Annotated in this window: 97 protein-coding genes, 4 tRNA genes and 3 pseudogenes (1 of these 104 only partly in view); 47 read left to right on the forward strand and 57 right to left on the reverse strand. The window is 72.9% G+C overall.

Translation table 11 applies throughout. The features are described 5' to 3' along the window. Positions 1 to 44: 44 nt before the first annotated feature. The 3 genes from ACIOGZ_RS32700 to ACIOGZ_RS32710 form a co-directional block, all read right to left on the reverse strand. Positions 45 to 1,022 (reverse strand): ribose-phosphate diphosphokinase, encoded by a 978-nt coding sequence (locus ACIOGZ_RS32700; protein WP_350877737.1) that lies wholly within the window; start codon positions 1,020 to 1,022, stop codon positions 45 to 47. Between the two features lie 200 nt (positions 1,023 to 1,222). Continuing rightward, positions 1,223 to 2,677: a bifunctional UDP-N-acetylglucosamine diphosphorylase/glucosamine-1-phosphate N-acetyltransferase GlmU gene (glmU, locus tag ACIOGZ_RS32705; RefSeq protein ID WP_400988680.1), complete on the reverse strand. Its 1,455-nt coding sequence runs from the start codon at positions 2,675 to 2,677 to the stop codon at positions 1,223 to 1,225. Between the two features lie 144 nt (positions 2,678 to 2,821). Then, a tRNA-Gln gene (locus ACIOGZ_RS32710) sits at positions 2,822 to 2,892 on the reverse strand. 249 nt (positions 2,893 to 3,141) lie between these two features. Between ACIOGZ_RS32710 and ACIOGZ_RS32715 the strand changes: the two genes are divergently transcribed. Continuing rightward, a complete protein-coding gene (locus ACIOGZ_RS32715; RefSeq protein ID WP_400988682.1) occupies positions 3,142 to 4,131 on the forward strand; it encodes an acyl-CoA desaturase in 990 nt (329 codons plus the stop codon). Between the two features lie 26 nt (positions 4,132 to 4,157). Next, entirely contained in the window at positions 4,158 to 4,925 is a 768-nt protein-coding gene (locus tag ACIOGZ_RS32720; RefSeq protein ID WP_079135661.1) for a TetR/AcrR family transcriptional regulator, read from the forward strand. A gap of 91 nt (positions 4,926 to 5,016) precedes the next feature. Here the strand turns inward: ACIOGZ_RS32720 and ACIOGZ_RS32725 are convergent, their stop codons facing one another. Then, positions 5,017 to 5,808, reverse strand: coding sequence for a methyltransferase domain-containing protein (locus ACIOGZ_RS32725; protein WP_400988683.1), 792 nt, complete (start codon positions 5,806 to 5,808; stop codon positions 5,017 to 5,019). A 110-nt stretch (positions 5,809 to 5,918) separates the two neighbouring features. Here ACIOGZ_RS32725 and ACIOGZ_RS32730 point away from each other — a divergent pair, with 110 nt between their 5' ends. Next, a complete protein-coding gene (locus tag ACIOGZ_RS32730; protein ID WP_363585323.1) occupies positions 5,919 to 6,416 on the forward strand; it encodes a MarR family transcriptional regulator in 498 nt (165 codons plus the stop codon). A gap of 15 nt (positions 6,417 to 6,431) precedes the next feature. Here the strand turns inward: ACIOGZ_RS32730 and ACIOGZ_RS32735 are convergent, their stop codons facing one another. The 5 genes from ACIOGZ_RS32735 to ACIOGZ_RS32755 form a co-directional block, all read right to left on the reverse strand. Further along, positions 6,432 to 7,379 (reverse strand): LuxR C-terminal-related transcriptional regulator, encoded by a 948-nt coding sequence (locus ACIOGZ_RS32735; protein WP_400809476.1) that lies wholly within the window; start codon positions 7,377 to 7,379, stop codon positions 6,432 to 6,434. A 298-nt stretch (positions 7,380 to 7,677) separates the two neighbouring features. Continuing rightward, a complete protein-coding gene (galE, locus tag ACIOGZ_RS32740; RefSeq protein WP_350877731.1) occupies positions 7,678 to 8,640 on the reverse strand; it encodes a UDP-glucose 4-epimerase GalE in 963 nt (320 codons plus the stop codon). 150 nt (positions 8,641 to 8,790) lie between these two features. After that, entirely contained in the window at positions 8,791 to 9,459 is a 669-nt protein-coding gene (locus tag ACIOGZ_RS32745; RefSeq protein ID WP_363585325.1) for a LuxR C-terminal-related transcriptional regulator, read from the reverse strand. 182 nt (positions 9,460 to 9,641) lie between these two features. Continuing rightward, positions 9,642 to 9,717, reverse strand: a tRNA-Thr gene (locus ACIOGZ_RS32750). 183 nt (positions 9,718 to 9,900) lie between these two features. Beyond that, a complete protein-coding gene (locus ACIOGZ_RS32755) occupies positions 9,901 to 10,350 on the reverse strand; it encodes a helix-turn-helix domain-containing protein (RefSeq protein WP_363585326.1) in 450 nt (149 codons plus the stop codon). 186 nt (positions 10,351 to 10,536) lie between these two features. On the opposite strand from ACIOGZ_RS32755, the gene ACIOGZ_RS32760 reads away from it, so the two are divergent. Then, positions 10,537 to 11,133, forward strand: coding sequence for a flavodoxin family protein (locus tag ACIOGZ_RS32760; RefSeq protein WP_400988685.1), 597 nt, complete (start codon positions 10,537 to 10,539; stop codon positions 11,131 to 11,133). Positions 11,134 to 11,153: 20 nt separating this feature from the next. On the opposite strand, the gene ACIOGZ_RS32765 is transcribed toward ACIOGZ_RS32760, so the two are convergent. The 4 genes from ACIOGZ_RS32765 to ACIOGZ_RS32780 all read right to left on the reverse strand — a co-directional run bounded on the left by ACIOGZ_RS32765 (position 11,154) and on the right by ACIOGZ_RS32780 (position 16,158). Then, positions 11,154 to 12,488: an MFS transporter gene (locus ACIOGZ_RS32765; RefSeq protein WP_363630166.1), complete on the reverse strand. Its 1,335-nt coding sequence runs from the start codon at positions 12,486 to 12,488 to the stop codon at positions 11,154 to 11,156. A gap of 123 nt (positions 12,489 to 12,611) precedes the next feature. Continuing rightward, entirely contained in the window at positions 12,612 to 13,919 is a 1,308-nt protein-coding gene (locus tag ACIOGZ_RS32770; RefSeq protein ID WP_400988688.1) for a S8 family serine peptidase, read from the reverse strand. A 99-nt stretch (positions 13,920 to 14,018) separates the two neighbouring features. Continuing rightward, positions 14,019 to 15,668 carry a WXG100 family type VII secretion target gene (locus ACIOGZ_RS32775; protein WP_400988690.1) on the reverse strand — a complete coding sequence of 550 codons (1,650 nt, stop codon included), beginning with the start codon at positions 15,666 to 15,668 and terminating at the stop codon, positions 14,019 to 14,021. Between the two features lie 43 nt (positions 15,669 to 15,711). Then, the gene (locus ACIOGZ_RS32780; protein ID WP_363585331.1) at positions 15,712 to 16,158 is read right to left on the reverse strand and encodes a hypothetical protein; all 447 of its coding nucleotides are present in this window, start codon (positions 16,156 to 16,158) and stop codon (positions 15,712 to 15,714) included. Between the two features lie 417 nt (positions 16,159 to 16,575). Here ACIOGZ_RS32780 and ACIOGZ_RS32785 point away from each other — a divergent pair, with 417 nt between their 5' ends. Further along, positions 16,576 to 18,474 carry an FUSC family protein gene (locus ACIOGZ_RS32785; RefSeq protein ID WP_400988692.1) on the forward strand — a complete coding sequence of 633 codons (1,899 nt, stop codon included), beginning with the start codon at positions 16,576 to 16,578 and terminating at the stop codon, positions 18,472 to 18,474. A 94-nt stretch (positions 18,475 to 18,568) separates the two neighbouring features. Here the strand turns inward: ACIOGZ_RS32785 and ACIOGZ_RS32790 are convergent, their stop codons facing one another. The 8 genes from ACIOGZ_RS32790 to rsmI form a co-directional block, all read right to left on the reverse strand. Next, positions 18,569 to 20,428, reverse strand: a complete 1,860-nt coding sequence (locus tag ACIOGZ_RS32790) for an ABC-F family ATP-binding cassette domain-containing protein (protein WP_363585333.1) — start codon at positions 20,426 to 20,428, stop codon at positions 18,569 to 18,571. A gap of 224 nt (positions 20,429 to 20,652) precedes the next feature. Continuing rightward, entirely contained in the window at positions 20,653 to 21,570 is a 918-nt protein-coding gene (locus ACIOGZ_RS32795) for a 4-(cytidine 5'-diphospho)-2-C-methyl-D-erythritol kinase (RefSeq protein WP_363630158.1), read from the reverse strand. Beyond that, the gene (gene rsmA / locus ACIOGZ_RS32800) at positions 21,567 to 22,511 is read right to left on the reverse strand and encodes a 16S rRNA (adenine(1518)-N(6)/adenine(1519)-N(6))-dimethyltransferase RsmA (protein WP_400809497.1); all 945 of its coding nucleotides are present in this window, start codon (positions 22,509 to 22,511) and stop codon (positions 21,567 to 21,569) included. The genes ACIOGZ_RS32795 and rsmA overlap by 4 nt, the downstream gene beginning before the upstream one ends. 28 nt (positions 22,512 to 22,539) lie before the next feature. Further along, on the reverse strand, positions 22,540 to 23,139 hold the full coding sequence (locus ACIOGZ_RS32805; protein WP_400809500.1) for a Uma2 family endonuclease: 600 nt from the start codon (positions 23,137 to 23,139) through the stop codon (positions 22,540 to 22,542). A gap of 70 nt (positions 23,140 to 23,209) precedes the next feature. Next, positions 23,210 to 24,088 (reverse strand): TatD family hydrolase, encoded by an 879-nt coding sequence (locus tag ACIOGZ_RS32810; RefSeq protein ID WP_363585337.1) that lies wholly within the window; start codon positions 24,086 to 24,088, stop codon positions 23,210 to 23,212. Continuing rightward, positions 24,088 to 25,707, reverse strand: coding sequence for a methionine--tRNA ligase (gene metG / locus ACIOGZ_RS32815; RefSeq protein WP_363619213.1), 1,620 nt, complete (start codon positions 25,705 to 25,707; stop codon positions 24,088 to 24,090). The genes ACIOGZ_RS32810 and metG overlap by 1 nt, the downstream gene beginning before the upstream one ends. 151 nt (positions 25,708 to 25,858) lie before the next feature. Continuing rightward, on the reverse strand, positions 25,859 to 26,284 hold the full coding sequence (locus tag ACIOGZ_RS32820) for a hypothetical protein (protein WP_363585339.1): 426 nt from the start codon (positions 26,282 to 26,284) through the stop codon (positions 25,859 to 25,861). 247 nt (positions 26,285 to 26,531) lie between these two features. Continuing rightward, positions 26,532 to 27,413, reverse strand: coding sequence for a 16S rRNA (cytidine(1402)-2'-O)-methyltransferase (rsmI, locus tag ACIOGZ_RS32825; protein WP_400988694.1), 882 nt, complete (start codon positions 27,411 to 27,413; stop codon positions 26,532 to 26,534). Between the two features lie 106 nt (positions 27,414 to 27,519). On the opposite strand from rsmI, the gene ACIOGZ_RS32830 reads away from it, so the two are divergent. Beyond that, entirely contained in the window at positions 27,520 to 29,406 is a 1,887-nt protein-coding gene (locus tag ACIOGZ_RS32830) for a phospholipid carrier-dependent glycosyltransferase (RefSeq protein ID WP_400988696.1), read from the forward strand. A gap of 173 nt (positions 29,407 to 29,579) precedes the next feature. Continuing rightward, positions 29,580 to 31,346 carry a penicillin-binding transpeptidase domain-containing protein gene (locus ACIOGZ_RS32835; protein WP_363585342.1) on the forward strand — a complete coding sequence of 589 codons (1,767 nt, stop codon included), beginning with the start codon at positions 29,580 to 29,582 and terminating at the stop codon, positions 31,344 to 31,346. A 25-nt stretch (positions 31,347 to 31,371) separates the two neighbouring features. Here ACIOGZ_RS32835 and ACIOGZ_RS32840 read toward each other — a convergent pair whose 3' ends face one another. The 6 genes from ACIOGZ_RS32840 to ACIOGZ_RS32865 all read right to left on the reverse strand — a co-directional run bounded on the left by ACIOGZ_RS32840 (position 31,372) and on the right by ACIOGZ_RS32865 (position 39,243). Beyond that, positions 31,372 to 32,571 carry a glycosyltransferase 87 family protein gene (locus ACIOGZ_RS32840; protein WP_363585343.1) on the reverse strand — a complete coding sequence of 400 codons (1,200 nt, stop codon included), beginning with the start codon at positions 32,569 to 32,571 and terminating at the stop codon, positions 31,372 to 31,374. Between the two features lie 334 nt (positions 32,572 to 32,905). Beyond that, complete coding sequence (locus ACIOGZ_RS32845) at positions 32,906 to 34,474, reverse strand: amino acid permease (protein WP_400988697.1); 1,569 nt, start codon at positions 34,472 to 34,474, stop codon at positions 32,906 to 32,908. A gap of 160 nt (positions 34,475 to 34,634) precedes the next feature. Continuing rightward, a complete protein-coding gene (locus ACIOGZ_RS32850) occupies positions 34,635 to 36,155 on the reverse strand; it encodes a penicillin-binding transpeptidase domain-containing protein (protein ID WP_363585345.1) in 1,521 nt (506 codons plus the stop codon). Further along, positions 36,155 to 37,531: an FtsW/RodA/SpoVE family cell cycle protein gene (locus ACIOGZ_RS32855; protein ID WP_363585346.1), complete on the reverse strand. Its 1,377-nt coding sequence runs from the start codon at positions 37,529 to 37,531 to the stop codon at positions 36,155 to 36,157. Before ACIOGZ_RS32855 ends, ACIOGZ_RS32850 begins: the two co-directional genes overlap by 1 nt. 186 nt (positions 37,532 to 37,717) lie before the next feature. Continuing rightward, on the reverse strand, positions 37,718 to 38,401 hold the full coding sequence (locus ACIOGZ_RS32860) for an ABC transporter (protein WP_363585347.1): 684 nt from the start codon (positions 38,399 to 38,401) through the stop codon (positions 37,718 to 37,720). Continuing rightward, complete coding sequence (locus ACIOGZ_RS32865) at positions 38,398 to 39,243, reverse strand: ATP-binding cassette domain-containing protein (protein WP_363585348.1); 846 nt, start codon at positions 39,241 to 39,243, stop codon at positions 38,398 to 38,400. The genes ACIOGZ_RS32860 and ACIOGZ_RS32865 overlap by 4 nt, the downstream gene beginning before the upstream one ends. Positions 39,244 to 39,429: 186 nt before the next feature. On the opposite strand from ACIOGZ_RS32865, the gene ACIOGZ_RS32870 reads away from it, so the two are divergent. The 5 genes and pseudogenes from ACIOGZ_RS32870 to ACIOGZ_RS32890 all read left to right on the forward strand — a co-directional run bounded on the left by ACIOGZ_RS32870 (position 39,430) and on the right by ACIOGZ_RS32890 (position 43,827). Next, on the forward strand, positions 39,430 to 40,749 hold the full coding sequence (locus tag ACIOGZ_RS32870) for a VWA domain-containing protein (protein ID WP_371517392.1): 1,320 nt from the start codon (positions 39,430 to 39,432) through the stop codon (positions 40,747 to 40,749). Positions 40,750 to 40,751: 2 nt separating this feature from the next. Continuing rightward, positions 40,752 to 41,639 (forward strand): peptidase, encoded by an 888-nt coding sequence (locus ACIOGZ_RS32875; RefSeq protein WP_363585349.1) that lies wholly within the window; start codon positions 40,752 to 40,754, stop codon positions 41,637 to 41,639. 158 nt (positions 41,640 to 41,797) lie between these two features. Beyond that, positions 41,798 to 42,050 (forward strand): annotated as a pseudogene (locus ACIOGZ_RS32880) (ATP-dependent DNA ligase); the annotation flags it as partial. A gap of 259 nt (positions 42,051 to 42,309) precedes the next feature. Next, positions 42,310 to 42,528 (forward strand): ferredoxin, encoded by a 219-nt coding sequence (locus tag ACIOGZ_RS32885; RefSeq protein WP_359896573.1) that lies wholly within the window; start codon positions 42,310 to 42,312, stop codon positions 42,526 to 42,528. A 93-nt stretch (positions 42,529 to 42,621) separates the two neighbouring features. After that, complete coding sequence (locus tag ACIOGZ_RS32890) at positions 42,622 to 43,827, forward strand: cytochrome P450 (RefSeq protein ID WP_363585350.1); 1,206 nt, start codon at positions 42,622 to 42,624, stop codon at positions 43,825 to 43,827. Between the two features lie 54 nt (positions 43,828 to 43,881). Here the strand turns inward: ACIOGZ_RS32890 and ACIOGZ_RS32895 are convergent. Next, a pseudogene (locus tag ACIOGZ_RS32895) lies at positions 43,882 to 44,244 on the reverse strand (transposase); the annotation flags it as partial. On the opposite strand from ACIOGZ_RS32895, the gene ACIOGZ_RS32900 reads away from it, so the two are divergent. Then, the gene (locus tag ACIOGZ_RS32900; RefSeq protein WP_363585410.1) at positions 44,165 to 44,425 is read left to right on the forward strand and encodes a hypothetical protein; all 261 of its coding nucleotides are present in this window, start codon (positions 44,165 to 44,167) and stop codon (positions 44,423 to 44,425) included. The pseudogene ACIOGZ_RS32895 and the gene ACIOGZ_RS32900 sit on opposite strands and share 80 nt — an antisense overlap. A 259-nt stretch (positions 44,426 to 44,684) precedes the next feature. On the opposite strand, the gene ACIOGZ_RS32905 is transcribed toward ACIOGZ_RS32900, so the two are convergent. The 8 genes from ACIOGZ_RS32905 to ACIOGZ_RS32940 form a co-directional block, all read right to left on the reverse strand. Further along, positions 44,685 to 44,758: transfer RNA gene (locus ACIOGZ_RS32905), tRNA-Ala, on the reverse strand. Between the two features lie 82 nt (positions 44,759 to 44,840). Beyond that, on the reverse strand, positions 44,841 to 45,971 hold the full coding sequence (glpR, locus tag ACIOGZ_RS32910) for a gephyrin-like molybdotransferase receptor GlpR (protein ID WP_400988700.1): 1,131 nt from the start codon (positions 45,969 to 45,971) through the stop codon (positions 44,841 to 44,843). Between the two features lie 149 nt (positions 45,972 to 46,120). Next, on the reverse strand, positions 46,121 to 46,705 hold the full coding sequence (locus ACIOGZ_RS32915; protein WP_400809521.1) for a GNAT family N-acetyltransferase: 585 nt from the start codon (positions 46,703 to 46,705) through the stop codon (positions 46,121 to 46,123). 38 nt (positions 46,706 to 46,743) lie between these two features. Then, positions 46,744 to 47,247 carry a MogA/MoaB family molybdenum cofactor biosynthesis protein gene (locus ACIOGZ_RS32920; RefSeq protein ID WP_363585352.1) on the reverse strand — a complete coding sequence of 168 codons (504 nt, stop codon included), beginning with the start codon at positions 47,245 to 47,247 and terminating at the stop codon, positions 46,744 to 46,746. Positions 47,248 to 47,285: 38 nt separating this feature from the next. Then, on the reverse strand, positions 47,286 to 47,726 hold the full coding sequence (gene moaC, locus ACIOGZ_RS32925; protein ID WP_363585407.1) for a cyclic pyranopterin monophosphate synthase MoaC: 441 nt from the start codon (positions 47,724 to 47,726) through the stop codon (positions 47,286 to 47,288). Positions 47,727 to 47,879: 153 nt separating this feature from the next. Next, the gene (glp, locus tag ACIOGZ_RS32930) at positions 47,880 to 49,220 is read right to left on the reverse strand and encodes a gephyrin-like molybdotransferase Glp (RefSeq protein WP_363585353.1); all 1,341 of its coding nucleotides are present in this window, start codon (positions 49,218 to 49,220) and stop codon (positions 47,880 to 47,882) included. 25 nt (positions 49,221 to 49,245) lie between these two features. Next, positions 49,246 to 50,166 carry a UTP--glucose-1-phosphate uridylyltransferase GalU gene (gene galU / locus ACIOGZ_RS32935; RefSeq protein ID WP_363585354.1) on the reverse strand — a complete coding sequence of 307 codons (921 nt, stop codon included), beginning with the start codon at positions 50,164 to 50,166 and terminating at the stop codon, positions 49,246 to 49,248. A 50-nt stretch (positions 50,167 to 50,216) separates the two neighbouring features. Beyond that, positions 50,217 to 51,128: a GGDEF domain-containing protein gene (locus ACIOGZ_RS32940; RefSeq protein ID WP_400988702.1), complete on the reverse strand. Its 912-nt coding sequence runs from the start codon at positions 51,126 to 51,128 to the stop codon at positions 50,217 to 50,219. 101 nt (positions 51,129 to 51,229) lie between these two features. Here ACIOGZ_RS32940 and ACIOGZ_RS32945 point away from each other — a divergent pair, with 101 nt between their 5' ends. Beyond that, positions 51,230 to 51,805 (forward strand): 5-formyltetrahydrofolate cyclo-ligase, encoded by a 576-nt coding sequence (locus ACIOGZ_RS32945; RefSeq protein ID WP_363585356.1) that lies wholly within the window; start codon positions 51,230 to 51,232, stop codon positions 51,803 to 51,805. 72 nt (positions 51,806 to 51,877) lie between these two features. Here the strand turns inward: ACIOGZ_RS32945 and ACIOGZ_RS32950 are convergent, their stop codons facing one another. After that, positions 51,878 to 54,589 carry a penicillin acylase family protein gene (locus tag ACIOGZ_RS32950; RefSeq protein WP_363585357.1) on the reverse strand — a complete coding sequence of 904 codons (2,712 nt, stop codon included), beginning with the start codon at positions 54,587 to 54,589 and terminating at the stop codon, positions 51,878 to 51,880. A gap of 311 nt (positions 54,590 to 54,900) precedes the next feature. Between ACIOGZ_RS32950 and ACIOGZ_RS32955 the strand changes: the two genes are divergently transcribed. The 5 genes from ACIOGZ_RS32955 to mscL all read left to right on the forward strand — a co-directional run bounded on the left by ACIOGZ_RS32955 (position 54,901) and on the right by mscL (position 59,659). Then, a complete protein-coding gene (locus tag ACIOGZ_RS32955) occupies positions 54,901 to 56,385 on the forward strand; it encodes a potassium/proton antiporter (protein ID WP_363585358.1) in 1,485 nt (494 codons plus the stop codon). 356 nt (positions 56,386 to 56,741) lie between these two features. Then, positions 56,742 to 58,124: an MFS transporter gene (locus ACIOGZ_RS32960; protein ID WP_400988704.1), complete on the forward strand. Its 1,383-nt coding sequence runs from the start codon at positions 56,742 to 56,744 to the stop codon at positions 58,122 to 58,124. Between the two features lie 193 nt (positions 58,125 to 58,317). Further along, positions 58,318 to 58,650 (forward strand): FmdB family zinc ribbon protein, encoded by a 333-nt coding sequence (locus ACIOGZ_RS32965; RefSeq protein ID WP_350877692.1) that lies wholly within the window; start codon positions 58,318 to 58,320, stop codon positions 58,648 to 58,650. Between the two features lie 295 nt (positions 58,651 to 58,945). Continuing rightward, positions 58,946 to 59,209: a hypothetical protein gene (locus tag ACIOGZ_RS32970; RefSeq protein ID WP_363630137.1), complete on the forward strand. Its 264-nt coding sequence runs from the start codon at positions 58,946 to 58,948 to the stop codon at positions 59,207 to 59,209. A 30-nt stretch (positions 59,210 to 59,239) separates the two neighbouring features. Continuing rightward, positions 59,240 to 59,659, forward strand: coding sequence for a large conductance mechanosensitive channel protein MscL (gene mscL / locus ACIOGZ_RS32975; RefSeq protein WP_363585360.1), 420 nt, complete (start codon positions 59,240 to 59,242; stop codon positions 59,657 to 59,659). A gap of 10 nt (positions 59,660 to 59,669) precedes the next feature. Here mscL and ACIOGZ_RS32980 read toward each other — a convergent pair whose 3' ends face one another. Further along, complete coding sequence (locus ACIOGZ_RS32980) at positions 59,670 to 59,921, reverse strand: hypothetical protein (protein ID WP_400809530.1); 252 nt, start codon at positions 59,919 to 59,921, stop codon at positions 59,670 to 59,672. A gap of 140 nt (positions 59,922 to 60,061) precedes the next feature. Then, positions 60,062 to 61,033 (reverse strand): sigma-70 family RNA polymerase sigma factor, encoded by a 972-nt coding sequence (locus ACIOGZ_RS32985; RefSeq protein WP_363585362.1) that lies wholly within the window; start codon positions 61,031 to 61,033, stop codon positions 60,062 to 60,064. A gap of 441 nt (positions 61,034 to 61,474) precedes the next feature. On the opposite strand from ACIOGZ_RS32985, the gene ACIOGZ_RS32990 reads away from it, so the two are divergent. Both ACIOGZ_RS32990 and ACIOGZ_RS32995 read left to right on the forward strand, forming a co-directional pair. Then, positions 61,475 to 62,287 carry a phosphatase PAP2 family protein gene (locus ACIOGZ_RS32990; protein ID WP_363585363.1) on the forward strand — a complete coding sequence of 271 codons (813 nt, stop codon included), beginning with the start codon at positions 61,475 to 61,477 and terminating at the stop codon, positions 62,285 to 62,287. 73 nt (positions 62,288 to 62,360) lie between these two features. Continuing rightward, positions 62,361 to 63,233, forward strand: a complete 873-nt coding sequence (locus ACIOGZ_RS32995; RefSeq protein WP_363585364.1) for a carbon-nitrogen hydrolase family protein — start codon at positions 62,361 to 62,363, stop codon at positions 63,231 to 63,233. Between the two features lie 76 nt (positions 63,234 to 63,309). On the opposite strand, the gene ACIOGZ_RS33000 is transcribed toward ACIOGZ_RS32995, so the two are convergent. The 4 genes from ACIOGZ_RS33000 to ACIOGZ_RS33015 form a co-directional block, all read right to left on the reverse strand. After that, entirely contained in the window at positions 63,310 to 65,793 is a 2,484-nt protein-coding gene (locus ACIOGZ_RS33000; protein ID WP_400988706.1) for an ABC transporter permease, read from the reverse strand. Between the two features lie 243 nt (positions 65,794 to 66,036). Further along, positions 66,037 to 66,112: transfer RNA gene (locus tag ACIOGZ_RS33005), tRNA-Arg, on the reverse strand. A 214-nt stretch (positions 66,113 to 66,326) separates the two neighbouring features. Then, positions 66,327 to 67,619 carry a transglycosylase family protein gene (locus tag ACIOGZ_RS33010; RefSeq protein WP_400988707.1) on the reverse strand — a complete coding sequence of 431 codons (1,293 nt, stop codon included), beginning with the start codon at positions 67,617 to 67,619 and terminating at the stop codon, positions 66,327 to 66,329. Positions 67,620 to 67,767: 148 nt separating this feature from the next. Continuing rightward, the gene (locus ACIOGZ_RS33015) at positions 67,768 to 69,213 is read right to left on the reverse strand and encodes a hypothetical protein (RefSeq protein WP_363585367.1); all 1,446 of its coding nucleotides are present in this window, start codon (positions 69,211 to 69,213) and stop codon (positions 67,768 to 67,770) included. A gap of 779 nt (positions 69,214 to 69,992) precedes the next feature. Between ACIOGZ_RS33015 and ACIOGZ_RS33020 the strand changes: the two genes are divergently transcribed. Continuing rightward, positions 69,993 to 71,525: a glycosyltransferase family 39 protein gene (locus ACIOGZ_RS33020; protein WP_363585368.1), complete on the forward strand. Its 1,533-nt coding sequence runs from the start codon at positions 69,993 to 69,995 to the stop codon at positions 71,523 to 71,525. A 107-nt stretch (positions 71,526 to 71,632) separates the two neighbouring features. Here ACIOGZ_RS33020 and ACIOGZ_RS33025 read toward each other — a convergent pair whose 3' ends face one another. Then, positions 71,633 to 73,924, reverse strand: coding sequence for a hypothetical protein (locus ACIOGZ_RS33025; protein ID WP_400988708.1), 2,292 nt, complete (start codon positions 73,922 to 73,924; stop codon positions 71,633 to 71,635). Positions 73,925 to 74,222: 298 nt separating this feature from the next. On the opposite strand from ACIOGZ_RS33025, the gene ACIOGZ_RS33030 reads away from it, so the two are divergent. From ACIOGZ_RS33030 to ACIOGZ_RS33040, 3 genes are all read left to right on the forward strand, one after another. Further along, positions 74,223 to 74,966: a GPP34 family phosphoprotein gene (locus tag ACIOGZ_RS33030; RefSeq protein WP_363585370.1), complete on the forward strand. Its 744-nt coding sequence runs from the start codon at positions 74,223 to 74,225 to the stop codon at positions 74,964 to 74,966. Between the two features lie 637 nt (positions 74,967 to 75,603). After that, positions 75,604 to 76,464: a helix-turn-helix transcriptional regulator gene (locus ACIOGZ_RS33035; RefSeq protein WP_350877673.1), complete on the forward strand. Its 861-nt coding sequence runs from the start codon at positions 75,604 to 75,606 to the stop codon at positions 76,462 to 76,464. Further along, positions 76,464 to 76,673: a DUF397 domain-containing protein gene (locus ACIOGZ_RS33040; RefSeq protein ID WP_363585371.1), complete on the forward strand. Its 210-nt coding sequence runs from the start codon at positions 76,464 to 76,466 to the stop codon at positions 76,671 to 76,673. Before ACIOGZ_RS33035 ends, ACIOGZ_RS33040 begins: the two co-directional genes overlap by 1 nt. 207 nt (positions 76,674 to 76,880) lie before the next feature. Here the strand turns inward: ACIOGZ_RS33040 and ACIOGZ_RS33045 are convergent, their stop codons facing one another. Next, complete coding sequence (locus ACIOGZ_RS33045; protein WP_350877669.1) at positions 76,881 to 77,996, reverse strand: ADP-ribosylglycohydrolase family protein; 1,116 nt, start codon at positions 77,994 to 77,996, stop codon at positions 76,881 to 76,883. Between the two features lie 203 nt (positions 77,997 to 78,199). Continuing rightward, on the reverse strand, positions 78,200 to 80,806 hold the full coding sequence (locus ACIOGZ_RS33050; RefSeq protein ID WP_363585372.1) for a bifunctional FO biosynthesis protein CofGH: 2,607 nt from the start codon (positions 80,804 to 80,806) through the stop codon (positions 78,200 to 78,202). Between the two features lie 182 nt (positions 80,807 to 80,988). Between ACIOGZ_RS33050 and ACIOGZ_RS33055 the strand changes: the two genes are divergently transcribed. The 3 genes from ACIOGZ_RS33055 to ACIOGZ_RS33065 are packed head-to-tail and all read left to right on the forward strand — an operon-like array spanning position 80,989 to position 84,298. Then, positions 80,989 to 82,278 carry a DUF2092 domain-containing protein gene (locus tag ACIOGZ_RS33055; protein ID WP_363585373.1) on the forward strand — a complete coding sequence of 430 codons (1,290 nt, stop codon included), beginning with the start codon at positions 80,989 to 80,991 and terminating at the stop codon, positions 82,276 to 82,278. Between the two features lie 3 nt (positions 82,279 to 82,281). Continuing rightward, complete coding sequence (locus ACIOGZ_RS33060; protein ID WP_400809734.1) at positions 82,282 to 83,376, forward strand: ABC transporter ATP-binding protein; 1,095 nt, start codon at positions 82,282 to 82,284, stop codon at positions 83,374 to 83,376. Continuing rightward, the gene (locus ACIOGZ_RS33065) at positions 83,363 to 84,298 is read left to right on the forward strand and encodes an ABC transporter permease (RefSeq protein WP_400328196.1); all 936 of its coding nucleotides are present in this window, start codon (positions 83,363 to 83,365) and stop codon (positions 84,296 to 84,298) included. The genes ACIOGZ_RS33060 and ACIOGZ_RS33065 overlap by 14 nt, the downstream gene beginning before the upstream one ends. Before the next feature lie 120 nt (positions 84,299 to 84,418). Here the strand turns inward: ACIOGZ_RS33065 and rarD are convergent, their stop codons facing one another. Both rarD and ACIOGZ_RS33075 read right to left on the reverse strand, forming a co-directional pair. Beyond that, positions 84,419 to 85,387, reverse strand: coding sequence for an EamA family transporter RarD (rarD, locus tag ACIOGZ_RS33070; protein ID WP_400809736.1), 969 nt, complete (start codon positions 85,385 to 85,387; stop codon positions 84,419 to 84,421). A 176-nt stretch (positions 85,388 to 85,563) separates the two neighbouring features. Next, entirely contained in the window at positions 85,564 to 86,412 is an 849-nt protein-coding gene (locus ACIOGZ_RS33075; protein ID WP_363585377.1) for an SDR family oxidoreductase, read from the reverse strand. A 205-nt stretch (positions 86,413 to 86,617) separates the two neighbouring features. Here ACIOGZ_RS33075 and ACIOGZ_RS33080 point away from each other — a divergent pair, with 205 nt between their 5' ends. Then, positions 86,618 to 86,959, forward strand: coding sequence for a helix-turn-helix domain-containing protein (locus ACIOGZ_RS33080; protein WP_350877776.1), 342 nt, complete (start codon positions 86,618 to 86,620; stop codon positions 86,957 to 86,959). Here ACIOGZ_RS33080 and ACIOGZ_RS33085 read toward each other — a convergent pair. Next, positions 86,946 to 87,713, reverse strand: a complete 768-nt coding sequence (locus tag ACIOGZ_RS33085; protein ID WP_363585378.1) for a TetR/AcrR family transcriptional regulator — start codon at positions 87,711 to 87,713, stop codon at positions 86,946 to 86,948. The genes ACIOGZ_RS33080 and ACIOGZ_RS33085 overlap by 14 nt on opposite strands. An 82-nt stretch (positions 87,714 to 87,795) precedes the next feature. Further along, on the reverse strand, positions 87,796 to 88,791 hold the full coding sequence (locus tag ACIOGZ_RS33090) for an AsnC family transcriptional regulator (protein WP_363585379.1): 996 nt from the start codon (positions 88,789 to 88,791) through the stop codon (positions 87,796 to 87,798). Positions 88,792 to 89,053: 262 nt separating this feature from the next. On the opposite strand from ACIOGZ_RS33090, the gene ACIOGZ_RS33095 reads away from it, so the two are divergent. The 3 genes from ACIOGZ_RS33095 (at position 89,054) to ACIOGZ_RS33105 (ending at position 91,602) form a co-directional block, all read left to right on the forward strand. Next, a complete protein-coding gene (locus tag ACIOGZ_RS33095) occupies positions 89,054 to 90,607 on the forward strand; it encodes an MFS transporter (protein ID WP_363585409.1) in 1,554 nt (517 codons plus the stop codon). A gap of 74 nt (positions 90,608 to 90,681) precedes the next feature. After that, complete coding sequence (locus ACIOGZ_RS33100; protein WP_363630121.1) at positions 90,682 to 91,137, forward strand: hypothetical protein; 456 nt, start codon at positions 90,682 to 90,684, stop codon at positions 91,135 to 91,137. 207 nt (positions 91,138 to 91,344) lie between these two features. Further along, positions 91,345 to 91,602: a DUF6011 domain-containing protein gene (locus ACIOGZ_RS33105; RefSeq protein WP_363585381.1), complete on the forward strand. Its 258-nt coding sequence runs from the start codon at positions 91,345 to 91,347 to the stop codon at positions 91,600 to 91,602. A 49-nt stretch (positions 91,603 to 91,651) separates the two neighbouring features. Here ACIOGZ_RS33105 and ACIOGZ_RS33110 read toward each other — a convergent pair whose 3' ends face one another. After that, the gene (locus ACIOGZ_RS33110; RefSeq protein WP_400988710.1) at positions 91,652 to 93,568 is read right to left on the reverse strand and encodes a hypothetical protein; all 1,917 of its coding nucleotides are present in this window, start codon (positions 93,566 to 93,568) and stop codon (positions 91,652 to 91,654) included. A gap of 320 nt (positions 93,569 to 93,888) precedes the next feature. Between ACIOGZ_RS33110 and ACIOGZ_RS33115 the strand changes: the two genes are divergently transcribed. Together ACIOGZ_RS33115 and ACIOGZ_RS33120 are read left to right on the forward strand one after the other, a co-directional pair. Further along, on the forward strand, positions 93,889 to 94,617 hold the full coding sequence (locus ACIOGZ_RS33115) for a chitinase (protein ID WP_363585383.1): 729 nt from the start codon (positions 93,889 to 93,891) through the stop codon (positions 94,615 to 94,617). A 323-nt stretch (positions 94,618 to 94,940) separates the two neighbouring features. Then, a complete protein-coding gene (locus ACIOGZ_RS33120) occupies positions 94,941 to 95,663 on the forward strand; it encodes a DsbA family protein (RefSeq protein ID WP_400988712.1) in 723 nt (240 codons plus the stop codon). 54 nt (positions 95,664 to 95,717) lie between these two features. Here ACIOGZ_RS33120 and ACIOGZ_RS33125 read toward each other — a convergent pair whose 3' ends face one another. The 5 genes from ACIOGZ_RS33125 to ACIOGZ_RS33145 all read right to left on the reverse strand — a co-directional run bounded on the left by ACIOGZ_RS33125 (position 95,718) and on the right by ACIOGZ_RS33145 (position 97,611). Next, positions 95,718 to 96,122 carry a DUF3052 domain-containing protein gene (locus ACIOGZ_RS33125; RefSeq protein ID WP_400328182.1) on the reverse strand — a complete coding sequence of 135 codons (405 nt, stop codon included), beginning with the start codon at positions 96,120 to 96,122 and terminating at the stop codon, positions 95,718 to 95,720. Positions 96,123 to 96,226: 104 nt separating this feature from the next. Further along, complete coding sequence (locus ACIOGZ_RS33130) at positions 96,227 to 96,427, reverse strand: hypothetical protein (protein ID WP_363585386.1); 201 nt, start codon at positions 96,425 to 96,427, stop codon at positions 96,227 to 96,229. Between the two features lie 78 nt (positions 96,428 to 96,505). Then, positions 96,506 to 96,871: a hypothetical protein gene (locus tag ACIOGZ_RS33135; protein ID WP_400988714.1), complete on the reverse strand. Its 366-nt coding sequence runs from the start codon at positions 96,869 to 96,871 to the stop codon at positions 96,506 to 96,508. Positions 96,872 to 96,976: 105 nt separating this feature from the next. Beyond that, positions 96,977 to 97,240, reverse strand: coding sequence for a hypothetical protein (locus ACIOGZ_RS33140; protein WP_400988715.1), 264 nt, complete (start codon positions 97,238 to 97,240; stop codon positions 96,977 to 96,979). Beyond that, on the reverse strand, positions 97,240 to 97,611 hold the full coding sequence (locus ACIOGZ_RS33145) for an ATP-binding protein (RefSeq protein WP_380561687.1): 372 nt from the start codon (positions 97,609 to 97,611) through the stop codon (positions 97,240 to 97,242). Before ACIOGZ_RS33145 ends, ACIOGZ_RS33140 begins: the two co-directional genes overlap by 1 nt. 161 nt (positions 97,612 to 97,772) lie before the next feature. On the opposite strand from ACIOGZ_RS33145, the gene ACIOGZ_RS33150 reads away from it, so the two are divergent. The 11 genes and pseudogenes from ACIOGZ_RS33150 (at position 97,773) to ACIOGZ_RS33200 (ending at position 105,856) form a co-directional block, all read left to right on the forward strand. Continuing rightward, positions 97,773 to 98,660: a helix-turn-helix transcriptional regulator gene (locus tag ACIOGZ_RS33150; RefSeq protein ID WP_159398454.1), complete on the forward strand. Its 888-nt coding sequence runs from the start codon at positions 97,773 to 97,775 to the stop codon at positions 98,658 to 98,660. Positions 98,661 to 98,672: 12 nt separating this feature from the next. Beyond that, complete coding sequence (locus ACIOGZ_RS33155) at positions 98,673 to 98,873, forward strand: DUF397 domain-containing protein (protein ID WP_400988717.1); 201 nt, start codon at positions 98,673 to 98,675, stop codon at positions 98,871 to 98,873. 102 nt (positions 98,874 to 98,975) lie between these two features. Then, positions 98,976 to 99,551, forward strand: coding sequence for a DUF1707 domain-containing protein (locus ACIOGZ_RS33160; protein ID WP_400988718.1), 576 nt, complete (start codon positions 98,976 to 98,978; stop codon positions 99,549 to 99,551). A 215-nt stretch (positions 99,552 to 99,766) separates the two neighbouring features. After that, positions 99,767 to 100,621 carry a helix-turn-helix transcriptional regulator gene (locus ACIOGZ_RS33165; protein WP_363630111.1) on the forward strand — a complete coding sequence of 285 codons (855 nt, stop codon included), beginning with the start codon at positions 99,767 to 99,769 and terminating at the stop codon, positions 100,619 to 100,621. A 147-nt stretch (positions 100,622 to 100,768) separates the two neighbouring features. Further along, a complete protein-coding gene (locus ACIOGZ_RS33170) occupies positions 100,769 to 100,996 on the forward strand; it encodes a hypothetical protein (RefSeq protein ID WP_363630109.1) in 228 nt (75 codons plus the stop codon). Beyond that, entirely contained in the window at positions 100,974 to 101,492 is a 519-nt protein-coding gene (locus ACIOGZ_RS33175; RefSeq protein ID WP_363630107.1) for a DUF6879 family protein, read from the forward strand. Before ACIOGZ_RS33170 ends, ACIOGZ_RS33175 begins: the two co-directional genes overlap by 23 nt. A gap of 3 nt (positions 101,493 to 101,495) precedes the next feature. Next, on the forward strand, positions 101,496 to 102,341 hold the full coding sequence (locus tag ACIOGZ_RS33180) for a helix-turn-helix transcriptional regulator (protein WP_363630105.1): 846 nt from the start codon (positions 101,496 to 101,498) through the stop codon (positions 102,339 to 102,341). A gap of 313 nt (positions 102,342 to 102,654) precedes the next feature. Beyond that, complete coding sequence (locus ACIOGZ_RS33185; protein ID WP_400988719.1) at positions 102,655 to 103,839, forward strand: methyltransferase domain-containing protein; 1,185 nt, start codon at positions 102,655 to 102,657, stop codon at positions 103,837 to 103,839. A 78-nt stretch (positions 103,840 to 103,917) separates the two neighbouring features. Further along, a complete protein-coding gene (locus ACIOGZ_RS33190; protein WP_400988721.1) occupies positions 103,918 to 104,433 on the forward strand; it encodes a DUF6879 family protein in 516 nt (171 codons plus the stop codon). Positions 104,434 to 104,622: 189 nt separating this feature from the next. Beyond that, a pseudogene (locus tag ACIOGZ_RS33195) lies at positions 104,623 to 105,195 on the forward strand (DUF4157 domain-containing protein); the annotation flags it as partial. A gap of 163 nt (positions 105,196 to 105,358) precedes the next feature. Next, complete coding sequence (locus tag ACIOGZ_RS33200; RefSeq protein ID WP_363585396.1) at positions 105,359 to 105,856, forward strand: hypothetical protein; 498 nt, start codon at positions 105,359 to 105,361, stop codon at positions 105,854 to 105,856. Positions 105,857 to 105,881: 25 nt separating this feature from the next. Here ACIOGZ_RS33200 and ACIOGZ_RS33205 read toward each other — a convergent pair whose 3' ends face one another. Next, positions 105,882 to 107,375: a BTAD domain-containing putative transcriptional regulator gene (locus ACIOGZ_RS33205; RefSeq protein WP_400988723.1), complete on the reverse strand. Its 1,494-nt coding sequence runs from the start codon at positions 107,373 to 107,375 to the stop codon at positions 105,882 to 105,884. Between the two features lie 131 nt (positions 107,376 to 107,506). On the opposite strand from ACIOGZ_RS33205, the gene ACIOGZ_RS33210 reads away from it, so the two are divergent. Both ACIOGZ_RS33210 and ACIOGZ_RS33215 read left to right on the forward strand, forming a co-directional pair. Beyond that, positions 107,507 to 110,542, forward strand: coding sequence for a BTAD domain-containing putative transcriptional regulator (locus tag ACIOGZ_RS33210; RefSeq protein ID WP_363630099.1), 3,036 nt, complete (start codon positions 107,507 to 107,509; stop codon positions 110,540 to 110,542). Between the two features lie 169 nt (positions 110,543 to 110,711). Next, positions 110,712 to 111,254: the 5' portion of a CAP domain-containing protein gene (locus ACIOGZ_RS33215; protein WP_363630097.1), read on the forward strand. 357 nt of this gene lie beyond the right edge of the window; only the first 543 of its 900 coding nucleotides appear in the window; it begins with the start codon at positions 110,712 to 110,714; the stop codon falls past the right edge of the window.

Consider the following 111,254-nt stretch of genomic DNA (forward strand, 5'->3'; position numbering starts at 1 on the left):
GGCCCCGGTCCGATCCGGACCGGGGCCGCCGCCGTCGGGCTTCGTCAGTGCACGCCCTCGAAGAGGCTCGTGACCGAACCCTCCTCGAACACCTCGCGGATCGCGGCCGCGATCGAGGGGGCGATGGACAGCGTGGTGATCTTGTCCAGCTGGATCTGCGCCGGGGTCGGCAGCGTGTTGGTGAACACGAACTCGCTCACCCGCGAGTTCTTCAGCCGGTCCGCGGCCGGGCCGGAGAGCACGCCGTGGGTGGCCGCCACCAGGACGTCCGCCGCACCGTTGTCGAACAGCGCGTCGGCCGCAGCGCAGATCGTGCCGGCGGTGTCGATCATGTCGTCGACCAGGACGCAGACCCGGTCCTTGACGTCACCGACGACCTCGGCCGACAGGATGGTGTTGGCCTGGGTCATGTCGCGGCGCTTGTGGATGATCGCCAGCGGCGCGTCCAGCCGGTCGCACCACTGGTCGGCCACCTTCACCCGGCCGGCGTCCGGCGACACGATGGTCAGCTTGGAGCGGTCCACCCTCCCGCCCACGTAGTCCGCCAGCATCGGCAGCGCGAACAGGTGGTCCACCGGGCCGTCGAAGAAGCCCTGGATCTGCGCGGTGTGCAGGTCCACGGCCATCAGCCGGTCGGCGCCCGCCTGGCGCAGCAGGTCGGCGACCAGGCGTGCCGAGATGGGCTCGCGGCCCAGGTGCTTCTTGTCCTGGCGGGCGTACCCGTAGAACGGCAGGATCGCGGTGATGCTCTTGGCGGAGGCCCGCTTCAGCGCATCGATCATGATCAGCTGTTCCATGATCCACTGGTTGATGGGAGCCGTGTGGCTCTGCATCACGAAGCAGTCCGCGCCGCGGGCCGAGTCCAGGAAGCGGACGTAGATCTCGCCGTTGGCGAAGTCCAGGGCCTTGGTCGGGACGAGCTCGGTCCCGAGCGCCTCGGCCACCTCCCTCGCCAGTTCCGGGTGGGCACGGCCGGAGAAGAGCTTGAGTTTCTTCTCACCCGACGTCGTGATCCCGCTCACTGCACCGTCTCCTCGCGTTGCTGACGCTGAACCCCGTCGTCCCGTGCGGGCAGGCGCAGCCGGCTCGCACGGGGTCGGGGGAATTGTCGGTACGCCTGGACACGGGCCGTAAGCCCAGTGGCGCACGTATGACCCCAAGGTTACGCGCCCACGCAGAAACCGTCCGCCCCGGGACCGCCCTCGGGCTCCCGCCCGTCCCGTCAGGCGTCCGCGGCCCCGTCCGTCGCGGCCTTCGCGGCCTGCGCGGAGGTGGTCCCCGGGCGCTTGCGCTCCACCCAGCCCTCGATGTTGCGCTGGTGCGCCCGGCTCACTCCGAGCGCGCCCGGCGGGACGTCGGTGGTGATCACCGAACCGGCCGCGGTGTAGGCGCCGTCCCCGATCGCCACCGGGGCGATGAACATGTTGTCGGAACCGGTGCGGCAGTGCGCACCGATCACCGTGCGGTGCTTGTTGACGCCGTCGTAGTTCACGGTGACCGAGGCCGCGCCGACGTTGGTGCCCTCGCCGATCGTGGCGTCCCCGATGTAGGAGAGGTGCGGCACCTTGGCGCCCTCGCCCAGCTCGGAGTTCTTCACCTCGACGTAGGTGCCGACCTTCGCCTTGCGGGCCAGCTTGGCCCCCGGCCGCAGGTAGGCGTACGGGCCGGCGGTGGCCAGCTCGCCCACCTCGGCACGGTCCGCCGTGGTGTTGCTCACACGGGCACCGGCGCCGATCAAGGTGTCCGTCAGGGTCGAGTTCGGGCCGACCTCGCAGCCCTCGCCCAGGTGGGTGGCACCCTGCAGCTGGGTGTTCGGCAGCACGAGGGCGTCCGGCTCGTACGTCACCTGCACGTCGATCCAGGTGGTCGCCGGGTCCACCACGGTGACGCCGGCCCGCATCGCCCGCTCCAGCAGGCGGTCGTTCAGCAGCCGGCGGGCCTGCGCGAGCTGCACCCGGTCGTTGATGCCCAGGATGTCCCGGTGGTCCTCCGCGACCACGGCGCCCACCCGGTGCCCGGCGGTGCGCAGGATCTCCAGGGTGTCGGTGAGGTACTCCTCGCCCTGCGAGTTGTCCGTGGTGAGCTCGGCCAGCGCCTCGACCAGCAGCTTGGCGTCGAAGGCGAAGACGCCCGAGTTGATCTCGGCGATCGAGCGCTGGACGGCGGTGGCGTCCCGCTCCTCGACGATCGCGGCGACGGTGCCGTCCTCGTCCCGCAGGATCCGGCCGTAGCCGAAGGGCTCGGGGACGACGGCGGTCAGGACGGTGACCCCGTTGTCCTGGCCGGCGTGGGCCTTCGCCAGGCGGCGCAGCGTGTCCCCGGTCAGCAGCGGGGAGTCCCCGGCGGTGACGATCACCGTGCCGTCCAGCACCACGCCGTCGACGGCCAGCGCCTCCAGCGCCGTGCGCACCGCGTGCCCGGTGCCCTTCTGGTCCTCCTGCACCACCGGACGGGCCGCCGGGTAGTGCGCCGCGAGGTGCTCCTGGACCTGCTCCCGCTGGTGTCCGACCACCACGACGAGCTGTTCCGGCGTCAGTTCGCTGGCCGCCGAGACGGCATGACCCACCAGCGACCGGCCGCAGACCTCGTGCAGCACCTTGGGCAGCTTGTTCGACTTCATCCGGGTCCCGCCACCGGCGGCGAGCACGACAACGGCGGCAAGCGAATTGGCACCCATGCGGGGAGGCTCCTCGGTCGGTTCACAGAGCGGGCAGAACGGGCCCGGACCGGACCGAGGCCGGTCGCCATTCGCACAGTCCGCCGAGCAGCACCGACAATACCGGCGGTTCGGCGGTACGCCCGAACCTGAGGCGTGCAGAGGCTCCGCCGCTAGGATTCGAACCCAGACAAAGGCCTCCAAAGGGCCCTGTGCTGCCATTACACCACGGCGGATGGTTGCTCAGACCCTACCCGAGTCGACCCTGCCATGGGTATCAACTGCCGCGATCCGCAGGCCCCGATCCGCCGGGAACGGTCGAACAAGCCGGGCCGCCGGTTCATCCATCCAGTCGGGTGAATTCACTCAAGCGCCGTGCGGCGGCGTGTTCCCTTCGCCACGGAGCGCAACCTACGATGCCGTAGGTTACGCCAACGTAGCCTCCGCTCCTCCCTCCCGCACAGGGATGCCGCAAAGGGACGCCCATGACCACCAAGGCCGGCGAGCCGAGCGCGGGGAACGCCGCGCTTCCCACCGAATCCCCCGATCCCACCGACACCGCCACCCGACTGTCCGCCACCCGCGGCGGGGAGAAGCAGGGCCTCGCCGAACGGCTCGCGCTCGGGCTGTTCATCCTCCTGCCGTTCGCCGCGCTGCTGGCCGCCGTGCCGGTGGCCTGGGGGTGGGGACTGGGGTGGACGGACGCGGCGATCACCGTCGCCATGTACTTCCTCACCTGCCACGGCATCACCGTCGGCTACCACCGCTACTTCACCCACAGCGCGTTCAAGGCCAACCGCCCGATGCGGCTCGCCCTCGCGGTCGCCGGCAGCCTGGCGGTCGAGGGCCCGCTGGTGCGCTGGGTGGCCGACCACCGCAAGCACCACCGGTTCAGCGACAAGGACGGCGACCCGCACTCGCCGTGGCGCTACGGGGAGAACCTCCCGGCCCTGCTCAAGGGCCTGTGGTGGGCGCACATGGGCTGGATGTTCGACGAGGAGCAGACCCCGCAGCTCACGTACGCGCCGGACCTCGTCCGCGATCCGGCCATACGGCGGATCTCCCGGCTGTTCTGGCTCTGGACCATGATCTCGCTGCTGCTCCCCCCGCTGGTCGGCGGGCTGGTGACGCTGTCCTGGTCGGGCGCGCTGTCCGCCTTCTTCTGGGGATCGCTGGTCCGGGTGGCCCTGCTGCACCACGTCACCTGGTCGATCAACTCGATCTGCCACGCCGTCGGCCGCCGCCCGTTCCGCTCCCGGGACCGCTCGGGCAACGTCTGGTGGCTGGCGGTGCTCTCCTGCGGCGAGTCCTGGCACAACCTGCACCACGCGGACCCGACGGCCGCCCGGCACGGGGTGCTGCGCGGGCAGATCGACTCCTCGGCCCGGCTGATCCGCTGGTTCGAGCTGGCCGGCTGGGTCCGGGACGTCCGTTGGCCGGACGCGCAGCGGATCGCCGCCCGCCGCGCCGCATGAGTCGTCGCTTCCAGCATGATGTAGGGGTGAACGGGAGCAGCGCAGACAGCACAGGCGGCCACCAGAGCACGCGGACGGACGCGGCGCCCGACGCGGCGCCGGCCCGTCCGCGAACCGCTGCACCGGCGGGCGGGGGCGCCTCGGGGGGTGCGCCCGCCCCGGCGCCGCGCCGCCGGGGCGGGCGGGTCCGGATGACCGGCAAGCAGCGGCGGGAGCAGCTGCTGGAGATCGGCCGGACGGTGTTCGCGGAGCGCGGCTACGACGGCACCTCGGTGGAGGAGATCGCCGAGCGGGCCGGGGTGTCGAAGCCGGTGGTGTACGAGCACTTCGGCGGCAAGGAGGGGCTGTACGCGGTGGTGGTGGACCGCGAGATGCAACTGCTGCTGGACATGGTCACGGGGGCGCTGACCGGCGGGCACTCGCGGGAGCTGCTGGAGCAGGCCGCGTTCGCGCTGATGGACTACATCGACACCTCGACGGACGGCTTCCGGATCCTGGTCCGGGACTCCCCGGTGGCCCAGTCGACCGGCACCTTCGCGTCACTGATCAGCGACATCGCGACGCAGGTGGAGGACATCCTCGGCCTGGAGTTCAAGTCCCGGGGCTTCGACGCGCGACTGGCCCCGATGTACTCGCAGATGCTGGTCGGCATGGTGGCGCTGACCGGGCAGTGGTGGCTGGAGGTCCGCAAGCCGGACAAGGCGCAGGTCGCGGCGCACCTGGTGAACCTGGCCTGGCACGGGCTGGAGGGCCTGGAGCGGCACCCGAGGCTGGTCGGCGGGCGCAAGGACTGACCTGCGGGCGAACCGGCGGCGGGGTAGGGCCGACCGGCGGGCGGAAGGAGCGACCGACGGGCGGAAGGGCCGGCGGCCCTCCCGCCCCGCATCAGGCCCTGGTCCCGACGGCGAAGATCCGCCGGAACGGGAAGACGGTGCCGTGCGACCCGGCCGGGTAGGCCTCGCGCAGGAGCGCCCCGTACTCGGCGAGGAAGGCGGCTCGGCGGGCGGGGTCGGTCAGCTGGGTGAGGACGGGGCGCAGGGCGGTGCCCTTGACCCAGGCGAGGACCGGGTCCGGGCCCGGGAGCAGGGTGCGGTAGGTGGTCTCCCAGACGTCGGGCGCGCAGCCGGCGGCGGTGAGGGCGTCCAGATAGCGCTCGGGCGGGTGGACGCCGGCCCTGGCGGCGTCGTCGCCGAGGAGGCCGCGCCAGCGGGGGCTTCGCCGGAGTTCGGCGAGCAGGGTGTGGCTGGGGGCGTCGAAGTTGCCGGGGACCTGGAAGGCGACGGTGCCGCCGGGCGGCAGGGCGCCGGCCCAGCGCGGGACGAGGTCGAGGTGGCCGTCGATCCACTGCAGCGTGGCGTTGGAGACGATCAGGTCGGGTCCGGCCGGGGCCGGGTCGTAGTCGCGGGCGTCGGCGAGCAGGTAGTCGGCGGTGGGCTCACCGTCGGTGCGGGCGGTGGCGAGCATCGGGGCGGAGTTGTCGACGCCGGTGAGGCGGGCGTGCGGCCAGCGTGCGCGCAGCACGGCGGTGGAGTTGCCGGGGCCGCAGCCGATGTCGAGGATCACGGGATCGCTCGGGTTCGGGAGGGCGGGGACGCGGGCGAGCAGGTCGCGCAGCGGACGGGTGCGTTCGTCCGCGAAGCGCAGGTACTGCGCCGGGTCCCAGACGGGACTGGTCATGGTCCACCTCACAAGTATCTCGACATCAAGATATCCCAGGTAGCCTTGCTGGCACATTTCTCGACGTCAAGAGACTTCACATCGACACATCCACCGATACACTGATCGTCATGGAGGACGAGGTCGACAGGCTGGTCGCAGCGTGGCGCCGAGAGCGCCCCGACCTCGACGTGGAGCCGCTGGAGGTACTCAGCCGGGTCAGCAGACTCGCCCGGCACCTCGACCGCGCCCGCCGCACCGCCTTCGCCGAGCACGGGCTGGAGCCCTGGGAGTTCGACGTCCTGACCGCCCTGCGCCGGGCCGGCTCCCCCTACCAGCTCTCCCCCGGCCAGCTGCTCACCCAGACCCTGGTCACCTCCGGCACCATGACCAACCGCATCGACCGCCTCACCGGCAAGGGCCTGGTCAAGCGCCTGCCCGACCCGGACGACCGGCGCGGCGTGCTCGTCCGGCTCACCGACGACGGCCGCGACCGCGCCGACCAGGCACTCGCCGGACTGCTCACGCACGAACGCGAACTGCTCGCCCAGCTCAGCTCCGGCCAGCAGGGCGAACTCGCCGCGCTCCTGCGGCAGCTGGTCGCCCCGTTCGACAACATCCCGGGCTGATCCGCGCCCCGGAGTTCACGTCCGGTCCACCGCGGTCACGACGGACGGCGGCGCCGGCAGGGCCGGCTCGGCCGGGCTGACCCCGGCCCGGCGGGCCACCGCCACCGCGGCCAGCGTGGAGTGCACCCCGAGCTTGCCGAGCACGTTCTGCATGTGCGTCCGGACGGTGTGCGGCGACAGGTAGAGCCGCTCCGCGACCGCCTGCCGGCCCAGGCCCGCGACCATGCAGCGCAGGATCTGCTTCTCCCGCGGAGTGAGGGTGTCGACCAGCCGCTCGCTCTCGGTGCGGTCCCGCCGGGCGGTGGTCAGCTCGCGGATCACCCCGGTCAGCAGCGCGGGCGGCAGGTGCGTCTCGTCCCGCAGCACCCCCCGGACCACGGAGAGCAGCCGGGCCAGCGAACTCTCCTTGGCCACCCAGCCGGTGGCGCCCGCGTGCAGGGCCCGGGCGGCGCGGTGCGGGTCGTCGGCGACGGCCAGCACGACCGCCCGCAGCCCCGGATGGGCGCGGCGGACCCGGGCGAGCAGGGTGATGCCGTCCGGTGCCGGAGGCGTGGTTCTGAGCTGGTCGGCCCGGTACGCGTCGGAGCGGGCCGGTTCCGTGCCGCGCCCGCCCGGGCGCAGCAGGTCCACCGGGCGGCCGCCGGACTGCGCCACCGGCGGGCCGACCGGGTGGCGGGGCGGCGGCACCGCCGGGGCCGGCCGCCGCCGGGCCGCGTCGGCCGCGTCCGGGCCGAGCCGGCTCCGGACACCCGCCGAAGCAGTGCCCTCGGCCCCCAGGTCGGCGTCGATCAGGACCACGTCGAAGGCCCGCCCCTCGACGGCGGCACGCTCCAGCGCCCGCTCGGCGGCGGCCCCGCTGCCGGCCGCCCCCACCTCCACGTCGGGCTCGGCGGCGAGCGCCGCGGCCAGGGCCTCGGCGAAGATCCGGTGGTCGTCGACCACCAGGACGCGGATCCGCCCCATCGTCACTACCCCCCTGCTCAGACCGGCCCGAGCCCGGGGGCGGGGACCGGCCCCGGCACCCGCGGTCTGGGCCCGTCACTCCGCCCGCCCACCGGTGGCCGGTGAGGCCGAAAAGGGCGCCGGCCCCCACCGGTACCGCACTCAGCGTACGGGCCGGGAAACCCCCTCGTGGCGGTTTGGTGAAGTTTCGTCAGGAGGTGCGCGAGTGGCGGGATTTCACGCCATCACCGGTCGAAGCGGGCAACGCCGAGGCGCCGCCCCCGAACCTCCGGGAGCGGCGCCTGCGGGGTCCTGCGGCCTACTTGCCGTGCTTCTCCAGGGCGAACTTCCAGGCGTCGGCGACGATGTCGTCCAGGTTCGGGCGGCGCGGCGTCCAGCCCAGCGCCTCGTGGGCGCGGGCCGCCGAGGCCACCAGCACGGCCGGGTCGCCGGCCCGGCGGCCGGCCGCCTGCACCGGGATCTCCCGGCCGGTGACGCGCCGGACCGACTCGATCACCTCGCGCACCGAGAAGCCGCTGCCGTTGCCCAGGTTGCAGATCAGGTGCTCGCCCGGCTTGGCCGCGTCCAGCGCCAGCAGGTGCGCGTCGGCCAGGTCCGCGACGTGGATGTAGTCGCGGATGCAGGTGCCGTCCGGGGTCGGGTAGTCCTCGCCGTACACCGCGATGTGCGGGCGCTGACCCAGCGCCGCCTGGAACACCAGCGGGATCAGGTGCGACTCGGGGTCGTGGCGCTCCCCGTACGCGCCGTACGCACCGGCCACGTTGAAGTAGCGCAGCGAGACGGCGGCCAGGCCGTGCGCGACGGCCTCGCTGGTGATCAGGTGGTCCACGGCGAGCTTGGTGGCGCCGTAGGCGTTGGTCGGCGAGGTGCGGGCGGTCTCCGCGATCGGCACGACCTCCGGCTCGCCGTAGACGGCGGCGGTGGACGAGAACACCAGCTTGCGCACACCCGCCGCGCGCATCGCCGCGACCAGCTCCAGCGAACCCGCCACGTTGTTGCGCCAGTACTTCTCCGGGTCCACGACCGACTCGCCGACCTGCGAGGAGGCGGCGAAGTGCAGCACGCCGTCGAAGGAACCGTCCAGCACCCGGCCGGCCTCCTGGACCCGACCCTCGACGAACTCGGCACCGACCGGGACGCCCTCGCGGAAACCGGTGGAGAGATCGTCCAGGACGGTCACCTGGTGCCCCGCCTCCAGCAGGTGGGCGGCCACCACGCTGCCGACGTAGCCGGCGCCACCCGTGACCAGGTACTTACTCATGATGAGACCTCCAGCGGGCGACGGTCCGCCGGTCAGCGGCGGCCGTCGATGACGTGTGTACGACTGAGGCTATTCTCCCTGCCCGCCGGAGTGCCCAGGACCATGTGAACGGGCCGCCCGGGAGCCGGTTTCACGGACCCCGAGCCCCCCTCAGCCGCCGGCCATCCGCTCCAGCAGCCCGGTACGGGCCGCCACCGCGGCCGCCTCCAGCCGGGTCCGCGCACCGAGCTTCATCAGCACCCGCTGGACGTGCGTCCGGGCGGTGCTCGCGGCGATCCGCATCCCGGCGGCGATCGCCGCCGTGTCCTCCCCGTCCGCGATCCGGGCCAGCACCTGCACCTCACGGCGGGTCAGCAGCCGCAGCAGCCGCACCGCCTCGTCGTCCGGCTCGGCGACCGGCCGCAGCAACTGGTCGAAGGCCCCGCGCAGCACGTCCACGGCCACCGCCGCCTCGCCCGCCCGGGCCCGCCCGATCGCCCGCTCGACCACCCCGATCCGCTCGTCGCTCGGCACGTACCCCGCCGCCCCGGCCGCGAACGCCCCCGCCACACCGCGCAGTTCACCCACCGGACCGAGCACGATCACGGCCACCTCGGGACGCTCCCGGCGGATCCGGCGCAGCCCGTCGAAAGCCGCCGGCTCACTCGGCGCGGACACCCCCAGCAGACACACCTCCGGCCGCCGGCCGACCACCAGATCGGCCGCGACCCCGGCCGGGCAGCCGACCGCGAGCACCCGGTGGCCGCGCAGCTGCAACGCCGTGGCCAGCGCCTCGGCCAACAGCCGGTGATCGTCGACCACCACGAGTCGAACGCCCATGACGCCCTCCCGGTCGGGGTTCGGCTCGCGCCCGCACCCCATGGGCGGGCGGCCGATGACGCACCATCACAGCGCATTCCGTACCCGACCCGCTAGGCCGCCGCGCTCGGCCTCCGCACCGGGCCCGACGGTCTGATCGGGGAACAGCAAAAGGCCCTCGCCATGAAGCGAGGGCCTTCGAATGGAGCCCCCATGCGGAATCGAACCGCAGACCTTCTCCTTACCATGGAGACGCTCTACCGACTGAGCTATAGGGGCTTGCCGGGCTTTCGCCGGGCCGGTCGAACAAGGAAGACACTACACGGCTGGCGGCCAGGAAGGGAAATCGGGTCCGCGGCCCCGGCGCACGCCGGACCGACCCCCCGACGGGCGGGCATCCGCCCCTCGGCGCGGGCCCGGCCAGCCCTCGGCGCGCGCGGTCAGCCTTCGGCGTGCGCGCGGTCAGCCTTCGGCGTGCGTCTCGTCGAACTCCTCGCGGGCGGCCAGCATCTGCCCGGTCCGCTGCTCCGTCCACCGGCCGAGCGGCGCCAGCAGTACAGCCAGCTCCCGGCCGAGCGGCAGCAGGTCGTAGACCACCCGCGGCGGCGTCTCCGGGAACACGGTGCGGCGCACCAGTCCGCTGCGCTCCAGACTGCGCAGCGACTGGGTGAGCATCTTGCGGCTGACCCCGCCGACGCCGCGCTGCAGTTCGGAGAACCGCTGCTGCCCGCAGGCGGCGAGGCTCATCAGGATCAACATCGACCACTTGTCGGCCAGTTCGGCGAACATCGCGCGGCTGGGACAGAGCTGGGCGAAGACGTCGAGCTCCTGCTCCCGGTCCTGCCCGCCCTCCCGTTCCTGCCCCTGCCGCCCGGTGCCGCTCTCCGCCCGGGCCGCTTCCTCCGTCGTCATGCTGTCCAGGGTAGCCCCGCGGTCTCCAATCCACCCTTGGTAACCAATGGAGACTTGGTCTATATTAGAGACCAGTCGACGGGCCGGGGTGCGGCAGCAGGCCCTCGCCGCCCCTTGCCTTCCCCCTGCCTTGCCTGCGTTGCCCTGCCCCTGCCCCTGCCCGTACCCGTATAGGAGTGCCCCCGCATGACCGCCATCCGCCCGACCGTCGCCCTCGCCTACCACTCCGGCTACGGCCACACCGCCGTCATCGCCGAGGCCGTCGCCCGCGGCGCCGCCGCCGCCGGCGCCGAGGTCGTCTCGATCGCCGTCGACACCATCACCGACGAGCAGTGGGCCCAGCTCGACGCCGCGGACGCGATCGTCTTCGGCTCCCCCACCTACATGGGCACCGCCTCCGGCGCCTTCCACGTCTTCGCCGAGGCCACCAGCAAGCGCTGGTTCTCCGACGCCTGGCGGGACAAGGTCGCCGCCGGCTTCACCAACTCCGCCTCCAAGAGCGGCGACAAGGCCGGCACCCTCGGCTTCTTCCAGACCCTCGCCGCCCAGCACGGCATGAGCTGGGTCAACCTCGGCCTCAAGCCCGGCTGGAACGCCACCACCGCCACCGAGAACGACCTCAACCGCCTCGGCTTCTTCAACGGCGCCGCCGCCTCCAGCCCGTCCGACGCCGGCCCCGAGGCCGTGCACAAGGCCGACATCGCGACCGCCGAGCACCTCGGCGAGCGGGTCGCCCAGCACACCGCCGTCGTGCTGGCCGGCCGCGCCGCCCTCGCCGGCTGACCGCACCGCACGGTCGGCACCTACGCCGCCGGGTCCGCCCCCAGGAGGGGCGCCCGGCGGCGTCCGCCGTCCACCGCCCCCAACTCCGCACCACCGGTCTCCGGCAGCAGCCACAGGCACCCCAGCGCCACCACACCCAGCCCCACCAGGTACCAGCCGACCGGCTCCGCCGTCCCGTACGCCTCCGTCAGCCGCGTCGCCACCAGCGGCGTCGTCGCCCCGCCCACCACGCCGCCCAGGTTGTACGTCAACGCGGCACCCGTGTACCGCACCCGGGTCGGGAACAACTCCGGCAGGAACGCCGCCACCGGCCCCATCAGGCACCCCAGCACCACCAGCGCACCCGCCAGCGCCACGAACATCAACGGCCGGCGCACCGTCTCCAGCAGCGGGAACAGCACCAGCGACCACCCCGCCGCCAGGCCCGTCGCCCAGCACAGCGTCCGCCGCCGCCCCCAGCCGTCACTGCGCGACGCGCTCACCCACACCGTCACGCCCATGCCCAGCGCGCCCACCAGCAGCATCACCAGCACCAGCGAACTCGCCACCCCGAGCCCGGACGTCGCGTACGCCAACGCGTACGTCGTGGTCAGGTAGAACAGCGCGTACCCCACGGTGATCGCCCCACAGCCCAGCAGCACCGTGCGCCAGTGCCCGCGCAACACCTCCACCACCGGCGCCCGGTCCCTCGGCTCGTCCGGCCGGAACAGCGGCGTCTCCTCCAACCGCAGCCGCACGAACAGCCCCACCGCCACCAGCCCCAACGACGCCAGGAACGGCACCCGCCAGCCCCACTCCCGGAACGCCCGCTCGTCCAGGCCGAGTTGGACCGCCAGGAACACCCCGTTCGCCAACACGAACCCGCTCGTCGGCCCCAACTGCAGGAACGCCCCGTACCGCCCCCGCCGCCCGGCCGGCGCGTTCTCCGCGATCAGCAGCGCCGCCCCGCCCCACTCCCCGCCCAACCCCACGCCCTGACACACCCGCAACGCCACCAGGGCCGCCGGCGCCCACCACCCCCACGACCCGAACCCCGGCAACACCCCCACCGCCGCCGTCGACAGCCCCATCAACAACAGCGACACCACCAGCGTCGCCTTCCGCCCCACCCGGTCCCCGAAATGCCCGAACACCACCGCCCCCAGCGGCCGGGCCAGGAACGCCACCGCGTACACCGAGAACGCCGCCAACAGCGCCCCCACCGTGCCCAGTTCAGGAAAGAACACCGACCCGAACACCAAGGCCGCCGCCGTCCCGTACAAAAAGAAGTCGTAGAACTCGATCGCCGTACCGATCAGCGCCGCAGCCGCCGCACGCCTCAACTGCCCCGCCCGCCGGGCTTCCTCCGCATCCATACCACCACCCTGGACACCAGCCCGCCCCGCCACCAGCCCCCACCCGAGTGACCCCCGCGCACACCCCCACCCCACGCGCCCCCGGCTCAACACCGCAGGCGCACACCAGCGCAGGCCCCCGGATCACCGCACGTACGGGTCCTCCCCCGGCGGCACCGCAGGCTGTCCGCTGGCCTTCCGCCGCCGCAGCACGACGAACACCACACCGGCGACCAGCACCAACCCACCCACCACACCGGCCACGACCGGCAACACACCACCCAAGCCAGAGGACTTCTCCGCCGCCGGCCCCACCGGAGGCGCCCCCACGGCCACCTCACTCGGACTCGGGGCGGCCGAACTCGGCGCCGCCGACGGGCCCGCCGACGCGGACGGGCTGGCCGAAGGCGCAGTCTCCGCCGCCGGAACCGGAGACACGTCCGCCGGGCCGGGATCACCAGGGTCCGCCAGAGCGACCCGAGGCCGCACTACGCCATAACCGACATCGTTGTTGCGGACGGATCCATCAGTCGGCTTCCCGGCCGTATTGATCAACACCCGCAGAACCTGATTCGCCGACCAATCCTTGTGAATAGACCAGATCAATGCAGCCGAGGCGGACACCAATGCAGCAGAATCCGAGGTGCCATGACTCTTGCAGTATCCAGTTTTCCCCGTGCAAGCCTCGATCATATCGACACCAGGAGCTGCGAGGACTACCTGCGGACCCTGCTGTGACTCCGATGTCGCAATAACATCGCGGCCGACCGCCCCCACTCCAACAACATTGGGGAGCGCGCCCGGATATTCCACAAGATTTCCCGACTGGGCTGAATTCCCGACACTGGAAACTACCAGCGACCCCTTCGCTCGCGCCCAAGCCAGGATAGTATTCAGCTTCGCAACATCTTCAGGGTGAGTCGCGACAGCAGAAGTTCCCTGAGAAATGTTGATGACCTTGACACCTTGCTCGACTGCATAGGTGACGGCCTGGCCAATCTGCCCAAGGAAATCGGACGAAATCACCGCCCCATCGGATCCGTTGGAAATCTTCAACGGAAGGATTTTAGCGCCAGGAGCAAGGCCGTAAGCGCCTTTTCCACCGTCGGATTTTCCGGACCCTGCAATGAGGCTGGCCATCTGCGTACCATGCCCCTCCGCATAGGATCCGACGCCACCAGGGCTTCCACTGAAGTCCTTACCCGGAATAAACTGCCCCATCAAATCCGGGTGATCCAACTTGAATCCGCCGTCGATCACTGCGACGGTAACGCTCTCCCCCTTGGAGATCTTCCACATCTCCGATGCATGCATGGCATCCAGATGCCATTGATCCTCGCGGATCGAATCGCCTGCGATCGCCAGTGGTGCCGCCGGACCGGCCATGACGCCCGTCACCAGAAGCGCCGCAGCGAACATCCGCCAACGTGCGCGCGCGCTCGTCCGCCCCATCGCAACTCCTCGTCAATCTCTCCGTCGACCGGGGAGCGTGCCCCGAACAGGTCTGCCCGGCCACCGGGAGAGCCCAGTGGCCGGGCAGTCGTTGCCGTCCTACTCAATCACGTCCGGGTTGCTGTGCGGCGTACCGCTGGTCCAGGTCTCCTCGTCCTCGTGGAGGTAGTCGGCCCGCTTGCGGCGATCGCGCTCGTTCCGCCCGGAGTGACCCGCCGTTCCAGGGGCCATCATGCCGTTCTGCCCCGAACGGGCTTCACCCTCGGCGACTCCCGCAGCAGCCGCCCGGTTACGCAGGCCCGTACCACCCGGCGTGAACTCCCCGCCAGCAGCCGGTCCCTTGCGGCCGCCGACCGCTCCCCCTCCGGTCGAGGTCAGACCCCGGCCCCGCGAGCTGCCACCCGAACCAACGACTCCGGAACCACCACCCATCCCTGGGTGCATGCCGCCCACCCCGCCCGTGCTGCCGGCTGCTCCCGCCCGACCTGCCTGGGCCTCGCGCGCGCCGAAGACCGTCCCGCTGGGCAGACCCGGGCTGCCACCGGACTTCCCCGGCACCGAGCCACCGCCGAACGGAGCCGTACGGGCGGGGATCGAGCCCCCGCCCCTGCCGGAGACGGATCCGCCACCACCCTTGGCCGGGATCGAGCCACCGCCGACCCCGGCCGGGAAACCGGTCACCGGGCCGCCACCCGGACCACCCGGGTATCCGGGAATCCCACTCGGACCGTCAGGCGAGAGACTTCCACCACCACTGGGGCCGAGCGGGCCGGTCTGACCTGGCAGGGTCGGCACGGTCGGCAGGCTGTCGAGGCCGGTACCGGGACGGTGGACGGGTTCCGACGACACAGAGGGAGGCGTCGAGGAACCCGGGCCCACCGGCGTCGGCGGCACCTGGCCACCGCTTCGCGGCGGAATCGGGTCGGCGTGGCCTGGCACGAGCGGGCCTTGCGAGCTCGACCCCAGGTTGCGGGGTGCAGCCGAGCCGCCACCATAGGTTCCACCTGGCAGGCTGTAACTCCCTCTGGTGGTGACGCCACTGCCCGTACGAGGGCTGCGGACGGAACCGCCGTAGCCGCCGTAGCTGCCACCCTTTGGATAATCCGACACATCGTCTCGGCTCTTACTCGCATCCGGCGTGCCCGGTAGAGCCACGTCCCCGAGCCCGGCCAGCTTCGTCGTCGCGGCTTCGTACGCCTGCCCCAGCTTCTCCATCTGGTGGATGGCTTCCTGGTGAGCCTTGTAGACCCGCTGGGAGGCGGCCAGAGCCTCCGTCTCGGTGACCCAGGAGCAGTTCTGCTTCTTCATCATGGCGTCGACGGTGGCGGTGGTCGGCCCGGCCGGGGTGAAGTTGGCGCTCGTGAGCGCCAACTGGTTGGGCGCCCCCTGGGTCGAGCGTGTCTTGACGATGTCGACATCGTCGTGTGGCACGTCCGGCACGGCCACCTTGGCGGTGCTGAGTGCCTCACCGGCCTGGTGCATGGCGTCGCCGGCGGTTGTGGAGTAGTCACCGAGCAACGCGGCAGACTGCTGCAGGTTGCCGGCCCAGGTCTTGAAGCTCTCGGCGGCCGGCCCTTCCCAGCTGACGTTGCCGATGTGCGATTTGAGTGCCGCGCCGAGTTCCTTCAGGACACGGCCGGCCGACTGCAGCTGGGTGCCGCGGCTCAGCACCGTCGTGGGGTCGGTGCTCTGGACCATTTTCTTGAGCTGGGCGTGTCCGACGCCCTCGAAGTTCGTTCCGTCTGCCACTACTTACTCCCCGTTTCCCCGTGGGCGCCCTCGCCGACCACCATCAGAAGCCCTCGCCGCCGGCCCGCGGCGGTGTGGGGCCGCCCGCGTTCTTCGCGACGGCGTTCTGTGCGGCCGCCGTGTCGTCCTCGTTGGCCGAGTAGTTGCCCGCCGTCGCCGCGACCGCGGTCTTCATCGCCTCGATCTGCGACACGAAGTCCTTGTGCAGCTTGACGAGCTGGGTGTGCACCTTGTCGTAGGCCGCGGTCAGGGCCGTCGCTTCGGCGAACTCCGCGCTGGCGAAGCTTCCGCCGGTCAGCTTCTGTTCCTGGAGTTTGTACGGGGCCGCCGGGGAGCCCTCCATGGCCTGGAGCAGGGCTTCGATCTTCTTGGCGAACGCGGTGAGCGTGTCGAGCTCGACCTTGACGTCCTTCTTGCCGAAGGCGGACACCAGGTCGGCGGCGCTGACGTTCGTCTGCACGGTGCTGACGAGGGGGCCGAACCCCATCATGTGGCTGAGCATAAATGGCGTGACGTCACCGGACGTGTCCGGACTGGCCCCCGTGTTCGGTGGAACCTCTCCTGCCACAGCAGTTCACCTCTCCCCCGTACGGGCGGCGGTTCGGGGTAACCCCGGGGCCGCCGCTCCGCAACATACCGTCAACTTCTCGGTCGTACAGTGCTGGTCGGTGCACCGCCCGCCCTGGGGGCGGTCTCCGCCTCCGTAATCGTAGCCACCGCCCCTGTCGGGTCGGCAGGGCCCTTGGCCCGCCTGTGCGGGATCGGTACGAACTTGACACGTGCGGCCCTCGGGGGTGTCGCGCCGGGCCCCGGTAGACTGGCCTCGCCCGGTTGGACCGGGTACGCCCCCATCTGCCGCGCAATGTCGCACAGCAGCGACCCCTGGCCGCAGAACGGACGTGACCTGATGCCCGCAGACGAGTCCGCCCCCTCCTGGTGGGCCCGTGCCGCCCGTCCTTCCCGGCCGCCGTTGCCGCTGGCGCTGATGGCCCGCGCGGCGGTGGGCATGGCGGTGCCGCTGGCCGCAGGGCTGCTGGCGCACCGGCTGGATCTGGGGGTGTTCGCCGGTCTGGGCGCGATGCACGCGACGATGAACGACCGCGCGGAGCCGAGCGGCCTGCGGGTGCCCCGGATCGCGTCGGCGGTGCTGGCTTCGGCGCTCGGCATGCTGATCGGCACCTCCCTCCAGCACACGCACGTTTCGGCGGTGGTGCTCGGTGCGGCGCTCACGTTCACGGCGTTCGCGTCCGGCGCGCTGAGTGCGACGGGCCCGCGGGGTTCGGCGGCGGGGATGCTGCTGCTGGTGTCGGCGGCGTTGGGCAGCGGGATGCCGTTGCCGGATCCGTGGTGGGCGGCGGCGCCGATGATGCTGGCGGGTGCCGCGTTCGTGGTGGTGCTGGGTCTACCGGGGGGCGCGCACCGCCGTCCCGCCTCGGATCCGCGCAACCGTGCGCTGGCGGCCGCATACGAGGCGTTCGGCCGGACGCTGGCCGATTTGGGCACGCCGCAGGGCGCGGCTTCGCGCCAGGTGTTGACGGCCCGGTTGAACCAGTTGCAGGACCTCCTCCCGCGACCGCACCGCCCGGGGTCGGAGTCCGCCCGTACGGTTCGGCTGCGCCGGATGTACGAGGCGGCGTTGGCCGCCACCGAGGCGGCGACGGGCCTGTTGTGGGCGTGGCGGCCGGTGCCGCCCGAGGTCGCGGAGGTACCGCTCCGGTTGGCGGACGCGGTCCGGCGGGGCGGCGGCGAGGTCGCCGTTCCGCAGTGGCAGCCGGACACGCCGTCCCGGCAGGCCCTGGACGTGGCGTTGCGCGCGGCGGCCGACACCGTGGCCGGCCGGGAGGCGGAGGTCGGTACCGCCCCGGCACCGCCGCCCGATCCGTGGCGGCTGCGGGTGCGGCTGCTGTCGCGCGGTTCGGTCCGGTACGGGCTGCGGGTGGCGTTGTGCATCGCGGTCGGTTCGGCGGTGACGGCCAGCTACCCGCTCAGCAAGAGCTACTGGGTGCCGATGACGATCGCCTTCGTGTTGAAGCCGGATCTCGGTTCGGTGTTCCTGCGGGCGGTGAGCCGCTCGGTCGGCACGGTGCTCGGGGTGGCGGTCACGGCGGCCGTGGTGTCGCTCACGACCGACGCGTGGGTACTGACGGCGATCGCCGCGTTCTGCGTGGCCCTGCTGCCGTACGCGACGGCGGCGCACTACGGGCTGAACACGGTGGCGATGACGCCGATGGCGTTGATCCTGCTCCAGTTGGGCGGGCAGAGCAGCGCGGCCGAGTTCTGGCCGCGGGTGCTGGACACGGTGCTCGCGAGCGCGATCGTGCTGCTCTTCGGCTATCTGCTGTGGCCGGAGCGTCCGCGGCACCGGATCGAGCCCCGGCTGGTGGACGCGGCCACCGCGCTGCGGGCCTATCTGGACGCGGTCACCGGGGACGCGGGCCGGGCCGAGGTGTGGCTGCGCCGTACGGCGTACCGGGCGTTGGAGGACGCCCGCCAGGAGGTGCGGCAGGGGCTGGCCGAGCCGCCGCCGACGGGACGGCTGGCGGAGCAGTGGCTGCCGGCGACGGCGGCGTTGGAGCGGCTGGGCGGCGCGGTGGCGGCGTTCGCGGCGCAGCTGCGGTACGGCGGCCGGGTGCCGGATCCGGCGGAGGTGGGGCGGGTGCGCCGGGCGCTGGACGAGCTGACGGCGGCGGCCCGCGAGCACCGCCCGCCGACCGGGGCGGCGGCCCGCCCGACGGCGCCGCACGACCCGACGCGCAGTGCGCTGGGCCGTGCGGCGGACGAGCTGGAGGCCCTGCTGGCCCGGTAGGGCCCGACCGGAGTCCCGGTCCCGGCCAGAAGACTCCGACCAGAACTCCAACCAGAACCCCGATCAGGACTCCGGCCGGAACTCCGACCGGGGCTCAGACCTGCTCGGCCAGCTCCAGCCAGCTCAGCTCCAGCTCCTCCTTCTCCTCCCGGACGGTGCGCAGTTGCGCGTCCAGCTCCGCGACCTTGGAGAAGTCGGCGGCGTGCTCGGCGAGTTGGGCGTGCAGCTTGGACTCCTTCTGGTCCAGCTTGGCGATCTGCCGCTCCATCTTCTGCATCTCCTTCTTCGCCGCCCGCAGGTCGCCGCCCGACAGGGCCGACGCGGCGGTCCCGGCGTCCGAGCCGCCGGACGCCGCGGCCGAAGCGGTCGAGGCGGTCGAAGCACCCGACGCGGCCGAAGCGGCGGCGGCGATCGAGGCGGCCATCCGCGCCCGCCGCTCCAGGTACTCGTCGACGCCGCCCGGCAGCATCCGCATCTTCTGGTCGCCGAGCAGCGCGTGGACGACGTCGGTGGTCCGCTCGATGAAGAACCGGTCGTGGCTGATGACGATCATCGAGCCGGGCCAGCCGTCGAGCAGGTCCTCCAGCTGGTTGAGGGTCTCGATGTCGAGGTCGTTGGTGGGCTCGTCGAGGAACAGCACGTTGGGCTCGTCCATCAGCAGGCGCAGCAGTTGGAGCCGCCGCCGCTCGCCGCCGGACAGGTCGCCGACGGGCGTCCACTGCTTGTCCTTGCCGAAGCCGAACTGCTCGCACAGCTGGCCGGCGCTCATCTCCCGGCCCTTGCCGAGGTCGACGCGCGAGCGGACCTGCTCGACGGCCTGGAGCACCCGGATGGCCGGGTCCAGTTCGACGACCTCCTGCGACAGGTAGGCGAGCCGCACCGTCTTGCCGACCTTGATCAGACCCGACGCGGGCTGCACGTCGCCCTCGGAGGCGTACGCGTCGCGCAGGGCGCGCAGCAGCGAGGTCTTGCCGGCGCCGTTGACGCCGAGCAGGCCGATCCGCTCGCCGGGGCCGAGCTGCCAGGTGAGGTTCTCCAGCAGCAGCTTGGGGCCGGCCTTGACGGTGACGCCTTCCAGGTCGAAGACGGTCCTGCCCAGTCGCGCGTTGGCGAACTTCATCAGCTCGGACCGGTCCCGGGGCTCCGGCACGTCGGCGATCAGGGCGTTGGCGGCCTCGATCCGGTAGCGCGGCTTGGAGGTGCGGGCGGGGGCGCCGCGGCGCAGCCAGGCGAGTTCCTTGCGGGCGAGGTTCTGGCGCTTCTGCTCCTCGACGGCCTCGATCCGGGAGCGCTCGGCGCGGGCGAAGACGTAGTCGGAGTAGCCGCCCTCGTACTCGTGCACGGCGCCGCCCTGGACGTCCCACATCCGGGTGCAGACCTGGTCGAGGAACCAGCGGTCGTGGGTGACGCAGACCAGCGCGGAGCGGCGCTTCTGCAGGTGCTGGGCGAGCCAGTTGATGCCCTCGACGTCGAGGTGGTTGGTGGGCTCGTCGAGGACGATCAGGTCGGGCGAGCCGAGGAGCAGCTTGGCGAGGGCGATCCGGCGGCGCTCGCCGCCGGAGAGCGGGCCGATGACGGTGTCGAGGCCGTCGGCGAAGCCGGGCAGGTCGAGGCCGCCGAAGAGGCCTTCGACGATGTCGCGGATGCGGGCGTCGCCGAGCCACTCGTGGTCGGCCCGGTCGGCGATCACCTCGTGCCGGATGGTGGCCGTCGGGTCGAGCGAGTCGTGCTGGGTGAGGACGGCCAGCTGGAGGCCGCCGTTCCAGGTGATCCGGCCGCTGTCGGCCTCCTCCAGCTTGGCGAGCATCCGGATCAGGGTGGTCTTGCCGTCGCCGTTGCGTCCGACGACGCCGATCCGGTCGCCTTCGCTGACGCCGAGGCTGACTCCGTCCAGGAGGGCGCGGGTGCCGTAGACCTTCGTGACGGACTCGATGGTGGCGAGGTTGACGGCCACGTCTGCTGCGCTCCTGGGATTGGCGGTCTCGGGGCGGCCCGCCGGTCGCGGCCGGGCACCCCTGTCGGGGACGCCCCGATCTCCCCAGCCTAATGGGCCCGCCGAAGCGCCCTCACCGCCTGCGGCGGCGGGGGCCCCGAAACCGGCGGGCCCCGAACCGGCGAAGCCCCTACGACGCGAGCGGGGTCCCTACGACGCGGGCGCCGCCCCGGCACCGGCGGGCCCTACGGCACCAGCGCCGCCCCCGGCACCGGCCCGTACGTGGCGTGCGCGGTCCGGCAGGTGCCGGAGGCCCGCAGCGCCTCGGCGACGGCGGCGGCCGCGTCGGCGTCCTTGGCGAGGAACGCGCAGGTCGGCCCCGAGCCGGAGACGAGGGCGCCGAGCGCGCCGGCCTCGGTGCCGGCCCGCAGGGTGGCGGCGAGCGCGGGCCGCAGCGAGAGGGCGGCGGGCTGGAGGTCGTTGGCGAGGGCGGCGGCCAGGGCGACGGCATCGCCCTGGGCGAGGGCGGCGAGCAGCGCGGGGTCGGCGTCGGGGGTGCGGACGTCGGTGTCGCTGGAGCCGGTGCCGGCCTCCTCGCGCAGACGGTCGCACTCGCGGAAGACGGCGGGGGTGGAGAGGCCGCCGTCGGCGACCGCGAACACCCAGTGGAAGGCGCCGTCGACGGTGAGCGGCTGCAGGATCTCGCCCCGGCCGAGGCCCAGCGCGACGCCGCCGAGCAGGGCGAACGGCACGTCGGAGCCGAGTTCGGCGGCCAGCTCCAGGAGGGTGTCGAGGGCGGTGTCGAGCTGCCAGAGCGCGTCGCAGGCGACCAGCGCGGCGGCCCCGTCGGCGCTGCCGCCGGCCATGCCGCCGGCGACCGGGATGGCCTTGGCGATGTGCAGGTGCACGCCGGGGTCGGCGATGCCGTGGTGGGCGGCGAGCAGGCGGGCGGCGCGGGCGGCGAGGTTGCTGTCGTCGAGGGGGACGACGTGGGCGTCCGGCCCGGTGCAGGAGAGCGTGACGCCCTCCCCCGCCGTGGCGGTGACCTCGTCGCCGAGGGCGACGGCGAAGAACACGTTGGCCAGGTCGTGGAACCCGTCGGCGCGCAGTCCGCCCACCCCGAGCTGGACGTTGACCTTGGCCGGAACCCGCACGGTGATCACTGGGAGTCCGCCTCCGGCTCGTGCTCGGAGATCACCGGCTCGTGCTCGGAGATCACCGGCTCGTGCTCGGAGATCACCGGCTTGTGCTCGGCGATCGCGGCGAACTGCTCCACCGTGAGCATCTCGCCGCGCAGCTTGTGGTCGATCCCGGCCGCCGCGAGCGCCTGCTCGGCCCCGGCGGCGGAGCCGGCCCAGCCGGCCAGCGCGGCGCGCAGGGTCTTGCGCCGCTGGGCGAACGCGGCGTCGACGACGGCGAACACCTCCCTGCGGCTGGCGGTGGTCTTCGGCGGCTCGCGGCGGATCAGCGAGACCAGCCCGGAGTCGACGTTGGGGGCGGGCCAGAACACGTTCCGGCCGATGGCACCGGACCGCTTCACGTCGGCGTACCAGTTGGCCTTGACGGACGGGACGCCGTAGACCTTGTTGCCGGGCTTGGCGGCGAGCCGGTCGGCGACCTCGGCCTGCACCATCACCAGGGTGCGCTCGATACTGGGGAAGGTCGCCAGCATGTGCAGCAGGACGGGCACGGCCACGTTGTACGGCAGGTTGGCGACCAGCGCGGTGGGCGCCGGCCCGGGCAGCTCGGTGACCTCCATGGCGTCGCTGAACACCAGGTCGAAGCTGTCGACCTTGCCGGGCATCCGGGCCGCGACGGTCGCCGGCAGGTGCTGTGCCAGTACCGGGTCGATCTCCACCGCCGTGACGTGCGCGGCCACCTCCAGCAGCGCCAACGTCAGCGACCCGAGCCCGGGGCCGACCTCGACCACCGCGTCCTCGGCCGTCACCCCGCCTGCCCGGACGATCCGCCGCACGGTGTTGCCGTCGATGACGAAGTTCTGCCCGCGCTGCTTGGTCGGCTTCACGCCGAACGCGGCCGCCAGCTCCCGAATGTCGGCGGCGCCCAGCAGGTGGCTGTCAGGGGTGGGGTCGGTGGTGCTCACGCGCCAAGGATACGGGCGCGCGGGGCCCTCAGAGTTCGACGACCTGGGCGAGGTCGATCTCGACGGGGTACGGCACCGAGGTGCGGAGCACGCCCTCATGCTGGGCGACGGGCAGGTAGACGCCCTTCTCATCGTCCCGGTGGAACTCGTGCACGATCGGCAGGTTGTCGAGGCCGCGCTCGACCCGCCAGTAGTACGGGATCTTCTTCTCGGCGTACTGGCCTGGCTTGCGGAAACGGTCGACGACCCTGGAGCCGGGTGATACGACCTCGACCGCCAGGACCACCGACTCGGGCGGGGTGCACTCCAGCTCGAAGAAGTCGAGGCCGGTCTTGTCGATGACGACGACGTCGGGCTTGGAGGTGTTGTATTCGTCGAGCAGGACGCAGCGCTCGGCGTTCACGACGTAAGGCGTGGTCCGCGCGCCGGACAACCTGATGAGCAGCTGATCGCGCACCTGGTCGTGCCACCACTTCGCCATCCCTCGGACCACGACGGCTCCGTCCACCAGTTCCCAATCGAACGGCAGGTCGAGGTCCTTGACCTGCTCGTACGTCCAGCCCTGGGACGGCGGATGCATCCAGTCGATCGGCTCGGCGGTCATCGCCACCTCCCTCACTGCACTCATGCTAGCCAGCCCAAGAAGCAGCCGGGAGTGCCGAATCGTTCCGCCGGAATCAGACTTTCGTTCGACCGGCTCAGTACCCGAAGGCCCGGGCCGTGTTCTCCGCGATCGCCGTGGACAGCTCGTCCTCGTGCAGCCCCAGCGTGCCGGCCATCGAGCGGACGGTGACCGGGATGAGGTACGGGGCGTTGGGCCGGCCGCGGTAGGGGTGGGGGGTGAGGAAGGGCGCGTCGGTCTCGACCAGGACCCGGTCGAGGGGGGTGGCGGCGAGGGCGTCGCGCAGCGGCTGGTTGGCCTTGAAGGTGACCGGGCCGGCGAAGGACAGGTACCAGCCGTGTTCGGCGCAGACCTTGGCCATCTCGGCGTCGCCGGAGTAGCAGTGGAAGACCGTCCGCTCGGGGGCGCCTTCCGCCAGCAGGACGGCGATGACGTCCTCGTGGGCGTCGCGGTCGTGGATGACCAGGGCCTTGTCGTGCCGCTTGGCCATCTCGATGTGGCGGCGGAACGACTCCTTCTGGATCTCGACGCCCTCGGGGCCGGTGCGGAAGTAGTCGAGGCCGGTCTCGCCGACGGCGCGGACCTGCGGGAGGGCGGCGAGCCGGTCGATCTCGGCGAGCGCCTCCTCCAGCGCGGCCTCGCCGCCCGCCTTCCGCTGCTGGCCGGACCAGCCGTCCGCGTCGCCGAGGAAGATCCGCGGCGCCTCGTTGGGGTGCAGGGCGACGGCCGCGTGCACCTGCTCATACTGGGCCGCCAGTTCGGCGGCCCAGCGCGAGCCGGGCACGTCGCAGCCCACCTGGACGACCGTGGTGACCCCGACCGAGGCGGCCCGGGCCAGTCCCTCGGCCGGGGTGCCGGCCTGCATGTCGAGGTGGGTGTGCGAGTCGGCCACCGCCACGGCCAGGGGTTCCGGCAGTGGCGGCGGGGTCGACCGGGCGTCGTCCTTGGCAGACATCAGGAGGCGGGCTTCTCTTCGAGGCGCGGGAACAGGATCTCGCCCTTGGTGACGGTGCTGCCGGCGGGCAGCCGGCCCCAGTCGGCGGTGGTGGCGATGGTCTGCGCGGCGAGCGCGCCGAGGCCGGCCTCGGCGCCGAGCGAGGTCCACAGCTTCTCGGCGGTGGACGGCATCACCGGGTTGAGCATGACGGCGGTGCCGCGCAGCGCCTCGGCGGCGGTGTAGAGGATGGTGGCGAGGCGGGCCCGGCCCTGCTCCGAGTCGTCCTTGGCCACCTTCCACGGCTCCTGCTCGGTGAGGTAGCCGTTGACCTGCTTGACGAACTCGAAGATCGCCGCGAGGCCGCCGGCGAAGTCCAGCTCCTCGCCGATCTTCCGGTCGGCGGTGGCGAGGGCCGTGGCGAGGCCGTCCGCGATGGCCTGCTCGGCGTCACCGGGGGCGGCGGCGGCCGGCAGCGCGCCGTCGAAGTACTTGCCGACCATGGCGGCGACCCGGGAGGCCAGGTTGCCGAAGTCGTTGGCGAGTTCGGAGGTGTACCGGGCGGTGAAGTCCTCCCAGGAGAACGAGCCGTCGGTGCCGAAGGGGATCGCCCGCAGGAAGTAGTAGCGGTAGGCGTCCACGCCGAAGTGCGAGGTGAGGTCGGTGGGCGAGATGCCGGTCAGGTTGGACTTGGACATCTTCTCGCCGCCGACCATCAGCCAGCCGTTGGCGACGACCCGCTTGGGCAGCGGCAGGCCCGCGGCCATCAGCATGGCGGGCCAGATCACGGCGTGGAAGCGCAGGATGTCCTTGCCCACCAGGTGGACGGAGGCCGGCCACAGTTCGGCGAAGCGCTCCGGGTCGCTGCCGTAGCCGGCCGCGGTGATGTAGTTCTGCAGCGCGTCCACCCACACGTACAGGACGTGCTTCTCGTCCCAGGGCAGCGGGACGCCCCAGTTGAAGGTGGAGCGGGAGATCGAGAGGTCCTTCAGGTCCTGCTCGACGAAGCGCAGCACCTCGTTGCGGGCCGAGGCCGGCTGGATGAAGTCCGGGTTGGCGGCGTAGAACTCCAGCAGCTTCGGGCCGTAGGCGGAGAGGCGGAAGAAGTAGTTCTCCTCCTCCAGCCATTCGACCGGCCGCTTGTGCACGGCGCAGAGCTTCTCGTCCTCGGTGGCGCCGTCGAGCAGTTCGGCCGGGAGCTTGAACTCCTCGCAGCCGACGCAGTACGGGCCGGAGTAGCCGCCCTTGTAGATCTCGTCCTTGTCGTACAGGTCCTGGACGAACTCCTGCACGCGGTCGGTGTGGCGCTGCTGGGTGGTGCGGATGAAGTCGTCGTTGGCGATCTCCAGGTGCTCCCAGAGCGGCTTCCAGGCCTCTTCGACCAGCTTGTCGCACCACTCCTGCGGGCTGACGCCGTTGGCCTCGGCGGTCCGCATGATCTTCTGACCGTGCTCGTCGGTGCCGGTCAGGTACCACACCTTCTCGCCGCGCTGGCGGTGCCAGCGGGTGAGGACGTCGCCCGCCACGGTGGTGTACGCGTGGCCCAGGTGCGGGCGATCGTTGACGTAGTAGATCGGGGTGGAAACGTAGTACGCCGGGGCGGTCGCCCCGGTGGTGCTGTGGTCTGCAGTGGCCGCCATGGTCGGAAAGCTTAGTCGGGCCCGCCCGCAGCCCTCGACCGGATTGCCGCCCGCCGCCCTCGACGGATTGCCGCCCGGCCGGCGACGGCGGGGGCCGCCCGCCGCGCTGCTCGCGGCGGGCGGCCCCCGGGTGCGCTCCCGGTGCCGGCGGTCAGCCCAGCAGCCGCGACCAGAACCGGGCCCAGCGTCCGCGCGGCTTCGCGGGGTCGGTCACCGGGGCCGCCCCGGCCGGCTCGGCGTGCGCCGGGTAGCCGGGGGCGTGGTGCCAGGACTGGTCGGCGGTGGCGACCCGGCCCTCGCGCATGATCCGGACGGTGTGTCCGCCACACCCCGGGCAGGTCGGCTTGAGCAGCGGGGACGGTACCCGGACACCGTTGGCGTGGTATTCGAACACGACGTGCCCGTCCTTGCCGGCGTGGTGCTCGATGTCGTACGCCTGCTCCCAGCCGTACCCGCATCGCAGGCAGGCGAAGGAGTAGGCCTCCCGCACGGTCTCGACGGGAGTGTGCGGCCGTCCGGCCAGGCCGGGGGCGCTCAGCGCGTTGCCACCGAGGGGGCTACCGATCATCTCGCTCATAGCCGTCTCCCAGCGCCCGCCGGGCGCTCGCCCGGCTGGGTCTTTCCATTCCAGGAAATGCCCTGACGGCCTCGGCCGATGCCCTGCTTGTGAAGAGTTGGACGCGGGTTGGGAACTCCTATACGAAAGGCCTGGATCGTTCCGGAAACCGCGACCGAACTTTCAGCTCCGTGGGCGTTTACCGGGGCCTTCCCTCAAAGGTACGACTCCCCCGGGGTCACGCAACCCCCCGGAATTCACCCCTCTTTCACGGCCCCGTTCCCGCCCCCTTCGCGGCCTCGTTCTTCGCCTCGTTCTTGGCCGCCACCACCGCGTCGAACACCTCCCGCTTCGGCAGCGCGAGCTCCGCCGCGACGGCCGCGATGGCCTCCTTGCGGCGCTCCCCGGCCTCCTCCCGGACGGCCACCAGCCGGGCCAGTTCGGCGGGGGTGAGCTCCTGCGGCGCCGCCGGCGGGGCGCCCGCGACGACGACGGTGATCTCGCCCCTGACGCCTTCGGCGGCCCAGGCCGCCAGGTCGCCGAGGGGTCCGCGTTTCACCTCCTCGTACGTCTTGGTGAGCTCGCGGCAGACGGCGGCGGGCCGATCGGCGCCGAACGCCTCGGCCATCGCGGCGAGCGCCTCGGCGATCCGGTGCGGCGCCTCGAAGAAGACCATGGTGCGCGGCTCGGCCGCGATCGAGGCGAGCTGCCGGGCCCGGTCGCCGGTCTTGCGCGGCAGGAAGCCCTCGAAGGTGAAGCGGTCGACGGGCAGGCCGGACAGCGCGAGCGCGGTGAGCACGGCGGACGGCCCGGGCACCGCGGTGACCTTGACGTCGGCCTCGACGGCGGCGGCGACCAGCCGGTAGCCGGGGTCGGAGACGGACGGCATGCCGGCGTCGGTGACCAGCAGCACCCGGGCGCCGCCGAGCAGTGCCTCGACCAGTTCGGGGGTGCGGCCGACCTCGTTGCCCTCGAAGTAGGAGACCACCCGCCCGGCCGGGGTCACCCCGAGCGCCTGGGTGAGCCGGCGCAGCCGCCGGGTGTCCTCGGCCGCGATCACGTCCGCCGTGGCCAGTTCGGTGAGCAGCCGGGGCGGGGCGTCCGAGACGTCGCCGATGGGGGTGCCTGCGAGAACGAGTACTCCTGTCACGGGCCCCATCCTTGCAGCTACCGCGGCCCGGGGGCTTTTGGTGACGATTCGGGCAGCTTCCGAGGGAGCGGTCACACGTGCGAGAAGCGCCCCTACGATGTGGCGGATGAACGGCGACACGGCGGCGCGCACGCCCACTGGTACAGACCACACCGCGCAGGATGGCGGCGACGTGGCCGGCCTGCCGTCCTCCGCCGTCCCGACTCCGCGGCCCGCCGACCAGGCCGGGAGCCCCGCGCGGCCCGACCAACCCGACCAGTTCGACCGCCCGGACCAGCCCGGCCAACCCGACCAGCCCGGCAGCGCCGCGCGCAGCTGGCGCGAGCGGCTGGCCGGGTTCGGCTACGCCGGCCGCCCGGTGGCCCCGCTGGCCGAGCGCCTGGTCCCGCCGATGCCGGACGGCCCCGGGGTGACCCCGGCGGTGGTGCCTCCGTCGCCGCTGCTGCTGCGGCTGGGCGTGTCCGTGCCGCCGGCCGTGTGGTCGTGGCTGTGCCGCTGGTCCGGCTGGCTGGGCCCGATCGCGGTGGCGGTGTTCGCCGGGATCCTGCGCTTCACCAACCTCGGCCAGCCGCACGCGATCATCTTCGACGAGACGTACTACGCCAAGGACGCCTACGCGCTCTGGCACGGCGGCTACGAGATCAACTGGCCGGACGGCGCCAACGAGCAGATCATGACGCCCGGCGCGGCCGTCCCGTACCGCTCGGCGGCCTCCTACGTGGTCCATCCGCCGGTGGGCAAGTGGATCATCGGCGCCGGCGAGATGCTGTTCGGCATGAACCCCTTCGGCTGGCGGTTCGCGGTGGCCCTGCTCGGCACGCTGTCGGTGCTGATGGTGGCCAGGATCGCCCGCCGGCTGTTCCGCTCGACCCTGCTGGGCTGCGTGGCCGGCCTGCTGCTCTCGGTGGACGGCCTGCACCTGGTGCTCAGCCGCGCCGCGCTGCTGGACCTGGTGGTGATGTTCTGGATCCTCGCCGCCTTCGGTTTCCTGCTGCTGGACCGCGACCGCACCCGGGCCCGGCTGGCCGACCGGCTCGGCGGGGTGCCGGACGCGGTGCTGGCGCAGCGGGCGAACCTGGGCTGGCGCCCGTACCGGATCGCGGCCGGCGTCTGCGTCGGCCTGACCTGCGCCACCAAGTGGAGCGGCCTGTACGTGGCGGCGGCGTTCGGCGTGATGACGGTGCTGTGGGACGTCGGCGCCCGCCGCCTGGCCGGGGCCCCGCGCCCGTACCTGGCGACGCTCGCCCGGGACGTGGTGCCGGCCTTCGTGTCGGTCGTGGTGGTGTCGCTGGTCGTCTACGTCACGTCCTGGTGGGGCTGGTTCGCCAGCAGCAACGTGCCGGGCAAGGGCGGCTGGGGCCGGGACTGGGCGGTGGGCCGCTCGACCGACTACCCGTGGATACCCGAGGGGCTGCGCGCCCTGTGGCACTACCACTCGACGGTCTACGACTTCCACACCCACCTGAGCGACCCGCACACCTACCAGTCGAACCCGTGGTCCTGGCTGGTGCTGGGCCGGCCGGTCTCGTTCTTCTACGAGTCCCCCAAGCAGGGCCAGAGCGGCTGCACGGCCGCCGAGTGCGCCCGCGAGGTGCTGGGCATCGGCACCCCGCTGCTGTGGTGGGCGGCCGTGGTGGCGCTGGTGTACTGCCTGTGGCGCTGGGTGGCGCGGCGGGACTGGCGGGCGGGCGCGGTGCTGTGCGGCCTGGCCGCCGGCTACCTGCCGTGGTTCGCCTACCAGCAGCGGACGATCTTCCTCTTCTACGCGGTGGTGTTCGTCCCGTTCCTGGTGCTCGCGGTGACCATGCTGGTCGGTGCGCTGATCGGGCCTCCGGGGGCCTCCCGGGACCGCCGGATCATCGGTTCGGCGGCGGCCGGGCTGCTGGTGCTGCTGATCGTGTGGAACTTCCTCTTCTTCTTCCCGCTGTTCACCGGGCAGACGATTCCGATGGACGACTGGCGCCAGCGGATGTGGTTCAACAGCTGGATCTGATCGACACCGCTGTTCCCCGAATCATCCGTATGCGGTGCACGACACGTACCAGATCCGTCACAACTCGCGGGCATTTCGTCGGCGCACCGATCGGCGCTGCCTAGGGTGGGGGAACAACGTGTCCGGCCCCGGTCGGTCGCGCCCGTCCGGCAGACCCTTGGGGGAACAGCACCATGCGCAGAGGCGCGAAGATCGGCATCATCACCGGCGTCTCCGTCGCCGTGCTCGCGGGCGGTGGCTACGGGGCGTACAGCCTGATGGGCGGCTCGGACTCCGGATCGTCCTCGGCGAAGAAGCCCCGCACGGTGGTCGCCGAGCCGCCCTCGGCCGAGCAGGCGACCAACGGTGCGAAGGACTTCCTGGCGGCCTGGGCGGCCGGCGACCTGGACAAGGCCGCCGCGCTGACGGACGACCCGGCCGCGGCCACCACCGCGCTGACGGCGTTCCGCGACCAGGTCAAGCCGAGCGCGCTGACCCTGGCCCCGGCCGGCCCGGCCACCCCGCAGGCCTTCGCGTCGGCCACCGGCACCCCCGCGCCGGCCAAGCCCTCCGCCGGAGCCTCGGCCACGTCGTCGGCGGGCGCGACCCCCGGTGCCACCGACTCGCCGTCGGCCTCCGCCTCGGCCGGCCCCGCCGGTGTGCTGATGGGCTTCAAGGCGCGCGCCGAGTTCGCCGGCACCAACCGGGTCTGGGACTACAACGGCTTCCTGAACGTCGTGAAGATGAGCGACAACACCCCGGCCGTGCACTGGGCGCCGACGGTGATCCACCCGCACCTGTCCGGCAACGAGACGATCGCCACCCAGCAGGTCTTCGCCCCGCCGTCCACCGTGGTGGACCGCAACGGCAAGCCGCTGCAGGGCGCCTCGCTCACCCCGGCGCTGCTGTCCACCCTCCAGGACAACGCCCACAAGCTGCTGCCGCCGGACCCGAACAAGGACCAGGACGCGGGCAGCGCGGTGGTGATCAGCGACCCGGCCGGAAAGGGGGCCTCGGACAAGCTGTTCACCATCGTCGAGCCCAAGCCCGGCAAGCCGTTCAAGGTGACCATCGACAACACCATCCAGGCGGCGGCCGAGAAGGCGATGACGGACCTGGGCGGCAAGTCCGGGTCGATCGCCGCGATCGAGCCGAGCACCGGCCAGGTGCTGGCCTTCGCCAACGCGCCGGCCAGCGGTCAGAACCGGGCCTTCACCGGCCTGCTCGCGCCCGGCTCGACGATGAAGATCGTCACCTCGACGGCGCTGCTGGAGGCCGGGGTCAACCCGGACACCGTGGTGGCCTGCCCGGAGAAGAGCAGCAACCCGGTCGCGATCCCGAACGACTTCCCGGGCGCCTTCCCCAACAACACGCTCCAGCAGGACTTCATGGTGTCCTGCAACACGGCCTTCATTAACCAGGGCCTGACCAGCCTCAAGCCCGAGACGCTGTCCAGCACGGCCAAGGACGTGTTCGGCATCGGCCTGGAGTGGAAGACCGGTCTGCCGAACACCGACGGCAAGGTGCCGCCGACGCCGGGCAGCAAGGACGAGCAGGCCATGAACTACATCGGCCAGGGCAAGGTCCAGATGAACCCGCTGGCCATCGCCTCGATCACCGCGACCGTCCAGAGCGGCGCGTTCAAGCAGCCGATCCTGGTCGCCGGCCTGCCGCAGCAGGCGGCGGCCCGCCAGATCGCGCCGGACGTCGCGGGCAAGCTGCGCGCGATGATGAACGCCACCGCCACCGGCGGCACGGCCAAGGACGTGATGGCCGGGATCACCGACAATGCGGGTGCCAAGACCGGCTCCGCCGAGGTCGCCGGCGCGACCACCACCAACAGCTGGTTCACCGCCTTCCGCGGCAACATCGCGGTCGCCGCCGAGGTGCAGGGCGGCGGCCACGGCGTGGACGCGGCCGGCCCGGCCGTCGCCTCGCTGCTCAAGGCCGCGGGCCGCTAGAACAACCCGTCCGGACGGAGCCCGCTCAGCCCCGTGGCAGGGCGGGCTCCGGTCTGCCCGGCAGCCGGTGCGGCGGGATCGGGCGCCGGCTGCTCCAGCGCCGGGCCGCCAGCCGCGGCCAGATCACCAGGACCACCGGCAGGGCGAGGTAGCCGAACCGCCCGGCCGGGGCGAGCATGAACGCGATCGCCAGCCCGGCGGCCAGCAGGTCGGCGGCCGCGATCGCGGACACCGGCGGCCTGGCGAGCAGCCAGATGGCCACCCCGATCCCGCCCATGGTCATCAGCGCCAGCGAGACGGAGTGCCCGGTCGGCCCGAAGCCGGCCAGCACCTTGCCGGGCAGCGGGCTGCCGGCCGGCGTGCGGATGGCGGTGAGCCCGAGCGGGAAGCGCACCACCTGCTCGCGCAGTGCGTCCGCCCGGGTCAGCGCGGAGGGCAGGAGCACGGCCAGGCCGGCACCGAGCGCGATCAGCGTGGTCCGGGCGGCGGGTCGGCGGCCGTACAGCCGCCACAGCAGCAGGGCGGCGACCGGCAGCGCCGGCCAGGCCGTCCACTTGAGGGTGCAGGCGAGGGCGAGCACCAGGCCGGCGCCGACGGTGCGGTCCCGCTCGGCGAGCGCCATGGCGAGGCAGCAGAGGCCGATCAGCGGCAGGTCCACCCCGCCGACGACGAGGGCCAGCGAGATCAGCGGCGAGGCGGTGAGCACGGCGAGCGGCAGCAGCGGCGCGCGCTCGCGGGTGGGCCGCAGCAGCCGCCAGCTGGCCAGCAGGCAGACCACGAAGGCCAGCGCGAACCAGATCCGGGCGTCCCCGGCGACCTGGGCGAGGTCGGAGCCGTCGCCCAGCAGTTGGCGCGGCATCCCGAACAGGGTCATGGCCGGCAGGTACGGGTTGTAGTCGGTGACCACCACCGGGTGCGGCAGGTACGGGCTGCCGGTGGTGAGCAGCAGGTGGGCCGAGCGTTCGACCACCATCACCTCGGACTGGTGGCGGCCCTGCACGGCGAGCAGGGCGAGCGGCGCGAGGACGGCCCCGGCGAGCGCGACCACGGCGGCGGCGCGGGCCGCGTAGCGGCGCGGCAGGGTGACGCAGAGCAGCCCGGCCAGGACGTAGGCGGGGGCCGCGATGAAACCCCACATCCGCTGGTTGGGCAGGTCGGAGACGAGCGGGAAGGCGGCCGCCCAGCCGGCCGCGATCAGGCAGCCGAGCAGTTGGACGGTGCGCATCGAGGCGAGTCGGGCGGGATTCAGCCGATCGGGCGTGGGCGGGAACGTGCTCTCGCCACGCTGGCGGGGGAATGGCCGACTGGAGAAGCCGAGGGGCGGTCGTCCTGGTCCGGACGGCGCTCCGGCGGGGGTCGGCGGGGCCGGCGTTCTGCTGCGGCCGGTGAAGCGGCCGCGCGGGCGGGAGAAGCCGGGCGTGCGGGTGCTCACCATGGTGGAAGGTTATGGGTGGTGGCCGGGCCCTGTCGCCATGGCGTGGGGCACGTAGCGGGAGGTGGCATGAGGGGGGCCGCCGGGTGTCGTGGTCGGCGGCCCCCCATGTCCGGATTCGTCCGGCTCAGCTGTTGCGGTGGCCGGTGGAGCTGTCCGCCGTGGCGGCCTGCGCCTGCTGCTCCAGCTTGGAGTGCTTGATGCTGTAGCCGAAGTAGACGACCACGGCGACGGCGAGGGCGATCGCGCCGGCCCGGAAGGTGTCGGCGTGCAGGCCGGTGATCAGGTAGGCGCAGAAGGCGACGCTGAGCAGCGGGACGACCGGGTAGCCGGGGACCTTGAAGCCGCGCGGCAGGTCGGGCTGGGTGCGGCGCAGGATGATCACGCCGATCGAGACGACCGAGAAGGCGATGAGCGTCCCGAGGCTGGTGATGTCGGCCAGTTCCTTCAGCGGGACGAAGGCGGCCAGCGCGCCGACGCCGAGGCCCACCACGAGGGTGTTCCAGACCGGGGTGCCGGTGCGCGGGGAGAGTTCGGCGAAGCGCTTGGGCAGCATGCCGTCGCGGCCCATGGAGTACAGGATGCGGGTCTGGCCGTAGATCACCACGAGGGTGATGCTGAAGATCGAGAGGATCGCGCCGATCGCGAAGACGATCGAGGGCCAGGTCTGGCCGGTGATGTCCTGGAGGATCTGGGCGAGGCCGGCCTCCTGGCCCTGGAACTTCTGCCACGGCTGGGCGCCGATGCCGGCGAGGGCGACCAGGATGTAGAGCAGGGTCACCACGACCAGCGAGATGATGATCGCCAGCGGCAGGGTGCGGCGCGGGTTCTTGACCTCCTCACCGGCGGTGGACACGGCGTCCAGGCCGATGAAGGAGAAGAAGATGCTGGAGGCGGCGACCTGCACGCCGCCGATGCCGAGCGGCATGAACGGGGTCAGGTTGCCGGAGTGGAAGCCGGTGAGCGCGACGCCGACGAACAGCAGCAGGATCAGGATCTTGATCCCGACCATGGCCGCGTTGACCTTCACCGACTCGCTGACGCCGCGGATGAGCAGCACGCAGACCATCGCGACCAGCAGCAGCGCCGGCAGGTTGAACCAGTGGGTGTCGTTCGGCGCGCCGGACAACTGCTCCGGGATGGTGAAGCCGAAGGTCAGGTCGAAGAACTTGTTCAGGTACTCGGCCCAGCTCACCGCGATCGCGGAGGCGGAGACGCCGTACTCCATCAGCAGGCAGATGCCGACGCCGAACGCGACGCCCTCGCCGAGGGTGGCGTAGGCGTAGGAGTACGAGGATCCGGAGACCGGGATCGCGGAGGCCATCTCGGCGTAGCAGAGCGCGGTGAGTCCGGCGGTGACCGCGGCGAGCACGAAGGACAGGATGACGGCCGGGCCGGCCGAGGGCACCGCGCTGCTGAGCACGAAGAAGATGCCGGTGCCGATGGTGGCGCCGATGCCGATCGAGGACAGCTGCCAGAGGCCGATCGTGCGACGCAGGTGGATGCCGGAGCGTCCGCCCTCCTCGGGCGCACCGGCCGGGAGGCCGTCCCGGCCCTCGCTCTCGGCGATGAGGGACGAGACGGGCTTGCGTCGCAGCAGACGCGCACCGAGAGAGTTGCTGGTCACAGCTGCGGTCCTTCTGGGCGGGGGAGGGTGTCCTGGCGGCCGGTCACTCGACGCGTCATGGGGTGTCATCGGGGACCAACCGAACAAAGATGGGACAGTACCCCGCGAAAGCACCAGTGTCGCAAACGAACAGTCCGGATCGGCGCATTGTACGAATTGGCGCATGAGTCTATACAAACCGGACACTTCGCAGACGGCGGATTCGCCGTCCAGCAGCTAAGGCAGCAGTTCAGCGGCCCAGCACCGCCCGCATCACCGAGCGGGCGATCGGCGCGGCCAGCCCGCCGCCGGTGACGTCCGTGGCGTCACTGTCCGCGATCACCACGGCCACCGCCACCGGCGGCACCGCGTCCGAGCCGGCGGGCTTGGCCCAGGAGATGAACCAGGCGTACGGCGTCCCGCTGTTGTCCACCCCGTGCTGCGCGGTGCCGGTCTTGCCGCCGACCACCGCGCCGCCGATCCGGGCGTTGCCGCCGGTGCCGTTCTCCACCACGTCGGTCATCAGCTTCTGCACCTGCCCGGCCACCGCCGGGGTCATCGCCCGCCGGTACACGGCGGGTTTCATCAGCTGCACCGCGGTGCCGTCGCCCTTCGTCAGTCTGTCCACGAGCTGTGGACGCATCACCGTCCCGTCGTTGGCGATCCCGGCCGCGACCATCGCCATCACCAGCGGGGTCGCCGCGGTGTCGAACTGCCCGATCGAGGAGAGCGCCACCTGCGACTGGTTCATCGTGGTGTCGAAGTTGGACCGGGCCGGGCGCACCGGCATGTCCAGCCTGGCGTCGTTGAAGCCGAAGTTCTCGGCCATCGCCACCATCGGGTCCAGCCCGGTCCGCACCCCGAGGTAGCCCAGCACGCTGTTGCAGCTGTAGACCATCGCGGTGTCCAGCGACTGGCCGGGCCGGTCGCACGCCGAGGTGTCGTTGACCAGCGGCGTGGTCGTCCCGGGCAGCACGTACGGGTACGGCGCGTCGGTCGGCGCGTCGGGGTCGGTGACCACCCCGGCCGCGAGCGCGGCCGCCGCCGTGACCACCTTGAAGGTCGAGCCCGGCGGGTAGGTCTGGCGCAGCGCCCGGTTGAGCATCGGCTGGTCGGTGTCGGCCTGCAGCCGGTTCCAGGCGGCCTGGTCGGCCGCGGCGGAGCCGGCGAAGCTGCCCGGGTCGTAGGACGGCGTGCTGGCCAGGGCGAGGATCCGGCCGGTGGCCGGCTCGATCGCGGCCACCGCGCCCTTCTGGCTGCCGAGCCCGCGCACCGCGGCCTCCTGGGCGGCCCGGTTCAGGGTGGTGTAGACGTCCCCGCCGGGGTTCTGCCTGCGGGCGACGGCGTCCCAGACCGCCCAGCCGGCCAGTCTGCTGTCCGTCCCGGACAGCAGGTCGTCCTCGATCCCCTCCAGCTGGGTGTTGCCGTACGCCTGCGAGGCGAAGCCGGTGACGGCCGCGTACGTCGGACCGTCGGTGTAGGTGCGCTTGTAGTCGTACCGGCCGCCGGTGGGTTCGGAGCCGGTCACGGTGTCCGCGCCGACCCGGATGTCGCCGCGCGGCTGCGAGTACCGCTCGATGGTGAGCCGCTGGTTGGCGGCGTTGTGGTTGAGGTCCTTGGCCTGGAACACCTGCACCCGGGTGGCCTGGACGCACAGCGCCGCGACCAGCAGCAGGCAGAAGACGCCCGCGCGGCGCCCGGTGACGGAGATGCCCGGCAGGCCCTGCGGCCCGTTGCCCCGGGCGCGCGGACGGGAGCGGGTGCGCACCATCAGTCCTCCTCCGACACGGGCGCGGACACGGACACGGGCAGGACCGGGGCCGGGGCCGGGGCCGGCCGACGCGCGATGTCGCTCATCCGCACCAGCAACGCCACGATGATCCAGTTGGTGACCACCGAGGAGCCGCCCTGCGCGACGAACGGCAGCGTCATCCCGGTCAGCGGGATGAGGTCGAGCACCCCGCCGGCCACCACGAACACCTGGAGGCCGACGATCGCGGCCAGGCCGATCGCCAGCAGCCGCCCGAACGGGTCGCGCAGCGCGATGCCCGTCCGGAACCCCCGGGAGATCAGCAGCGCGTACAGCAGGAACACCGCGACGAGCCCGGTCAGGCCGAGTTCCTCGCCGATGGTGGCGAGGATGAAGTCCGACTTGGCGGCGAAGCCGATCAGCACCGAGTGCCCGTCGCCGAGCCCGGTGCCCAGTTCCCCGCCCCAGGCGAAGGCGAACAGCGACTGGGCGATCTGGTTGGCGCCCTTGCCCGCCGCGATCGAGCCCAGCGGGTCCAGCCAGTCCGTCACCCGGCTGTGCACGTGCGGCGAGAGCCAGCCCACCGTGACCGCCCCGACCGCCGCCAGGACCAGCCCGATCACGATCCACCCGGTGCGCGCGGTGGCCACGTACAGCATCACCACGAACAGGCCGAAGAACAGCAGCGAGGTGCCGAGGTCCGTCTCCAGCACCAGGACGCCGACGAACGCCGCCCAGATCAGCAGCACCGGCCCGAGCACCCGGCCGCGAGGCAGCTGCCAGCGCCAGACCCGGCGGCCGGTGAGCGCCAGCGCGTCCCGGTGCACCGCCAGGTAGGCGGCGAAGAAGACGGCCAGCAGGATCTTGGCGAACTCCCCCGGCTGGAAGGACAGCGGCCCGAGGACGATCCAGATCCGCGAGCCGTACACCGGCGGGAAGAAGATCGGCAGCACCAGCAGGACCAGCGCCACCAGCGCCCCGAGGTAGGCGTACCGCTGCAGCCGCCGGTGGTCGCGCACCAGCAGCACGACCGCGATGAACAGCGCCACCCCCAGGCTCGACCAGAGCAGCTGGGTGGAGGCCGCGCCGACGCCCGAGGTGGCGCGGTCGAGCCGGTAGATCACCACCAGGCCGATCCCGTTGAGCAGCACCGCGATCGGCAGCAGCAGCGGGTCCGCGTACCGGGCCCGCCTGCGGACCACGGCGTGCGCCAGCAGGGCGAGCACGCCGAGCGCGGCGCCGTACTCGGCCGCGTCGGCCGGCACCCTGCCGTCCAGGTTGACGCCGACCTCGACGTAGCCGAACACGGCGATCAGCACGGCGGCCAGGACCAGCAGCAGCTCGGTGGTGCGCCTGGTCGGCACCGGCCGGCTCGGCCGGGCTGCGGTTCTCGTCACGGCGGGGGGTGTCGCCACGGACCGTCCTGGGGGTCGCGGGGAGCCGGAGCGCTGTTCCGGGGGATGCCAATCGGAATGGACCGGCGGCACGAAGCCGGTTCACCCAGGTTCGTCACCCTAACGAGCACTATCCATATTTATCGGCTTTTTGCTGCGGTGTGTCCGCCCTTGGCATGAATCCTCCGCTCACTCGGGCCGCCGTCCGGCCAGCGCCGCCGCCCCGGCCGCCGCCGCGGCCAGCAGGACGGCGGCCGGCGGCAGTTCCGCCCACGGCACGGCGACCCGACCGGTGCGGGCCGCCGAGACCAGACCGCGGACCGCCGCGTTGGCCGGCGAGAGCGGCGCCACCAGCGCCAGCGCGGCCAACGCCAGCGCCACCGCGATGCCGTACTGCGGCCGCGCCAGCACCGGCCGGTTCGCCAGCGCCCCGGCCACCACCCCCAGCAGCACGCACACCACCGCGGCCGACGCCCCGGCCGCCAGCGCCGGTCCGACCGGCGGCTGCCGCTCCACCCCCGGGTTGGCCACCGTCCCGCTCAGCCACCACAGCGCCGCCACCTCGGCCGCCGCCAGCACCAGCCCGGCCGTCAGCGCCGCCAGCAGCGCGCCCAGGTGCACCCGCGGCGGCCCCGCCGCCGCGACCAGGCAGGCCCGCGAGGCCGACGGCTCCGCCCCGAGCGCGCTGCGCACGTACCAGGCGCTCACCGGCAGCAGCACGGCCGCGCCGTAGCCGAGGTCGCCCAGCAGCGGGTTGCCCGCCGACACGCCCACCACCAGCAGCAGCGCGTACGCCAGGAACGGCGGCAGCCAGGCGTGCGAGCGCACCAGCAGTTCCAGGTGGTACCGGGTCAGCGCCCCGAGCTGCCTCACCGCCGCCCCTCCCGCTGCCGCACCGCCAGCACCCGGACGGCCGGTCGGCCGAGCAGCAGCCGGCGCAGCAGCGCTTCCGTGTGCGCGGCCGGCACGGTCAGCCGCACGGCCGTGCCGGCCAGCGGGGTGAGCCGCGGCGCCCCGGGCAGCCGGGGCGGCAGCGGGGTGCCGTCCGGGACGTCCACCTCGACCTCCGTCTCCGGGCCGCCGTCCGGCACGGGCCCCGCCTCCTCGGCGGGCCGCAGACCGCCGTCCGCGCCGACCTGGTAGGCGGCGCTGGTCAGCCCGGCCAGCCGGGCCGGGTCGTGGTCGACGAACAGCACCGCCCCGCCGTCCGCCGCCCGCTCCGCGGCCGCCTCGTCCAGCACCGCCCTGGCGTCGGGGTCGAGCCCGGTCCAGGCCTCGTCCAGCAGCAGGACCGGGGCCTGCGCGAGCAGCGCCTGCGCGACCGCGACCTTCTGGCAGGTGCCCTTCGACAGCCGGCTCAGCGGGGTGCCCGCCCGGTCCGCGATGCCGAAGCGGTCCAGCCAGTCCCCCGCCCGCCGCCGCGCCCGCTCCGCCGACAGCCCGTGCACCCGGCCCACCCGCAGCAGGTACGAGGCGGCGTCGAACGGCAGCGCGGGCGGGAAGCGTTCGGGCACGTACGCGGCACCACCCGCGCGGGCCACCCGCCCGGCGGTCGGCCGCTCGATCCCGGCCGCCAGCCGGAGCAGCGTCGACTTGCCGCTCCCGTTCGCCCCGGCGATCCGCACCAACTCCCCCGGCCCGACGGCGAGATCGACCCCGCGCAGGACCCATCGCCCGCGCCGCCCGTACCGTTTTCCGACCCCCGTCAGCTCCACCGCGCCCCCATTCCCGCCCGGACTCGCACGAAACCCGCACGGAAGGCTATCCAGCCCGGGTAGGGCGGACGTAAGTCCGCGCAGCCCCGACCGCCTTTCCACGCGCCGGAGTTCACGCCGTGGCGGGGTGGCGCACGATCCGCTCTCGTTTGGCCATCGCGAACTGATGATCCCTAGGATCACCGGGTGACTACCGGACGACGACCAAAGACCAGGCTCGGCAGCCTGCTGGGCGCCCTGGCGATAACGGGCGCCTCGCTGCTCATCGGCCTGCCCGCCCACGCCGACGAACCATCAGCCGGAGCCGCCGCGCCCAAGGAGGCCCCCAGGGTCGACCTCGTCCTGGACGTCAGCGGCTCCATGAACGAGCGGGACATCCAGGGCAAGAGCCGGATCTCGGTGGCCCAGCAGTCCCTGAACGACGTGATCGACGCGCTGCCCGCGGAGACCGAGTTCGGCATCCGCACCCTGGGCGCGAACTACCCCGGCAACGACAAGACCCAGGGCTGCCAGGACACCAAGCAGCTGTACCCGGTCGGCAAGACCAACAAGGTCGAGGCCAAGACGGCCGTCGCCACCCTGCGGCCCACCGGCTGGACCCCGATCGGCCTGGCCCTGCGCGGCGCGGCCCAGGACCTCGGCAAGGGCGAGACCACCCGCCGGGTGGTGCTGATCACCGACGGCGAGGACACCTGCACCCCGCCGGACCCCTGCGACGTCGCCCGTGAACTCGCCTCCCAGGGCATCCACCTGGTCGTCGACACCCTCGGCCTGGCCCACGACGACAAGACCCGCCAGCAGCTGCTCTGCATCGCCAACGCGACCGGCGGCACCTACACCGACGTCCGCACCCAGGAGCAGCTCACCGACAAGGTGAAGCAGCTGGTCGACCGCTCCAACGACACCTACGCGGTGACCCCGGTGAAGACCTCCGGCGCCGACAAGTGCGAGAGCGCCCCGGTGCTCGCCCCGGGCGTGTACAGCGACCGCGAGAAGTTCTCCGAGCACCGCGTCTACAAGGTCCCGGTCAAGTCCGGCCAGGAGCTGCGCGCCTCGGTCAGCGTCGGTCTGGACCGCGCGGTGGCCCGGGACTACGGCGTCCTGCTGCAGGCCACCAGCGCGACCGGCCAGGAGCTGGTCCGCGGCACCGACGCCGGCAGCAGCCGCACCGACGTGATCTCCACCGGCCTGCGCTGGTCCACCAGCGACTCCAAGGGCTACATCACCACCGGCCCGACCTCCTCGTCGAGCGCCAAGCCGGAGACCACCGTCTGCCTGGTCGTCAGCAACTCGCTGGCCCCGCAGGCCGGCGTCCAGGCCGACCCCGGCCTGCCGCTGGAGCTGACCGTCGACCTGGCCACCGCCTCGTCCGCCCCCGAGGGCGCGGCGATGGGCCTGGGCCGCGGCTGGATCCTGCTGCTCACCCTCACCCTCGCCGGACTGCTGTTCGGCCTGGTGTTCGGCTGGATCGCCCGCTGGCGGATCTCTGTCTGGCGGGAGAACTGACCATGCGACCGACCACGCGCACGACCCTTCGCGGCGCCCTCGCCGCCCTCGCCCTGCTGCCCGCCCTCGCGCTGGCCGCCCCGACCGCCTCCGCCGCCTCCCCCTCGCCCTCGGCGAGCGCGAGCGGCGCCCCGGCCCCGGCCACCAAGGCCGGCACCTCCTTCCTGACCGCGACCAACCTCTCCCCCGGCCAGGACGCCAACGTCGCCGCCTCCACCGGTGACTACCTGTACTGGGCGTTCGGCGCCTCCGAGGGCCAGACCCCGACGATCGGCCTGACCGTCAACCTGGCCCCCGCGACCGACCGGCACGGCCCGCAGACCTGGTCCGCCGAGGTCTTCGACGGGCTCCGCCGCCGCCAGTCCTGCACCGCCGGCACCCAGAACGCCACCGGCGACCAGAACACCGGCACGCTCACGCTGAGCTGCACCCTGCGCGAGATCCGCTCCTGGGCCGAGCCGTGGTCCGGCGACCCGCTGCCCGGCACCTACTACGTGCGGCTCTCGGTCAGCGACGTCCCGCAGACCGACCTGGGCCTGGCCACCTCCGTCCAACTGCACGTCAGCGCGAAGGGCAACGCGGACAACGCCCAGCCGGAGGGCGGCGAGCTCAAGGCCCCGCTGGTCCCGCCGGCCGGCGGCGGCGCCAGCACCGCCAAGGCGGCCGCCCCGGTGGGGGCCGAGGAGCACTGGTACACCGGCTGGTTCTCCGGCTGGAACAGCCGCTGGTACTGGACCATCGGCGGCGGCGCCCTGGCCGCCCTGGCGGGCGTCCTGGGCTACAACCTGACCCGGCACCCACGCGGCTACCGCCCGCCCCGCTACGGCGCCGTCCCGCCGCAGTCCGGCGCCCCCCAGCCCGGCCCCTACGCCGGTTCCCAGCGCCCCTGACCCACCCCGCCCAACCCTGAGGGCCGGCCGGACTCCCCCGGCCGGCCCTCGGCCGTTCCCGCTCCGGTTCCCGCTCCCGCCCCCGTGCGCGACCGACCGGCGACCGGGACCGTCCGAGGGCCTCGCCGGCCGCCCGGGCGGCCGGCGAGCCGGGGCTCGGCCCGTGGGTGATGCTCGGCAAGACCTTCAAGGGGCTGACCGAGCGGACGCTCGCCTGGCAGACCGCCGAGTTGCTCGCCCGGGAGACCGGGCGGGACGCCCGGACGGTGCCGGTCCGGCCGGAACTGGTCGTCGAGGTCGCCTTCGACGGCCTCCAGCGCGGCCCCCGCTACCCCGCCGGGCTGGCCCTGCGGTTCACCCCGGGTGGTGCGCTACCGGCCGGACAAGAGCGCCGCCGAGGCCGACACGGTGGCCTCCGCACGGGAGTTGGCCACCGCCGAAGGCTCTTGTGAGGCCGTCCGCGCGGCCTGGTCCGCCGACCCGTCCGGCGAAGTACCGCCGGTTGAAACGCATTGCGCCGCAATGGGGGTTCACACACAGGGGCCGAGTCAGCCATTCTCGATCCGGCCACCGTACCCCTCCGTGAACGGACCAGCGACGGCTAGGTTGACCGTGACAACGAGAGGCGGCCGCCGGGCAGCCGGCGCCGCCCTGGCGAAAGGTGCCCGACATGCAGGTGAGCGTCGACCGGGACCGTTGCTGTAGCTCCGGCATGTGCGTGATGAACGCCCCCGCGGTCTTCGACCAGGACGACCGGGACAGTCTCGTGAGACTCCGTCAGACCGTCCTGCTGCCCGAGCAGTTCGACGACGTCAGACTCGCCTCCGAGCTCTGTCCGGGCCGGGCGATCACCGTCACCGGGGACGAGCCCGCGCGGACCGGGGCCTGACGGACCCCCGCCGCCGGCCCCGCAGGCCGCGCCGGGAACCTTCCCGGGCCCCGAACCCCACGAGAACACCCGCGACGTGAGGAGACCCCCGCCTTGACCACCGCATCCACCACCCCCGTCCTCCCGCTGCCGGCCCGGCACTCCGGTGGCTGCCCGTTCGGCCCGCCGCCCGCGTACTCCGAGGCCGCCGCCACCGGGCCGGTGACCAGAGCCGAGCTGCCCGACGGCGACCTCTGCTGGCTGGTCACCGGCTTCGCCGAGGTCCGCACCGTGCTGTCCGACCGCCGGTTCAGTGCCGACATCCGCCACCCGACCTTCCCGCTGCTGGTCGCCGGCGCTCGCGAGCTGATCACCGACAATCCGGACTTCCTGCGGCTGGACGACCCCGAGCACGCCCGCCAGCGCCGCATGATCACCGGGGAATTCCTGGTCAAGCGGGTGGAGGCGCTGCGCCCGGAGATCCAGCGGATTGTGGACGAGGCACTGGACCGGATGACCGCGGGCCGGACCACGGCCGACCTGGTCACCGACTTCGCGCTGCCGGTGCCCTCGCTGGTGATCTGCCTGCTGCTCGGCGTGCCGTACGAGGACCACGACCGCTTCCAGAACCTGAGCCGCACGATGCTCAGCCGGGAGAGCACCGTGGAGCAGCTCCGGGAGGCCCAGGAGGAGGTCCGGGACTACCTTCGCGACCTGACGGCCCGCAAGCGCGCACAACCGGAGGACGATGCCCTCAGCCGACTCGCGGCGCGGGACGACCTGACCCCGGACGACGTGGCCGGCATGGGCGTGCTGCTGCTGGTCGCCGGGCACGAGACGACCGCGAACATGATCTCGCTGTCGACCGCGCTGCTGCTGGAGCACCCCGAGCAGATCCCCGGCCTGGCCGACCCGGCCACCCTGCCGGGCGCGGTGGAGGAGCTGTTGCGGCTGCTGACCATCGTGCACACCGGCCTGCCCCGGGTGGCGCTGGAGGACGTGGAGCTGGGCGGCGTCACCGTCCGGGCCGGGGAGGGCGTGATGGCGATGCTCTCCACCGCCAACCGGGACGAGGCGGTGTTCGGCGGCGCCGGCCATCGGGCGACGGACGAGCTGGACCTGGACCGGGACGCCCGGCGGCACCTGGCGTTCGGCTTCGGCGTACACCAGTGCCTGGGCCAGCCGCTGGCCCGCGCCGAACTCCAGATCGCCCTGGAGACGCTGTTCCGCCGGCTGCCGGGGCTGCGGCTGACCGGCGAGCGCGAGTTCCGTACCGAGTCGTTCATCTACGGGATGCGGTCACTGCCCGTGGCCTGGTGAGCGGGGCCCAATGGAGAACTCTCGCTGGAGTACCAGGCAAAGCTGTCCGGGCGATCATGCGCGGAGCCAGATGACGAGAGCGGCTGCGGTGACGGTGCCGAGGTAGACGTATCCGCGCTTGTCGTATCGGGTTGCGACCGCTCGGGCGTGCTTGAGCTTGTTGATGGCCCGTTCGACGGTGTTGCGCTTCTTGTACCGCTTCTCGTCGAAGGCCGGTGGGCACCCGCCGCGTGAGCCTTTGCGCAGGCGGGCGGCCTGACCGTCCGCCTTCTCCGGGATCGTGTGCCGGATGCCGCGCCTGCGCAGGCAGGCGCGGCACGGGCCGCTGCTGTAGGCCTTGTCGGCGGCCACGCTGTCGGGCGTCTTCCGGGGCCTGCCCGGCCCTGTCCGCGGGACACGGATCTTCTCCAGTACCGGCGGACGCGTCGCCCAAGCGGTCCTGCTCGCCCTGATGGTCTTCATGATCGACCTGTTGACCATCCAGGACCGGCTCCGCACCAGCAGCCCCGGGCTGACAGCGGCGAACAGCATCGAGGACTACGACGGCCTCACGCCCGCCCCCGCAGACTTCAACGGCCTGCCCCCGCCGCACAGCTGACGAACAACTCGCAGACACCCCGAAGTGGCCTACCCCACAAAGCCGTTGGCCCGCCGCTCGACGGCGGCTTCCGCACGACCGCAACAGCTCAGCCGACCCCGAGAAAGCCCGCGCAGTCGCGTGATCTACGTCACGAAGCCCCATCGCCATCGCACGCCGCCTCGAACAGACCCGCCCAAAGCAGAAATCCCGCCCGACCGAATCGGTCGAGCGGGATCTCGTGACCACTCACGAATCAGACTCGTGAACAGTCGTTGGGTGGAGCTGAGGGGATTCGAACCCCTGACCCCCTCGATGCGAACGAGGTGCGCTACCGGACTGCGCCACAGCCCCAACGAGAAGAAACTCTAGCACCTTCCGGAGGGGGGCCGTGACCACCCCCGGCGATGCGGCGCTGGTCCGGGGGCCGGGGAGGTCACTCGTTGGCCGCGCGGGGGCGGGCCTCCGGGGCCGACGGTTCGGCGTACTGGTCGAACAGCGGGGTGTTGCGGGCGGACTCGGCGGGGCGGCCCGCGGTCCAGGTGCCGGGGGCCGTCAGGTCGAGACCGCGGGAGACCCGGGGGGCGACCGGCGCCGTGACGTACGTCGGCAGCGGGACGGGCACCGGCTCCCAGGAGTCCGGGCCGGCCGCGCCGCGCTCGCGCATGCCGTCGACCCACTCCTCGTGCTCGGTCGCCTCGGCCACCGCGGAGGCGGACGGCGCGGAGACGGCGGCCTCGCCGGGGTCGGCGGCCAGCCGCAGATGCGGGCGGCGCCCGGCCCGCCCCTCGGCGGCCGGGGCCTGGGCACGAACCGGGGCCTGGGCCCGGACGTGGACCTGGGTGTGAGCCTGGGTGTCAACGGCCTCGGCCGGGACGCTCCGGGCCGCGGCGCGCTGCTGCTCGCGCTTGCGCAGCCGCTCGGCCGCCTGGGCGGCCCGGGCGCGGTCGAGCTTCACCTCGTAGCGCTGGCGCTCCAGCTTGCGCAGGTGGCCGATGTACAGGGTGAGGAGGATCGCCGGGACGGCCGGGACCCAGAGGAAGGCCAGTCCGGCCACCGCCGCGACCACGGCGCCGAGCGCGAAGGCCAGGAAGAGGGCGGTGACCATCCGACGCCGGCGGGCCAGCAGCCGGGCCCGGCGCTGCGCCCCGCCGTGCGGCGCGGAGCCCGGACGCTCTCCCCGGGCGCCCCGCTCGGGCGAGGACGAGGATGCGGGCGAGGACGCGGACGCGGACGCGGGCACCGGCGCGGGCGGAGGCTCGACGGAGGGCGGGGACTCGGGCCCCACGGCGGGCGGCGCGGAGTCCGCCGCGGGGTCGCCGGAGGCGGCCCCGTCCCGTCCGGGAGGGCCGTCGCTGCTGTGCTCGTCGTCACGCGGTTCGTCGCCCAGGGCCCGGGCTGCCCGCCGCTCCAGCCCCGAACGCCCGGCCAGCAGGCGGATGGCGGTGCTGAAGCGCTCCGTCGGGCGCGCCTCGTTGAGTTCGTCCTGCCTGCGGAGCCACATCGGCACCAGATAGGCGGCCCAGGCCCCTACGATGACGGCGTAGATAAGGCCGCTACTGCTCACGATCCACACCGTACGGGCGCCGGGAAGGCCTGGCAGCAATTTGGCTCGGCGTGTCGTGTGATCAAGCTGATTCTCCGACTATTTTGCCGGTATTTGTGCCAGTCCGCCGTCGCGACGATGCCATATCGATATTTGTTTCGAACATATATTCAATTACTTGACTCGCGACCTGAACTGATCGACCGCCAGCGTTCCAGCATCCCCTCCGGCACCTCCTCGGCGGTCAGCGCGTACACCAGGTGGTCCTGCCAGGCGCCGTCGATGTGGAGATAGCGCGGGCGGATTCCCTCCGAGCGGAAGCCGAGCTTTTCCACCACCCGGCGGCTCGGGCCGTTCTCCGGGCGGATGCAGACCTCGATCCGGTGCAGGCCGAGGGTGCGGAAGCAGTGGTTGACGGAAAGCGCCACGGCCGTCGGCATGATGCCCCGGCCGGCCACCGCCTCGTCGATCCAGTACCCGACGTTCGCCGAGCACATCGAGCCCCAGGTGATGCCGCCCACGGTCAGCTGGCCGACCAGCTGGCCCTTGTAGAGCACGACGAAGGGCAGCATCCGCCCGGCCGAGCCCTCACCGCGCAGGAAGCGCACCATCTGCCGGAACGTCGGGCGCGGCCCGGCGGCCTGCCCGGCCGGACCGGGCGGGACGGTCGCCTCCCAGCGGCGCAGCCAGTCCCGGTTGCGGAGGCTGACCTCCTGCCACTCGCGCTGGTCGCGGGCCCGGATCGGGCGCAGCACGACCTCCCCCTCGTGGAGTTCTACCGGCCAACCGGCGTTCAGTGCGTTCTCCCGGAAGCTGGTGCGTCCGGCCGGGGGTGGTCCCCGCCGCCGAGCTGGTCGATGGCGTGGACGAGCAGCGGTTCGAGGACGGCCAGGCCGTCCTTGACGCCGCCGGTCGAGCCCGGCAGGTTGACGATCAGGGTACGTCCGGCGAGCCCGGCCAGCCCGCGGGAGAGCGCCGAGGTCGGCACCTTCTCCCGGCCGTACGCGCGGATGGACTCGGCGATGCCGGGGACCTGCCGGTCGATCACCCGGGCGGTCATCTCCGGGGTGAGGTCCGTCGGCGAGATACCGGTACCGCCGGTGGTGAGCACGACGTCGTAGCCGGCCGCGACGGCCTCGCGCAGGACGGCCTCCACCGGCTCGCCGTCCGGGACGACCCGGGGGCCGTCGGCGGTGAAGCCCATCGCGGTCAGGCCGGCCACCAGCAGCGGGCCGCCCCTGTCCTCGTAGACGCCGGCCGAGGCCCGGTTGGACACGGTGACCGCAAGGGCCCTCATCCGTCCGGACCCCTCGGTGGTGAGCTCGCTCCGCCCGTTCACTCGCCCGCCTCCGGCGCGAACCAGTCGCCGCTCTTGCCGCCGGTCTTGCTGAGCACCCGGACGGACTCGATGGCGGCGCCCTTGTCCACGGCCTTGACCATGTCGATGACGGTGAGGCCGGCCACCGCGACGGCGGTCAGCGCCTCCATCTCGACGCCGGTGCGGTCGGCGGTCCTCACGGTGGCGGTGATCTCGACGGCGTCGTCCGCGACCGTGAGGTCCACCGTGACGCCGGAGACGGCGATGGGGTGGCAGAGCGGGATCAGGTCGGGGGTCTTCTTGGCGCCCATGATCCCGGCGATCCGGGCCACCGCGAGGGCGTCGCCCTTGGGCACGCCCTCGCCGCGCAGCAGCTCGACCACCTTCGGGGAGACCCGGACCCGGCCGGCCGCGACGGCGGTGCGCGCGGTGGTGGCCTTCTCGGAGACGTCGACCATCCGGGCCGCGCCCTGGTCGTCGACATGGGTGAGGCGGTCGCCGGGGGGAGGTGTCGTCACGGGTGGCTCCAGGGGCACGCAGGTCGAATACCGCGCTACCGTACAGCTCCCCCGCCACACCCCGTGGGAGGGGCCTGGTCCGCGAGACATGTCCTAGGAACCGAGCAGGACCACGTCGACCTCGCTGCCGGCGGGCAGGGCGGTGACGGCCTCGGGGACGGTGATCAGGCAGTTCGCCCGGGCCAGGGCGCCCACCAGGTGCGACTCGGCGCCGCCCACCGGCTCGACGGTGCCGTCCGCCGCCGAGTAGCGGCCGCGCAGGAACTGCCGGCGGCCGGCCGGGGAGCGCAGCGCCGCCGGGCAGAGCGCGCGGACCACCGGGCGGTGGACGTCGGCGGCGCCGAGCATGGTGCGGATGACCGGGCGGACGAACAGCTCGAAGGAGATGTAGGCGCTGACCGGGTTGCCGGGCAGGGCGAGCAGCGGCACGCCGGCCGGGCCGCCGATCCGGCCGAAGCCCTGCGGCTTGCCGGGCTGCATCCGCAGCCTGCGGAAGTCGACGCCGCCGTAGGACTCGAAGACCTCCTTGACCACGTCGTACGCGCCGACGCTGACCCCGCCGCTGGTGACGATCAGGTCCGCCCGGCCGAGCTGGTCCTCCAGGACGGCGCGCAGCCGGTCGGCCTGGTCCGGGACGGCGCCGACCCGGTAGGCGATGGCGCCGGCGTCCTGGGCGGCCGCGGTGAGGGTGAAGCTGTTGGAGTCGGAGATCTGCCCGGGGCCGACCGGCTCGCCGGGCTGGACCAGCTCGCTGCCGGTGGACAGCACTACGACCCGGGGGCGCGGGCGGACCCTGACGGTGGCGCGGCCGATCGCGGCGAGCAGGCCGAGCTGGGTGGGGCCGAGCCGGGTGCCGGCCCCCAGGACCTTGGTGCCGGCCGCGACGTCGCTGCCGCGGTGGCGGATGTGGGCGCCCTCGGCGACCGGGCGCAGGACGCGGACCTCCTCGTCCTCGACGGGCGCGGTCATCGCGTCGGCGGGCACCCCGGTGCCGGTGCCGCCGTCGGTCCACTCGACCGGGGCGACGGCCTGGGCGCCGGGCGGGACGGGGGCGCCGGTCATGATCCGGGCGGCCTGGCCGGGCCCGACCCGGGGCAGTTCGCCCGCGCCGGCCGCGATGTCGCCGACGACGGCGAGCACCGAGGGGTACGGGTCGGTGGCGCCGGCGGTGTCGGCGGTGCGCACGGCGTAGCCGTCCATCGAGCTGTTGTCGAAGGGCGGCAGGTCACCGTCGGCGAGGACGTCCTCGTCGAGCCGGCAGCCCTGGGCGTCGAGCAGTTGCAGCTCGATGGCGGGCAGCGGGCCGACCGCGGCCAGGACGTCGGAGAGGTGTTCGTCCACCGTCCAGAGGCGGGGGGCCGCCGGTGCCGGGTCCGTGGTTCCGTCGCAGCAGGCTGCGGCGGATCCGGTGGTGTGTTGGGTGGACCCGGTCATCGGCGGCTCGCTCTCTGTCGTCGTGTCAGTCCTGCAGCTCGGAGGCGACGAACTCGCGCAGCCAGGAGCGGAACTCCGGGCCGAGGTCCTCGCGCTCGGAGGCCAGTCGGACGATAGCGCGCAGGTAGTCCGCGCGGTCGCCGGTGTCGTAGCGGCGGCCCTTGAAGAGCACGCCGTGGACCTGGCCGCCGGCCTCCGGCTCGCGGGTGGTCAGCTCGCGCAGGGCGTCGGTGAGCTGGATCTCGCCGCCGCGGCCGGGCGGGGTCTCCCGCAGCACGTCGAAGACCAGCGGGTCGAGGACGTAGCGGCCGATGACGGCGTAGTTCGAGGGGGCCTCGTTCGTCTCGGGCTTCTCGACCAGGTCGGTCACCTGGAAGACGTCCTCGCCGAAGCCGTTCGCCTTGACGGCGGCGCAGCCGTAGAGGTGGATCTGGGAGGGGTCGACCTCCATGAGGGCGACGACCGAGCCGCCGAGCTCCTGCTGGACCTCGATCATGCGGGCGAGCAGCGGGTCGCGCGGGTCGATCAGGTCGTCGCCGAGGAGGACGGCGAAGGGCTGGCCTGCCACGTGCTGCTCGGCGACCGAGACGGCGTGGCCGAGGCCCTTCGGGTCGCCCTGGCGGACGTAGTGCATGTTGGCCAGCTCGACGGATTCGCGGACCCGGCGCAGGCGGTCCTCGTCGCCCTTGCGGGCGAGCAGCTCCTCCAGCTCGTAGGCGCGGTCGAAGTGGTCCTCCAGGGCCCGCTTGTTACGGCCGGTGACCATCAGTATGTCGGACAGCCCCGCGGAGGAGGCCTCCTCGACGACGTACTGGATGGCCGGCTTGTCGACGACGGGCAGCATCTCCTTCGGAGTGGCCTTGGTTGCCGGGAGGAAGCGGGTGCCCAGTCCGGCCGCGGGTACCACGGCCTTGGTTACCGGGATTCGGGAGTTGGTCGTCGTCATGCGTTTACCTTACTCAGGCACGTTTTCGCCCGGCCGGGCGCGGTCGACGGCTAGGACAGCACGTCGCGGGGCCCGGCCACGGCGGCAGGCGTATGGGAATTGACCGGCTGGGCGAGGGGGTCCCCGCCGGCACAGGGCGACAGACTACCCGGCTTTCCCGAACGGTCACGCTCGGCAGTCGCGTTGGGCCGCGCACCGGCGGCGGGCGGGGCGGCCGGCCGCGCCGCCGACCGGTCGCCGGGGCCCGGGCGGACCCGCCAGCAGTCGCCGCCGGCCGACCTGGCCTCGGCGAGCGCGCGGTCGGCGGCGCGCAGCAGCACGGCGGCGTGGGTGCCGTCCTCGGGCAGCACGGCGACGCCGACGGCGGCGGTGAGGCCGTTGCCGTGGGCCGGGCGGGACTCGCGCGGGCCGGAGGACCAGTCGAGCAGCAGGTGCCGGCGGACCGACCAGACCAGGCGCTCGGCGACCTGCGCGGCGCCCTCGGCGCCGGTGTCCGGCAGCACCACCAGGAACTCCTCTCCGCTGTAGCGGCCGAGGGTGTCGGAACGGCGGATCTCCATCGCCAGCCGCTGGGCGAGGTCGCGCAGCACCGCGCCGGCGCGGCCGCGGCCGTGCTCGGCGACGACCGCGTCGAAGCCGGTGATCTCCAGCAGCAGCACGGCCAGCGGGCGCGGCCCTTCGGGCTGGTCGGTCCGCTCGGCGCGGCGGGCGCGCTCGATCTCGCGGTCCAGGGTGAGCTGCAGGTGGCGGTAGTTCCACACGCCGGTGAGCGGGTCGCAGGAGGCGGTGCGCTCCAGGTCGGCGCAGCGGGTCTCCAGTTCGGCGATCCGCTCGCGCAGCCGTTCCTGCCGGGCGGCGGCTTCGGCGCCGCCCCGGCGCAGCCGAAGCCCGAGCACGGTGGCGCCGGCCAGCGCGGGGGCGCTGAGCACGGCCAGGGCCTGGACCAGCAGCGGGGTGGACAATCGCGGCGCCCTTTCGCGTGTCAGGCTCTGCGCGTCGATGGCGCCGGCCGGCGGGACCGGTCGGCGGCACGGCTCGACGGCACAGAGTTGCGGAGGATCCGATGCACAACGAGAAGAGCGATCTGAGGACACGGCTGTTGACCCGGCGCCGCGCGCTCTCCGCCGAGGGGCGCGCGGAGGCCGCGCTCGCGCTGGCCGGGCACGCCGGGGAGCTGGCGGCGCCGGGTGCCACCGTGGCCGCGTACGTGTCGGTGGGCGCCGAGCCCGGGACCAGGCCGTTGCTGGACGCGCTGCGGGCGCGCGGGGTACGGGTGCTGCTGCCGGTACTGCTGCCCGACAACGACCTGGACTGGGCCGCCTACCGGGGCCCGCAGGAGCTGGCCCCGGCCGGACGCGGGCTGCTGGAGCCGGTCGGCCCTCGGCTCGGCCCGGAGGCGGTCACGGAGGCCTCCGTGGTGCTGCTGCCGGGCCTGGCGGTGGACCGGCGGGGGCTGCGGCTGGGCCGCGGCGGCGGCAGCTACGACCGGGTGCTGGCCCGGCTGGGGCGGGCGGGCGCGCGGCCGGTGCTGGCGGTTCTGCTCTACGAGCACGAGCTGCTGGACGAGGTGCCGGCCGAACCGCACGACCGCCCGGTGGACCTGGCGGTCACGCCCGCCGGGCTGCGGAGGCTGGGGTGAGACGGCGGCGGCCCCGCTCCGGGGAGGGAGCGGGGCCGCCGGGGTCGTGCGGGTCGTGCGGGTCGTGCGGGGTCAGCCGTTGGTGAGCACCAGCTTGTGCTTGGTGGCCTTCTCGACCGCGTCCGGCGTGTAGGCCCAGGTCAGCAGCTTGCCCTTGAGCCAGAGGTCGGTCTGGTCGTTGTAGTTGTCGTGGAAGGCGTGGCCGGAGGCGCCGCCGACGTTGATCCACCGCGAGGAGTCGAGGTCACTCAGGTCGATCACCATCCGCATCGACGGGATCCAGTCCACCTGGTAGCCGGCCGCCGCGTTCCAGCCGGCCGCGTCGACGGCCGCCGAGCCGCCGGAGAGCCGGTACGGGCCGCGGTTGAGCAGCCGGTGGACCGCGCCGGAGGCGATCGAGGAGTCGTCGGTGCCGAGGGTCTGCTCGCGCAGGGTCAGCTTGTGCAGGCGGCCCCAGCTCCAGGTGGAGATGTCCTTGCTGAGCAGCGAGGTGAGGTCCTGCCGGGCGTCCTTCATCGCCTCCTTGAGCAGGTTGTCCAGGCCCTTCTGCTCCTTGTGCTGGGAGTCGATGTACGTCCACCAGGAGCTGTCCGGCTTGTCCAGCTGCTGCCGGACCACCTCGGTCCAGCGGTCGCCGCCGTCCGGCTGGGCCTTGCCCGGGTCGCGGGTGCCGCACTCGGTGACGATCTTGCTGGAGCTGTCCGGCCTGGTCGGGTCGTCCTGCTGGCGGACCAGCAGGCAGTTGCCCTTGGCCCGCAGGTCGGCCGGGAACTTCTGGCCGAAGGCGAGGCTGAGCAGCTGGCGCCAGACGCCGTTGTAGTAGGCGGCGGCGGCCGAGTCGGCGTCCTGGTGGTAGTTCCAGTCCTTCAGCAGGTCCTGCGCCTCACGCACGTACGGGTCGTCGATCTGCTGCTTGAGCAGCAGCGGGACGAGCGTCTTGGCCATGATGCTGGTGTTGTCCAGCTGCATGGTCTGCATGTCGTCCGGCGAGATCTTGCCGTTGTTCTTGAGCAGGCCCTCGATCTGGTCGGTGATCTCCTTGGCCCGGGTGCCGTACTCCCAGTCCTTGGTGAGCGAGTACTTGTAGCTCGGGTCCACCACGGCCTGGTTCGCGGTGACGATGTAGCCCGCGGACGGGTCCAGGCTGTACGGCAGGGCGGTGAAGGGGATCGAGCCCTTCCACTGGTACGTGGAGTCCCAACCCGGGGCCGGGTAGGTGCCGTCGCCCTTGCCGCGGACCGGGATGTCGCCGGGGGCCTGGTAGCCGATGTGCTTGGCGTCGGCGTAGACCAGGTTCTGCGCGGGGACGGCGAAGTCCTTGGCGGCGGCCCGGAACTCGTCCCAGTTGCGGGCCCGGTCCAGCTCGAACACCGCGTCCATGGTCTTGCCGGGGTTCAGCGCCGTCCACTGCAGGGCGACGCCGTAGCCGCCGGTGCCGCGGTCGGGGGCGGCGCTGCCGTTGGGGGCGTACTTGCCGACGTTCTGCTGCTCGGTGCTCTGGTCGGAGATGAGCGGGGCGCCGGTCTGGGTGGTGCGGACGGTGATCGTGCGGTCGTCGCCGCCGGCGACCTTGATGGTCTCCTTGCGGAGGTCGAACTTCACGTCCTTGCCGTCGACCTGGTAGGTGTCCGGGCCGGTGACCTTCTCCAGGTAGAGGTCGGTCACGTCGGCGCCGAGGTTGGTGAAGCCCCAGGCGACGTCCTTGTTGTGGCCGATTATCACGCCGGGCATGCCGGCGAAGCTGAAGCCGGAGACGTCGTACTGGCAGGCCGGCGAGCTAGTGCGGCAGTGCAGGCCCATCTGGTACCAGACGGAGGGCAGGCCGGGGCCGAGGTGCGGGTCGTTGGCCAGCAGCGGCTTGCCGGTGGTGGTGTGGGTGCCGGCGACGACCCAGGAGTTGGAGCCGATGCCCTGGCCGGGGCGGCCGAGCAGCTGCGGCATGCCGTCGATCCGGTCGGTGAGGCCCTGGAGCAGCGCCTTGGTGGTGGCCGCGCCCTGGGTGGTGGCGGTGCCGCCGCCGGACGGGGGCGAGCCGTCGGCGGGGCGGTAGTTGTCGCCGGCCACCGTGCCGGTCTTCACGATCGTGCCGTTGCGGGTGTACGGGTAGTCGGGGTACAGCTCGGCGATCTTGTCCGGACCGAAGTCCTGGGCCAGCAGCGAGCGGTCGATCTCCTCCTGGAGGTTCCCGGAGAGGTTCCAGGCCATCGCCTTGAGCCAGGCCACCGAGTCGACCGGGCTCCACTGCTCGGGCTGGTAGTCGCCGTTGACGGCGCCGAGCAGGGCGTACTCCAGAGAGGCCTTCTCGCCGCCGGGGTGCTCGGCGAGCCAGGCGTTCACGCCGTCCGCGTAGGCCTGGAGGTTCTTCTTGGTGTCGGCCGACAGCTTGGTGTCGAACTCCTTCTGCGCCACCTGCCGCCAGCCCATGGTCCGGATGAAGGCGTCGGTGTCGACCTGGCCGTCGCCGAACATCTCGGACAGCCGGCCGGCGGTGATGTGCCGCCGGACGTCCATCTCCCAGAAGCGGTCCTGCGCCTGGACGTAGCCCTGGGCGCGGAAGAGGTCCTCGTTGGTGTCGGCGTAGAGCTGCGGGATGCCGTTGGCGTCCCGCTTGACGTCGACCGGCGCGCTCATGCCCGCCACCTTGACGGTGCCGTCGACCTCCGGGAAGGACGCGCGGACCGCGGTGACCCCGCGGTAGCCGCCGTAGCCGACGCCGGCCACCAGCAGCACGACCAGCACGATCACGATCAGACGGGCGCGCCGGAACTTCTTCGAGCGGGGCATCTGGGTCCTTGCGGTCCTGACTTCGGGGCGGGCGGGCGTGTCCAGGGCCGGGGGCCGTGACAGGGCACCACATTAGGCCGAGTCGGCCGAGCGGCGTGCACGGGGGACGCTCACCGTGGGATCGGAGGAGGTCAACGAGGAGGCCCGGAAGCGGCGGTTGGGGGCCCGAGGAGGAAAAGAAACTAAAGATATGGCAAAATGTTAGACTGAGTAACGATCCGCAACAGGAGCATTGACGCCTTCTTAACGGGTCGCGCCCTCCAGCACCACCAGACACCCCGCCCGCCCCTGCCTGCACGAGGTGCCACTGCGTGAACATCGACCACCTGAACCAGCTCCTCCTCGAGTTCTCCGTGATCCTGCTGGTCGCGGTGGTCGCCGTGCGGATATCCACCCGCTCAGGGCTACCGAGCCTGCTGATCTACCTCGGGATCGGCGTCGCCCTGGGCCAGAACGGCATCGGCGTCTCCTTCAACAACGCCGAGCTGACCCAGGTGCTCGGCTACGCGGCGCTCGTGGTGATCCTCGCCGAGGGCGGCCTCAAGACCAGCTGGCGCGAGGTCAGACCCGTGATGCCGGCCGCCACCGTGCTCGCCACCGTCGGCGTCGGGGTCAGCGTGTTCGTCACCGCGGCCGGCGCGCACTGGCTGGTCGGCCTGGACTGGCGGACCTCGATGCTGCTCGGCGCGATCGTCTCCTCCACCGACGCCGCCGCCGTCTTCTCCGTCCTGCGCATGGTCCCGCTGCCGCACCGGCTCACCGGCCTGCTGGAGGCCGAGTCCGGCTTCAACGACGCGCCCGTGGTCATCCTGGTCGTCGCCTTCGCCACCACCGGCGAGCTGGACTCCTGGTACGTCCTGGTCGGCACGATCATCGCCGAGCTGGCGATCGGCGCGGCGGTCGGCTTCGCGGTCGGCAAGCTCGGCGCGTACGGGATCAAGCACGTCGCGCTGCCCTCCTCCGGCCTGTACCCGATCGCGGTGATGGCGCTGACCGTGCTCGCCTACGCGGGCGGCGCGCTGCTGCACGGCTCCGGCTTCCTCGCCGTCTACATCTGCGCGGTGATCCTCGGCAACGCCAAGCTGCCGCACGGCCCGGCCGTCCGGGGCTTCGCCGACGGCCTGGCCTGGATCGGGCAGATCGGCATGTTCGTGCTGCTCGGCCTGCTCTGCACGCCCGAGACCATGGGCTCCGCGGTGGTCCCCGCGCTGGTGATCGGCGGCGTGCTGGTCTTCCTGGCCCGGCCGCTGTCCGTGGTGCTGACGCTGACACCGTTCAAGGTTCCGGGCCGGGAGCAGGCGCTGCTCAGCTGGGCCGGGCTGCGCGGGGCGGTGCCCATCGTGCTGGCGACCATCCCGCTGGTGTCGGGCGCGCCGAAGGCCCAGGACGTCTTCAACATCGTCTTCATCCTGGTCGTCGTCTTCACCCTGCTCCAGGGCCCGACCCTGCCCTGGGTGGCCAAGCAGCTGCGGATCGGCGAGGGCTCGATGGGCCAGGACCTGGACATCGAGTCCGCCCCGCTGGAGAAGCTGCACGGGCACCTGCTGTCGGTCGCGCTCTCCCCCGGCTCCCGGATGTCCGGCGTGGAGGTCAGCGAGCTGCGGCTGCCCAAGGGGGCCGCCGTCACCCTGGTGGTGCGGGAGGGCAGCTCCTTCGTGCCGGACAAGGCGACGGTGCTGCGCGGCGGGGACGAGCTGCTGGTGGTCACCACCGACGAGGTCGGCGAGGCGGCCGAACGGCGGCTGCGGGCCGTGGACAAGGGCGGCAAGCTCGCGGGGTGGCTGAACGGGCGGTGAGACCCGCCGTCGGGCGCTGAGCCGGGAAGGTGGGCGGCGGGTGGCGACCGCAAGGCCGGAAGACCGGAAGGCCTCACCAGCTGTTCACCTTCGATGGGCAGGACAATTTTGGACGGGCCTTGTAGTCTGGGGATTCGCGCGACATCTACGCGCGTATATGTATGATGGTCAGATCACACCCAGCATCTGCCTGAAGCAGAGTTGGCGCGACCGTTCGGCGGCCGCGGTCCGGACCTCGGCCACCACGCCGGGCCGGCCCGGTATCTACCCCGGTCGACGCGCGAGAGGACGACTCTCGGCGCCGTCGGGGCCACCCCATGCCCTGCCGCGCTACCAGGCAGCAGGAAGGACCGACCGTGACGGCCCGCCGAACGGTCGACGACCCCGCGGACACCGCGACCCCGCGTGACACCGCCAACGCCACCCCTGCCGACGGCACCGCCGATGCCGCCGGCGCCCCCGCCCCCGTGCGGGTCGGGTACGGCGCGCTGCTGCGCACGCCCGGCGCCTGGACGTTCCTGGCACCGGCGTTCCTCGCGCGGCTGCCGTACGCGATGCTCAGCATGGGCATCCTGCTGCTCGTCAAGGACACCCACGGCTCGTACGGCACCGCGAGCACCGTCGCGGCCGTCGCCGCCGTCGCCCAGGCCCTGATCGGCCCGCAGACCGGCCGGCTCGCCGACCGGTACGGCCAGACCGCCGTCCTCGTCCCGACCGTCGTGGTGCACGCGGCCTCGGTCGGCGCGCTGATCGCGCTGGCGCTCGGCCACGCACCGGCCTGGAGCCTGTTCCTGGCCGCCGTCCCGGCCGGCGCGAGCGTTCCGCAGATCGGCGCCATGGTCCGGTCCCGCTGGATCGCCGAGTTCACCGCGGACGGCGCGTCCGCCTCGTCCGCGGCCAAGGTGGGCACCGCGTTCGCCTTCGAGTCCGTGACGGACGAGTTCACCTTCGTGATCGGCCCGATCCTGGCCACCGCCGTCGCCACCACGGTCAGCCCCTCGGCCGGGCTGATCGCCGAGGCCACGCTGACCCTCGTCGGCGGCCTGGCCTTCGCCGCCCAGCGGCGCACCGCGCCCGCCCGGGCGGTGCCCCAGCCCGGCGTGCGGCGCGCCTCCGCGCTCGCCTCCCCCGGCGTCCGGCTGCTGGCCGGGGCCTTCCTCGGGGTGGGCGCCGTGTTCGGCGGCATGCAGGTCTCGGTGAACGCCTTCGCCGACTCGGTCGGGCAGCACGCCGCCGCCGGCACCGTGTACGGGATCTTCGCCGGCGGCTCGATGGTGGCCGGCGTGCTGTACGGCGTGATCGCCTGGCGGCGGGCCGTGCAGCAGCGGATGATCATGAGCTACGCCCTGCTCGTGCTGGGCTGCTCGACGCTGTGGGCGATGCCCAACCTGATCGCGCTCGCCGTCGCCGGACTGGTCTGCGGCCTGGCCATCGCGCCGACCCTGATCAGCGGCTACACCCTGGTCGAGACGCTCGTCGCGGACGGCGCCAAGACCGAGGCGTTCACCTGGCTGACCGGCGCCATCGGCCTCGGCCTGGCGGTCGGCCAGATGATCGCCGGGCAGCTGATCGACGGCCACGGGCCGTCCAGCGGGTTCCTGGTGCCGGTGGCCGGCGCCGGCCTGGGCCTGATCGCGCTGGTGTCGCTGCGGCACCTGCTGACCGCGCCGGGCCAGGTGGTCGCGGCCGCACCGGAGCGCGGCGCCGCGCCGCAGTTGGTGGGCGCGGCCAAGGGCTGAGCGGGCACGCGGTGGCGCACCGCGCGAAGCCGTGGGCGGCGCGCGGTGGGGGCGGCGCGGAGCCGCGGTGGAAGAGCGTGCGCGGCTCGGCCACGGCTCATCTCACATCGGAGTCGCTGGACTGATCCAGCGGAATGCCGCATCATTGACCATCGTTAGCACTCATCAGGCGAGAGTGCCAGGAGGAAGACAAGTGCCCACGTACCAGTACCAGTGCACCGAGTGCGGCAACGGCCTGGAGGCGGTGCAGAAGTTCACCGACGAGGCGCTGACCACGTGCCCCGACTGCCAGGGACGGCTCCGCAAGGTCTTCTCGGCCGTGGGCGTCGTGTTCAAGGGCTCGGGCTTCTACCGCACCGACAGCCGTTCGTCCTCCAGCAGCACGGTGGGCGCAGGCTCCTCCGGTAGCTCCTCGGCGTCGTCGTCCGGCTCGACCCCGGCGTCGTCCTCGACGTCATCGACGTCCTCGTCCTCCGGTTCTTCGAGCTCTTCCAGCTCCTCCAGCCCGGCTCCGGCCGCGAGCTGACCTCGGCGCCGGACGCCCAGCGCATCGACAAGGCCCGCCACCCCGCGTTCTTCGCGGGGCGGCGGGCCTTCGTCGTCCCGGTTCGCCGTCACCACTCGTCGCCCCGGTTCGTCATCCCGGGCGGGCCGGATGCACTCGTGCGGGTGTACGAATTCGTCCACAGGGCCCGAGTTGTCCACAGGCTGCGGATAAGGGCTTTCCGGGGCGGCACGCGGCGCACATCGTAGGGGTCGCCGGAGAACGACCGGTCCGCACAGGAGCGGCCCCCACGACCTCGGTGGTGACCATGACGACCATGAGCCTCTCCGTACCGCTGCCCGCACCCGCCGTACCGCCCCGGCGGGAGGTACCGCGCTTCCCGCCGATCCGGCGCGGGGCCGGCGGGTGGCACCGCTGGCGGCACGCCGTACGGCACCGGGCCGGGGTGCCCGCGCTGGTGCTGCTCGCGGTGGCCGCGGCGCTCGCGGTCGGGCCCGCGCGGGCCGGGCTGCCGGCGCCGCCGGGCGGCCCGGTGGGCCGGACGGGTTGTCAATCCGGCCCAACGGAAGATCACCCGTAACCGGGCAACGACTTCGTCGTTCACGGCGGCATGAAAGGCTTCAAGCAATTCCTGCTGCGTGGAAACGTCGTCGAATTCGCCGTCGCCGTCGTCATCGGCGCGGCCTTCACCAACATCGTCAACGCCTTCGTCAAGGGCGTCATCAATCCGATCGTCGGCGTCTTCGGAACGAAGGACCTGGCGTCCTACAGTTCCTGCCTCAAGGGCCCCTGCGAGCTGAACGCCACCGGCGAGGTCACGTCCGGGATCCTCATCCTGTGGGGATCGGTGCTCAGCGCCCTGCTGCAGTTCCTGATCACGGCGGCCGTCGTCTACTTCGTCCTGATCGTGCCCATGAACAGGCTGGCCGCCAGGCGGAAGAGCACCGCCGAGACGGCGGCGGAGGCCGAGGCCAAGGAGGTCCAACTGCTCACCGAGATCCGCGACGCGCTGATCGCCCCGCAGCGCTGAGCACCGCTCCTCAGTCCCCGTGGTGCGGCGGGCGCTGGCTCAGGTACCAGTCCAGCCCCCGCCCACCGCTCTCCCCCGCCCCGGGGCGCTCACCCCAGCCGGTGTCGGTGTCGTCCCGGGACTGCTGGTCCAGCGGGTCCCGGAAGACCAGCCGGGCCTTCGGCGCCGCCGGCCGCTCCTCCCGCCCCTGCTGCTCACCCTGTCCCTGCCCCTGCCCCTGCTCCGGCTCCCGCGCCTGCCCCTGCTCGCTCACCCTGCTCACTTCCGCTTCCCGTCGACTGCCGTCCGGATCGTCCCGTCCCTCCAGCCTAAGAGCCCCGCGACACACCCCGGGCCCTGGTGCGGAGCGCTCCGCACCAGGGCCCGGGGCGGGATGGAGCCGCAGGCAGTTGGCTCGGGTTCTCAGGCGGCCTCGAAGCCCGCGTGGTCGGCGATCTTCTTCAGCTCGGCCAGCGCGTGCTTCTCGATCTGGCGGATCCGCTCGCGGGTGAGGCCGTGCTGCTTGCCCACCTCGGTGAGGGTGCGCTCGCGGCCGTCCTCCATCCCGTAGCGGGAGCGGATGATCGAGGCCGTGCGGTCGTCCAGCCGCCCGATCAGGCCGTCCAGCTCCTCGCGGCGGAGCATCACCATCACGGCGTCCTCGGGGGACGTCGCCCCGGTGTCCTCGACCAGGTCGCCGAACTGGGTCTCGCCCTCGTCGTCGACCGCCATGTTGAGGCTGACCGGGTCGCGGGCCCAGTCCAGCACGTCCTTGATCCGGGCCTCGGTGGTGTCCAGCTCGGCCGCGATCTCGGCCGGCTCGGCCTCGCGGCCCAGCTCCTTGGACTTCTCCCGCTGCACCCGCCGGATCCGCCCCAGCTCCTCGACCAGGTGCACGGGCAGCCGGATGGTGCGGGACTGGTCGGCGATCGACCGGGTGATCGCCTGCCGGATCCACCAGGTGGCGTAGGTGGAGAACTTGAAGCCCTTGGCGTAGTCGAACTTCTCGACGGCGCGCACCAGGCCGGCGTTGCCCTCCTGGATGAGGTCCAGCAGCGGAAGGCCACTGCGCGGGTACCGGCGGGCGACCGCCACCACGAGCCGGAGGTTGGAGCGGATGAAGACGTCCTTGGCGCGCTCGGCGTCCTCGGCTATCGCCTCCAGTTCCTCGCGCTTCACGCCCTCGGGGAACACGCCCTCCTCCAGCAGGTGCTGGGCGTACACGCCGGCCTCGATCCGCAGTGAGAGCTCGACCTCCTCGGCGGCATCGAGCAGGGGTGTCCTGGCGATCTCGTCGAGGTACATACCGACCAGGTCGCGGTCGGCCTCAAGGTTGGTCGGGCGGGCCGCGCGAGTCCGGTCGGCCCTGTCGCGAACGACGGCACGGGTGGCCATGCTTGCTCCCTTTGCTGGAATTGCCGAGGTCTGCCTGCCTGCCCCCCGAGAGGGCAAGAAGTGCGGGCCCCGCCGGGGCTCACACGTAACGATCCAACGAACAGAATCCGGACAACATTCCCAAGTCACTCAGATTCTTCCCCGCGATGCAGTACCCTGCTGGTTTTCACCCCGGCCATGGACACCGGGCGACCGGACGAACACCTACGGTGTCGTTTCCACTACCGCTTCCGAACGCTTCCGTCACGCCCCGCACACGCGCCCGCCGCCCCACCGGCCGCCATACAGGGTGAAACCCCCGAACGGGCACGCGCGTTCCCGCGCGCCCCCGCCTTCCACCGGCGCCCGCTCCCCGGCGCACGCAGGTTCTCCCCACAAACGATGCCGAATCGCTATCACCCGTGGTCCTGATCGCCCCGGGACACTGGGAAGGTGTCAGCCATGCACCTGACCAACAGCTCGACCGCCGTCACTGCGCGTCACCGCCGCCTCTTGCGGGATTCGGCGCTCGCGGTGGTCTGTGCCGCGCTGTTCGGCCTCCTGGCCGCCCTGGTGACCCGACACTGGCATCCGCTGGAACAGCTCGACCAGAGCTGGATCGGCGAACTGCACACCTTCGCCCGGCGGCACCGGATCTGGACCGCCTCGGTGCAGACGCTCTCCGACATCGGCGGCACGGTCACGATGCGCACCCTGCTCGGCATCGCGGCCGTCTGGCTGTGGCTGATCGGCGCCCGGGTCCTGGCCGGCTGGGTGGCCGCCCAGACCCTGGTCGGCTGGGGCGGCCAGTGGGCGCTGAAGCTGGCCGTCGACCGCCAACGGCCCTCCTTCGCCGACCCGGTCTCGCACGCCGGCGGCCCGGCCTTCCCCTCCGGGCACGCCATGGCCTCGGCGATCACCTGCGCGGTGCTGGTCGGCCTGGTCTGGTACCGGGTCCGCCGACGCGGGCGGATCGCCGCCTGCGCGGTGGCGGCGGCGACGGTGCTGACCATCGGCTGGACCAGGATCGCCCTCGGGGTCCACTGGCCGAGCGACGTGGTCGCCGGCTGGCTGGCCGCCGGATTCGTGCTGGGCGCCGTGACGGCCGTCGTCGAACTCTGGCGACCGGGCGCGCTCGCCCGCGACGTACGGCGGGTCAACTGGCGTACCCGGCCGAGGGTCCAGCGGATCACCGTGCCGTCGGTCCGGTCGCCGCGCGGCACCGACCCGCTGGGCGACGCCGCCACCGACCACCCGGACGGGGCCGTCCACTGAGGCCGTCGGCATCCACGCGCGGCCGTCCGAGGCCGTCCGGGGCTGCCCGAAGCCGTCCGCTAGCGTGACGGCCATGTCTCCCGACCCGGTCCCCACCGCCGCCGTCCGTCACCCCGAGCGCCCGCTGCGGATCGCCACCGTCCAGGCCCAGGCCGTGGCCGGCGACATACCCGCCAACGCCGCCCAGGCCGCCGAGTTGATCCGCGAGGCCGCCGCGGCCGGCGCCCGCCTGGTGCTGTTCGCCGAGAAGTTCCTCTCCGGCTACGAGCCCGAGCTGATCCGCACCGACCCGCTCAAGTGCGCCGTCCAGCCCGGCGATCCGCGCCTCGCGCCGATCGCCGAGGCCTGCCGCGAGACCGGCACCGCCGCGATCGTCGGCGCCGCCGCGCAGATGGGCGACGAGCTGCGGGTCTCCGCCTTCGTCCTCGGCCCGGACGGCGGCCTCGTCACCCGCTACGACAAGCAGCACCTGTTCAAGACCGAACGCGACTACTACCGCCCCGGGGCGGCTGGTTGCACCCTGGAGCTGGACGGCTGGCGGCTCGGCCTCGGCGTCTGCTACGACTCGGGCTTCCCCGAGCACGCCCGCGCCGCCGCACTCGACGGCTGCCACGCCTACCTGGTCGGCGCGCTGTTCAGCGTCGGCCACGGCCACCACGAGTCCCGCACCTGGTTCCCCGCCCGCGCGCTCGACAACACCCTCTACACGGTGCTCGCCAACCACATCGGCCACACCGGCGGTTGGCACACCTGCGGCGGCAGCGCGGTGTGGGCCCCGGACGGCCGGCTGCTCGCCGAGGCCGGCGAGGACCGGCGCGAACTGGTGGTCGTCGACCTCGACCCGGCCGTCCTGCGCGCCGCCCGGGAGACCGAGACCATGCTCGCCGACCTGGCCGTCGCCGGCGCCCGCCCGGCCGCCCCGCGCGCCCTCTTCACCCTGGCCTGAGCCGGTCGACCTCCGTGCCCGGCCGCTCCGGGCAGGCGGGGTGGCCCGGCCGCTCCGAGCCGGGTGCGCTGGCCGGTCAGGCGGTCCGCATCGCGTCCACCACGGTCATCCGGCCGACCCGACGGGCTGGCAGGACGGCGGCGGCGAGCCCGGTCAGGACGGTCAGCCCGAGCGCGGCCAGCACCAGCACCACCGGCGGGCCGCCGACCGTCCCCACCGTGGAGGTGAGCGAACGCGCGGCCGCCCAGCCGTAGCCGACGCCCAGTCCGGTGCCGACCAACGCCCCGGCCAGCGACAGCAGCACCGCCTCCAGGGTGAGCATCCGGCGCAGCTGCCGCCGGGACATCCCGATGGCGCGCAGCATGCCGATCTCGCGGGCGCGTTCGCTGACGCTGAGCATCAGGGTGGCCGCGACGCCGAGCCCGGCGATGGCGACCGAGAAGGACAGCAGGGCCATGCTGACGGTCGTCATCCGGTCCAGCAGCAGCCGCAGCGTCTCCACCTGCGCGCCGGTGTCGGTGACGGCCACCTCCGGGTGGTCGGCGAGCGCCCGGTCCAGCGCCCGGCGGGCGGTCGACCGGTCCTCGCCCGCGCCCGGGCTGATCCAGACCGTGGTGACGGCCGCGCCGGGGGCGAGCCGGTCCAGGGTCGCGGGGGTCACCAGCAGCGTCGCACCGGTCTGCAGGGTGAACGGCAGGCTGCTGCGTCCGGGTTCGACCCGCAGGTCGGTGCCGGGCCCGCCCGCCGGACCCCCGACCCGGCGCACCCCGCCGCCGCCGAGACCGCTCAGCGCGGCGCCGTCGGCGAGCGCCCCGGCCTGGTCGACGCCGTCCGCCGAGGGGTTGAGCCGGGCCAGGTCGGCGGCCGCGACCAGGGTGGGCCGGCCGTCGAGTTCGACGGTGGCCGAGCGGACCGGCGTGACGGCGAGCCCGCGCTGCGCACCGAGCGCGGTGACCGCCCCGGCGGGCAGCGCGCCGCCCCCGGTGACGACCGCCGAGAAGACCCCGGGTTGGCGCGCGGACACCGCCGGCACCAGGGAGTTGGAGGTGATCTCCAGCGCGGTGACCGCGCCGACCATCACGGTCACGCCGAGCAGCAGCGCCGAGCCGGTCGCCCCGGTGCGGCCCGGGTTGAGCCGCAGCTGCTGGGTGGCGAGCCGCCCGGCCGTCCCACCGAGCCGCCGGGCCGGGCCGCCCAGCGCGCCGACGACGGCGGGCAGCAGCCGGTCGGCGAGCCGCAGCACGCCGAAGAAGCTGACGATCGCGCCGACGGTGACCGCGAGCAGCGACAGCGGCGGCGGGGCCACCGCGCCGGCCACCAGCAGCGCCGTCCCCGCGCACAGCAGCACCGCCGTCCACACCGCCGCCCGGGCCTTGGCCGCCCCGCCGACCGGCCCGTGCGTGCCGCCGAGCGCGGCCACCGGCGGCACCGCCGCCGCGGCCTTCGCCGGGCCGCGGACGGCCAGCAGGGTGAGCAGCACGCCGAACAGCCCGGCCAGCGCGCAGGTCAGCGGGGCCGGCGCCAGCGAGAGGTGCACCGGGCCGAGGTCGAGCGTGCCGACGACCACCGTCCCCGCCGCGCACAGGCCGACCCCCAGCAGCACGCCCGCCGCCGAGGCTCCCGTCCCGAGCAGCAGCCCCTGGCGGCGGATCAGCCGGCGCAGCTGCCGCCGGTCGGCGCCCACGCAGCGCAGCAGGGCGAGTTGGCGGGTCCGCTGGGCCAGCACCACCGTGAAGGTGTTGCCGACCACCATCCGCGCCACCGCGAGCGCGATCAGCACGAAGGAGAGCGCGGCGATCAGCACCACCCCGTAGAGGGTCCGGCTCTGCCGGGTCGCCTCGGTGACGGAGGCGTCTCGGGTGCGCACCTCGACGCCGTCGCCGAGGACGGCGCGCAGCGCCTCGACGGTCCGGGCCCGCGAGGCGTCCGGCCGGACCCGGACGTCCAGCTGGGCGGTGGTGACGTCGGTCGCGTACTGGGCGACCGCACCGGCCGGGACGCCGACGATCGGGCGCCCGGCGAGGCTGGGCGCGCCCCGGCCGTCCAGGACGCCCGCCAGCCGGGCGGTGGCGGCGGAGCCGTCGGCCCGGGCCAGCCGCACCTCGGCCCCGGGGGCGGCGTCGAGCCGGTGCGCGGTGTCGGCGTCGAGCAGCACCTCGCCGGGCCCGGCCGGCCAGTGGCCGCCGGTGAGCAACTGCCAGCGCAGCGCCGGGTCGTCGGCGACCGCGCTGACCGCGGCGGTCTGGTCGAGCGGGCGCCCGTCGGCCGTCAGCACCGATCCCTTGCCGACCAGTCGCGGCGCCACCCCGGCCACCCCGGCCATCCGCCGGGCCCGCTCGGCGGCGGCGTCCAGCCCACCGCCGGCGGCGGTCCTGGTCACCTGCACGTCGCCGGGCCCGACCTCGGCGGCTGCGGTCTGGCTGAAGGAGTCCACCAGCGCCCCGCTGCCGCTGACCGAGGCGATCAGGAAGGCCACCCCCAGCGCGATCGCGGCCCCGCTCAGGAGCAGCTGCCGCAGTTGCCCGCGCAGCTCGGCCACGGTGTATCGGTACGTCGTCATCGCTCCCCGGCTCGTCCGCCCTGACCAGGCACGACGCACTGGCAGGGGCCTCACCGAGCCTAGGGTCCGCACCCGCCCCGGCCCGTCAGCACGAAGTCTCCTCGATGATCACTCCGAGGACGGACGGCCGACCGCGCCCCCTCCTCCCCGAGAGGTACGCCGCCCCCGACCCGGCCCGGCCCCGGAAACGCCGTAGGCCCCCCGCCCTGGTGGGCGGGGGGCCTACGGCGACACACGCGTCTCTGGTGCCCCAGGCAGGATTCGAACCTGCGACACCGGCTTTAGGAGAGCCGTGCTCTATCCCCTGAGCTACTGAGGCGAGGATCCGCCGGGGAGCGACTGCATCCCGTAAGCGGATCCGGGGGCGGCCGGCCCGAGGGCAAGCCGCTACCGGCTCAGTGTAGCGGGTCGGGCGGCGCCCGGGCGGCGGCTTCGCGATCTTGCCGAGAACGGGGCCGGACGTGCCGCCCTCCGGGCTCCGACGGGGCGTCGGGGCGGGCGGTGACGGCTGCCCGCCGGGCCGGGGGCGGTGCTCAGCTGCGGGAAACGACCATCTGGGCGCTGCCGTCCGGCAGGCCGGCGACGGCGACCTTCTGCCCGCCGAAGGAGGTGCTCCACCAGCCCTGCCAACTGCCCGAGGCGTAGCGGGCGTTGTGGTAGACGACGCCGTCGTTGCCCACGGCGATCAGCTGGGCGTCGCCGTTCGGCATGCCGGTGATCGCGAAGCTCCCGGACTGGAAGCTCGCCGCGCCGGCGTATCCGTCGACCACGTTCCAGTCCTGCCAGGAGCCGCTCGCGTAGCGGGCGCTGTGGTAGATCTTCCCGTCGCTGCCGGTCGCCAGCAGCTGGGTGTCGCCGTTCGGCATTCCGGCGATCGCGACGTCCTTCGCCTGGAAGGTCGCGGCGCCGACGCCCGCGACGGCGTTCCAGCCCTGCCAGGCGCCGTTCGCGGAACGGACGTTGTGGTAGACGTTGCCGTCGTTGCCGGTGATCAGCACCTGCATGCTGCCGTCCGGCAGTCCTGCGGCCGCGATCTTCTGCGCGCCCCAGTCTCCGATCGGCAGCCAGCCCTGCCAGGCGCCCGAGGCGTAGCGGGCGTTGTGGTAGATCTTCCCGTCCTTGCCGATCGCCATCACCTGGGTGTCGCCGTTCGGCATTCCGGCGATCGCCTCGGCCCGGGCCGCGAACCGCGCCGACCCGGCGTAGCCGTCCAGCGGCGCCCAGCCCGTCCAGGATCCGTTCGGGTAGCGCGCCGTGTGGTACAGGTTGCCGTCGGCACCGGTGGCCAGCGTCTGGGTCGAGCCGTCCGGGGTCGCCGCGATGGCGTCCTGCGAGCCGTTGAAGAAGGCCGAGCCGGCGTAGCCGTCCAGCGGGCTGAAGGACGTCCAGTTGCCGTCCACCAGGCGCGTGGCGTGGAAGAGGTCGCCGGCCTTGCTCACCGGCGCGGTCGGCGACGGGTACGGGTTGGCGTGGTCGGTGCTCAGACCGCCGTTGCACTTCGCCGCCCAGGCCCCGGCGCCCTGGCCGGCCAGAATCCGCTCCGCCGTCAGGATCTGCTGCTGCTTGGTGGCCTGGTGGGGCATCGGCGCGTACTGGGTGCCGCCGTACGCCTCCCAGGTGCTCTTCGTGATCTGCAGGCCCCCGTAGTACGGCCAGCCGGCCTTGTAGTAGCTCCAGTCGCCGCTGCTCTCGCACTGCGCCACCCGGTCCCAGGTGGCCACCGAGGCCGCCTGGGCCGAGCCGGCGGCCACCGTGGACAGGCTCAGGGCGGCGAGGGCGGTGAACGTGAGGAGGGCTGCGCGGGGTCGGCGGGAGGCGCGGGACATCGTGACCTCTTCTCGGAGGGGCGGTACGGCTCGCGCGGGTCGGAGCCGGGGGCGAGCGGCGAGACGGCAGGAGAGCGGCGGCGAGGGGGCCGGCCCACCGCGGCGGGGCGGCGGTGGGCCGGCGGGTGGAACCGGCGGGCGGGGACGGTCAGTTGTAGGTGCCGCCGATGGAGACGGCGTAGTGGTTGCCGCTCACGCCGTTCAGCTGGATCGGGGCCGCCGGGTCCCAGCTGCCGGAGCCGTCGCGGATGGTGTGCATGATCCGGTCGTCGTTGGTGATGAAGACGGCCTGGAACTCGCCGTCGATGTTGGCGGCGCTGACCCGGTTGGCGGTGAACGAGCCGATCACGGGGGCGAGCTCGGCGAACGGCTGCCACGTGCCGTTGCCGTAGCGGGCGCCGTGGAACTGCTGGCCGTTGTTGTTCACCACGACGATCTGCGCGTCGGATCCGGTGCCGGCGACCGCCACGTCCTGGGCGGGGCCGACGTTCCCGGCGGCGTCGTAGACGTTGCCCCAGGCCGACCAGGAGCCGCTGACGGCGCGGATGGCGTGGTAGACCGTGCCGCCCGAGACCGTCACGACCTGGAGTTCGCCGTTGACGCTCGCGGCCGAGGCGCTGGTCACGGCGCCGCCCGCCGGGGTGATGTCGCCGAACGGCAGCCAGGTGCCGTTCGCGAGCCGGGCGGTGTGGAAGAGCTTGCCGTCGGCTACGGCGACGACGTGCAGGTCGCCGCCGATCGAGACCGCGGAGACCTTGGTGACGTTGCCCAGCCTGTTGGTCTGCGGGCCGATGTCGGTGAAGCGGTCCCAGCTGCCGCCGGAGCGACGGATGGTGTGGTAGATGTTCCCGTCGCCGCCGACGGCGAGCAGGTGGGTGTCGCCGTTGATGCCGGCGTCCGCGATGGACTGGACGCCGCCGATGTCGCCCGCGACGCTCTCCACGTTCCCGAAGCCGGTCCAGCTCCCGTTGGAGGAACGGGTGGTGTGGAAGACGTTGCCGCCACCGTTCACCACGACCTGGGCGCCCCAGCCCACGGCCCCCTGCTTCGGCGGCAGCGGGGTGCTGTCGACGGTCTTGTCGTAGCGGAAGGGCTTGAAGCCGCCGCTGATCAGGGAGCTGCGCGAGTAGTTGATCTTGCGGGCGGTCAGGCCCGGCCGCGGCTCCTCGTAGACCACGGCGGTGTTGTGGCTGCCGTCGGTCCAGCCGGCGAACAGCACGACGTGCGTGCTGATGTTGTCGATCATGTCGCCGGGCTGCAGGTCGTCGAGGCTGCCGAGCTGGGTGGAGATGTCGTCGAGGGTGGAGGTGACCCGGCTGGAGCCGAGGTGCCAGGCCATCGAGACCAGGCCGGAGCAGTCCTGCCGGTAGGAGCCGTTGCTGTCGCTGTGCCAGAGGCTCTGGCTGTACGGCACCGCCTGGTCGACCCAGTTCTGGGCCCGGGCGATGATCTCGGAGCGGCTGATCGGGCCGTTGACGGACGAGGTGCCGACGGCCTGCGCCGGTGCGGTCAGCGACACGGTGGAGACGACCGCGCCGAGCGCGAGGGCCCCGGCGAGGGCGACGTTGGCGAGCTTCGAACGGTTGGCGGACATGGCGGACCTCCGGACGTGGTGGACGGGGTTGGCGGCTGGGCCCGGCTTCGAGGTGCTCGGGGCCCGACGGTGACGGGCGGCTCACGCGGCGCGCGGATTCCGGTCGGCTGCCCTGCGGGAGCAGCCGGCCTGGCGGCGGTTCGACGCGCTGGTTCGACGCGCTGGTGCGGGGCGCTGCGGGGTGCGGCGCTCGGCGAGGCCGGGGTACGGCGCTCGGATCGGCCTGCCTCGGGAGCGGGCCCGGCGGGACGGCCGCCCCGCAGGAGCAGCCGGTCGATGGGGCCCGGCGGGGCCGGGGCGAGGTGGTGGGGCCGTCAGCCCCGGACAGGCGCTAAGAAGCAGCCGCGGCGGCGGCCCGGCCTGCGACGGCGAGGGTGGCGACCGCGGTGGCCTCGGTCATGACGGTGCGGAGCATGACGGTGTCCTCTCCTGCTGCGACGTGAGGGTGGGATCCGGTGGCCGCGTCCCGCGGTGACGCGCTCTCCGGTGCCGCCCTGAGCGGTGCTCCCTGGCGGCGATCACCAGCTTCGTCGCCGCTCAGCGGCGGTGGAAGGGACTTCGGCTGGACGGAAGTGGCCCTGGACCGTTCCGGCCAGGAGCGGTCGGCGTCCGCGCCGGGGCCTGGTCGGGACCGCGCCTGGCCGGGTCGGGACCGCGCCTGGCCGGGTCGGGACCGGGTGGGGGTGCGGGTGCCGACGAGGGGTCAGAGCGGGTCAAGTAGCCTGCCGGAAAAGTGTTCGACCGCCTTGCCGCGCCGTGCGAAGGAGACGAAGGACCCGATGAGACCTGCTGGGCACCCGGTGGTGCGACTGCTGGGGCAGGTGTGGGTGTGGCCCGCGGTGGTGATGCTGGCGGTGGGCGGGTACCGGCTGGGGACGCCGGAGCTGTGGCGGGACGAGATGGCGACCTGGACGGTGGCCACCCGGTCGTTGGGCGACCTGCTCCGGCTGCTCCAGCACGTGGACGCCAGCAACGGGGCGTACTACCTGCTGATGCACGGCTGGACGACGGTGTTCGGCGACTCCGTGGTGGCGCTGCGAATACCCTCCGTGCTGGCGATGGCGGGGGCGGCCGCGTTCGTGGCGCTGACCGCCGAGCGGCTGTTCGGCAACCGGGTGGCGGCGGTCGGCGCGGGGCTGCTGTTCGCGGTGCCGCCGGAGGTGTCGCGGTACGCGCAGGAGGCGCGCGCGTACGCGTTGGTGACCTTCGCGATCGCGGCGGCCACCTGGTTCCTGGTGCGGGCGCTGGAGCGGCCGACGTGGCGGCGGTGGGCGCCGTACTGCGCGGCGATGGCGGTGGCCGGCGCCGGGCACCTGATCTCGTTCAGCACGGTGGCCGGGCAGGTGGCGCTGGTGCTGCTGCACCTGTGGCGCACGCGCGGGGCGGCGGAGCGGCGGCTGCTGTGGCAGTACCCGGTGGCGGTGGGGGTGGCGGCGGTGCCGGTGCTGCCGGTGGTGCTGCTCGGCAGCCGGCAGTCGGACCGGCAGCTGGGCTGGATCGAGACGCCGAACCTCGGGGGCCTGGTGCACTTCGGCCAGCACCTGTTCGGCTCGCACACGGTGTTCTACGCCTTCGTGCTGCTGGCGCTGCCGGCGCTGCTGCTGCCGGGCCGGCGGGTGCAGGCCGGGCAGGCGCTGCTGCTCGCGGAGCTGCCGGTGATGGGCGTGTGGGTGGTGTCGCAGGGCGGCACCTCGTACTTCATCGAGCGGTACATGCTGTTCACGGTGCCCGCGTGGGCGGTGCTGGCCGGGGGCGGGGTCGGCGCGGTGTACGGCGTCGCGGCGGCCTGGGCGAAACGTTTCCGCGCTCCGGGACCGGCCAGGGCGGCGGTGGGACTGCTGGCGCTGGGACTGCTCGCCGCCCCGGCCGTGGCGGCGCTGCCGAAGCAGCCCGCGGTGCGCTACGTGGGCTCGCACAACGGGTCGGAGGAGCCGTTCCGGGCGGCGGCCGGGGTGATCGCCGCGGGCTACCGGTCCGGGGACGGGATGGCGGCCCCCCTGGGCAACCAGGCCTGGGCGATGGTGTGGCCGGGCGTCAGCTACTACCTGCCGTCGGACGTCCACCCGTACCCGGTGTTCGTCGCGCAGAGCGCCGACGACGCGGAGGACCTGTCGCCGACGCCGTGCCCGCAGCCGGAGGCCTGTCTGGGGCAGGCGGCGCGGATCTGGCTGCTGGTCCTCGGGGACACCGAGGACCCGCTGACCACCATGCCGGAGGACCAGGCGCAGGCTCTCCGTACGCAGTACGGCGCGCCCGACCAGGTCACGCCGCTCGGCGGGTTCACGGTCGCGCTGCTCGACCGCGACAACTGACGGGACGAACCCGGAGCACGCGACAACTGACGAGCGAGACCCGGAGCACGCGGAAACACGACGGAGGGGGAGCCGGGCGAACCGGCTCCCCCTCCGTCGTCGCGGTGTCAGAGCGTGCGGGTCAGCCGGGACTGGATGGACGGCGGGTTCAGGTCGGACTGGAGGGCCACCGGGACCTCCGTCTTGTCGTCGCCCGCGCCCACCCGCAGCAGGCCGACCTCCTGGCCGGCCTTCGCGGTGTGGCCGAGCTTGGCCGCGTCCAGGGTGACCGTGCCGGTGATGCCCGGGAAGCCGGCCACCACGAGGTCCTTGGTCGCGACGACCTGGACCTTGCCGCCGAGGCCGTCGTCCACGGTGCCGACGACGTCGCCCTTCTTCACCACGGTCTGGCCGGTCAGGCCGCCCTGCGCGGCCTGGATCTGCTTGCCGCTGACCTTGAGCACGGTCGGCAGGATGCCGTCGCCGGGGTTGGGCGAGGTGGCCTGCTGGCCCAGGGTGACGCCGATGATCAGCCGCTTCACACCGCCGATCTCCTTGTAGGCGGCCCACATCAGGCAGCCGCCGGCCGGGGTGCTGGAGCCGGTCTTGACGCCGATGACCCCGGTCTTCGGGTTGATCAGGTTGTTGGTGTTGGAGATCTTCGCGTTGTTGAAGTTGGTCTCCGGGGTGGAGACGATCTGCCGGAAGATCTCGTCCTGCATGACCTGCTCGGCCAGCTTCAGCTGGTCCTTGGCGGTGGACTTGGTGTCCGCGAGGAAGCCCGCCGGGTCGGCGTAGGTGGTGTTGGTCATGCCGAACTTGGCCGACGTCTCGTTCATCAGCTTGACGAACGCGTCCTCGGAGCCGGAGTGGAAGCGGGCGAGCAGCCGGGCCACGTTGTTGGCCGAGGGCAGCATCAGCAGTTCCAGCGCCTGGTACTCGGTGAGCACCTGGCCCTCGGTGAGGGTGACCCGGGACTCGTCGACGTTGCCGGACTCCTGCGCGGCCTGCTTGTCCACGGTGATCTTCGGGCCGCTCTCCCCCTTCTTCAGCGGGAACTTCTGCAGGATCAGGTAGGCGTTCATCACCTTGGTGACGCTGGCGATCGAGGACGGCGTCTCCTGCCCGGAGCTGCCGAGGCTGCCGACGCCGACCACCTCGGCGGCGGACTGGCCCTTGGTCGGCCAGGCGAGGTCGAGCTGGTCGCCGGCGAAGCTGAAGCTGCCCGCGGCGGACATCCGCACCTTGGCGTCCGGCAGCGGGCGCAGCAGCTGGGCCACCACCGCCGCACCGAGCACCACGGCGAGGAAGGCCGTCCAGATGGTGATCCGCTTGAGCGCGCGGCGCAGCGGCGAGACCGGGCGCGCGTTGAGGGTCGCCAGGACCTCCATCGCCTCGGCGGTGTTCTCCGGCGCGGGCGGCGGCTCCGGGAGGGGCAGCGGCTCGGGCTTCGGCAGCGGCGGGACGGGCGGCACCGGCCGCGGGTCGGGGGTGGGCAGTGGCTCGGGGGCCGGGGCGGGGCCGGGCACGGGGGCGGGAGTCGGCTTCGGCAGCGGCTCCGGACCGGGCTGCGGCTCGGGTTCGGGGAGGGGCTTGGGCGCCGGGTGCGGCTCGGGCACCGGCTCCGGGACGGGGGACGGCTCGGGCTGCGGGGTCGGCGCCGGGGGCTCGGGCACGGTGCCGGACGCGGCGGCCGCGGGGGCCGTGGCGGCGGCGGAGGCGGCGGCCGCGGGGGCCACGGCGGCGGCGGAGGCGCGCGCAGGCGCGGGCTTGGCCGGCTCCTCGGGCTTGGCCGGCCCGGCTGCCGCCTCGTCCGGTTCGTCGCTCTCGGGCGCGGCGGGTGCGGCGGCCTCGGCGGGTGTGGCGGCCTCGGCGGGTGCGGCGGCCCCGGGCGTGTCGCCCTCGGACGCGGCCTTCCCGCCGGCCTCCCTCGCCCCCTTCTCCGTGCCCTTCTCCGTTCCCTTCTCCGCACTCCCCGCCACGGCTCCCGCATCCGCCGCGGCCGTCCGCATGGCGAGACGCGGGTCGGTTCCGGTCGGCCGTCCGGCCGCCTTCTCCTCGCCGTCGGAGGCCGTCACGGCCTCCGCCTCCCCGGCCGCGACGTCGGAACTTCCGTCACCGGCGGGCCTGGTCAGCTCCTCGGGCAGCCGCAGCGCGGTGGTCGCACTGTCCACCGGCAGCTGCAGCATCGTGGTCTTGCTGTCCACATCCCGGACACGGAGCTGTACGGTCGAGCCGCGCTTGGCCCCCGCCGCCGGCGTGTCGCCGGGGCCGGTCTCGGCCTCCCGGCTGCCGTTCGGGTTGCCGTCCGGAGCACCGTCCGGGTCCGGACCCGCACCGCCGGCCGTCCCGGTCCGTTCGCGTTCGCGCTCCTGCGCCCGCTCGCCGTCCCTCAGCACCCTGTCGGGGGACTCGCCCACGTATCCCAGCCTCCTCAACGCCCGGCGGGGCACCGGCAGACCCGATTTCGGGAAGCCGACGCCCCGCCCCGTGTACCTGTACAGTCTCCGCCACCGCCGGCCGATCCGGCCGCGCACACCCCGCCCGACCGGCGCTTATTGCCGTCGCACGGGCGTACTGCGGTCTGTTCACCGGTCAGACGCCGGGCCCGCCGCCCCTGGTTCCCCGCCTCCACCGCAAGGTCACGATTCGGAGGCGTACTCGACAAGCCCGTGTGAGAGGCGTCACCCTGTCTCTCATCCACGCGGGGAGGCTTGGATGGGCAAGAGCCGCAGAACTGTTCCCGAGGAACTCTTGCTGCTCGCTTTGGACCCGACCACGGGTACCACGGCGCAGCCGCAGACCCTCGACCTCGGACTCGCCGGGGCCCAGCTCGTCGAGCTGTCCCTGGCCGGACGGATCGTACCGGAGGGAGACCGGATCGCTGTCGTGCTCGCACGGCCGACCGGCGACCCGACCCTGGACCACGCACTGGAACTGCTGCGCCGACGCGGCAGTCCGGTCCGCGCGGCGCACTGGATCGGCGGGCCCCGGCTGGGGCTGCGGCAGACCTACCTGGCGCACCTGGAGCGCTGCGGCATGGTCACGGCCGTGCCGGGCCAGGTGTGCGGGGTGCTGCCGACGACCCGCTATCAGGCGTCGGACGACTGCACCAACGCCGCGATCAAACAGCGGCTGGACACCGCCATCCGCACCGGCGTGCCGCCGGACCCGCGGACGGCGGCGCTGGCGGCCCTGGCCCATTCCGTGGGCCTGGGCAAGCACCTGTATCCGGGCAACGAGGGCCGGTCCTCGCGGTCGCGGCTGCGCGACCTGATCCGGTACGACCCGCTGGGCGGGATGGTCGCGCACGCCGTGATGGACGTGCAGAACGGCCTGCCGGCGCAGCAGAACCGTTCTGCCCAGGGTTCCGGGACCGGTACCGGCACCGGGCGTTCCGGCGCCCGCGCGGCGGGCCGGGGCTCGGGGCGGGTCGCCGCCTCACGGGTCGGCGTCCGCTGACCGGGACCGCCCGGGCGCGCGGGACACCGCACCGATCGCCGTACGGCCTGCGCGGCACGTGCAGCCCGCACGGCCCGTACGGCCCGTGACGGCGGGCACCATGGGCCCGGCGGGCACCACGGGACCGGCGGGCACCACGGGCACCACGGGCCCGGCGGCACCTCCACCGGCGCGCGCCGCCCCGTTCACGCCGCCCGACGGCGCTGAGCAACGGCGCTGAAGGACCCGACGCACCACCGAAGCAGCACCCGCACCACCAGGAGCACGGAGGGGCGGTCGCCCCGCGACGGAAGTCGCCCGGCGACCGCCCCTCTGCCGTCCCCGAAGGCCCTTTGGGGCCCGTCCGGGGAGCCCGGCGGTCCTGCCCTCGCACGTGCCAATGGCACCTGCGCCGCCGGGGAGCACATCCTTAGCCCGTACCGGTTCGAGCCGCTGAGCCGCATTACCACTTGAGGGCCCTCGCCGTCTCACAGAAGTGCTTTTCCGACGATCTGTTCTACTGCGCTGCTGTGATTCCCTGACGCCGACCTGGCCCAAGGTGACATGCTGCTCCAAGTCAGGGGGGTTGGTCCCAATGTCCGAAGTGTTCCGAGGGCTGCCGTTCCAACGATCACCAGAGGTCCGGCCGGAGGTCGATGTGTCGACGAGCATCAATCCCACCGTGCGCCGTCGGCGCCTGGGCTCGGAGCTGCGCAAACTCCGCGAGGGCCTCGGGATGACGGCGGAGGAGGTGGCGGGCCGGCTGATGGTCTCCCAGTCGAAGATCAGCCGACTGGAGAACGGCCGCCGCAGCATCAGCCAGCGCGACGTGCGCGACCTCTGCGACGTCTATCTCGTGAACGACGAGCAGATGCGCGCCAGCCTCATGGAGATGGCCAAGGAGTCCCGCCAGCGCGGCTGGTGGCACGACTTCAACGACATGCCGACCCCGTACAGCGTCTACATCGGGCTGGAGGCCGAGGCCTCCTCGATCCGCGCGTACGAATCCTCCTTCGTCCCGGGCCTGTTGCAGACCGAGCAGTACGCGCAGGCCGTCGTGGAGGGAACCCAGCCGGACACCGACGCGCTCGCCGTGCAGCGCCGGGTGCAGGTCCGGATGAAGCGCCAGGACCGCATCCAGGGCGAGAACCAGCTCGGCAGCCTGTGGACCGTCATAGACGAGGCGGTGCTGCGCCGCGAGGTCGGCAGCCGCGAGGTGATGGCCGAGCAGCTCAAGCACATGATGGAGCTGAGCCAGCACCCGAACATCACCATCCAGGTGATCCCGTTCTCGGCCGGGGCCCACCCCGGTATGACCGGGACATTCTCCCTGCTGGAGTTCCCCGAGTCAGCCGATTCCACGGTTGTCTACTTCGAAGGGGTGACGAGCGATCTCTACCTGGAGAAGGACGCGGACGTCCGCCGCTATACCGGTCTGTACGACTACCTGCGGGCGGCGGCACTCGGCGTGGCGGAGAGCCGGGCACTGATAGCTGAGATTGAAGAGGGATACCACTGATGAGCACCACCTCCGAGCACGGAACCCGCTGGCGGAAGAGCAGCCACAGCGGCGGCAACGGCGCCTGTGTGGAGATCGCCACGCCGGCCACGGGGGCGGTGGCGGTACGGGACTCCAAGGACCCTCAGGGGCCGCAGCTGCGCTTCTCCGCCGAGGCCTGGACCGCGTTCGCGAGCGCTGCGGCCACCGGGGTGTTCGGCCGCCGCTGACCCTGCGGCGGCGGCCACCGACCCGGCCCCGCGCCCCCGGTGCGAATCCGAGCTCGGCCCGTTTGCCCGTAGCAGTGGCCGTCGCCCTCGCCGGCGGCCGACGCTACGGGCAAACGTCGTTCCCGCCCGAACTTCCCGCCCCATCTGTCCTGTCCGCCCCATCTGTCCTGTCCGCCCCGTCCGTCCTGTCCGCCCCGTCCGCCCCGTTCAGCGCACCACCGGGTACCGCTCGGACCAGGTCAGCCCCTCCGGGGTGCGCGGATCGTGCAGTTCGGTGCCGTGCATCAGCTCCAGCACGAAGTCGTCGGCGAGTTCGAGGATGGCGCCTCGCCCCTCCAGCCCGGCCACCAGCCCCGACGGCAGCGCGGTGTCACCGTGCAGCACCCCGAGCAGGCTCCCGCAGACCGCGCCGGTGGAGTCGCTGTCTCCGGAGTGGTTGACGGCGAGCAGCAGGCCCGAGCGCACGTCGTGCGCGACCAGCGCGCAGTAGACCCCGATCGCCAGCGCCTCCTCGGCGACCCAGCCCTCCCCCAGCGCCTCCACCCGGTCCGCGGACGGCTCGCCGGCCCGGACCGCGTCCAGCGCGGCCCGCAGCGCGGCGGTGGTCTCCTCGTGCGCCTGCCGCTCGGAGAGCAGCGCCAGGGCGAGGTGGACGCCCTCCTCCAGGGTGCCGCCGCGGGCCACGCTCTGGACGATCACCGCGAGCGCGCCCGCCGCGAGGTAGCCGGTGGGGTGGCCGTGGGTGAGCACCGCGCACTCCACCGCGAGTTGGAAGACCAGGCCCGGCTCCCAGCTGGTGAGCAGGCCGAACGGCGCCGCCCGCACCACCGTGCCGCAGGCCTTGGAGTGCGGGTTCTTCGGCCGCTCCACGGTGCCGAGGAACTCGGCGTCGGCCCCGGTCAGGCCGGACAGGCAGCCCTGGCCGGGGGCGCGCTGGGCGTACAGCCACTCCTCGCGGCCGAGCCAGCCGAGGTCGGGGCGGCGCTCGTCGGGGCCCCAGTCGCGCTGGGTGGCGGCCCAGCGCAGGTAGGCCAGGTGCAGGTCGGTGGGCGGATGCCAGCTGCCGGTGTCGCGCCGGATGTGGGCGCGGATCAGGCCGTCGACGGTGAACAGGGTGAGCTGGGTGTCGTCGGTGACGGCGCCGGTGCGCCCGTACGCGGGGACGTAGCCGGTGACGCCCTGCGGGCCGTGCTGGGCCCGGATCTTCTCCAGCGGCTCGAACTCGACGCCGGCGCCGAGCGCGTCGCCGATGGCACCGCCGAGCAGACAGCCCCGCACCCGGCTGCGGAAGTCCTGCTGCTGGGCGCGTGACCACAGTGGCATCACGACGGGGCGCCTTTCCTCGGGGCAGGGGGCTGCGCGACGCACGGCCGCGGCGCGCGCCCTGGCACTGTATTCGAAGACCCGAGCGAATCAAGGGCGTCCCTCGTGCTCCGGTTTCCCGGCCCCGGCCGCCGTACGGGCGGCAGCGGGGCCGGGGGAACCAGCAGGCCGGGACCGGCGGAACCGGGAGGCCGGTGGCGGGATCAGTCCAGGACCGGCAGCAGCTCCGGCAGGTGCCCGTCCGAGGCCAGCGCCGCGGCCCGGCGCTCGGCCGGCACCTCGCCGTACGTGGTGGTGCGCTGGCGGTGCGGGCGGCCCGCCGCCTCGGCGATCGCCTGGAGGTCGCGCACCGACTTGTAACTCCCGTACGCCGAGCCGGCCATCCGCGAGATGGTCTCCTCCATCAGCGTGCCGCCCAGGTCGTTGGCGCCCGAGCGGAGCATCTCGGCGGCGCCCTCCGCGCCCAGCTTGACCCAGCTGGTCTGGATGTTGGGGATGTGCGGGTGCAGCAGCAGCCGGGCCATCGCGACCACCGCGCGGTTGTCCCGGGCGGTCGGGCCGGGCCGGGCGATGCCGGCCAGGTAGACCGGCGCGTTGGTGTGGATGAACGGCAGGGTCACGAACTCGGTGAAGCCGCCCGTGCCGTTGGTCTCCAGGGAACGCTGCTGGATCTCGGCCAGCAGCCGCAGGTGCCCGAGCCAGTGCTTCGGGGTGTCCACGTGCCCGTACATCATGGTGGACGAGGAGCGGATGCCCAGTTCGTGCGCGGTGGTGACCACTTCGACCCAGGTGGCGGCTGGCAGCTTGCCCTTGGTGAGCACCCAGCGGACCTCGTCGTCCAGGATCTCGGCCGCCGTGCCCGGGATGCTGTCCAGGCCGTTCTCCTTGGCCCGCTGGAGCCAGTCGCGGATGGACAGCCCGGTGCGGGTCGCGCCGTTGACCACCTCCATCGGCGAGAAGGCGTGCACGTGGATGCCGGGCACCCGCTCCTTCACCGCGCGGGCGATGTCGAAGTAGGCGGTGCCGGGCAGGTCCGGGTGGATGCCGCCCTGCATGCAGACCTCGGTGGCGCCCACCTCCCAGGCCTGCGCGGCCCGGTCGGCGACCTGCTCCAGCGACAGGGTGTAGGCGTCGGCGTCGGTGCGGCGCTGGGCGAACGCGCAGAAGCGGCAGCCGGTGTAGCAGACGTTGGTGAAGTTGATGTTCCGGGTGACGCAGTAGGTGACGTCCTCCCCGACGGTGTCCCGGCGGACGTCGTCGGCGATCCGGCAGAGCGCGTCCAGGGCCGGGCCGTCCGCGTGGAACAGCGCCAGCGCCTGGTCGTCGGTGAGCCGCGTCGGGTCGTCGGCGGCCACCGCCAGCGCCTCGCGCAGGTCGCCGACCAGCCGCTCGGGCGCGCCCTCGGCGAGCACCTGCTCGCGCAGCACCTCCCAGTCGCCGTAGACGTCCTCGAAGTCGGCCCGGCGGTCGCCGGTGCGGCCCTCGGTGTCGATGGTGGCGTGCAGGTCGGTCCGCCCGTACGAGACGGGCAGGTCCTCGGGCTCCTGCCAGGGCAGGCCGCGGACCACCGCGTCCGGGTTCGCCAGCCCGGTCTCCGGGTCGGCGAGGGCGCGCACGTGCGGCAGCACCCGCGGGTCCAGCCAGGGCTCGCCGCGCCGGACGTACTCGGGGTAGACCGCGAGACGCTCGCGCAGTTCGAAGCCGGCGGCCGCGGAGCGCTCGGCGAGCCGCTCGATCTGCGGCCACGGGCGTTCGGGGTTGACGTGGTCGGGAGTGAGCGGGGAGACGCCGCCCCAGTCGTCGACGCCGGCCGCGATCAGCCGCCCGTACTCGCCGTCCACCAGGTTCGGCGGCGCTTGCAGGCAGGCCGCCGGGCCCATCACGTGCCGGGCCACCGCCACGGTGGCGACCAGCTCGTCCAGTTCGGCGTCGGGCATGCCGCGCATCGCCGTGTCCGGCTTGGCGCGGAAGTTCTGCAGGATCAGCTCCTGGACGCCGTGGTAGGCCCGGGAGACCTTGCGCAGCGCGAACAGCGACTCCGCGCGCTCCTGGTACGTCTCGCCGATGCCGATCAGCAGGCCGCTGGTGAACGGGACGGAGCTGCGCCCGGCGTCCTCCAGCACCCGCAGCCGGACGGCCGGTTCCTTGTCCGGCGAGCCGAAGTGCGGGCCGCCGGGCTCGCTCCACAGCCGGGTGGCGGTGGTCTCCAGCATCATGCCCATCGAGGCGGAGACGGGCTTGAGCCGCTGGAAGTCCGTCCAGCCGAGCACCCCGGGGTTGAGGTGCGGGAGCAGGCCGGTCTCCTCCAGGATGCGGATCGACATCGCCCGCACGTAGGCGATGGTGTCGTCGTACCCGTGCGCGTCGAGCCACTCGCGGGCCTCGGGCCAGCGGTCCTCGGGCTTGTCGCCGAGGGTGATCAGGGCTTCCTTGCAGCCGAGTTCGGCCCCGCGCCGGGCGACGTCCAGCACCTCGTCGGGGGACATGAACATCCCGTGGCCGGCCCGGCGCAGCTTGCCGGGGACGGTGACGAAGGTGCAGTAGTGGCACTTGTCGCGGCAGAGCCGGGTGAGCGGGATGAAGACGCTCTTGGAGTAGGTGATGACGCCGGGCCGCCCGGCCGCCGCCAGCCCCGCGTCGCGGACCCGGGCGGCGCTCGCACACAGGTCGTTCAGGTCCTCGCCTCTGGCCTGGAGCAGCACCGCGGTCTCGGTGACGTCCAGGGCGACGCCGTCCCGGGCTCGGCGCAGGGCGCGCCGCATCGCGTTAGCGGTCGGGGGGTTGCTTGCGTCCATGGCGGTTCCGTCCATGGCGCGACCCTACGCCAGGTGTCGTACGTTCGGAGTAGCCAACCCTGAGGGCGTCTCAGGGTCGATGTACCCGCGAGGTTGACCCCGAACTGGCCCCGCAGGGCGATGACGGGGCCGGAGTGCGGGCCTCTAATGGAAGGGCACAGCCAATCGCTCGTGTTCGTAGAGGAGTTGAGGACGCCATGACCAATGACACGGCGGCGGGGGACAACGTGGACGGCGGCGTGCCGTACCGCTCCCGGCGGCGCATGCTGGTGCGGGCCGGGGTGCCGCTGACGGTGGCCGCGGTGATCGCCGCCGGGATCGGCCTGGTGCCCGCACTGGCCGCCGACGCCCCGCCCGAACTTCCCTCGCTGACGCCGGAGCAGCTGGTGGCCAAGGTGCTCGGCTCCGACGCGCAGAGCCTCTCCGGCACGGTGTCCGTCTCCACCGACCTCGGCCTGCCCAGCCAGCTGCTGGGCGTCGCGGCCGGCGGGCTCGGCGCGGCGGCCGGGCGCGGCGGCGGCCAGGGCTCCTCTTCGGCCGACCCGCAGGCCAAGCTGCTCGGCCTGCTCGGCGGCGACCAGACGCTGCGGGTCGCGGTGGACGGCCCGGACCGCCAGCGGGTCGACCTGCTGGAGGACATGGCCGGCTACACCGTCGTCCACAACGGCGACCAGGCCTGGGCCTGGGACAGTTCGACCAACACCGCCGTGCGCCTGACCGGCCAGGCGCCCGCCCAGCACCCCGACACCGCCGGCAAGCACGCCGGGGCACCGCTGACCGGGGTGCCGACGACCCCGCAGGAGGCCGCCCGGCAGTTCCTGACCGCGAGCGCGGGCACCACGTCGGTCACCGTGGCCGGCACCGCCAACGTGGCCGGGCAGAAGGCGTACCAGCTGAGCGTCAAGCCCGCGCAGTCCGGTTCGACCGTCGCCGAGGTCCGGATCGCGGTCGCCGCCGACAACGGGGTGCCGCTCTCGGTGGTGGTCAAGGGCGTCGACGGTTCCACCGTGCTGGACGTCCACTTCACCGACGTGTCCTTCGCCAAGCCGGCCGCCAAGACCTTCGACTTCACCGTGCCCAAGGGCGCCAAGGTGACGGAGCACAAGGCGGACGAGGGCGCCAAGGGTGAGGTGCCGCAGGGCTTCGCGCCCAAGGGTTCCGCGCCCGGGGGCCAGGCCGGTCAGGACGCCTCGGGCCGGGACCACGGCGGCGTGAACGTGATCGGCGAGGGCTGGACGACCGTGGTCTCGGCGCAGCTGCCCGGCGGCGCCGTCGACGCGCCGCAGGACGGCGGCAAGGGCGGCAAGCACGGCGGCCGGGGCGCGGCCCTGAACCCGCAGGCGCTGGTGAAGTCGCTCGGCAAGCCGGTCGGCGGCGGCACGCTGATCAGCACCAAGGTGGTGAACGTCCTGGTCACCGACGACGGCCGGGTGTTCGCCGGCGCGGTGACCCTGCCGGTGCTCCAGCACGCCGCCGGGGTGAACTGACGGATGACGAAGGCTCCCGTAACGGGGGACGTTACGGAGTCGGCCGGGGGTCCGGGCGCCGAGCAGCGCCCGGGCCCCGTGCCTTCCACCTCCACCTCCCCCTCCACCTCCTCCCCCGGTTCCCCCGGCTCCTCCCGGCCCGACGACGTGATCAGGACCCGCGGTCTGACCAAGCGCTTCCGGGGCGGCCAGCTCGCCGTGGACGGCCTGGACCTGAGCGTGCCGCGCGGCTCCGTCTTCGGCTTCCTCGGCCCGAACGGCTCCGGCAAGACCACCACCATCCGGATGCTGATGGGCCTGATCGCCCCCACCTCCGGCGTCGCCACCGTCCTCGGCGAGCCGATGCCGCAGTCCGTCGCCTCCGTGCTGCCCCGGGTGGGCGCGCTGATCGAGGGCCCGGCGCTGTACGGCTTCCTCTCCGGGCGGGACAACCTGGTCCGGTTCGACGCCGCCGACCCGACCGCCGACCCGCGCACCCGGCGCCTGCGCGTCGAGACGGCGTTGGAACGGGTCGGGCTGAGCGCCGCGGCGGCCAAGAAGGCCCGCGCGTACTCGCTGGGCATGAAGCAGCGGCTCGGCCTGGCGTCGGCGCTGCTCCAGCCGCGCGAGCTGCTGGTGCTGGACGAGCCCACCAACGGGCTGGATCCGCAGGGCATGCGCGAGATCCGGGCGCTGGTGCGGGAGGTCGCGGCGGAGGGGACCACGGTGTTCCTCTCCTCGCACCTGCTGGACGAGATCGAGCAGGTCTGCACGCACGCGGCGGTGATGTCCCGGGGCCGGCTGGTGGTGCAGGGCACCGTCGCCGAACTGGCCGCCCGCGCGCAGGGCCGACTGGTGGTCCGCACGCCGGACGTGGCGCACGCCGTGGAGGTACTGGCGGCCCACCGGGTCGGCTCCCTGCTGCCCGGCGACGGGCGGGTGGACGGCGAGCTCGGCGCGCTCGGCTCGCTCGGCTCCCCGGTCGAGGAGGCGCTGCCGAAGCTGTGCGCGGCGCTGGTCGAGGCCGGGGTGCGGGTGCACGGGTTCGGGCTGGAGCGGGGCACGTTGGAGGACGCCTTCGTGGCGCTGACCGGGGAGGGCTTCGATGTCGCAGGCTGAGCTGTCGCAGGCCGGGGTGTCACAGGCCGGGATGTCGCAGGCCGGGGCGGTGCCGGTCGGGGCTCAGCCGGTCCGGACCGGGCGGAGGCCGCAGACGGCGGCCGGGTTCCTGGCGCTGTTCCGCAACGAACTGCACCTGACCTTCCGCCGGATGCGCACCAAGGTGCTGCTGGGGATCCTGGCGGTGCTGCCGATCCTGATCGGCGTGGTCGTCAAGCTCAACACGGGCAGCCCGCACGAGGGCGGCGGCGGGGTGAACTTCATCGCGCAGACCACCCAGAACGGCCTGTTCCTGGTCTTCACCGCCCTCGCGGTCGCGCTGCCGGTGTTCCTGCCGATGACGGTCGGCGTGGTCGCCGGGGACTCGGTCGCCGGCGAGGCGGCCACCGGGACGCTGCGCTACCTGCTGGTCGCGCCGGCCGGGCGCACCCGGCTGCTGGCCGCCAAGTTCACCGCCGGGCTGGTGTTCTGCCTGGCCGCCACCGTGGCGGTCGCGGCGGCGGCGCTGGCCACCGGCGCCGCACTGTTCCCGCTCGGCGAGGTGACGCTGATCTCCGGCGACACCATCGGCTTCGGCGACGCGCTGCTGCGGGCGGTGCTCGTGGCCGGGGTGGTGGCGGCCTCGCTGGCCGGGCTGGTGGCGATCGGGCTGTTCGTCTCCACGCTCACCGGCAGCGGCATCGCGGCGATGGCGGCGACCGTCGGGCTGGTGGTCACCGTGCAGATCCTGGACGCCTTCCCGCAGTTGGACGCTGTCAGGCCGTTCCTGTTCACCCATTACTGGCTCAGCTTCGCGGACCTGCTGCGCCAGCCGATGTACTGGGACGGCGTGTGGAAGGACCTCGGCCTCCAAGCCGCCTACGTCGCCGTGTTCGGCGCGGCGGCCTGGTCCCGCTTCACCAGCCGGGACATCAGCGTCTGACCGCCGCCTCGGCGGGAGCGGACCAGCGGGAGCGGATCAGCGGGAGCGGATCAGCGGGAGCGGATCAGCGGGAGCGGATCAGCGGGAGCGGATCAGCGGGAGCGGATCAGCGGGAGCGGATCAGCGCCTGACCGCCGAGGCGGCGGGGGCGGGCTGCGGCACGGCCGCGGCCCGCCCCGCGCGGTCGGCCCGCACCTGGCGCAGCGCGTCCCAGGTGAGCACCGCGAGCGCCAGCCAGACCAGGCCGAAGCCGGCCCAGCGGGCGGGCGGCATCGACTCGTGGAACACCGCCACGCCGATCAGGAACTGGAACACCGGCGCCAGGTACTGGAGCAGCCCGAGCACGGTCAGCGGCACCCGCACGGCCGCCGCGCCGAAGAACAGCAGCGGGATCGCCGTGATCACGCCGCTGAGCAGCAGCAGCCCGGAGTGCCCCCAGCCGTACGAGCCGGCCACCGTGTGGCCGAAGGTGCCGCGCCCGCTGACCTCCAGGTAGACCAGGTAGCCGAGCGCGAACGGGAACATGAAGGCGCTCTCCGCCGCCAGGCTCTCCAGGCCGCTCAGCCCGACCTTCTTCTTCAGCAGCCCGTACGTGGCGAAGGAGAGCGCCAGGGTGAGCGCGATCCACGGCAGCCGCCCGTACGCGACGCTGAGCACCGCGACGGCGGCCGCGCCGACACCGACCGCCGCCCACTGCGCCGTCCGCAGCCGCTCCTTGAGCACCAGGACGCCGAAGCCGATGGTGACCAGCGGGTTGATGAAGTAGCCGAGGCTGGTCTCGACGACGTGCCCGGCGTTGACGCCCCAGATGTAGACGCCCCAGTTGATCGAGATCACCGTGGCCGCGCCGGCCAGCATGGCGAGCCGGCGGGGCTGGCGCAGCAGCGGGCGTATCCAGCTCCAGTGCCGCTGGGCGATCAGCAGCAGCACCACGGCGACCAGGGACCAGACCATCCGGTTGGCCAGGATGTCGTCGGCGGCGCCGGGCTCCAGCAGTGGCCAGAACAGGGGGAAGAGGCCCCAGATGCCGTAGGCCGCGACGCCGTACCAGAGGCCTCGGCCGCTGTCCTGCTGGGTTGTCTCTGGCATGGCCGCCTGCCCTCCGCGCGCGTGTGTCGAGGTGACGGTAGCGGGCGGAGGGGCAGGCTGTCATCTCCGTTTCCGCATTTTGGTCATGACATCGCTGACCTCGGGAAACGCGGGCCCACGGCGGGTCCGGAGTGCGGGAGGACCTGAGGCCCGGAGCGCCTCAGGCCTGGAGCGCCTCAGGCCCGGAGCGCGGCGCGCACCGACTCGGCCAGCGGGACGGTCGGGCGGCCGATCAGCCGGGCCAGGTCGCCCGGGGTGCCGGCCAGCTCGCCACGGGCGATGCCCGCGTCCACGTCCACCAGCACCTCGGCGAAGCCCTCCGGCAGGCCCGCGCCGACCAACGCCGCGAGGTGCTCCGCCGGTGCCACGTCCTGGTGCGCGACCGGCTGCCCGGAGACCAGCGCCAGCTCGGCCGCCAGCTCCGCCAGGCTCCACGCGGCGTCGCCGCTCAGCTCGTACACCCGGCCCTCGTGGCCCTCGCCGAGGAGCACGGCGACCGCCGCGTCCGCGTAGTCCTTGCGCGGGGCGGTGGCCACCCGGCCGTCCCCGGCGCTGCCGAGCACCACGCCGCGCGCCACCGTGCCGGCCGCGTCGCCCAGGTAGTTCTCGGTGTACCAGCCGTTGCGCAGCAGGACGGACGGCAGGCCGGATGCGCGGATCAGCTCCTCCGTCGCCTTGTGCTCGTCGGCCAGCCGGAAGGTCGCCGCGCCCGGCGCGCTCGTGTAGGCGAACAGCGCGACGCCGGCCGCACGGGCCGCGTCGACCACCGCGCGGTGCTGCGGGATCCGCCGGCCGACCTCGCTGCCCGAGATCAGCAGCACCCGGTCACCGGCCGCGAAGGCGCCGGCCAGGGACGCCGGGTCGTCGTAGTCGACCACGCGGACGGCCACCCCGCGCGCGGCCAGGTCGGCCGCCTTCTCGGCGGAGCGGACGGCGACCGCCACCTCGCTCGCGGGGACCGCGGCCAGCAGGCCCTCGACGACGAGACGGCCGAGCTGGCCGGTGGCACCGGTGACGACGTACATGGGGATGCTCCTTGGGTGGGTTTCTGCCTCGACGGGGTTCCTGCCTCGAAACTCACCCTAGGGACTGCACTAACCTTTCGAAAGTACGCACTTCAAAGTACGGTACTGACATGAAGGTAATGGCAGGACAGTCATGAAGACCCTGGAGGAAAACCACCCGGCCGTCCCGGTGCGCGAGCTGCCGCCGGCGGACGTGTTCGACCGCATGTGCCCGTCCCGGGGCGTGCTGGAGCACGTCACCAGCCGCTGGGGCGTCCTCGTGCTCGGCGCGCTGCGCGAGCGCGGCTACCGCTTCAGCGAACTGCGCCGACGGGTCTCCGGCGTCAGCGAGAAGATGCTCGCGCAGACCCTGCAGACGCTGGAACGCGACGGCTTCGTGCACCGCGAGGCCCACCCGGTGATCCCGCCCCGGGTCGACTACAGCCTCACCCCGCTCGGCCGGGAGGCCGCCGAACTGGTCGCCGCCCTCGCGCACTGGTCCGAGCAGCGGGTCCCCGCCGTCGAGGCCGCCCGCGCGGAGTACGACGCCCGGCCTAGCGTTCGCTGATCAGGGCCGCCAGCCCGTCCAGCACGCGGGCCAGGCCGAAGGCGTACGCGTGGTCCGGGTCGTACGCGCCGCCGTGGGCCTCGCCGGCGGCGGCGCCCACCCGGGCCGCGACCGGGTAGCGCTCGGCGTCGAAGACCTTGGCGAGCAGCTCGGCGTTGGCGGCCCACCACTGCGCGTCGGTCATCGCGCTGTCCTGCCGGGCGGCGCGCTCGTCGGCGGCCATCCGGGCGCAGGTCTGGACGAAGCCCAGCAGGTGGGTGAGCGCCGCGTCCAGTTCGACGTCGGGCAGGCCGGTGCCCTCGAAGGCGCGCAGCTCGTACTCGTACTTGGCCATCAGGCCCGGGCCGAGCGGCGGGCGGCTGGTGGAGACCGCCGAGACCCACGGGTGGGCTCGGTGCAGCGCCCGGTTGTCGTCGGCGACGGCGGTCACCCTGGCCCGCCAGCCGTCGTCGGCGGGGGTGCTGCGCGGCGTCGTCGCGTAGACGGTGTCCAGCATCAGGTCGAGCAGTTCGGCCTTGCCGGGGACGTAGGTGTACAGCGCCATCGGGGACAGCCCCAGCTCCTGCGCCACCCGGCGCATGGTGACGGCGTCCACGCCCTCGGCGTCGGCCAGGGCGATGGCCACGGCGGCGATCTCGCCGGTCGACCGGGCCTGCCGCGGGCCGCGCCGGCCGGGCTTCTCCTCGGCGGTCAGCCCCCAGAGCAGGGCGAGGGTGCGCGCCGGATCTCCTGCGCTGCTGCGGTCCGTGGCCATGGGGGGATCTTTTCACGGCCCCGCCGACAGCTCGACGGAGCGACGGACGGTCGCTCGGCGGTTCGGCAGCCCGGTGCCGGCGTCATACGAGCGCCGGGTGGATCAGCCGCCCGTGGTGGATGAGCGAGGCGGACTGCTTGAGCCGGTTCACCCGGACGCTGATCTCGTAGCCGCGGATGCCCTCGACGTGGGCCAGGCGGCCGGTGAGGTAACGGTAGAAGTCGGGGGTGTCCCGGCAGGCGACCACGGCCATCAGGTTGTGGCGTCCGCTGATCGCGGCGACGAACGCGCACTCGTGGTGGCCGCCGACCTCCTCGCCGACCTGGTGCAGCCGCGGTAGGTCGACCTGCAGCCACAGGGTGGCGTTGAGCCGGTAGCCGAGGCGCTCGGCCAGGGTGTCGACGTCGTACGTGAGCGAGCCTGCTGCCTCCAGTGCCTCCAGGCGACGGGCGACCCGGGGCTTGGACCAGCCGGTGACCTTGGCCAGGTGGGTATGGGTGGCCCGGCCGTCCTCGGCGAGCGCGCGCAGCAGCGGCAGGTCCTGTTCACCCAGGGGCGTCGACGAGGCCACTGCCGGGGTGGGGTGGCCGGAGGTCAGCCGCCGCACCTGTTCGGGGGTGAGCGAGGCGTCGGGGTCGGTCCAGGGCGCGGTTCCGGGACCGCCGTAGATACGCACGACCAGGTCGACGTTCACGTCCAGGACCGCGCCCGCTCGCGGCAGCTGGCGCAGCAGCAGGTCGTCATGGTCGGTTCCGGCGGGGGACCGGATGATGCAGATGATCTCCGAGCCGCCGGAGGCGATGCCGACGTACGCCACCTCGGACCGGCGGGCCAGTGACTGGGCCAGCGGTGCCACCGCATCAGGTCGGCAGCGCAGCCGGGCGATCCACTCCGCCTGGCCGTCGGCGTTCAGGTTGCCCAGTCCGACAACGCGCAGCAGGCCGTCCCGCCGCAGGGCGGCGTAGCGGCGCGCCACAGTCTGTTCGGACACGCCGATGACCTCCCCGAGCCGCCGGAACGAGACCCGGGGCGCGCACTGCAAACCGTGGATGATTTTGCGGTCCAGATCATCAGCCATGGAGGAATGGTCCCATCGCCAGGCGCTCAGGCGGAGGTTCCGGGAGGCTTCTTGGGATCGACTGCGGGTTTCGGGCGCTTCGGGGAGAAGCTGATCGGCGGCTCCACGGGCGGCTGCCATCGGCCGTCGCCCCCGGGAGCGGGCGCACGCTCCCGGCGGCGCTCCGAGAATGCGGGGCCTCCCCCGCAGCAGCCGAAGGAACGACCCCGTGAACTCCACAACGACGCCGGACCTCAGGGCCGGACGGGCCGCCACGCTCGTCATGGCCTGCCTGGGTGTCTTCGTCGCCTACCTGCCCGTCACCACCGTGTCGGTGAGCCTGCCGGCGATCCAGCGCGCGCTGGGCACGTCGACCTCCGAATTGTCCTGGGTGTCGGACGCGTTCGTGCTGCCGATGGCCGCGCTGATCCTGACCACCGGCGTCTGGGGCGATGTCCACGGCCGCAAGAAGGTCTTCCAGACCGGCATGGTCTTCTGTGCGCTGGGCGCCGCGATCTCGCTGCTGTCCAGCTCGGTGCAGGCACTGTGGGTCGGGCAGGCGGTCTCCGGCATCGGCGCCGCCGCTCTGCTGCCCACCACACTCACACTGATCAGCCATGCCGTGCCCGACCACCGTGAGCGGGGCAAGTTCATCGGCTTCTGGGCGATGAGCCTGACGGCCCCGCTCGCCGTCGGCCCGCTGATCGGCGGCGCCCTGCTGGAGCACACCACCTGGCGCTGGATCTTCCTGCTGCCGATACCACTCTCCGTGGCCCTGCTGGCCGTCGCCGCGTTCCGGCTGCCCGACTCGCGCGCCCCGCACGGCCGCCGGCTCGACTGGCCCGGCCAGATCACCGCCGCCACCGCCGTCACCGCACTGGTCTACGGCGTCATCGAGGGCGGCGCGGACGGCTTCGACGAACCCGCTGTGATCACCGCGCTGACGCTCGGCGCGGTCGCCGCCGGAGCCTTCGTCCTGGTGGAACTCCGCAGTACCAGCCCGATGCTGGACCTGGCGCTGTTCCGCAGCCCCGCGTTCACCGCCACCGCACTGGTGGCCGTGGTCAGCTTCCTCGGCCTGATCGGCTTCTTCTTCGTGCTCAGCCTGTACTTCGGCCTGGTCCAGCACCTGAGCACCATGCAGGCGGCACTGCGGATGGTGCTGGTGTCCGGCACCTCGCTGGTGGCCGGCCTCCCTGTCGGACGGCTGATGCACCGGATCCCGCCGAGGGTGCTGATCACCTCCGGGCTGGCGCTGGTCGCCGCCGCGATGTTCGCCATGACCGGCGTCGACGCCCACACCTCCTACGCTGCGCTGACCTGGCGACTGGTGCTGCTCGGACTCGGCATGGGCGCGGTGCTCACCCCGATGACCGCCTCCGCAGTCTCCGCCGTTCCCTTCCACCTGGCCGGGATGGCCGCGGCCGGCAACAACGCGATCCGCCAGGTCGGCGCCGCGCTCGGCCCCGCCGTCCTCGGGGCGCTGCTCACCACCCGTGCCCTGAACGCCCTGCCCGCACAGCTCGCGAACGCCGGCGTCCCGGCCCAGACCGGCGCGCGTGTCCTGGACTCCGCCCGCGAACACGGCCTGGGCGCCGTCGCCGGACTCGACCTCGGCCCCGCCACGGGACAGGCCCTGACCGCGCTGAGCAACTCCTTCCTGGACGGCATGCGGCTGTGCCTGCTGGTCTCCGCCGGCCTCGCCCTGCTGGCCGCGCTGGCCTGCGCCCTGCTGCTGAAGAGCCCGTCGAGCGCGGCACCGAGGGCGGCGGGTCCGGGACGGCCAGTGCCGGAAGCGGAGCAGGCCGCGGTCCCGGTTGCGGCGCAGCCAGCCTGAGGAACAGGAAGCAGGGGGACCGACAGCGGTGGTACTGCACCCCGCTGGAGGGAGTCGGTCCGCTGCGCTTCGGGATGAGTCCGCAGCAGGTGTCGGCCGCCCTGGACGGCGAGGTGCCGGCCGAGAGCTGGGGCCACCACCCCTTCCCGGTGGGCAGCCCTTGGGAGGACCAGGGCACTCCCGAGGAGTGGCACGTGAGCAAGGAGTACTACGCCCGGGCTGGGGCGAGCGCGCACTACTTCTACGCGTCGCAGGCGGGCAGGGGTTCCGTGCTGGCCCGGGTGAGCGTCCACGGGCGCAGCGGCCCCCTAGTGTCCCTCTACGGCATCGAACTGATCGGCCGCAAGCCCTCCGCCGTCGAGGCGGACATCATCCGCTACATCCAGGACCGCGGCCTGGACCTGCGCATGGGTTGCGGCGGGGACATCAGCCCGGGCGACTCTCAGGTGTGGGCACGGGCGGAGCGGGCAGGGGACACCTCGGTCAGCGCGGCCTGCTTCTGCATCGAGGACTTTGAGTACCACGGCTGACCCCGCGTCCAGAAGCCGATCAGCCAGTCGACGCCGGCTCCTCTCCCGTTCTACGCAGACGTTCAGGCGTGCTCACTCCGGTCTTCCCGGCCGCCCGATGCCGCGCTGATTCGACAAGATCCGAAAGAGAGGTCCCTAGCCGACCATGATCAAGCTCGGCGCCAACCGCTGTACCGGTGTTCCCCGAGGCCGGGCTACCGTCTCCCCATGACCAGCGTCCCGACCAGCAACGGCCCGACCAGCAACGGCCCGAGTGGCGGCGGCTCGACCGGTGGCGGCCCGGACCCGATCCCGGGCACCGACACTCCCGAGGCCATCCGGCCCCGCGTCACCTGCCGCCGCTGCCATCGCCCGCTGCACGACCCGGAGTCGCGGATCCTGCGGCTCGGCCCGGAGTGCCGCGATCCGGCGGAGCGGGTCGCGCGCTTCGACGTCGACCAGGATCCGCTGCCGGGCATCGGGTGACGGGCGTCGGGTGACGGGCATCGCCCGCCGACCTCTGCTGTAGCGCCCGTCAGGCGCGCCGGAAGAGGCGGCGCAGGAGGCCGGGGCGGGGTTCCGGTTGCTCCTGGGGCGCCACCTCGGCCTGCTGGGCTTCCCCGGCTTCCCGGGCTTCCCTGGCCTCCTGGGCCTCGGCCCGCTCGATCAGCCGCCGGGCCAGGTCGAGGTCGGCCCGGGGCAGCCAGGGCGCGGTGAGCGCCAGCGCGGCGAGCGAGCGCAGGACGGTCACCACGCGGGTGCGGCGGGCCCGGGCGCTGTAGTGCAGCCGCTGCCGGAGCCGGTCGGCGATGTCGGCGCGGGTCTCGGGGTGCGTCCAGCCGATCGCGACGAGGGCGAAGCCGGCCGCCTCGACCACCCAGTCCTCGGGCCCGAGCAGCAGGTCGACCAGCACGCGGCGGCGGTCGGAGTCCTCCCACGGCTGGTCGGTGCGGTGGTGGGCGATGCCGAGGCAGGCGAAGACCTGGACGGCCCGCACCCACAGTTCGGGCTGGTGGGCGAGCAGGGCCCGGCCGAGGTCGTCCTCCCGGGGCATCGGCGGGTGGACGAGCGCGCCGAGCAGGTCGTCGAGCGGCAGCCCGGCCAGCCGGACGGCGTGGTCGTAGGCGGCGGGGACGGTCGCCCAGACGATCTCGGCGGTGGCCCGGACGAGTTCGGCGCTGTCCGGTGCGGGCGGGGCGACGGCCGGGCGCGGGTCGGTCCCGTCCCAGGCCCAGATCCGGGTGGCCGGTTCGGCCAGCGGGAGCCGGGGGTCGGGCTCGGCGACGGACCGGTAGTCGACGGTGGCGCGCGGCAGGGCGAGGCGGACGGCCAGCAGGGAGCTGGGCGGTTCCACGGCGGAGGCGCTGCACTCGATCTCGCTGTCGCGGGTGGTGCCGGGGGCGGCGAGCAGCTGGTGCAGCACGTTGACGGTCGCCTCGGTGGCGCCGGAGACCATGCCGAGCCAGGGTTCCCGGTGGCTGAGCCGTTCCAGCAGGTCCTGGGCGTACTCGTGGTCCGGGTGGGCGCGGTGGTGGTCGGCCAGGGCGAGCAGGTGGGCGGGGTCGCCGTCGGCGGCGTGCCGCAGGCCGTACCGGGCGGGGGCCGCCTTGGGGTGGTCGGGTTCGGTGGCGAGCACGCGGTCCAGCCAGGGCAGGCCGTCGGCGGGGCGGCCGAGGGCGCCGTACAACTCGGCGACGTCGACGGCGAGGTAGCTGCTGGAGTTGTCCCGCTCCGGTTCGACCCTGGCCAGTTCGGCCTCCCAGACGGCGAGCGCCCGTTCCGGCCGGCCGTGCGCGCGCAGGGCGTTGCCGAGCATCACGGACGGCAGGTAGCCGGGGGCCAGCAGGTGGGCCAGTTCGGCGAGTTCGACGGCGCGGTCGGTGGCGCCGAGGCGGCGGGTGAGGCCGGAGGCCATCGCGAGCAGCAAGGCGTGGTCGCCGTGGCGGCCCACCACGGACTGGACGAAGTCCTCGAACGGCTGGACGGCTTCGGCGAGTTCGGCGGGCAGCGGGTCGGGCAGTCCGCCGGCGGCCCGGGCCACCGCCTGGGCGACGGCGTCCGGGTCGACGAGGGCGGGCAGGTCCTCGCGGGCGAGCCAGGCGGTGTGCGCCCAGGGTCTCGCGGGCTCGTACTGGATCGCGGAGGCGAGCAGGCCGACGGCGGTGTCCCAGTCCCCGGCGGCGGCCTCGACGTGGGCCCGGCAGGCGACGGTGCCCAGGTAGACCTGGCCGTCCAGCGGGAACAGGTCGCGGGCGGCGGCCGGTCCTCCGGCGGCGGCGCACAACTCGGCCAGCGCCTCGTACAGTTCGGGCAGCTGGGGGTCGGCGAGGATCGCGTCGGCCAGGTGGTCGGCGGCGTGCGGGAGGTCTCCGGAGTCGATGGCCAGCCGGGCCACCGCCACCTCGCCCTCCGCCGCCAGCCGCTCGTCGCCCTCGTCGTCGGCGTGCCCCATGTGGTCGTCCCCCCGCTCGCGGTGTCTGCCTTGTGCGCGGACGAGGCTATCCCGCGTATCTGATGACCGGATGATCAATCTGCCGGCGTGTCGGACGAGCTGGAATTGGCCTGAATCGCGCTCACCTCTAGGTCGGATACACCCCGAACGAGTGGTTTGGGTGCTGGTCGGCGCCTTTTCCCGGAATCGGCGCACCACGATGTTCCCGACGCTTCGCTCCCGACGCTTCGCTCCCGAAGCACCCCCCGGTGCACCCACCGGAGCACTCACTGGAGCACCCACCGGAGCACCCCCACCCCGACGACAAGCGAGAAGTGACGATGAAGCTCTCCCGCACCCTGTCCATGGCCGCCTCGGCCGCCGTCCTGAGCACCGTCGCCCTGGGCACCACCGCCCTCACCGGGCACGCCACACCAGCGGCCGCCGCCTCGTTCGTGGTCAGCGAGGCCCAGTTCAACCAGATGTTCCCGAGCCGGAACTCCTTCTACACCTACCGCGGCCTGACCGACGCCCTCAGCGCCTACCCCGGGTTCACCACCACCGGCAACGACGCCACCCGCAAGCGCGAGGCCGCGGCGTTCCTCGCCAACGTCAGCCACGAGACCGGCGGCCTGAAGTACGTCGTCGAGCAGAACACCGCCAACTACAGCCACTACTGCGACGCCTCGCAGCCCTACGGCTGTCCCGCCGGCAAGAGCGCCTACTACGGGCGCGGCCCGCTCCAGATCAGCTGGAACTTCAACTACAAGGCCGCGGGCGACGCCCTGCACATCGACCTGCTGAACAACCCCTACCTGGCCGAGAAGGACCCGGCCGTCTCCTGGAAGACCGGCCTCTGGTTCTGGAACACCCAGAAGGGCGCCGGGACGATGACCGCGCACGACGCCATCGTCAACGGCAAGGGCTTCGGCGAGACCATCCGCAGCATCAACGGCGACCTGGAGTGCAACGGCAAGAACCCGGACGAGCGCAACGACCGCATCAACCTCTACAAGAAGTTCGTCGGCGTCCTCGGCACCGACGTCGGCGGCGGCAACATCTCCTGCTGACCGGCGACCCCGTGCGTGGGAAGTCGACCGGGCCGACTTCCTGCTCACGGCCCCCCGCAGACCGGCGCATCCCAGCGCTCGACGAGGAGCCTGCGCCGTCCTGCACGAGGCGTTCCTCACGGAGGCCCGGGCGGCGTCGGGCTCGGCGGACGGGCACCTCCCGTACGGGTTCAGGATCCACCTCGCGACGGCGCGGCTGCGGTGAGGCCGGTCCCGTCGGGCACCTGAATATTTCATCACGAGAAATATTCAGGTGGTCGTCGGCGTTGACCACGGAGCCGGGTGCGGGAAGGCCCCGCACGGCTGGAGACGGGAGCGACGCCGTGCGCGTGGAGATCTGGACCGACATCAACTGCCCGTGGTGCTACATCGGCAAGGCCCGGTTCGAGCAGGCCCTGGAGCGGTTCCCCCACCGCGGGGACGTGGAGGTCGTCCACCGCTCCTTCGAACTCGACCCCCACTCGCCGGCCGAGGCGCGGCCGGTCGTCCCGCTGATCGCCGCCAAGTACGGGCTCAGCCTGGACCAGGCCGAAGCGGCGGAGGCGCGGATCGCGGACAACGCGCACGGGGAGGGGCTGGCGTACCTCCGCGAGGGCCGCGACGCGGCGAACTCCTTCGACATGCACCGCCTGCTGCACTTCGCCAAGGACCACGGGCGGCAGGGGCAGCTGCTGGACGCGCTGTACCGGGCCAACTTCGCCGACGCGCGATCCGCGTTCGCGGAAGGACGACTGGTGGAACTGGCCGTCGAGGCGGGGCTGGACGGCGAGGCCGCGGCGGCGGTGCTGGCCGATCCGGACGCCTACGCGGAGGCCGTGCGCGAGGACGAGGCGACGGCGGGCGCGATGGGCGCCACCGGGGTCCCGTTCTTCGTGTTCGACCGGCGACTCGGGGTCTCGGGCGCCCAGCCCGCCGAGACGTTCACGGCGGCACTGGAGCAGGCCTGGGAGAGCCGGGTGGCGGTGCCCCTGCTGGTCGGCGGCGCCGGCGGTGACGGCAGCGGCGCGGCCTGCGGGCCGGACGGATGCGAGCTGCCGCAGCGGTGAGGCGAAGGGCGTGGAGCAGGAAGTCGGCGGGGCCGACTTCCTGCTCCGGGGGTGTCAGCGCTTGGGGGCGATGAGGCGGATGCCGGTCCAGTCCGCGGCGGCGCTGATGGCCTTGGTCGAGGCGAGGCCGGCGGTCTGGGCGGCCTCGTTGACATCGCTGGGCTCGATATAGCCGTCCCGGCCCGGCTTCGGGGTGAGCAGCCAGATCATGCCGCCCTCTTCGAGGAGGCCGATGGCGTCGACCAGGGCGTCGGTGAGGTCGCCGTCGTCCTCGCGGAACCAGAGCAGGACGGTGTCGGCCACGTCGTCGTAGTCCTCGTCGACGAGGTCCTGGCCGATCAGCACCTCGATGCCCTCGCGGAGATCCTGGTCGACGTCCTCGTCGTAGCCGATCTCCTGGACGACCTGCCCGGGCTCGAACCCGAGCCGGGCCGCCGGGTTGGTGCGCTCTGTCGTCATGCCGGTGTTCCTTTGACTTGGAGGCGCCTGTCGCCTCGCATCCGGGTAGCCAACCAGACACGGACGGCGGTCGGCGCGGAACACGCCCGGAGATTGACGATCCGTCAGATCTTGCGGCAGGAGATGACCACGGACGAGCTGACGGTCAACAGGAGTTGCGCACCGCCGGCCGCGTCGGCCCGGGCAATGGTGGCGCCCAGCTCGCCGGGCGGGAGGGGGAACGTGTGCGGGCGCAGGTCGGCGTCGTGCGCCACGACCGCGTCGCCCTCGACGTAGAGCAGCAGGTATTCGGCGACGTCGGACACGTCGGGTCCCCTCCCCTGGGGTGGCTGGCGCTTGGCGCTGCCCACGCTAGGGGCCGCGCGGGGCGCGGTCGGTGGCATTCACCCGGCACCACCCCCACGGGTGAATGCGGTCGAGGACGGGCGGGGGCTGAGGCCGGGGCCTAGGTGGGGGTTGAGGCGGGCGGGGTGGCCGGCGGCGTTGCGACCGGCGGCCTCGCGGTAGGCGATGCGTTGGACGGCGGCGAGCAGGCGGTAGAGGTTGAGGGCGGCGTCGGAGTCGTCGGCGGCGAAGCCCAAGTGGAAGATGAAGGCTTCGAGTTCGCGCCAGTCGAAGTCGTCGGGGACGGGCTGGGCGGCGCCGGGGGCAAGGGCGTTGAAGGCGGCGGCGACGGCGTAGTGGGTCGCGGCGAGGGCGTTGGCCAGGGGGTTGGGGCCGAAGTCGGGGTCCGGGTCCGGGTCGGGCATGTCAGGAGTCCTCCTCGTCGGGCTTTGCAACGTTGAGTGCGGTGATGACGCCCAGGACGACGGTGGCGATCGCCAGGGCGAGGAGGACGGCGAAGGCGGCGGCGATCAGGAAGCGCACGGGTCGTCGCGGTCTCGTTCGGCGGCGAGGAGGAGGGAGAGGAGGTTGAGGAGGGTGGAGGCGGGAGCCGTGTTGAAGCGGACGAGGATGCGGCCGTCGATGGTGCGGTCGGTGGTCGCGGAGGGGAAGATGAGGCCGAACCTGCGGCCGCGCTCGTCGACTTCGGCGAGGAGCGTGCGGATGTGGCCGTCGGTGTAGTACCGGATCCGGGGGTCTGTCGGGAGCATCGGGCGGCGGCGGGGAAGGGGCATCAGGCGGCGTCCAACTGCAGCTCGAACCAGACGGATTTGCCCTGCTTGCGCAGGTCGGCGCCGAAGCGGTGGGCGAGGGAACGGACGAGGTGCAGACCTCGACCGGAGAGCGCGTAGGGGTCGGCGGGGGCGCACGGCTCGGGCGGGAGGATCTGGCTGTCGTCACAGACCGAGACGCGGAGCCTGCACTCCAGGAGGGAGAGCACGACGAGGGGCGCGAGGCTCCCGGCGTGCTTCCACGCGTTGAAGAAGAGTTCGTGGAGGGCGAGTTCGGCGTCGCAGATGGTGGGGGGCGGCCAGCCGGCGGTGGTGAGGAGGTCGCACAGTTCGGTGCGGGCGGCGGTCCAGTCGGGAGGGTTGGAAGCACGCATGGGAGACCCCGGGAGGGAGAGGGGGAGTCACTGACGATCCGTCATGTGACCGGTGCAACACTGAGAGTAGGGGGGTCTATGACAACATTGCAAGACCGTCACTCGTTGGTGGCATCCCGGATGGGTTGTGCGCGAGACTGCGCCGACAGGGAAGGATGATCGTGGGATACAAGGGACCAATCAGCCAGCGACAGCGCCGATTCGGCGAGGAGTTGCAGCTTCTGCGTACGGCCGCCGGGCTGTCTGCACCGGAAGCTGGCGCGCTGGTGGGCATGAAGGGTCCGGCGGTGAGCCACACCGAGGCTGGCCGGATCACCCTCAACCCCGAGCGCCTTGAGATCTGGCTCGACGCCTACGGGTGCAACGATCCGGCCTATCGCAAGATCCTGGCCGAGATGGGCCGAAGCACCGGCAAAGGCTGGTGGAGCAGCTTCGAAGGCAAGGTTCCCGACCTCTCACTCGACCTGGCAGAGCTCGAAGAGCGCGCAACCCGCCTCGACAACTACGAGACTCTCTACATCCCTGGGCTACTTCAGTTGCCCGAATACGCAGAGGCCATCTACAAGGATGCTTACCGCAACGGACGATGGGATCTGGCAACAGCAGTCCAGTTCCGCATGGATCGCCAGCGCATCATCGACAGCGAGATCCAACGGCAATTCCGGTTTGTCATCCACGAAGCGGCCTTGCGCATGCTGTTTCCCGGCGTGGAAGTCATGAGGGATCAGCTGGTTCACCTGCTGGACATGGCAGAACACCCCAATGTCGCCATCCAGATCCTTCCCTTTGCGGCAACCAGGAAGCCGCCCCATTCAAGCTCCTTCCTCCTCTGCGACCCCGGCTGCACCGACCTCTCGACAATTGTCCTGGAGGCACCCGGGCGCGCAGAACACACTGGCACCCCTGAGAACATTGCGGCGTACGGATGGAAGTTCCAGCAGTTGAGCGAGATCGCGTTGCCAGCCATCGACGCAACAGCATCACGCGATCGCAGCTCGCGCGACTCATGGGGGCTTCTTCAACACCTCCTCTACCCGCTGCAAGTATGAGAGGCGCCACAGATGCCAGAGCTCTCCTGGAAGAAGTCATCGTTCAGCGGCGGAGATGACGGCCAAGCGTGCCTTGAACTGGCCCTCGGCGCCGACGACATCCGCCACCTCCGCGAGTCCGACGACCCCTCCACCATCGTCACCACCACCGTCCCCAAACTCCGCGCCCTCATCCTCGGCGCCAAGGCCGGCGAGTTCGACCACCTCGTCTGAGCCTGAACCCCTGCCGCACGCCCGGCGGTCAGCACACTTGGTGCTGACCGCCTCCGCCCAACTCCCTGTTCCGGGCCGCCCGCCCTGGGTTAGCGTGGACCCATGTCGAGAGACCTGCCCGCGCTACGGGCATCCCATCAGGACCGGGACCGCATCGTAGAAACGCTGCAGGTCGCCGCCGCAGACGGCCGGCTCACCCCCGAAGAACTCGAAACCCGGCTGGAAGCCGCGCTCTCGGCCCGGACGCTGGCCGAGCTGGCCGAGCTGACCACCGACCTGCCGAGCTTCGCGTCGGCCGTGGCCGTGCCGAAGGACGTGCTGGTCATCGACCAGCGCGGCGGCAAGTACACCCGGGCGGGGCGCTGGGTGGTCCCCCGGCACATCGAGTTGCGGCCGAAACACTGCACGGTCGTCCTCGACTTCACCGAGGCGGTCATCACGGCCGACACCCTTCTGATCGACGTATCCCTGCGGCACGGCAAGCTGCTCATCATCAGCCCGCCGGGCCTCGTCACCCTCGACACCGACGGTCTCACCCTGGTCTTCTCCAAGGTCAAGCAGCGCTTCGACAGCGGCGGCGACGCCACCAGGCCCCAGCTCCGGATCGAGCTCACCGGCACCCTCAAACACGCCTCGGTCGTCGCGCGCCCTCCCCGCCGCCGCCTCTTCGCCACCTGAGGCAGGCCCACTCCCCATCTGCACACCCTCGCCCGCTCGTCGATCTCGACGAGCGGGCGCTCTCGTTGCCCGGCCGGCCTCCCGCTCTCAAAGAGCCTGCCATGACACGCCGTTGGCCGATTCCAGCCTTCCGACACGACCACGCCGGTGAGAAATTTTGAGAAATTTCGGCTAGGAGGAGCAATCGTGAAGCTGCGACTCATCGGTAGCCCGCGTTGAGCACCGCACGACAGGGTGTCCACGAAGCCCGCTTGGAACTCGGCCGCCGCCTTCGCACGATCCGCACGGCGGCCGGGCTCGACGGACGCACCCTCGCGAGCCGGCTCGGCTGGCCCACGAGCAAGGTGTCCAAGCTCCAGCAGGGGCGGCAATCCCCTACGGTCGCCGACGTCCGAGCCTGGGTCGACGCCTGCGACGTCCCCGAGGCGGCTGCGGAACTCGTCGTCCAACTGCACGAGCTGGACGACCGGTACGCCCAATGGCGGCGCGAGCTGCGGCACGGCCACGCCGCAGTCCAGAAGTCCTGGGCCGACATGGAGGCCGCGGCACAGGCCATCCGCGCATTCGAACCCTGCTGGGTACCGGGTCTTCTCCAGACCGCCGACTACGCGGCCGCACGGTTCCGCGAGCACGCCCAGCTCAACGACAGCCCGCCGGACACGGACGCCACCGTGGCCGCCCGCCTCGCCCGTCAACAGATCCTGTACTCGCACTCGCCCGGCGGCCGCCACTGGCACATCCTCCTCACCGAGGCCGCCCTGCTCTACGGGACCGCCTCCGCCGAGGTGATGCGCGCCCAGATCGACCGCCTGGTCTCCGCGACGACCCTCCCGGCCCTGCGCCTGGGCATCGTGCCGTTCCGCACACGCCTGCCGGCCTCACCCGTGCACGGATTCTGGATCTTCGACGACCAACTGGCCTCCGTCGAGGTCGTCAGCGGCGAACTCCGGCTGGGCCTGCCCGAGGAGATCGCCCAGTACCGCAAGGTCTTCGACCTGCTGGCCCCGAGCGCGCTCTACGACACGGACGCCCGGCGGCTGCTCACCTCGGCTGCCGAAAGCTGGATCTGATAGGTCATCAAAAACAACGTCAGCGACTTCCGCTGCATGAACCTGCTGGCTCTCGCCGGGCAAGTTCAAGCAAGTTCGTGGTGCGGGTCCCGAGTTGTGCGGCAAGCTCTCTCACAGCGATCGACTCCAACCACGAGGAGGCCCACGATGGCGCTGCACAAGCTCGGACAAGACCCCGAGAGCCCCGACGGCAAGTCCCCGACCGTCTACTTCGACGATGCGACGGGCAACTACATCCTCCAGGGCTGGAAGGTCCTCGACCCGGACCGGCTCGCGCAGATGGATGTCCCCGGGCACGAGACCGTGATCGAATTCCCCAAGCGAATGATGCAGTTCTTCCCGGAGGTGAACGGTGACGGCGGCCCCCACGCTTGAGGACCTGCTGCAGACCTGCACCCAGTCGGCGCTTCACCTTGAGATGCGCGACGGCTACATGCGCGACGACCCCCTGTTGGTGCGCTGGCTCAACGGGCACCGGGATGACCCGGCCGACCGCTCGTCGTGGTGGAACCCGTGGTTGCAGCTGATCCACGAAACCACCGCCCGAGGCGTCGAGGTCCGACGCGCCCGTGTGGTGTCGGAACCGGTGAGCGAGTACATCAGGTTCGAGTATGAGATCACGTTCCGGAACGTCGTTTCCGGCGAGCAGGTCAGGTGGCTTCCCCGGCGGCAGGCGACCGATCTGGCTCTCCCGGGAAATGACTTCTGGCTGATCGACGGGCAGTATCTCGTCGTCCACCACTTCAGCGGGGAGGGCGACTTCGTCGACGACGAGATCAGCACCGACCCTCAGACCCTGAAGCTCTGCCACTCCGCGTTCGAGGCCGTCTGGGAGCGGGCAGTGCCGCACGAGGACTTCCGGCTGCACTAGACCGTGTCCGCGTCATCCAGCGTCCAGCAAGCCAAACAGGCTCTCGGCCAGCGCCTGCGCGATATCCGGCGAGACTCCGGACTCAGCGCGCGGGCGGTGGCCGAGGCCGCTGGGTGGCATGAATCGAAGTGCTCCAAGATCCAGAGCGGCCGGGTGATGCCGTCGGAGGCTGACATACGCGTCTGGACGGCCATCTGTGGCGTCCCTGATCAGGCTGCGGACCTCATCGCGACTGCTCGGAACATCGAAGGCATGTACGTCGAGTGGCGCCGCCTCGAACGAGCCGGACTCAAGCGGGCGCAGGAATCCGTGCGCCCGCTGTTCGAGCGGACACGCCGCTTCCGCATGTATCAGTCGTGGGTCGTCCCTGGCCTGCTCCAAACCGCCGCCTACACGCGTGCGGTGCTCCACACGATCGTGTCGCTGCGCAACACGCCCGACGACGTCGATGAAGCCGTCGCTGTACGGATGGAACGGCAGAACGTGCTGCACACCGGAGACCACCGCTTCGCCGTTCTGGTCGAGGAGTGGGTGCTGCGAACGGTCATCGGCACGCCGGACGTCCTCCTGGGCCAGCTTGGCCGTCTGATCGGTATCGGCTCCCTCCCCTCGGTCAGCCTCGGAGTGATTCCCCTCGGGACAACCAGGGGCGCGGGATGGCCGGTTGAGTCCTTCACCATGTACGACGATGCGCAGGTGAACGTCGAGCTTGTCTCCGCCCACCTCACCATCACCCAACCAGCGGAGATCGCCGAGTACGGCCAGACCTTCTCCGAGCTGGCGAGCATCGCGGTCTACGGTGCCGAGGCGCGTTCGCTCATCACCCAGGCCATCAACGCGCTCGGGTGAATCCGGGCAAGGTCTAGCAAGTCCATCGACCGGGCGCAGGCCCCCTCCCTACCGTCGAGGACACAACGAGCCGACAGGAGAGGGCCGTTGCAGGTCACCGATCCCCCGAAGCCGAAGAAGCCCGCCTCACCCCCGTCGCCGAGGCCGCCGGACCTGTAGCCACGCGACGACCTCCACACCTCACCGACCAACAGGGAGGGCCAATGAGCGGAACGGCCGGCAAGCACGCGGGCCAGCAGGACCCGGGCAAGGACAAGCCGTCCAAGGACACCTCGCGCCCGAAGCCGCCTCCGAAGCACGAAAAGAAGGACCAGTGACGGAGAACATCCGCCAGGAGCAGGCCGCCATGCGCGGTCTGCTCCTGGCCATCAGCGAAGAACTCGACAAGCCCGTCCCGCAGGAATGGAAGGACGCGATCAGGGCGACCCCTCGTCACCGGTTCCTGCCGGACCGGATCTGGCTGGACGACGAGAACGGGGATCTCCGGCCCTGCGACCTCCGGGACGAGCCCGACCGGTGGTTCGAGGCCGCCTACGCCAATGGGCCTGTCGTCACGCAGGTCAACGACGGCGAGGAACCCGCCGACGGCGCGGAGGCCTGGGCGTCGTCCTCCGCCTCCTCGCCCGCCATGGTCGTGCGGATGCTCGACGACCTCGGTGTCTGGCCGGGCTTGAACGCCCTGGAGATCGGCACCGGGACGGGCTGGAACGCCGCGCTGCTCGCCCACCGGCTCGGCGCCGACCGGGTCACCTCGATCGAGGTCGACCCTGACGTTGCCCGGCAGGCCCGCGCCTCGCTCAACGCGGCCGGGCTCGCCGTGGAGGCCGTCTGCGGGGACGGCGCCGGCGGCTGGGGCTCGCGGCAGCCGTACGACCGGATCATCTCCACCTGCTCGGTCCGCAGGGTGCCTACGGCGTGGATCGAGCAGACCGCCCCCGGCGGCGTGATCGTCACCCCCTGGGAGAGCCCGATGCTCTCCTTCGGCCTGCTCCGGCTCGTCGTCGACGAGCAGCACACCTACGGGAAGTTCAGCCCGCACGCCTCTTTCATGCTGATGCGCGCCCAGCGGACGGACCTGCGGATCTACCGGGACGTCGTGCGCGACCACCACCAGCCCGACGAGTCCACCACCCGGCTGTCGCCGTGGCAGGTGTGCGGCGAGGACCTGGACGTGCGGTTCGCACTCGGCCTGAAACTCGGCGACGTGTGGACCGCCTGGCACCACGAACCCGACGTCGAGGGGGTGGCCACCCGCCTGTGGGCGGCCACCACGGACGCCACCTCGTGGGCCGCGGTGGACCACGACGGCCGCCAGGAGGACCGGTTCACGGTCTGGCAGTACGGGCCTCGCCGACTCTGGGACGAGATCGAGGAGGCCCACGGCTGGTGGGAGAAGGCCGACCGGCCGGGCCCGGACCGGTTCGGGCTCCGGATCGTCGGCGACGAGCAGCAGGTCTTCCTCGACGGCCCGACCACCGTCATCAGCCGGGTGCCGTAGGACGAGCCCCTCCCGCCCGCTCGTTGGAACCCAACGAGCGGGCGGCAAAGCAGATCTGCGCGACGATGAGGAGGAGCGATGACGAACCCGGTACTTGAGGGCCTGGCCGAGGCCAAGGTTTCCGCCGTGCATCTTGAGATGCGCGACGCCTACCAGCCCAGCGACCCCGAGTTCATCGCATGGCAGCAGGGGAAACACCTTGACCCTGCTGCCGAGCGGTCGTCCTGGTGGCGCCCGTTCCTGGACGTGGTGACCGAGACGACGGCGCGCGGTGTCGTGATGAGGCGCGCCCGGATCGTCTCCGAACCGGTCACCGACTACATCCGGTACGAGTACGACGTGACGTTCCCGAACGTCCGAGCAGGCGAGCAGATCCGCTGGTTTCCCCGCCGGAAGGCGGCCGACATCGCGTTGCCCGGCACCGACCTGTGGCTGTTCGACGGGTCGTCGGTGCTGTTCACGTACTTCTCGGGTGTCGGTGAGGTCGTCGACCGTGAATGGCGCACCGAGCCGGCCGTCGTCGAACTGGTGAAGTCGGCATTCGAGGCGGTGTGGGACCGGGCCACACCGCACGAGGAGTACCGGCTTCACTGATCCACCATGGCCGCCTCGCCTGCACGCCCTGCCCTCGACGGCGATCCCCCTGCCCTGCCCGCGCGTTGGGGACCGACCGGCGGGCGGGGCTGCCCTCGATGGGCAGGGTTGCTGCCCCCGCCGTCCCTATCGCTCCGGGTGCGGGCGGGGTATCCAGGACTCACCGGCCATCGACCCGAAGGGACGCCGATGAGGACCCGTGACAGTGACGACAAGGCGCACGCCCCCTCGACCGCCCGGACACCCGCGCACGCGCCCGCACCCACGCACGCGCCAGCACCCGCACCCGCGCCCGCGCCCGCGCTGCTCGGCCTCCAGGCGTCCGTCGGGAACGCCGCCGTCGTCCGACGACTCCAGCGGGCCGGCCAGGTGCAGCGCTCCGCCGCCGCCGTCCACGACGTGCTGCGCAGCGGCGGCCGCTCGCTCGACGGCGCCACCCGCGCCGACATGGAGGCCCGCCTGGGCGCCGACTTCTCGGACGTCCGGATCCACGACGACAGCGCCGCCCGGAGCTCCGCCGCCGAGATCGGCGCCCGCGCCTACACCTCCGGCAACCACGTCGTCATCGGCGACGGCGGCGGCGACCGGCACACCCTCGCCCACGAGCTGACCCACGTGCTCCAGCAGCGGCAGGGCCCCGTGGCGGGCTCCGACAACGGCTCCGGGCTGAGCGTCAGCGACCCGTCCGACCGCTTCGAGCGCGAGGCCGAGGCCAACGCCCGGCGGGTGATGTCCGGCCCGACCGCAGGCCGCCGAGCCGACCACGCCGCCACCCACGAGGACGAGGAGCACCGGGGCTGAGCCGTCTCGCCCCCGCCCATCAACGGGATCGTTCATCGTTTGTCTACCGCCTTGCCCCATGGTCAGTCCCACGGGGCGCCCCGAACTTTCACGGGCGCGATATGGACGAAAGAGGTACCCGGGGATGAAGGCAGTGAAGGCAGTGCGACGCATGGCCGTCGGGGTGGCGGCCACGGCGCTGGCGCTGACGGGGACGATGCTGGGGGCCGGCACCGCGCAGGCGGCGTACGACCCGACGACCCACACGCTCTGGAACGACGAGCCGCTCTACCCGGGCTGGCACGTCGACTCCGAGAACTCCCGGCTGATCATGCAGTCCGACGGCAACCTGGTCGTCTACCGCGGGTACAACACCCCGAACCCGCTGGCCGTCTGGAACTCCGGCACCCACGTGAACCACTGCGGGTACAAGGCGGTCATGCAGTCCGACGGCAACCTGGTCGTCTACTCCGCCTCCGGGGGCGTCTGCTGGTCCTCCGGCACGTACGGGCACCCGGGCGCCCGGCTGGTGGTGAAGAGGCTCGGCGGCGTCGCCATCTACTGGGGTGACGGCGAGGTCCCCATCGTCACCACGCCCACCAACGACATCCGCATGTGGGCGATGTCCTCGGACCTCTACTGACCACCGCACCGGCCCGGAGCGCCGCTCAGGCGCCCCGTTCGGCGAGCCAGCGGACCAGGTCGGCGACGGACCACTGCGGGCGGGCCGCGAGGCGCGCCGCCACCGACCGCAGGAGTACGGGCAGGTAGCCGCAGAGCTCGGCGACCTCGGCGGCCGGGCCCGGCTCCCGGCGGATCCGCTCGGCGCCGACGACCCGGGCCAGTAGCTCGTACGCGTCCTGCGGCTCCAGCGGGCCGACGGCCAGCCGGGCCGCGTCGGCGGGCAGGGCGCCCGGTTCGGCGCCGGCCACGACGGCCGCGCAGCCCGCCACCGCGGGCAGCAGCGGCGCCGGGTCGGTGACGCCGTCGAGCACGACCAGCACCCGCCGTCCGGCGAGCGCGGCCCGGTAGCGCACGCCCAGTTCGCCGACACCGGCGTCCTCGACGGGCCGCTCCCCCAGGGCCCGCAGGAAAGCGGCCAGCACCGCTCCCGGCTCCGCCGTCCCGCCGGCCGCGTACAGCTGCCCGTCCGGGAAGGCGTCCTGGACGGTGTGCGCCAGGTGCACCGCGAGCGCGGAGGTGCCGCTGCCGGCCGGCCCGGACAGGCCGAGCACCGGCGAGGCCCCGGCATCACCGCCGTCGACATCACCGCCGGCACCGGCACCGGCACCGGACCGCAGGATCCGCTCGGCCTCCCGCACCTGGGCCGCCCGCCCGACCAGGTCGGGGATGTCCGGCGGCAGCTGGCAGGGCCGGGCGGGCCGGCACGGCGGTACCGGGGCGGACGGCGCCGCGAGCTCGGCGTCCCCTCTCCGGATGCGGGCGTGCAGGTCCGCGACCGCCGGTGCCGGTTCGAGCCCCAGCTCGCGGTCCAGCCGTTCGCGCAGCGCCTCGAAGGCGGCCAGCGCCTCGGCCGTCCGCCCGCAGCGGTGCAGGGCCAGCAGGTGGAGGCGCTGCACCTCCTCGTCGCGCGGGTGTGCGGCGGCGAGCGCGTCCAGCGCGGGCAGCGCCTCGGCGTGCCGGCCGAGCGCCAGGTCCAGGTCGTGCAGCACCTTGACGGCGGCATGGTGACCGGCGGCGAGCCGTTCGCGGGCGCGTTCGGCGAAACCGCCGGGCACGCCGTCCAGCGCACGCCCCTCCCACAGCGCGAGCGCGCCGGCGAGCAGTTCCCGGGCCCGCACCGGGTCGTCGTAGCGCAGCGTGACGGCCTCACCCACCCCGGCCTCGTAGCGGAACAGGTCGACGGCGGCCCGGTCGACCTCCAACCGGTAGCCACCGGCGGTGGCGACCAGCAGGCCGGGGGCCGCGAGGGCACGGCGCAGCCGGTGCGCGTGGGTGCCGATCTGGCCGGCCGGGGCCTTGGGCCAACGGGCGACATCCTCGCCCCACAAGCCCTCGACCAGCCGTTCAGTGGGCACGAGCTGGCCCGGGGCAAGCAGCAGGGCGGCCAGCACGGCCCGCTGCTGCGGCCGACCGAGATCGATCTCGTGGCCGTCGCACCGGGCCCGCAGCGGCCCCAGAACACAGAATTCGAGCCCCATGCCCCCACCCCTCGAAGCCATGAGTTCAAGTACACAATCCGTGACAGAGCATAGGTGACCGGATCAGGGGGCGCCGCCGTCCGTACGGAAGTGGCGTGATCCGGGCACCGGACGACATTCGGGGACGGGACATGGTTGACATCGGGGCGTCCGGGCTGCGGTTCGGACTGCTGGGACCACTGCGCGCCTGGCACGGGGAGCGGGAGATCGAACTGGGCCGACCGCAGCAGCGGGCCGTCCTGGCGGTGCTGCTGGACGCCGCCGGACGGACGGTGGCGACGCCGGTGCTGGTGGAGGGGGTGTGGGGCGGGGCCGCACCGGCCGACCCCCGCAAGGCCGTCCAGCTGGCCGTCTCCCGGCTGCGTTCGGCCTTCAAGCCGTACACCGGGCCGGATCCGCAGCGGATGCCGCTGGTGCGGGTCGGCGACGGGTACGCGCTGCGGGTGCCGGACGCGGAGGTGGACGCGGCCCGCTGGGAGGAACTGCTGGCCACGGCCGGACGGCTGCGCGGCGAGCAGGCCCCGCCGCAGGAGGTCCGGGAGGTCCTGCTGGCCGCGCAGCGGCTGTGGGTCGGCGAACCGCTGGCCGGGTTGCCGGGGCCGCACGCCGAGGCCGTCCGCTCCCGCCTCGCCGAACAGCGACTTCACGCCAAGGAGACGCGGCTGGAGCTGGACGCGGAGATCGGCGACCACACCGGTCTGACGGCCGAGGCCGCCGCACTCGCCCTGGAACACCCCGAACGGCCCCGGCTGACCGCCGTCCTGATGCGCGCCCTCTACCAGGCGGGCCGCAAGGCCGAGGCGCTCGCCGTGTACGAGGACGCCCGCCGCCGACTGCCGTCCGGCGGGGACGGGCCCACCCGGCACGAGGACACCCGCCGGCCGCCGACGGCCGCCGCCGCCGCTCCGACGGCCGAGGACGGCCCCGCCGCACTGCACCTGCGGATCCTGCGCGAGGACCCGTCCCTGCTGCCCGCCCCCGCCGCCTCCGCCTCCGTCCGCGCCGAACCCGCCGCCGCCTGGCAGCCGCCCGACCAACTGCCCGACGGCCTGGCCGACTTCACCGGCCGCACCGAGGAGGTCGAGACCCTGGTGGACCGCCTCGCCGGGGCCGGCGGGCGAGCCGTCGTGGTCTCCGCCCTGGACGGCATGGGCGGGGTCGGCAAGACCACACTCGCCGTGCACGTCGCCCGACAGGCCCACGGACGCTTCCCCGACGGGCGGCTCTTCGCCGACCTGCGCGGCGCCGACCGCACCCCGCTGGACCCGGGCGCGGTGCTCGCCGGCTTCCTGCGCGCCCTCGGCGTGGCCGCCGCCGAGATCCCGCTCGACACCGGGGAGCGCTCCGCCCTCTACCGCTCGGCACTGGCCGGGCGGCGGGTCCTCGTCGTCCTCGACAACGCCGCCACCCTCGGCCAGGTCGAACCACTGCTGCCCGGCTCGTCCGGCTGCGCCGTCCTGGTCACCAGCCGCGTCCGGCTGGCCGGCCTCGCCGGGGCGCACCAGATGCGCCTGGACACCCTGCCGCCCGCCGAGGCACTGGAACTGCTGACCCGGATCATCGGCGCCGACCGCGTCGACGCCGAACCCGGGGCCGCCGAGGAGATCGTGCGGGCCTGCGGACTGCTGCCGCTCGCCGTGCGCATCGTCGCCTCCCGGCTCGCCGCCGACCCCGCGCTCACCCTGGCCGCGCTCGCCGACGGGCTGCGCCGGGAACACCGGCTGGCCGAACTCAGCGACGGCGAACGGACCGTGGAGGCCACCTTCGCCCTCTCCTACCACCGCCTCGACGCCGAACTCGCCCGCGCCTTCCGCCTGCTGTCCCTGCCCGACGCCCCGGACGTCCCGCTGCCCTGCGCGGCCGCGCTGCTCGGCCGCACCGAAGCCGAGACCGACGAACTCCTCGAAGCGCTCGTCGACCTCAACCTGCTGCACTCCCCCCGCTTCGGCCGCTACGGCTTCCACGACCTGGTCCGCGACTACGCCCGCGGCCGGCTCGCCGCCGAGGAGCCCGCCGCCGAACACACCGCCGCCGCCGACCGGCTGGTCGACTACTGCCTGGCCACCGCCCGCAACGCCGACCGCGCCGCCCGCAAGGCCGACCCGGTCGAACTCAGCCTGCTCGACGCACCCGTCCGCTCCCCCGGCAAGACGATCACGGACGGGCCCGCCGCCGTCCGCTGGATGCGCGAACAGGCCGGCGTGCACGCCTCCGCCATCGCCCTGAGCTGCGCCGACGCGGCGCTGCCGCTCGACCGGGCGGCCGAACTCGCCGACCGGATGGGCTCCGTACTCGCCGAACGCACCCAGACCCGCGACATCGCCGACCTCTCCGACCGCATCGCCCGCGAGGCCGCCGCCCGCGGCGACCACGGCCCGCTCGCCCTCGCCCGCTACGTGCGCGGCGGCATGCTCTGGCACATCAACCGCTACGCCGAGTCCGAGCAGGACATCCGCCAGGCCGTCGCGCTCTGCCAGGACGACGACGGCGGCAACGGGGGCAGCGGCGACGGCCCGAAGGTCCGCGTCCTCGCCAAGGCCCTGCTCACCCTCGGCGGCAACGCCCGCGTCCACGGCCGCTACGCCGACGCCGCCCGACACGCCGGCCGCGCCGCCGACCTGTTCCGCCGCCTCGGCGCCGAACGCTCCGAGGGCAGCGCCCTCGGCGAGTTCGCGTTCAGCTGCGCCCAGACCGGCCGGCTGGCCGAGGCCCGGGACGCCGCCGAGCGCGGCGCCCGCCTGATGAGCGGCTCCGGCCCGGTGTCCGCTGCCACCGGCCGCTACTACCTGGCCCGGGTCCTGCGCCTGTGCGGCGACCCGGAGGCGGCGCTCGCCCACGCGGCCGGCGCCCGCGACGAGTTCGCCGCCCTCCAGGTGACGGTGTTCGCGGCGGCGGCGGGCGACCTCGCCGCCCGGATCCACGCCGAGGCCGAGCGCTGGCTGCTCGCCGCCGACGCCGCCGAGGCGGCGCTGCCGCTCGCCCGCCGCACCAGCGCCGCCCTGGAGGCCGCGCTGCTGCGCACCCTGGGCACCGCGCTCACCGGCCTCGGCCGCCCCCGCCAGGCCCGCGCCTGCCTCGCGGACGCGCTGGAGGTGTACGAGCGGCTCGGACTCGGCGAGGACGCCGAGCGGACCAGGGCCCTGCTGGACGGCCTGCCGCAGCCCTAGGTCCCGGCCGATCTCGGCGGGCCGGACGAGACCTGGCAGGCCCTGGGCCCGGGGGCCGCCCCCCTTGTTGATCACTTGTCTACCGCGGTCCGCGATCTTCTCTCTCGTCAGGTCGCGGACCGCACCAGTGCGGAGCCGGGGCCACTCCCATCGAAGATAGGCGCCACTCATGCCCACGCTCCCGCAGAACGGCCAGGTCTGGACCCTCAAGTCCGCGAACGGAACGGTCGCCGACGTGCGCTCCAGCCAGAGCAGCCCGGGCACCCCGGTCCAGTCCTGGGGCCCCAACGGCACCACCGCCCAGGGCTGGGTCTTCTGGGCCAAGGACGGCGGCAGCTGGCTCCTGGAGACCCAGCTCACCAACGGCAGGCACGCCCCCGGCCAGGCCGTCGTCATCGACTACAACTACTCCACCGGCCAGACCTGGCTGTTCAACGAGCACGGGCAGCCCAACCAGCGCTGGGTGCTGGACGTCATCGACAACGACTGGTTCCGGGTCCGGACCGTCCGCGGCGACGAGGGCCAGCTGTTCCTCACCGCGGCCGCCCCCGGCGCCCCGCTCACCCTCACCAAGCAGGACGACAACAACCCGGCGCAGCGCTGGCAGCTCATCCCGGCCGGCGGCCAGAACGGCAGCGCCGGCGGCCAGCAGCAGCCCCAGCCCCAGCCGCAGCCGCAGCCCGGCGGCGACTTCCGCACCGAGATGCTGGCC

The sequence above is a fragment of the Kitasatospora sp. NPDC088160 genome (genome assembly GCF_044741445.1).
Classification (GTDB): Bacteria; Actinomycetota; Actinomycetes; order Streptomycetales; family Streptomycetaceae; genus Kitasatospora.

Excerpts from the sequence above, each read along its gene's own strand:
- ACIOGZ_RS33090 (WP_363585379.1), bottom strand. The coding sequence starts at position 88,791 with ATGGCTGATGATCTGGACCGCAAAATCATCCACGGTTTGCAGTGCGCG.
- ACIOGZ_RS33010 (WP_400988707.1), bottom strand. The coding sequence starts at position 67,619 with ATGTCCCGCGCCTCCCGCCGACCCCGCGCAGCCCTCCTCACGTTCACC.
- ACIOGZ_RS32780 (WP_363585331.1), bottom strand. The coding sequence starts at position 16,158 with ATGATGGGGTTCGGCCCCCTCGTCAGCACCGTGCAGACGAACGTCAGC.
- ACIOGZ_RS33040 (WP_363585371.1), top strand. The coding sequence starts at position 76,464 with ATGAGCACCACCTCCGAGCACGGAACCCGCTGGCGGAAGAGCAGCCAC.
- ACIOGZ_RS32995 (WP_363585364.1), top strand. The coding sequence starts at position 62,361 with ATGTCTCCCGACCCGGTCCCCACCGCCGCCGTCCGTCACCCCGAGCGC.
- ACIOGZ_RS33125 (WP_400328182.1), bottom strand. The coding sequence starts at position 96,122 with ATGACGACAGAGCGCACCAACCCGGCGGCCCGGCTCGGGTTCGAGCCC.
- ACIOGZ_RS32810 (WP_363585337.1), bottom strand. The coding sequence starts at position 24,088 with ATGTCTGCCAAGGACGACGCCCGGTCGACCCCGCCGCCACTGCCGGAA.
- glp (WP_363585353.1), bottom strand. The coding sequence starts at position 49,220 with ATGACCGGGTCCACCCAACACACCACCGGATCCGCCGCAGCCTGCTGC.
- galU (WP_363585354.1), bottom strand. The coding sequence starts at position 50,166 with ATGACGACGACCAACTCCCGAATCCCGGTAACCAAGGCCGTGGTACCC.
- ACIOGZ_RS32770 (WP_400988688.1), bottom strand. The coding sequence starts at position 13,919 with ATGGGGCGGACGAGCGCGCGCGCACGTTGGCGGATGTTCGCTGCGGCG.
- galE (WP_350877731.1), bottom strand. The coding sequence starts at position 8,640 with ATGAGTAAGTACCTGGTCACGGGTGGCGCCGGCTACGTCGGCAGCGTG.
- ACIOGZ_RS33190 (WP_400988721.1), top strand. The coding sequence starts at position 103,918 with ATGACGAACCCGGTACTTGAGGGCCTGGCCGAGGCCAAGGTTTCCGCC.
- glmU (WP_400988680.1), bottom strand. The coding sequence starts at position 2,677 with ATGGGTGCCAATTCGCTTGCCGCCGTTGTCGTGCTCGCCGCCGGTGGC.
- ACIOGZ_RS32985 (WP_363585362.1), bottom strand. The coding sequence starts at position 61,033 with ATGGCCACCCGTGCCGTCGTTCGCGACAGGGCCGACCGGACTCGCGCG.
- ACIOGZ_RS33115 (WP_363585383.1), top strand. The coding sequence starts at position 93,889 with ATGAAGCTCTCCCGCACCCTGTCCATGGCCGCCTCGGCCGCCGTCCTG.
- ACIOGZ_RS32735 (WP_400809476.1), bottom strand. The coding sequence starts at position 7,379 with ATGGGGCGGATCCGCGTCCTGGTGGTCGACGACCACCGGATCTTCGCC.
- ACIOGZ_RS32745 (WP_363585325.1), bottom strand. The coding sequence starts at position 9,459 with ATGGGCGTTCGACTCGTGGTGGTCGACGATCACCGGCTGTTGGCCGAG.
- ACIOGZ_RS32730 (WP_363585323.1), top strand. The coding sequence starts at position 5,919 with ATGGAGGACGAGGTCGACAGGCTGGTCGCAGCGTGGCGCCGAGAGCGC.
- moaC (WP_363585407.1), bottom strand. The coding sequence starts at position 47,726 with ATGGTCGACGTCTCCGAGAAGGCCACCACCGCGCGCACCGCCGTCGCG.
- ACIOGZ_RS33105 (WP_363585381.1), top strand. The coding sequence starts at position 91,345 with ATGACCAGCGTCCCGACCAGCAACGGCCCGACCAGCAACGGCCCGAGT.
- ACIOGZ_RS32990 (WP_363585363.1), top strand. The coding sequence starts at position 61,475 with ATGCACCTGACCAACAGCTCGACCGCCGTCACTGCGCGTCACCGCCGC.
- ACIOGZ_RS32820 (WP_363585339.1), bottom strand. The coding sequence starts at position 26,284 with ATGAGCGAGATGATCGGTAGCCCCCTCGGTGGCAACGCGCTGAGCGCC.
- ACIOGZ_RS32920 (WP_363585352.1), bottom strand. The coding sequence starts at position 47,247 with ATGAGGGCCCTTGCGGTCACCGTGTCCAACCGGGCCTCGGCCGGCGTC.
- ACIOGZ_RS33135 (WP_400988714.1), bottom strand. The coding sequence starts at position 96,871 with ATGCCCGACCCGGACCCGGACCCCGACTTCGGCCCCAACCCCCTGGCC.
- ACIOGZ_RS32785 (WP_400988692.1), top strand. The coding sequence starts at position 16,576 with ATGCCCGCAGACGAGTCCGCCCCCTCCTGGTGGGCCCGTGCCGCCCGT.
- ACIOGZ_RS32950 (WP_363585357.1), bottom strand. The coding sequence starts at position 54,589 with ATGCCCCGCTCGAAGAAGTTCCGGCGCGCCCGTCTGATCGTGATCGTG.
- ACIOGZ_RS33085 (WP_363585378.1), bottom strand. The coding sequence starts at position 87,713 with ATGGCCACGGACCGCAGCAGCGCAGGAGATCCGGCGCGCACCCTCGCC.
- ACIOGZ_RS32765 (WP_363630166.1), bottom strand. The coding sequence starts at position 12,488 with ATGGATGCGGAGGAAGCCCGGCGGGCGGGGCAGTTGAGGCGTGCGGCG.
- ACIOGZ_RS32805 (WP_400809500.1), bottom strand. The coding sequence starts at position 23,139 with ATGAGTGCAGTGAGGGAGGTGGCGATGACCGCCGAGCCGATCGACTGG.
- ACIOGZ_RS33020 (WP_363585368.1), top strand. The coding sequence starts at position 69,993 with ATGAGACCTGCTGGGCACCCGGTGGTGCGACTGCTGGGGCAGGTGTGG.
- ACIOGZ_RS33050 (WP_363585372.1), bottom strand. The coding sequence starts at position 80,806 with ATGGACGGAACCGCCATGGACGCAAGCAACCCCCCGACCGCTAACGCG.
- ACIOGZ_RS33065 (WP_400328196.1), top strand. The coding sequence starts at position 83,363 with ATGTCGCAGGCTGAGCTGTCGCAGGCCGGGGTGTCACAGGCCGGGATG.
- ACIOGZ_RS32760 (WP_400988685.1), top strand. The coding sequence starts at position 10,537 with ATGACCGCCATCCGCCCGACCGTCGCCCTCGCCTACCACTCCGGCTAC.
- ACIOGZ_RS33060 (WP_400809734.1), top strand. The coding sequence starts at position 82,282 with ATGACGAAGGCTCCCGTAACGGGGGACGTTACGGAGTCGGCCGGGGGT.
- ACIOGZ_RS32850 (WP_363585345.1), bottom strand. The coding sequence starts at position 36,155 with ATGGTGCGCACCCGCTCCCGTCCGCGCGCCCGGGGCAACGGGCCGCAG.
- ACIOGZ_RS33160 (WP_400988718.1), top strand. The coding sequence starts at position 98,976 with ATGTCGAGAGACCTGCCCGCGCTACGGGCATCCCATCAGGACCGGGAC.
- ACIOGZ_RS33145 (WP_380561687.1), bottom strand. The coding sequence starts at position 97,611 with ATGCGTGCTTCCAACCCTCCCGACTGGACCGCCGCCCGCACCGAACTG.
- ACIOGZ_RS32835 (WP_363585342.1), top strand. The coding sequence starts at position 29,580 with ATGCGCAGAGGCGCGAAGATCGGCATCATCACCGGCGTCTCCGTCGCC.
- ACIOGZ_RS33055 (WP_363585373.1), top strand. The coding sequence starts at position 80,989 with ATGACCAATGACACGGCGGCGGGGGACAACGTGGACGGCGGCGTGCCG.
- ACIOGZ_RS32885 (WP_359896573.1), top strand. The coding sequence starts at position 42,310 with ATGCAGGTGAGCGTCGACCGGGACCGTTGCTGTAGCTCCGGCATGTGC.
- ACIOGZ_RS33045 (WP_350877669.1), bottom strand. The coding sequence starts at position 77,996 with ATGCCACTGTGGTCACGCGCCCAGCAGCAGGACTTCCGCAGCCGGGTG.
- ACIOGZ_RS33110 (WP_400988710.1), bottom strand. The coding sequence starts at position 93,568 with ATGGGGCACGCCGACGACGAGGGCGACGAGCGGCTGGCGGCGGAGGGC.
- ACIOGZ_RS33140 (WP_400988715.1), bottom strand. The coding sequence starts at position 97,240 with ATGCCCCTTCCCCGCCGCCGCCCGATGCTCCCGACAGACCCCCGGATC.
- ACIOGZ_RS32970 (WP_363630137.1), top strand. The coding sequence starts at position 58,946 with ATGAGCCTCTCCGTACCGCTGCCCGCACCCGCCGTACCGCCCCGGCGG.
- mscL (WP_363585360.1), top strand. The coding sequence starts at position 59,240 with ATGAAAGGCTTCAAGCAATTCCTGCTGCGTGGAAACGTCGTCGAATTC.
- ACIOGZ_RS33155 (WP_400988717.1), top strand. The coding sequence starts at position 98,673 with ATGCCAGAGCTCTCCTGGAAGAAGTCATCGTTCAGCGGCGGAGATGAC.
- ACIOGZ_RS33170 (WP_363630109.1), top strand. The coding sequence starts at position 100,769 with ATGGCGCTGCACAAGCTCGGACAAGACCCCGAGAGCCCCGACGGCAAG.
- metG (WP_363619213.1), bottom strand. The coding sequence starts at position 25,707 with ATGGCGGCCACTGCAGACCACAGCACCACCGGGGCGACCGCCCCGGCG.
- ACIOGZ_RS33015 (WP_363585367.1), bottom strand. The coding sequence starts at position 69,213 with ATGTCCGCCAACCGTTCGAAGCTCGCCAACGTCGCCCTCGCCGGGGCC.
- ACIOGZ_RS33095 (WP_363585409.1), top strand. The coding sequence starts at position 89,054 with ATGGCCTGCCTGGGTGTCTTCGTCGCCTACCTGCCCGTCACCACCGTG.
- ACIOGZ_RS32715 (WP_400988682.1), top strand. The coding sequence starts at position 3,142 with ATGACCACCAAGGCCGGCGAGCCGAGCGCGGGGAACGCCGCGCTTCCC.
- ACIOGZ_RS33080 (WP_350877776.1), top strand. The coding sequence starts at position 86,618 with ATGTGCCCGTCCCGGGGCGTGCTGGAGCACGTCACCAGCCGCTGGGGC.
- ACIOGZ_RS32845 (WP_400988697.1), bottom strand. The coding sequence starts at position 34,474 with ATGACACCCCATGACGCGTCGAGTGACCGGCCGCCAGGACACCCTCCC.
- ACIOGZ_RS32875 (WP_363585349.1), top strand. The coding sequence starts at position 40,752 with ATGCGACCGACCACGCGCACGACCCTTCGCGGCGCCCTCGCCGCCCTC.
- ACIOGZ_RS33000 (WP_400988706.1), bottom strand. The coding sequence starts at position 65,793 with ATGACGACGTACCGATACACCGTGGCCGAGCTGCGCGGGCAACTGCGG.
- ACIOGZ_RS32945 (WP_363585356.1), top strand. The coding sequence starts at position 51,230 with ATGCACAACGAGAAGAGCGATCTGAGGACACGGCTGTTGACCCGGCGC.
- ACIOGZ_RS33205 (WP_400988723.1), bottom strand. The coding sequence starts at position 107,375 with ATGGGGCTCGAATTCTGTGTTCTGGGGCCGCTGCGGGCCCGGTGCGAC.
- ACIOGZ_RS32840 (WP_363585343.1), bottom strand. The coding sequence starts at position 32,571 with ATGCGCACCGTCCAACTGCTCGGCTGCCTGATCGCGGCCGGCTGGGCG.
- ACIOGZ_RS33210 (WP_363630099.1), top strand. The coding sequence starts at position 107,507 with ATGGTTGACATCGGGGCGTCCGGGCTGCGGTTCGGACTGCTGGGACCA.
- ACIOGZ_RS32830 (WP_400988696.1), top strand. The coding sequence starts at position 27,520 with ATGAACGGCGACACGGCGGCGCGCACGCCCACTGGTACAGACCACACC.
- ACIOGZ_RS32725 (WP_400988683.1), bottom strand. The coding sequence starts at position 5,808 with ATGACCAGTCCCGTCTGGGACCCGGCGCAGTACCTGCGCTTCGCGGAC.
- ACIOGZ_RS33030 (WP_363585370.1), top strand. The coding sequence starts at position 74,223 with ATGGGCAAGAGCCGCAGAACTGTTCCCGAGGAACTCTTGCTGCTCGCT.
- ACIOGZ_RS33100 (WP_363630121.1), top strand. The coding sequence starts at position 90,682 with ATGAGTCCGCAGCAGGTGTCGGCCGCCCTGGACGGCGAGGTGCCGGCC.
- rarD (WP_400809736.1), bottom strand. The coding sequence starts at position 85,387 with ATGCCAGAGACAACCCAGCAGGACAGCGGCCGAGGCCTCTGGTACGGC.
- ACIOGZ_RS33075 (WP_363585377.1), bottom strand. The coding sequence starts at position 86,412 with ATGTACGTCGTCACCGGTGCCACCGGCCAGCTCGGCCGTCTCGTCGTC.
- ACIOGZ_RS32755 (WP_363585326.1), bottom strand. The coding sequence starts at position 10,350 with ATGACGACGGAGGAAGCGGCCCGGGCGGAGAGCGGCACCGGGCGGCAG.
- ACIOGZ_RS33200 (WP_363585396.1), top strand. The coding sequence starts at position 105,359 with ATGAAGGCAGTGAAGGCAGTGCGACGCATGGCCGTCGGGGTGGCGGCC.